The 110,164-nt window shown below is 73.6% G+C and carries 103 protein-coding genes, 2 tRNA genes and 2 pseudogenes (1 of these 107 running past the window's edge); 61 read left to right on the top strand and 46 right to left on the bottom strand.

The genetic code is table 11. The annotated features are described in order from the left end of the window. Positions 1-11: 11 nt before the first annotated feature. Positions 12-2,501, top strand: coding sequence for a DHA2 family efflux MFS transporter permease subunit (locus tag ACIO6U_RS16340; protein ID WP_391049549.1), 2,490 nt, complete (start codon positions 12-14; stop codon positions 2,499-2,501). 244 nt (positions 2,502-2,745) lie between these two features. Here the strand turns inward: ACIO6U_RS16340 and ACIO6U_RS16335 are convergent, their stop codons facing one another. Beyond that, on the bottom strand, positions 2,746-4,452 hold the full coding sequence (locus ACIO6U_RS16335) for an MFS transporter (protein WP_355339162.1): 1,707 nt from the start codon (positions 4,450-4,452) through the stop codon (positions 2,746-2,748). Between the two features lie 282 nt (positions 4,453-4,734). Between ACIO6U_RS16335 and ACIO6U_RS16330 the strand changes: the two genes are divergently transcribed. The 7 genes from ACIO6U_RS16330 (at position 4,735) to ACIO6U_RS16300 (ending at position 14,661) form a co-directional block, all read left to right on the top strand. Continuing rightward, positions 4,735-7,248: a SpoIIE family protein phosphatase gene (locus ACIO6U_RS16330; RefSeq protein ID WP_401719491.1), complete on the top strand. Its 2,514-nt coding sequence runs from the start codon at positions 4,735-4,737 to the stop codon at positions 7,246-7,248. 225 nt (positions 7,249-7,473) lie between these two features. Next, positions 7,474-8,196: a class I SAM-dependent methyltransferase gene (locus ACIO6U_RS16325; RefSeq protein WP_401719488.1), complete on the top strand. Its 723-nt coding sequence runs from the start codon at positions 7,474-7,476 to the stop codon at positions 8,194-8,196. 97 nt (positions 8,197-8,293) lie between these two features. Beyond that, positions 8,294-9,127 (top strand): M55 family metallopeptidase, encoded by an 834-nt coding sequence (locus ACIO6U_RS16320; protein ID WP_188281247.1) that lies wholly within the window; start codon positions 8,294-8,296, stop codon positions 9,125-9,127. After that, on the top strand, positions 9,120-10,490 hold the full coding sequence (locus tag ACIO6U_RS16315) for a M20/M25/M40 family metallo-hydrolase (protein ID WP_391049556.1): 1,371 nt from the start codon (positions 9,120-9,122) through the stop codon (positions 10,488-10,490). Before ACIO6U_RS16320 ends, ACIO6U_RS16315 begins: the two co-directional genes overlap by 8 nt. Continuing rightward, the gene (locus tag ACIO6U_RS16310; protein WP_401719484.1) at positions 10,487-12,481 is read left to right on the top strand and encodes an LpqB family beta-propeller domain-containing protein; all 1,995 of its coding nucleotides are present in this window, start codon (positions 10,487-10,489) and stop codon (positions 12,479-12,481) included. Before ACIO6U_RS16315 ends, ACIO6U_RS16310 begins: the two co-directional genes overlap by 4 nt. Before the next feature lie 113 nt (positions 12,482-12,594). Further along, a complete protein-coding gene (locus ACIO6U_RS16305) occupies positions 12,595-13,518 on the top strand; it encodes an LD-carboxypeptidase (protein WP_355339518.1) in 924 nt (307 codons plus the stop codon). 84 nt (positions 13,519-13,602) lie between these two features. After that, a complete protein-coding gene (locus ACIO6U_RS16300) occupies positions 13,603-14,661 on the top strand; it encodes an NAD-dependent epimerase/dehydratase family protein (protein ID WP_401719481.1) in 1,059 nt (352 codons plus the stop codon). A 133-nt stretch (positions 14,662-14,794) separates the two neighbouring features. Here the strand turns inward: ACIO6U_RS16300 and ACIO6U_RS16295 are convergent, their stop codons facing one another. Both ACIO6U_RS16295 and ACIO6U_RS16290 read right to left on the bottom strand, forming a co-directional pair. Beyond that, on the bottom strand, positions 14,795-15,913 hold the full coding sequence (locus ACIO6U_RS16295; RefSeq protein ID WP_355339181.1) for a HAMP domain-containing sensor histidine kinase: 1,119 nt from the start codon (positions 15,911-15,913) through the stop codon (positions 14,795-14,797). Further along, positions 15,906-16,718, bottom strand: coding sequence for a response regulator (locus ACIO6U_RS16290; protein WP_391163655.1), 813 nt, complete (start codon positions 16,716-16,718; stop codon positions 15,906-15,908). The genes ACIO6U_RS16295 and ACIO6U_RS16290 overlap by 8 nt, the downstream gene beginning before the upstream one ends. Before the next feature lie 304 nt (positions 16,719-17,022). Between ACIO6U_RS16290 and ACIO6U_RS16285 the strand changes: the two genes are divergently transcribed. The 3 genes from ACIO6U_RS16285 to ACIO6U_RS16275 are packed head-to-tail and all read left to right on the top strand — an operon-like array spanning position 17,023 to position 19,189. Then, the gene (locus ACIO6U_RS16285) at positions 17,023-17,832 is read left to right on the top strand and encodes a glycosyltransferase family 2 protein (protein ID WP_401719755.1); all 810 of its coding nucleotides are present in this window, start codon (positions 17,023-17,025) and stop codon (positions 17,830-17,832) included. Continuing rightward, complete coding sequence (locus ACIO6U_RS16280) at positions 17,829-18,518, top strand: DUF2064 domain-containing protein (protein WP_401719477.1); 690 nt, start codon at positions 17,829-17,831, stop codon at positions 18,516-18,518. Before ACIO6U_RS16285 ends, ACIO6U_RS16280 begins: the two co-directional genes overlap by 4 nt. Continuing rightward, the gene (locus ACIO6U_RS16275; protein ID WP_355339190.1) at positions 18,515-19,189 is read left to right on the top strand and encodes a class I SAM-dependent methyltransferase; all 675 of its coding nucleotides are present in this window, start codon (positions 18,515-18,517) and stop codon (positions 19,187-19,189) included. The genes ACIO6U_RS16280 and ACIO6U_RS16275 overlap by 4 nt, the downstream gene beginning before the upstream one ends. A 47-nt stretch (positions 19,190-19,236) precedes the next feature. Here ACIO6U_RS16275 and ACIO6U_RS16270 read toward each other — a convergent pair whose 3' ends face one another. The 3 genes from ACIO6U_RS16270 to ACIO6U_RS16260 form a co-directional block, all read right to left on the bottom strand. Next, positions 19,237-19,674 carry a hypothetical protein gene (locus tag ACIO6U_RS16270; protein WP_391049565.1) on the bottom strand — a complete coding sequence of 146 codons (438 nt, stop codon included), beginning with the start codon at positions 19,672-19,674 and terminating at the stop codon, positions 19,237-19,239. A gap of 66 nt (positions 19,675-19,740) precedes the next feature. Further along, positions 19,741-20,265: a hypothetical protein gene (locus ACIO6U_RS16265; RefSeq protein ID WP_401719473.1), complete on the bottom strand. Its 525-nt coding sequence runs from the start codon at positions 20,263-20,265 to the stop codon at positions 19,741-19,743. Then, on the bottom strand, positions 20,262-21,419 hold the full coding sequence (locus ACIO6U_RS16260; protein ID WP_401719470.1) for a molybdopterin-dependent oxidoreductase: 1,158 nt from the start codon (positions 21,417-21,419) through the stop codon (positions 20,262-20,264). Before ACIO6U_RS16260 ends, ACIO6U_RS16265 begins: the two co-directional genes overlap by 4 nt. Positions 21,420-21,608: 189 nt before the next feature. On the opposite strand from ACIO6U_RS16260, the gene ACIO6U_RS16255 reads away from it, so the two are divergent. Beyond that, positions 21,609-23,096, top strand: coding sequence for a glycosyltransferase 87 family protein (locus ACIO6U_RS16255; protein WP_401719467.1), 1,488 nt, complete (start codon positions 21,609-21,611; stop codon positions 23,094-23,096). 173 nt (positions 23,097-23,269) lie between these two features. Then, positions 23,270-24,520 (top strand): M14 family zinc carboxypeptidase, encoded by a 1,251-nt coding sequence (locus ACIO6U_RS16250; RefSeq protein WP_355339205.1) that lies wholly within the window; start codon positions 23,270-23,272, stop codon positions 24,518-24,520. Here the strand turns inward: ACIO6U_RS16250 and ACIO6U_RS16245 are convergent. Together ACIO6U_RS16245 and ACIO6U_RS16240 are read right to left on the bottom strand one after the other, a co-directional pair. After that, on the bottom strand, positions 24,489-25,064 hold the full coding sequence (locus ACIO6U_RS16245; RefSeq protein ID WP_355339208.1) for a GNAT family protein: 576 nt from the start codon (positions 25,062-25,064) through the stop codon (positions 24,489-24,491). The genes ACIO6U_RS16250 and ACIO6U_RS16245 overlap by 32 nt on opposite strands. A 158-nt stretch (positions 25,065-25,222) precedes the next feature. Further along, positions 25,223-26,626 carry an MFS transporter gene (locus ACIO6U_RS16240; RefSeq protein ID WP_401719463.1) on the bottom strand — a complete coding sequence of 468 codons (1,404 nt, stop codon included), beginning with the start codon at positions 26,624-26,626 and terminating at the stop codon, positions 25,223-25,225. A 343-nt stretch (positions 26,627-26,969) separates the two neighbouring features. Between ACIO6U_RS16240 and ACIO6U_RS16235 the strand changes: the two genes are divergently transcribed. Beyond that, positions 26,970-27,911 (top strand): helix-turn-helix transcriptional regulator, encoded by a 942-nt coding sequence (locus ACIO6U_RS16235; protein WP_401719460.1) that lies wholly within the window; start codon positions 26,970-26,972, stop codon positions 27,909-27,911. Positions 27,912-27,979: 68 nt separating this feature from the next. Then, positions 27,980-28,237 carry a lipopolysaccharide assembly protein LapA domain-containing protein gene (locus tag ACIO6U_RS16230; RefSeq protein WP_391049575.1) on the top strand — a complete coding sequence of 86 codons (258 nt, stop codon included), beginning with the start codon at positions 27,980-27,982 and terminating at the stop codon, positions 28,235-28,237. 130 nt (positions 28,238-28,367) lie between these two features. Here the strand turns inward: ACIO6U_RS16230 and ACIO6U_RS16225 are convergent, their stop codons facing one another. Continuing rightward, positions 28,368-28,859, bottom strand: a complete 492-nt coding sequence (locus ACIO6U_RS16225) for a GNAT family N-acetyltransferase (RefSeq protein WP_391119525.1) — start codon at positions 28,857-28,859, stop codon at positions 28,368-28,370. Positions 28,860-28,948: 89 nt separating this feature from the next. Here ACIO6U_RS16225 and ACIO6U_RS16220 point away from each other — a divergent pair, with 89 nt between their 5' ends. From ACIO6U_RS16220 to ACIO6U_RS16175, 10 genes are all read left to right on the top strand, one after another. Next, complete coding sequence (locus ACIO6U_RS16220; protein WP_391163676.1) at positions 28,949-29,761, top strand: exodeoxyribonuclease III; 813 nt, start codon at positions 28,949-28,951, stop codon at positions 29,759-29,761. Between the two features lie 113 nt (positions 29,762-29,874). Next, the gene (locus ACIO6U_RS16215; RefSeq protein ID WP_355339223.1) at positions 29,875-30,612 is read left to right on the top strand and encodes a Mut7-C RNAse domain-containing protein; all 738 of its coding nucleotides are present in this window, start codon (positions 29,875-29,877) and stop codon (positions 30,610-30,612) included. Positions 30,613-30,857: 245 nt separating this feature from the next. Then, positions 30,858-31,535 carry an ArsR/SmtB family transcription factor gene (locus ACIO6U_RS16210; RefSeq protein ID WP_401311496.1) on the top strand — a complete coding sequence of 226 codons (678 nt, stop codon included), beginning with the start codon at positions 30,858-30,860 and terminating at the stop codon, positions 31,533-31,535. After that, positions 31,532-32,077, top strand: a complete 546-nt coding sequence (locus ACIO6U_RS16205) for a dihydrofolate reductase family protein (protein ID WP_401719454.1) — start codon at positions 31,532-31,534, stop codon at positions 32,075-32,077. The genes ACIO6U_RS16210 and ACIO6U_RS16205 overlap by 4 nt, the downstream gene beginning before the upstream one ends. Before the next feature lie 72 nt (positions 32,078-32,149). Further along, complete coding sequence (locus tag ACIO6U_RS16200) at positions 32,150-32,878, top strand: SRPBCC domain-containing protein (protein WP_401719451.1); 729 nt, start codon at positions 32,150-32,152, stop codon at positions 32,876-32,878. Positions 32,879-33,056: 178 nt separating this feature from the next. Then, a complete protein-coding gene (locus ACIO6U_RS16195) occupies positions 33,057-34,091 on the top strand; it encodes a thaumatin family protein (protein ID WP_401719448.1) in 1,035 nt (344 codons plus the stop codon). 274 nt (positions 34,092-34,365) lie between these two features. Next, positions 34,366-35,052 carry an alpha/beta hydrolase gene (locus ACIO6U_RS16190; RefSeq protein ID WP_355339237.1) on the top strand — a complete coding sequence of 229 codons (687 nt, stop codon included), beginning with the start codon at positions 34,366-34,368 and terminating at the stop codon, positions 35,050-35,052. Positions 35,053-35,231: 179 nt separating this feature from the next. Next, a complete protein-coding gene (locus ACIO6U_RS16185; protein WP_355339239.1) occupies positions 35,232-35,594 on the top strand; it encodes a DUF1304 domain-containing protein in 363 nt (120 codons plus the stop codon). Between the two features lie 5 nt (positions 35,595-35,599). Continuing rightward, entirely contained in the window at positions 35,600-36,187 is a 588-nt protein-coding gene (locus ACIO6U_RS16180) for a TetR family transcriptional regulator (protein ID WP_401719445.1), read from the top strand. A gap of 216 nt (positions 36,188-36,403) precedes the next feature. Beyond that, positions 36,404-37,204: a L,D-transpeptidase family protein gene (locus tag ACIO6U_RS16175; RefSeq protein ID WP_401719442.1), complete on the top strand. Its 801-nt coding sequence runs from the start codon at positions 36,404-36,406 to the stop codon at positions 37,202-37,204. Positions 37,205-37,375: 171 nt separating this feature from the next. Here the strand turns inward: ACIO6U_RS16175 and ACIO6U_RS16170 are convergent, their stop codons facing one another. Next, positions 37,376-37,981 (bottom strand): DUF4291 domain-containing protein, encoded by a 606-nt coding sequence (locus ACIO6U_RS16170; RefSeq protein WP_355339247.1) that lies wholly within the window; start codon positions 37,979-37,981, stop codon positions 37,376-37,378. Between the two features lie 284 nt (positions 37,982-38,265). On the opposite strand from ACIO6U_RS16170, the gene ACIO6U_RS16165 reads away from it, so the two are divergent. Both ACIO6U_RS16165 and ACIO6U_RS16160 read left to right on the top strand, forming a co-directional pair. Beyond that, on the top strand, positions 38,266-38,655 hold the full coding sequence (locus ACIO6U_RS16165) for a nuclear transport factor 2 family protein (RefSeq protein ID WP_355339250.1): 390 nt from the start codon (positions 38,266-38,268) through the stop codon (positions 38,653-38,655). A gap of 3 nt (positions 38,656-38,658) precedes the next feature. Next, on the top strand, positions 38,659-39,672 hold the full coding sequence (locus ACIO6U_RS16160; protein WP_401719438.1) for an LLM class flavin-dependent oxidoreductase: 1,014 nt from the start codon (positions 38,659-38,661) through the stop codon (positions 39,670-39,672). A 109-nt stretch (positions 39,673-39,781) separates the two neighbouring features. On the opposite strand, the gene ACIO6U_RS16155 is transcribed toward ACIO6U_RS16160, so the two are convergent. The 3 genes from ACIO6U_RS16155 to ACIO6U_RS16145 form a co-directional block, all read right to left on the bottom strand. Then, a complete protein-coding gene (locus ACIO6U_RS16155) occupies positions 39,782-40,858 on the bottom strand; it encodes a phosphatidylinositol-specific phospholipase C domain-containing protein (protein ID WP_401719435.1) in 1,077 nt (358 codons plus the stop codon). Positions 40,859-41,047: 189 nt separating this feature from the next. Next, positions 41,048-41,371 carry an AzlD domain-containing protein gene (locus tag ACIO6U_RS16150; protein WP_401719432.1) on the bottom strand — a complete coding sequence of 108 codons (324 nt, stop codon included), beginning with the start codon at positions 41,369-41,371 and terminating at the stop codon, positions 41,048-41,050. Continuing rightward, a complete protein-coding gene (locus tag ACIO6U_RS16145; protein ID WP_401719430.1) occupies positions 41,368-42,081 on the bottom strand; it encodes an AzlC family ABC transporter permease in 714 nt (237 codons plus the stop codon). Before ACIO6U_RS16145 ends, ACIO6U_RS16150 begins: the two co-directional genes overlap by 4 nt. Before the next feature lie 79 nt (positions 42,082-42,160). On the opposite strand from ACIO6U_RS16145, the gene ACIO6U_RS16140 reads away from it, so the two are divergent. Then, on the top strand, positions 42,161-42,796 hold the full coding sequence (locus ACIO6U_RS16140) for a helix-turn-helix domain-containing protein (RefSeq protein ID WP_401719427.1): 636 nt from the start codon (positions 42,161-42,163) through the stop codon (positions 42,794-42,796). A gap of 47 nt (positions 42,797-42,843) precedes the next feature. On the opposite strand, the gene ACIO6U_RS16135 is transcribed toward ACIO6U_RS16140, so the two are convergent. Next, entirely contained in the window at positions 42,844-43,785 is a 942-nt protein-coding gene (locus tag ACIO6U_RS16135; protein WP_401719425.1) for a hypothetical protein, read from the bottom strand. Positions 43,786-43,893: 108 nt separating this feature from the next. Beyond that, on the bottom strand, positions 43,894-44,361 hold the full coding sequence (locus ACIO6U_RS16130; protein WP_401719422.1) for a hypothetical protein: 468 nt from the start codon (positions 44,359-44,361) through the stop codon (positions 43,894-43,896). Between the two features lie 158 nt (positions 44,362-44,519). Between ACIO6U_RS16130 and ACIO6U_RS16125 the strand changes: the two genes are divergently transcribed. Both ACIO6U_RS16125 and ACIO6U_RS16120 read left to right on the top strand, forming a co-directional pair. Then, entirely contained in the window at positions 44,520-45,278 is a 759-nt protein-coding gene (locus ACIO6U_RS16125; RefSeq protein WP_401719419.1) for a crotonase/enoyl-CoA hydratase family protein, read from the top strand. A 71-nt stretch (positions 45,279-45,349) separates the two neighbouring features. Further along, on the top strand, positions 45,350-45,877 hold the full coding sequence (locus tag ACIO6U_RS16120; RefSeq protein ID WP_401719417.1) for an ATP-binding protein: 528 nt from the start codon (positions 45,350-45,352) through the stop codon (positions 45,875-45,877). A gap of 244 nt (positions 45,878-46,121) precedes the next feature. Here the strand turns inward: ACIO6U_RS16120 and ACIO6U_RS16115 are convergent, their stop codons facing one another. After that, a complete protein-coding gene (locus tag ACIO6U_RS16115; protein WP_391163703.1) occupies positions 46,122-46,616 on the bottom strand; it encodes an anthrone oxygenase family protein in 495 nt (164 codons plus the stop codon). Positions 46,617-47,015: 399 nt separating this feature from the next. On the opposite strand from ACIO6U_RS16115, the gene ACIO6U_RS16110 reads away from it, so the two are divergent. From ACIO6U_RS16110 to alc, 3 genes are all read left to right on the top strand, one after another. Then, on the top strand, positions 47,016-48,068 hold the full coding sequence (locus ACIO6U_RS16110) for an AraC family transcriptional regulator (RefSeq protein WP_401719414.1): 1,053 nt from the start codon (positions 47,016-47,018) through the stop codon (positions 48,066-48,068). Positions 48,069-48,190: 122 nt separating this feature from the next. Beyond that, positions 48,191-49,114 carry a LysR substrate-binding domain-containing protein gene (locus tag ACIO6U_RS16105; protein WP_355339283.1) on the top strand — a complete coding sequence of 308 codons (924 nt, stop codon included), beginning with the start codon at positions 48,191-48,193 and terminating at the stop codon, positions 49,112-49,114. Between the two features lie 59 nt (positions 49,115-49,173). Beyond that, on the top strand, positions 49,174-50,403 hold the full coding sequence (gene alc, locus ACIO6U_RS16100; protein ID WP_401719411.1) for an allantoicase: 1,230 nt from the start codon (positions 49,174-49,176) through the stop codon (positions 50,401-50,403). Positions 50,404-50,476: 73 nt separating this feature from the next. On the opposite strand, the gene ACIO6U_RS16095 is transcribed toward alc, so the two are convergent. The 4 genes from ACIO6U_RS16095 to ACIO6U_RS16080 are packed head-to-tail and all read right to left on the bottom strand — an operon-like array spanning position 50,477 to position 53,586. Then, positions 50,477-51,601 (bottom strand): aminoglycoside phosphotransferase, encoded by a 1,125-nt coding sequence (locus ACIO6U_RS16095; protein WP_401719408.1) that lies wholly within the window; start codon positions 51,599-51,601, stop codon positions 50,477-50,479. Continuing rightward, positions 51,598-52,023 carry an ankyrin repeat domain-containing protein gene (locus tag ACIO6U_RS16090; RefSeq protein WP_355339292.1) on the bottom strand — a complete coding sequence of 142 codons (426 nt, stop codon included), beginning with the start codon at positions 52,021-52,023 and terminating at the stop codon, positions 51,598-51,600. The genes ACIO6U_RS16095 and ACIO6U_RS16090 overlap by 4 nt, the downstream gene beginning before the upstream one ends. 9 nt (positions 52,024-52,032) lie before the next feature. Further along, the gene (locus tag ACIO6U_RS16085) at positions 52,033-52,752 is read right to left on the bottom strand and encodes a hypothetical protein (protein WP_401719405.1); all 720 of its coding nucleotides are present in this window, start codon (positions 52,750-52,752) and stop codon (positions 52,033-52,035) included. 33 nt (positions 52,753-52,785) lie between these two features. After that, the gene (locus tag ACIO6U_RS16080) at positions 52,786-53,586 is read right to left on the bottom strand and encodes a maleylpyruvate isomerase family mycothiol-dependent enzyme (RefSeq protein WP_401719403.1); all 801 of its coding nucleotides are present in this window, start codon (positions 53,584-53,586) and stop codon (positions 52,786-52,788) included. 286 nt (positions 53,587-53,872) lie between these two features. Here ACIO6U_RS16080 and ACIO6U_RS16075 point away from each other — a divergent pair, with 286 nt between their 5' ends. Further along, entirely contained in the window at positions 53,873-55,924 is a 2,052-nt protein-coding gene (locus ACIO6U_RS16075) for a DUF5107 domain-containing protein (RefSeq protein WP_401719400.1), read from the top strand. Between the two features lie 60 nt (positions 55,925-55,984). Here ACIO6U_RS16075 and ACIO6U_RS16070 read toward each other — a convergent pair whose 3' ends face one another. Beyond that, positions 55,985-56,980 (bottom strand): ketopantoate reductase family protein, encoded by a 996-nt coding sequence (locus tag ACIO6U_RS16070; protein WP_401719397.1) that lies wholly within the window; start codon positions 56,978-56,980, stop codon positions 55,985-55,987. A gap of 147 nt (positions 56,981-57,127) precedes the next feature. Here ACIO6U_RS16070 and ACIO6U_RS16065 point away from each other — a divergent pair, with 147 nt between their 5' ends. After that, positions 57,128-58,198, top strand: a complete 1,071-nt coding sequence (locus ACIO6U_RS16065; protein ID WP_401719394.1) for an RNA ligase (ATP) — start codon at positions 57,128-57,130, stop codon at positions 58,196-58,198. Positions 58,199-58,318: 120 nt separating this feature from the next. Here the strand turns inward: ACIO6U_RS16065 and ACIO6U_RS16060 are convergent, their stop codons facing one another. Next, positions 58,319-58,957, bottom strand: a complete 639-nt coding sequence (locus tag ACIO6U_RS16060; protein ID WP_391051339.1) for a GNAT family N-acetyltransferase — start codon at positions 58,955-58,957, stop codon at positions 58,319-58,321. A 138-nt stretch (positions 58,958-59,095) separates the two neighbouring features. Between ACIO6U_RS16060 and ACIO6U_RS16055 the strand changes: the two genes are divergently transcribed. Further along, a complete protein-coding gene (locus tag ACIO6U_RS16055) occupies positions 59,096-59,527 on the top strand; it encodes an SseB family protein (protein ID WP_355339313.1) in 432 nt (143 codons plus the stop codon). Between the two features lie 81 nt (positions 59,528-59,608). On the opposite strand, the gene ACIO6U_RS16050 is transcribed toward ACIO6U_RS16055, so the two are convergent. Then, positions 59,609-61,075 carry a phosphatase PAP2 family protein gene (locus ACIO6U_RS16050; protein ID WP_355339316.1) on the bottom strand — a complete coding sequence of 489 codons (1,467 nt, stop codon included), beginning with the start codon at positions 61,073-61,075 and terminating at the stop codon, positions 59,609-59,611. Positions 61,076-61,345: 270 nt separating this feature from the next. Here ACIO6U_RS16050 and ACIO6U_RS16045 point away from each other — a divergent pair, with 270 nt between their 5' ends. The 3 genes from ACIO6U_RS16045 (at position 61,346) to ACIO6U_RS16035 (ending at position 64,702) form a co-directional block, all read left to right on the top strand. Then, positions 61,346-61,972, top strand: a complete 627-nt coding sequence (locus tag ACIO6U_RS16045) for an HAD family hydrolase (protein ID WP_355339527.1) — start codon at positions 61,346-61,348, stop codon at positions 61,970-61,972. A gap of 163 nt (positions 61,973-62,135) precedes the next feature. Continuing rightward, positions 62,136-63,413: an aminotransferase class I/II-fold pyridoxal phosphate-dependent enzyme gene (locus tag ACIO6U_RS16040; RefSeq protein WP_401719389.1), complete on the top strand. Its 1,278-nt coding sequence runs from the start codon at positions 62,136-62,138 to the stop codon at positions 63,411-63,413. A 272-nt stretch (positions 63,414-63,685) separates the two neighbouring features. Then, positions 63,686-64,702, top strand: coding sequence for an MBL fold metallo-hydrolase (locus ACIO6U_RS16035; protein WP_401719386.1), 1,017 nt, complete (start codon positions 63,686-63,688; stop codon positions 64,700-64,702). Between the two features lie 89 nt (positions 64,703-64,791). On the opposite strand, the gene ACIO6U_RS16030 is transcribed toward ACIO6U_RS16035, so the two are convergent. Together ACIO6U_RS16030 and ACIO6U_RS16025 are read right to left on the bottom strand one after the other, a co-directional pair. Next, the gene (locus ACIO6U_RS16030) at positions 64,792-65,418 is read right to left on the bottom strand and encodes a VTT domain-containing protein (protein WP_391163714.1); all 627 of its coding nucleotides are present in this window, start codon (positions 65,416-65,418) and stop codon (positions 64,792-64,794) included. Next, on the bottom strand, positions 65,415-66,221 hold the full coding sequence (locus ACIO6U_RS16025; protein ID WP_401719383.1) for an MBL fold metallo-hydrolase: 807 nt from the start codon (positions 66,219-66,221) through the stop codon (positions 65,415-65,417). The genes ACIO6U_RS16030 and ACIO6U_RS16025 overlap by 4 nt, the downstream gene beginning before the upstream one ends. 275 nt (positions 66,222-66,496) lie before the next feature. Here ACIO6U_RS16025 and ACIO6U_RS16020 point away from each other — a divergent pair, with 275 nt between their 5' ends. Continuing rightward, positions 66,497-68,611 (top strand): alkaline phosphatase family protein, encoded by a 2,115-nt coding sequence (locus ACIO6U_RS16020; RefSeq protein ID WP_391051487.1) that lies wholly within the window; start codon positions 66,497-66,499, stop codon positions 68,609-68,611. Positions 68,612-68,633: 22 nt separating this feature from the next. Here ACIO6U_RS16020 and ACIO6U_RS16015 read toward each other — a convergent pair whose 3' ends face one another. After that, positions 68,634-69,398: an SDR family NAD(P)-dependent oxidoreductase gene (locus ACIO6U_RS16015; protein WP_401719380.1), complete on the bottom strand. Its 765-nt coding sequence runs from the start codon at positions 69,396-69,398 to the stop codon at positions 68,634-68,636. A 77-nt stretch (positions 69,399-69,475) separates the two neighbouring features. After that, entirely contained in the window at positions 69,476-70,057 is a 582-nt protein-coding gene (locus ACIO6U_RS16010) for a TetR family transcriptional regulator (RefSeq protein ID WP_391163718.1), read from the bottom strand. Positions 70,058-70,155: 98 nt separating this feature from the next. Here ACIO6U_RS16010 and ACIO6U_RS16005 point away from each other — a divergent pair, with 98 nt between their 5' ends. Next, positions 70,156-70,878 (top strand): Clp protease N-terminal domain-containing protein, encoded by a 723-nt coding sequence (locus ACIO6U_RS16005; RefSeq protein ID WP_401719376.1) that lies wholly within the window; start codon positions 70,156-70,158, stop codon positions 70,876-70,878. 55 nt (positions 70,879-70,933) lie between these two features. Here ACIO6U_RS16005 and ACIO6U_RS16000 read toward each other — a convergent pair whose 3' ends face one another. Beyond that, positions 70,934-71,665 (bottom strand): class I SAM-dependent methyltransferase, encoded by a 732-nt coding sequence (locus tag ACIO6U_RS16000; RefSeq protein WP_401719374.1) that lies wholly within the window; start codon positions 71,663-71,665, stop codon positions 70,934-70,936. Between the two features lie 464 nt (positions 71,666-72,129). Between ACIO6U_RS16000 and ACIO6U_RS15995 the strand changes: the two genes are divergently transcribed. After that, positions 72,130-72,876, top strand: a complete 747-nt coding sequence (locus ACIO6U_RS15995; protein ID WP_401719371.1) for an SLATT domain-containing protein — start codon at positions 72,130-72,132, stop codon at positions 72,874-72,876. Positions 72,877-72,931: 55 nt separating this feature from the next. On the opposite strand, the gene ACIO6U_RS15990 is transcribed toward ACIO6U_RS15995, so the two are convergent. Together ACIO6U_RS15990 and ACIO6U_RS15985 are read right to left on the bottom strand one after the other, a co-directional pair. Further along, positions 72,932-74,758: an AMP-dependent synthetase/ligase gene (locus tag ACIO6U_RS15990; RefSeq protein WP_401719368.1), complete on the bottom strand. Its 1,827-nt coding sequence runs from the start codon at positions 74,756-74,758 to the stop codon at positions 72,932-72,934. A gap of 308 nt (positions 74,759-75,066) precedes the next feature. After that, complete coding sequence (locus ACIO6U_RS15985; protein WP_401719365.1) at positions 75,067-75,936, bottom strand: LysR substrate-binding domain-containing protein; 870 nt, start codon at positions 75,934-75,936, stop codon at positions 75,067-75,069. A gap of 172 nt (positions 75,937-76,108) precedes the next feature. Between ACIO6U_RS15985 and ACIO6U_RS15980 the strand changes: the two genes are divergently transcribed. Continuing rightward, positions 76,109-77,203, top strand: coding sequence for a bile acid:sodium symporter family protein (locus tag ACIO6U_RS15980; RefSeq protein ID WP_401719752.1), 1,095 nt, complete (start codon positions 76,109-76,111; stop codon positions 77,201-77,203). Further along, positions 77,118-77,651, top strand: coding sequence for a DinB family protein (locus ACIO6U_RS15975; protein ID WP_401719362.1), 534 nt, complete (start codon positions 77,118-77,120; stop codon positions 77,649-77,651). The genes ACIO6U_RS15980 and ACIO6U_RS15975 overlap by 86 nt, the downstream gene beginning before the upstream one ends. Before the next feature lie 65 nt (positions 77,652-77,716). Here ACIO6U_RS15975 and fdhD read toward each other — a convergent pair whose 3' ends face one another. After that, positions 77,717-78,562 carry a formate dehydrogenase accessory sulfurtransferase FdhD gene (gene fdhD, locus ACIO6U_RS15970; RefSeq protein ID WP_401719359.1) on the bottom strand — a complete coding sequence of 282 codons (846 nt, stop codon included), beginning with the start codon at positions 78,560-78,562 and terminating at the stop codon, positions 77,717-77,719. 77 nt (positions 78,563-78,639) lie between these two features. Between fdhD and ACIO6U_RS15965 the strand changes: the two genes are divergently transcribed. From ACIO6U_RS15965 to ACIO6U_RS15945, 5 genes are all read left to right on the top strand, one after another. Further along, positions 78,640-78,993 carry a chorismate mutase gene (locus tag ACIO6U_RS15965; protein ID WP_391119403.1) on the top strand — a complete coding sequence of 118 codons (354 nt, stop codon included), beginning with the start codon at positions 78,640-78,642 and terminating at the stop codon, positions 78,991-78,993. A 122-nt stretch (positions 78,994-79,115) separates the two neighbouring features. Continuing rightward, positions 79,116-79,781, top strand: a complete 666-nt coding sequence (locus tag ACIO6U_RS15960; RefSeq protein ID WP_401719356.1) for an NAD(P)-dependent oxidoreductase — start codon at positions 79,116-79,118, stop codon at positions 79,779-79,781. 160 nt (positions 79,782-79,941) lie between these two features. Then, positions 79,942-80,026: transfer RNA gene (locus ACIO6U_RS15955), tRNA-Leu, on the top strand. 136 nt (positions 80,027-80,162) lie between these two features. Continuing rightward, a complete protein-coding gene (locus ACIO6U_RS15950) occupies positions 80,163-81,176 on the top strand; it encodes a DUF5954 family protein (RefSeq protein WP_355339361.1) in 1,014 nt (337 codons plus the stop codon). 212 nt (positions 81,177-81,388) lie between these two features. Next, positions 81,389-82,102 (top strand): DUF4232 domain-containing protein, encoded by a 714-nt coding sequence (locus tag ACIO6U_RS15945; protein WP_401719353.1) that lies wholly within the window; start codon positions 81,389-81,391, stop codon positions 82,100-82,102. 18 nt (positions 82,103-82,120) lie between these two features. On the opposite strand, the gene ACIO6U_RS15940 is transcribed toward ACIO6U_RS15945, so the two are convergent. After that, on the bottom strand, positions 82,121-82,699 hold the full coding sequence (locus tag ACIO6U_RS15940) for a TetR family transcriptional regulator (RefSeq protein ID WP_391163728.1): 579 nt from the start codon (positions 82,697-82,699) through the stop codon (positions 82,121-82,123). A gap of 86 nt (positions 82,700-82,785) precedes the next feature. Here ACIO6U_RS15940 and ACIO6U_RS15935 point away from each other — a divergent pair, with 86 nt between their 5' ends. Beyond that, positions 82,786-83,667: an NAD-dependent epimerase/dehydratase family protein gene (locus ACIO6U_RS15935; RefSeq protein WP_391051363.1), complete on the top strand. Its 882-nt coding sequence runs from the start codon at positions 82,786-82,788 to the stop codon at positions 83,665-83,667. Between the two features lie 301 nt (positions 83,668-83,968). On the opposite strand, the pseudogene ACIO6U_RS15930 reads toward ACIO6U_RS15935, so the two are convergent. The 3 genes and pseudogenes from ACIO6U_RS15930 to ACIO6U_RS15920 all read right to left on the bottom strand — a co-directional run. Further along, a pseudogene (locus ACIO6U_RS15930) lies at positions 83,969-84,428 on the bottom strand (ATP-binding cassette domain-containing protein); the annotation flags it as partial. 405 nt (positions 84,429-84,833) lie between these two features. Further along, positions 84,834-85,451 (bottom strand): annotated as a pseudogene (locus ACIO6U_RS15925) (ATP-binding cassette domain-containing protein); the annotation flags it as partial. 457 nt (positions 85,452-85,908) lie between these two features. Then, positions 85,909-88,107: a DEAD/DEAH box helicase gene (locus ACIO6U_RS15920; RefSeq protein ID WP_401719350.1), complete on the bottom strand. Its 2,199-nt coding sequence runs from the start codon at positions 88,105-88,107 to the stop codon at positions 85,909-85,911. Positions 88,108-88,355: 248 nt separating this feature from the next. Between ACIO6U_RS15920 and ACIO6U_RS15915 the strand changes: the two genes are divergently transcribed. Continuing rightward, on the top strand, positions 88,356-88,766 hold the full coding sequence (locus ACIO6U_RS15915) for a Rid family hydrolase (RefSeq protein ID WP_391051369.1): 411 nt from the start codon (positions 88,356-88,358) through the stop codon (positions 88,764-88,766). 43 nt (positions 88,767-88,809) lie between these two features. Beyond that, the gene (locus ACIO6U_RS15910; protein ID WP_401719347.1) at positions 88,810-89,601 is read left to right on the top strand and encodes an aminotransferase class IV; all 792 of its coding nucleotides are present in this window, start codon (positions 88,810-88,812) and stop codon (positions 89,599-89,601) included. A gap of 60 nt (positions 89,602-89,661) precedes the next feature. Here ACIO6U_RS15910 and ACIO6U_RS15905 read toward each other — a convergent pair whose 3' ends face one another. Both ACIO6U_RS15905 and ACIO6U_RS15900 read right to left on the bottom strand, forming a co-directional pair. Next, positions 89,662-90,555 (bottom strand): carbohydrate kinase family protein, encoded by an 894-nt coding sequence (locus tag ACIO6U_RS15905; protein ID WP_401719749.1) that lies wholly within the window; start codon positions 90,553-90,555, stop codon positions 89,662-89,664. Between the two features lie 155 nt (positions 90,556-90,710). Continuing rightward, positions 90,711-91,667, bottom strand: a complete 957-nt coding sequence (locus ACIO6U_RS15900; protein ID WP_391051373.1) for a pseudouridine-5'-phosphate glycosidase — start codon at positions 91,665-91,667, stop codon at positions 90,711-90,713. A 115-nt stretch (positions 91,668-91,782) separates the two neighbouring features. On the opposite strand from ACIO6U_RS15900, the gene ACIO6U_RS15895 reads away from it, so the two are divergent. Continuing rightward, positions 91,783-91,856: transfer RNA gene (locus tag ACIO6U_RS15895), tRNA-Met, on the top strand. An 87-nt stretch (positions 91,857-91,943) separates the two neighbouring features. Here ACIO6U_RS15895 and ACIO6U_RS15890 read toward each other — a convergent pair. Then, positions 91,944-92,219: a DUF6343 family protein gene (locus tag ACIO6U_RS15890; RefSeq protein WP_355339386.1), complete on the bottom strand. Its 276-nt coding sequence runs from the start codon at positions 92,217-92,219 to the stop codon at positions 91,944-91,946. Between the two features lie 117 nt (positions 92,220-92,336). On the opposite strand from ACIO6U_RS15890, the gene ACIO6U_RS15885 reads away from it, so the two are divergent. Together ACIO6U_RS15885 and ACIO6U_RS15880 are read left to right on the top strand one after the other, a co-directional pair. Continuing rightward, positions 92,337-93,272 (top strand): GNAT family N-acetyltransferase, encoded by a 936-nt coding sequence (locus ACIO6U_RS15885; protein ID WP_401719343.1) that lies wholly within the window; start codon positions 92,337-92,339, stop codon positions 93,270-93,272. Next, complete coding sequence (locus tag ACIO6U_RS15880) at positions 93,250-93,843, top strand: DUF1349 domain-containing protein (protein WP_391051378.1); 594 nt, start codon at positions 93,250-93,252, stop codon at positions 93,841-93,843. The genes ACIO6U_RS15885 and ACIO6U_RS15880 overlap by 23 nt, the downstream gene beginning before the upstream one ends. Positions 93,844-93,885: 42 nt before the next feature. Here the strand turns inward: ACIO6U_RS15880 and ACIO6U_RS15875 are convergent, their stop codons facing one another. The 6 genes from ACIO6U_RS15875 to ACIO6U_RS15850 form a co-directional block, all read right to left on the bottom strand. Next, positions 93,886-94,500, bottom strand: a complete 615-nt coding sequence (locus ACIO6U_RS15875) for a TetR family transcriptional regulator (RefSeq protein ID WP_391051380.1) — start codon at positions 94,498-94,500, stop codon at positions 93,886-93,888. A gap of 125 nt (positions 94,501-94,625) precedes the next feature. Beyond that, a complete protein-coding gene (locus tag ACIO6U_RS15870) occupies positions 94,626-95,816 on the bottom strand; it encodes an acyl-CoA dehydrogenase family protein (protein WP_401719340.1) in 1,191 nt (396 codons plus the stop codon). Continuing rightward, positions 95,813-97,897: a biotin carboxylase N-terminal domain-containing protein gene (locus ACIO6U_RS15865; RefSeq protein ID WP_401719337.1), complete on the bottom strand. Its 2,085-nt coding sequence runs from the start codon at positions 97,895-97,897 to the stop codon at positions 95,813-95,815. Before ACIO6U_RS15865 ends, ACIO6U_RS15870 begins: the two co-directional genes overlap by 4 nt. A gap of 14 nt (positions 97,898-97,911) precedes the next feature. Beyond that, complete coding sequence (locus tag ACIO6U_RS15860) at positions 97,912-99,501, bottom strand: acyl-CoA carboxylase subunit beta (RefSeq protein ID WP_401719335.1); 1,590 nt, start codon at positions 99,499-99,501, stop codon at positions 97,912-97,914. After that, positions 99,498-100,313, bottom strand: coding sequence for a TIGR03084 family metal-binding protein (locus ACIO6U_RS15855; protein WP_401719332.1), 816 nt, complete (start codon positions 100,311-100,313; stop codon positions 99,498-99,500). The genes ACIO6U_RS15860 and ACIO6U_RS15855 overlap by 4 nt, the downstream gene beginning before the upstream one ends. A 457-nt stretch (positions 100,314-100,770) precedes the next feature. Continuing rightward, on the bottom strand, positions 100,771-101,736 hold the full coding sequence (locus ACIO6U_RS15850; RefSeq protein ID WP_355339410.1) for an acyl-ACP desaturase: 966 nt from the start codon (positions 101,734-101,736) through the stop codon (positions 100,771-100,773). A 416-nt stretch (positions 101,737-102,152) separates the two neighbouring features. Here ACIO6U_RS15850 and ACIO6U_RS15845 point away from each other — a divergent pair, with 416 nt between their 5' ends. Together ACIO6U_RS15845 and ACIO6U_RS15840 are read left to right on the top strand one after the other, a co-directional pair. Continuing rightward, complete coding sequence (locus ACIO6U_RS15845; protein WP_401719329.1) at positions 102,153-103,793, top strand: ABC-F family ATP-binding cassette domain-containing protein; 1,641 nt, start codon at positions 102,153-102,155, stop codon at positions 103,791-103,793. A 157-nt stretch (positions 103,794-103,950) separates the two neighbouring features. Then, positions 103,951-104,343, top strand: a complete 393-nt coding sequence (locus tag ACIO6U_RS15840; RefSeq protein ID WP_391051392.1) for a hypothetical protein — start codon at positions 103,951-103,953, stop codon at positions 104,341-104,343. Positions 104,344-104,475: 132 nt separating this feature from the next. On the opposite strand, the gene ACIO6U_RS15835 is transcribed toward ACIO6U_RS15840, so the two are convergent. Further along, positions 104,476-105,105, bottom strand: a complete 630-nt coding sequence (locus ACIO6U_RS15835) for a TetR/AcrR family transcriptional regulator (protein WP_401719326.1) — start codon at positions 105,103-105,105, stop codon at positions 104,476-104,478. Between the two features lie 58 nt (positions 105,106-105,163). On the opposite strand from ACIO6U_RS15835, the gene ACIO6U_RS15830 reads away from it, so the two are divergent. Next, complete coding sequence (locus ACIO6U_RS15830) at positions 105,164-106,120, top strand: NADP-dependent oxidoreductase (RefSeq protein WP_401719323.1); 957 nt, start codon at positions 105,164-105,166, stop codon at positions 106,118-106,120. Between the two features lie 139 nt (positions 106,121-106,259). On the opposite strand, the gene ACIO6U_RS15825 is transcribed toward ACIO6U_RS15830, so the two are convergent. Further along, the gene (locus ACIO6U_RS15825; protein ID WP_401719321.1) at positions 106,260-108,071 is read right to left on the bottom strand and encodes a putative Ig domain-containing protein; all 1,812 of its coding nucleotides are present in this window, start codon (positions 108,069-108,071) and stop codon (positions 106,260-106,262) included. Here ACIO6U_RS15825 and ACIO6U_RS15820 point away from each other — a divergent pair. From ACIO6U_RS15820 to ACIO6U_RS15810, 3 genes are all read left to right on the top strand, one after another. After that, a complete protein-coding gene (locus ACIO6U_RS15820; RefSeq protein ID WP_401719318.1) occupies positions 108,061-108,450 on the top strand; it encodes a hypothetical protein in 390 nt (129 codons plus the stop codon). The two genes, ACIO6U_RS15825 and ACIO6U_RS15820, sit on opposite strands and share 11 nt — an antisense overlap. A gap of 252 nt (positions 108,451-108,702) precedes the next feature. Next, positions 108,703-109,518, top strand: a complete 816-nt coding sequence (locus ACIO6U_RS15815; RefSeq protein ID WP_355339430.1) for a helix-turn-helix domain-containing protein — start codon at positions 108,703-108,705, stop codon at positions 109,516-109,518. A gap of 216 nt (positions 109,519-109,734) precedes the next feature. Next, positions 109,735-110,164, top strand: partial view of a DMT family transporter gene (locus ACIO6U_RS15810; RefSeq protein WP_355339433.1) — the 5' portion only. The gene runs 461 nt beyond the window's last position; only the first 430 of its 891 coding nucleotides appear in the window; it begins with the start codon at positions 109,735-109,737; its stop codon lies off the right edge, out of view.

Here is a 110,164-nt window from a genome sequence, read left to right as displayed (position 1 = left end):
GGGGAGTGGCAGTGGGTGGCAGCACGCTGATCGAGCGTCCGGCGGCCGTGGACGACGAACGGCCGGGGGAGGGGACCGGGGGCGCGGCCGAGGAGGCGGGCGGCGCCTCGGGACCGCCCGGCGGCAACGGCGCCGCGGTCGACCTCACACCGCGCCGGGTCCGGCTGGTCTTCGTCGGCCTGATGCTGGCGCTGCTGCTGGCCGCGCTCGACCAGATGATCGTGGCCACCGCCCTGCCGAAGATCGTCGGCGAGCTGCACGGCCTCGACAAGATGTCCTGGGTCGTCACCGCCTATCTGCTGGCGTCCACGATCGGACTGCCGATCTACGGCAAGCTCGGCGACCTCTTCGGCCGCAAGATCGTCTTCCAGTTCGCGATCATGACCTTCGTCATCGGCTCCGCGCTGGCCGCATGGTCGCGCACCATGGACGAACTCATCGCCTTCCGCGCCATCCAGGGCATCGGCGGCGGCGGACTGATGATCGGCGTGCAGGCGATCATGGCCGACATCGTGCCGCCGCGGGAACGCGGGCGCTACATGGGCCTGATCGGCGCCGCCTTCGGCCTCGCGTCGGTCGCGGGACCGCTGCTCGGCGGCTTCTTCACCGACCACGCCTCCTGGCGCTGGTGCTTCTCCATCAACGTGCCCTTCGGCCTGGTCACCCTCGTCGTGATCAGCCTCGTGCTGAAACTCCCCAAGCCCGCCGTCCGGCCCCGCCTCGACGTGCTCGGCGCCCTGCTGCTGGCCGTCGGCTCCACCTGCCTGGTGCTCGTCACCACCTGGGGCGGCTCCAAGTACGGCTGGCAGTCCCGGGAGATCCTCGGCCTCGGCGCGGGCGCCGTGGTCAGCGCGCTGCTCTTCGTGCTCGTCGAGCGGTTCGCCGCGGAACCGGTCATCCCCTTGCGGCTGTTCCGCGACGGGGTCTTCAACACCACCGCCCTGATCGGCGGGATCGTCGGCGTCGCCCTGTTCGGCGCGGCCAGCTATCTGCCGACCTTCCTCCAGATGGTCGACGGCGCGAGCGCCACCGGATCAGGGCTCCTCATGCTGCCGATGATGATGGGCGTCGTCCTCGCCTCCATCGTCGGCGGGCAGTTGATCAGCAGGACAGGGCGCTACAAGATCTTCCCGATCATCGGCGGCGCCCTGTCGACGGCCGGGATGTATCTGCTGTCGCTGATGGACGCCGACACCCCGCAGGCCGAGTACAGCGTCTACATGGCCGTACTCGGTCTCGGCATCGGCCTGATGCTGCCCGTGCTGGTGCTCGCCGTGCAGAATTCGGTGCGCCCCACCGACATCGGCGCGGCCACCAGCGCCAACAACTACTTCCGGCAGATCGGCGGTTCGGTCGGCGCGGCCGTCTTCGGCACGCTCTTCGCCGACCGCCTCGCCAAGCGCCTCGCGGTCGAACTCCCCAAGGGCGCCCACCTGCCCGACGCCCAGTCGGTCACCCCCCAACTGGTCCGCACACTCCCCGCGGCTGTGCGCGACGGGTACGTCAACGCGTACGCCGAGGCCATGCCGCGGATCTTCCTCTACCTGGTGCCGGTGCTCGCGCTCGGCTTCCTCTTCGCCTTCCTCCTCAAGGAGAAACCCCTGGTGACCCAGCACGGCCCCGCTTCCCCGACGACCACGTACGACGGCGACACCGCCACCGACACCCTCACCGGCGCCGACGGCGCGCCCGGCTTCACCGTGACCGACTCGGCCGTGCCGGGCGCCCGCAAGAGCTACGCGGGCGGTGTGCCCGTGTGCGGCACCGTCCAGCACTCCGACGGCAGTTCCGTCGGCCGCGCCGCGCTCACCCTGATCGACGTCACGGGACGGCAGATCGGCCGCGGCGCGACCACCGAGGACGGCCGGTACGCGCTGAGCACCCCGGGCAGCGGCAGCTATGTGCTGATCGCCGCCGCGGGCGGCCACCAGCCGCAGGCCGTCAGCATCACCGTCGCCGACCGCCCGGTCGAACTCGACGTGGTGCTCGGCGGCGCCGGACGCTTGGCGGGCGCCGTGCGCACCGCGGACGGCACCCCGGTCAGGGACGCCATCGTGACCCTGACCGACATCCGCGGCGACGTCGTGGCGACCTCCCGCAGCGGACGCGAAGGCGCCTACGTCCTGAGCGAGTTGGTGGCGGGCGAGTACACGCTGGCGGCCAGCGCGCCCGCCTTCAGGCCCGCCGCGCTGCCGGTGTCGGTGCAAGCGTCGCGGGAGACCCGGCAGGACGTGGAGCTGGCAGGCGGCGCGGTGCTGCGCGGGACCGTGCGCGCCCCCGGCGGTCGGCTGGTCGAGGACGCGCGGGTCACGCTGCTGGACGCGGCGGGCAATGTCGTGGACTCGGTCACCACCGGCCCCGACGGGCACTTCCGCTTCGTGGACCTCGCCGCCGGTGAGTACACGGTGATCGCCGCCGGTTACCCGCCGGTCGCCACCGTCCTCCAGGTCGCGGGCGGCGGCAGGACCGAGCGGGACCTCCAGCTCGGACACGCCGACTAGGCCGCACCGGACCCGCCGGATACGTCGGTCACGCCGACGAGGACCGTGCCGCCGCCGTACCCGCCGTGGACGCGCGGGCGTATCCACCGCCGTACGGAACGGGCAGTGACCCTTACTCCACAAGAGTGAGGGTCACTGCCCGTTGGCGTTCCCGGTCACCGCGGCCGTCGGGCGCCGGTCGGCGGGTCGGACAGCAGGCCGTGCAGGTGGGACAACAGGCCGTTCAGGTCGGACAGCCGGCCGGTCAGCGCCCGGCCGGTGCCGCGCCGTCCGGCCTGCCGCTGCCGTCCACGTCGTTCTTGTTGCACTGCGTGCCGCGGATCAGCGCGTACGTGCCGCCGATCCGGTACGTGCCGGGCGAGGGCGCGTACAGCCGCGTCCAGTCGCCGTCCTGGATGAGACAGCCGTGCTTGTTGTCGTTGGCGCCCTCGATGCCCAGCACCGGCGACCACGGGATGCGCAGGATCACCGAGCCGCTGGTCGGCATCGTCACGGTCAGCTCGGCCGGACTCGCCTCGTCCACGATCGCGGGCGGATCGGCCAGCGGATCGGCGTTCGCGACCCTGTAGAGCTTCCAGTAGTCGTCATGCCAGACCGGCGTCAGCCAGCTCTGGCCCGCCGCCACGATCTTCGCCTCGGCCACCGCCGCGCCGTCCGGGGTGTCCGACGGCAGCACCACGTAACCGACGCTCCAGCGTTGGAGCCACTGCCGGTAGGTCTCCGCGGTCAGCGTGCCGTCGTAGAAGAGCGGATTGCGCTCGACGTCCGCCTGCCGGTTCCAGCCGCGCGCCAGGTTGACGTGCGGGGCCAGGCCCGACGCCTCCCAGTGCGAGCGCAGCGGTACGACCTCGACCCGGCCCTTGTCCGCGCGCACCTTGGTGAGCTGCGCGATCAGCGGCGCCGCGTGCTCGACCGTGGACGAGGGCGCCGAGGTGTTCACCAGGTCCACCACGGGCTTGGAGATCTGCCAGCCCGCGACGCCCAGGAAGGCCAGGTAGAGCATCAGCGCCATCCGGCCGCCCCTGGTCCACGCCATGGCCACGATCAGCAGCACGGTGCCGCCGAACAGCAGGGCCAGCCGCTCCACATTGCTGCCGATCGGCGACGGGATGACGTACGTCAGCGCGACACCGGCCGCGTAGATCCAGCTGCCGACGCGTACGACGCGCCATTCGCGCGGCACCACCAGGGCGATCGCCACGGCCGTGGCGAAGGGGATGATGGCGAAGAACCACTTGAAGGGCTGCACCCCGTAGAAGGGGAAGAGCAGCGAGGTCGCGCCGACCACCAGGGGCGGGCAGACCGCCATCACATACGCGTCCTTGCGGCGCCCGGTGAGGAACAGCGCCGCCGCGACCACCAGGATGAAGAGCCCCGCGACCGGGCTGCACATGGTGGCCAGCGCGCCCATCAGCGTGGCGGTCAGCACCCGCGGGGTGCGGCGCGCGCCTACCGGCGGGTCGGTGGGGAACAGCAGCAGCGTGGCGATCAGACCGAAGAGGACGCCCAGCGCGAAGGTGACCCGCCCGGAGAGCACGTCACCCCAAAGAGCGAACGCCGTCCACAGCGCGGGCAGCATCGGGCGCTTGATCCGGGCCCGGATCAGCAGTAGCGTCGCCGCCGTCGTGGACAAGGTGCCCGCGATCACGGCGGTGGTCCGCACCCCGAGCCCGGCCATGATGTACGGCGACAGAATGCTGTACGACGCGGGGTGCATGCCGCCGTACCAGGACAGGTTGTACGAGGCGGAGGGGTGGGCCCTTATGAAGTCCGTCCAGGCGTACTGCGCGGCCATGTCGCCGGAGTCCTTGGCCAGGAAATAGGCCCAGATCACATGCAGGACCGCGGCGAGCACCGTGGCGGCCACGACAGGATTGCGCAGGTCGACCCGCCGGAAAAGGGCCCCCGGTCCCCTCATGGCGGTCCAGCGCGCAGGCTGCCAGGTGGTCACGTGGCCTCTTCCAGTCGCGGATGCGGTGCGCCCCGGCCGGCATCCCTTCCGGCGAGGGGGTCGAACTCCACCGACGTGAGAGAGTTCGAACAGAGGGTTTGGACGCTAGCACGGGCAGTTTGGTTGCTCGCGCGCGGGCGTGCGCCCGGATTCGTACTTTCCCTCCCCTGGCACCCGGACCGGTCGTACCGTGGTTAACGGCATCGTAGATCTTGTGCCGGGGCGGTTCCCACCGCACTCCGGCCCCGGACCGCGGGGCCGAGGGAAGGAGCCCGACGAACCATGGACCGCCGTCAACCGCCGGAGCCGTCCGGACGTATCCCGCTCGCGGTGATCGTCGTGGACGCCGCCGGGCTGGTGTCGCACTGGAGTACGGGTGCGCGCCGGCTGTTCGGCTGGACACGGGAAGAGGCCGTCGGGCGGAACGCGCTCGACCTCTTACCGGTGGGCGGCGCACTCGACGTGCCCCCGGACGCGGCCCCGGGCGGCGGCACGGCGGGCACCGCGTACCCGTACGACGTCACCGGGCCCGACCTGGAGTCCTCGCTGGCCGGTGCCAGCTCCTACCCGACGGCGGGTCGCGCCCGGTTGTACGACTGCGTGCGGCGCACGGACGCCGACGGGGACGGGCGTATCCCCCTGGACGTGCTGTGGTGGGCCTACCCGCTGGTCGGTCCGGGCCCCGAGCGGCTGCTCGTGCTGGCCACCGACGCCTCCTCAGCGGCCGGTTCCTCCGCCGCTGCCGGGACGCCCTCCGCGATGACCGACCCCGACGCGGCGGCGACCGACAGGTCGGGGGCGGCGGACTGCTCGGAGCGGATAGCGCCCGGCTTCGCGCTGCACACCGAATTCCCCGGCTCCGACCAGCTCGCCAGGCAACTGCCCGAGATCCTGCCGAGCATGAATCCGCTGGAGAGCGGGCGGATCGTGGCGCAGGTGCTGGAACTGGGCTATCCGGTGCTGGAGATAAGCCAGCACGACCGGGTGCCGGTCACCCCGGACTGGGGCGTGCCGCGCCGGGCCGAGCGGCAGGCCAGACGGCGCGCCGCCGAGGCCGCCGCGGCGGCCGACCCGCGGGCCGTCCCGGCCGACGAGTTGGCGCCCGACCTCGAATACGCGGCGGTCCGCGAACACCTCGAATTCCTCAACGAGGTGAGCGGCCGGATCGGCACCTCGCTCGATCTGGCCAGGACCATTCAGGAAGTCAGCGCGGCCGTCGTGCCGCGCTTCACTGATGTTGCGGGCACATATCTGCGCGAGCAGGTGCTTGCGGGTGAGGGCTTCCCCGACGGGCCGCCCGATGTCACCACCATGTGGTACCGCGTGGCGGTCGAGCACACCGATGAACCGGGCCGCTGGGACGACGTGGTGCCGGTCGGCGAGTCCATGCCCTTCCCCGCGCAGACGCCGTTCTTCCAGTGCATGACCACCGGCGACCCGGTGCTCGTGCCGCGGATCAGCGAGCCGATGGGCAACGCGATCGCCGCGCAGTTCCCCAAGCGCGACATCAGCCCGCTGATCAACAACCGCTCGATGCTCGTCGTCCCGCTGAAGGCGCGCGATGTGGTGCTGGGCTTCATGATCCTGCTGCGCCACCGCGAGCGGGCGGTGTTCAACGACATGGACCGCGTGACGGGCGCGGAACTGGCCGCCCGCGCCGGGCTCGTCCTCGACAACGCGCGCATGTACACGTATCAGGAGAATGTCGCCGACACCCTCCAGGACAGCATGCTGCCGCACATCGCGCCGCGGATGCCGGGGTGTGACGTGGCGACCCGCTACCTGCCGGGCGAGCGGCTGGGCCGGGTCGGCGGCGACTGGTTCGACAGCATCAAGCTGCCCGGCTCGCGGCTGGCGCTGGTGGTCGGCGACGTGATGGGCCACGGGCTGAACTCGGCCGCGATGATGGGCCAGTTCCGTACCGCCGTGCAGACCATGGCCGGGCTCGACATGCCACCGGCCCAACTGCTGCGCAATCTGGACGACCTGGCGCAGCGGCTCGGCGAGCAGTATCTGGCGACCTGCCTCTACGCGGTCTACGACCCGGTCGAGTCCGATCTGCTGATCGCCAACGCGGGACACATCCCGCCGGTGCTGGTCCGCGCCGTCGACGGCCGCAGCGAGCTGCTCGACGTGCCCACGGGCGCGCCGCTGGGCGTCGGCGGGGTGCCGTTCGAGACGGTACGGGTGCCGGTCGCGCCCGGCGACCGGCTCATCCTGTGCACCGACGGCCTGGTGGAGGTGCGCGGCCAGGACATCGGCACCGGTCTGGCCGCGCTGTGCGAGAGCGCCGCGCACCCGGCCGCGTCGATGGACGACGCCTGCGACACGATCATCCGCGCGCTCAACCCGCGCGGCGGTCGCAAGGACGACGTGGCGCTGCTGATGGCCCGGCTCAACGGCATCCCGCGGCACGACGTGATGACCTGGGAGCTGGAGCCGGACCCGCGCGAGGTGGCGCGGGCCCGCCGCCTGGTCCGCGAGACGCTGCTCGGCTGGGACCTGGCGGAGATGTCGGAGACGGCGGAGCTGCTGGTCGGCGAGGTGGTCACCAACGCGGTGCGGCACGCGCACACCCGGCGGATCGGGCTGCGGCTCGTCCGCGCGGGCGCGCTGCTGTGCGAGGTGACCGACGACGACCACGCCGTCCCCGTCCTGCTGAGCGCCGGGCCCGACGACGAGGGCGGGCGCGGCATGCGGATCGTCAGCAGGCTCGCCCGCGAGTGGGGCACCAGCCGCTTCGCGCAGGGCAAGTCCGTCTGGTTCGAGCAGCCGCTGCCGGGCCGGAGCCGCTGATCCCGCCGGCGCGGTCGGTTCCGTCCGAGGCGTTCAATACGCCGCTGCCGTCGATTCCGTCCGAGGCGTCGGTTCCGTCCGTGGCGTCGATGACGTCGGCGCCGTCGATTCCGCCCGGGCCGTTGACTCCGAAGTGACGGTCCGGTAGCTCCTGATGCGGGCACGGTCGGCGGCCGTGCCTGTGCCTTTTTCTACGATCGCGGTCCTGGGGAGTGGTGAGTACGCGTGAACGTGTCCAGCGGGTATGAGCAGGCGTGGGAGAGTTTCTGGCAGGACGCGCCCCACGAGCCCGGCGGAGTCTTCTGGGACTGCGCCCCCGAGCTCGCGGCGGAACAGCACTACCCGCACTTCCGGGCGTACTTCGACCCCGGCCTTCCGGTGGTGGACCTCGGCTGCGGGAACGGGACGCAGACCCGCTTCCTGGCCGAGCGGTACGACCGGGTGGTCGGCGTGGACCTCTCGCGGGAGGCGATCGACCGGGCCAGGCGCGACGATCCGCACGGGGTGGCGGAGTACCAGCGGCTGGACGCGGTGGACACCGACGCGGTGGAGCGGCTGCACGAGGAGATCGGCGACGCCAACGTCTACATGCGCGGAGTGCTGCACCAGTGCGAGCCGGAGGACCGCGGTCGGCTGGCGGACGGCATAGCGGTGCTCACCGGGCACCGCGGCCGGGCCTTCGCGCTGGAGCTGGCGGAGGCGGCCAAGCCGGTGCTGATGGGGCTCGCGCAGGGGCCCGCCGGACCGCCGCAGAAGCTCGGGGCGATCTTCGCGCACGGCATCGCGCCCGGCGAGGTGTCGGACGCGGCGCTGCCCGGATTCTTCCGGGCCGCCGGGCTCGAAGTGCTGGCCGACGGTGAACAGCCCCTGGTGACAACGGAGTTCAGGGTGGACGGGACACGCATAGAGATACCGTCGAAATGGCTGGTGGCGGGCCGTACCGGCTGATTCCCCCACCCGCTTCACTGGTCTGGACCACTGAAGTTATCCACAGGCCGGGCCCGGCCCTGGTGCGCCCTCCGGCCGCCGCGTAACGTGACGCAACATGAAGATCCTGATCTCGGCGGACATGGAAGGCGCGACGGGTGTCACCTGGCCCGCCGACGTGCTGCCCGGCAGCGAGCAGTGGCAGCGCTGCCGCCATATGTTCACCTCCGACGTCAACGCCGCCGTCGCGGGCTTCTACGACGGCGGCGCGGACGAGGTGCTGGTCAACGAGGCGCACTGGACCATGCGCAATCTCCTGCTGGAGAAGCTGGACGAGCGCGCCCAGATGCTCACCGGCCGCCACAAGGACCTGTCCATGGTCGAGGGCGTCCAGCACGGAGACGTGGACGGCATCGCCTTCGTCGGCTACCACACCGGCGCCGGGACCGAGGGCGTCCTCGCCCACACCTACCTCGCCAACTCCATCACCGGCGTGTGGGTCAACGGCGTCGCCGCCAGCGAGGGCAGGCTCAACGCGCTGGTCGTCGCAGAGTACGGCGTCCCCGTGGTGCTGGTGACCGGCGACGACAGGACCGGGATCGACGCCGAGGGGTACGCGCCGCAGGCCCGTACCGTCGCGGTGAAGGACTACGTGTCGCGTTACGCGGCCGTCTGCCGCCCGCCCGCGCGCACCGCCGCCGACATCAGGGCCGCCGCCAAGGACGCCGCCGCGCTGGCCGTGCGCCACGAGCCCGCGCAGGCCGGGCCCTTCACCGTCGAGCTGGAATTCGACGCCGTCCACCTGGCCGGGGCCGCCACCGTGGTGCCCGGCGTGGAGCGGACGGGGGAGCGGCGTGTCGCCTACACGCTGCCCACGATGTACGAGGGCATCAGGGCCTTCAAGGCGGTCACCACACTCGTGTCGCAAGCGGTGGAGGAGCAGTATGGCTGAGCGGACCGCCGAGCGAGACGTCCGGCACGACGCCGTGGACGCGCGGGCACTCGACGAGGTCGTGACCTTCACGTCCGACCTCATCAGGATCGACACCACCAACCGCGGCGGCGGCGACGGCAACGAACGGCCCGCCGCCGAATACGTCGCCCAGCAGCTCTCCGACGCCGGGATCGCAGCGCAGATCGTGGAATCCGCGCCCGGCCGCGCCAACGTGCTCGCCCGGATCGCGGGCAGCGACCCGGCCGCCGACGCGCTGCTCGTCCACGGCCACCTGGACGTCGTGCCCGCCGAGGCCGCCGACTGGACCGTGCACCCCTTCTCCGGCGAGATCAGGGACGGCGTCGTCTGGGGCCGCGGCGCCATCGACATGAAGAACATGGACGCGATGGTGCTCGCCACCGTCCGCGCCTGGGCCCGTACCGGACACCGCCCCACCCGCGACATCGTGCTCGCCTTCACCGCCGACGAGGAGGACAGCGCCTCCTACGGCTCCGGCTTCCTCACCGAGAAGCACGCCGACTTCTTCGAGGGCTGCACCGAAGGCATCAGCGAATCCGGCGCCTTCACCTTCCACGCCAGCGACGACCTGCGGATCTATCCCGTCGCCGCGGGCGAGCGCGGCACCGCCTGGCTCAAGCTCACCGCACACGGCAAGGCGGGCCACGGCTCCAAGGTCAACCGGGACAACGCGGTCAGCCGACTGGCCGCCGCCATCGCCCGGATCGGCGAGTACGACTGGCCCGTCCGCCTCACCGCCACCGTCACCGCCGCGCTCACCGAACTGGCCGCGCTCTACGGCGTCCCCGCCGACCAGGCCGCCCTGGACGACGTCGACACCCTCCTCGAACGGCTCGGCGCGGCGGCCGACCTGGTCAGGCCCACCGTCCGCAACAGCGCCAACCCGACGATGCTGCAAGCCGGTTACAAGGTCAATGTGATCCCCGGCTCCGCCACCGCCTACGTCGACGGACGCATGCTGCCCGGCGCCGAGGACGAGTTCGCCGCCACCATGGACCGGCTCACAGGACCCGACGTCGACTGGGAGTTCCACCACCGCGAGATCCCGCTCCAGGCCCCGGTCGACTCCCCGACCTACGCCGCGATGCGCGAGTCGCTGGAACACTTCGACCCGCAGGCGCACGTCGTGCCCTACTGCATGTCCGGCGGCACCGACGCCAAGCAGTTCTCCCGGCTCGGCATCACCGGCTACGGCTTCTCACCGCTGCGGCTGCCCCCCGGCTTCGACTACCAGGCGCTCTTCCACGGCGTGGACGAGCGAGTGCCCGTCGACGCGCTGCACTTCGGCGTCCACGTCCTCGACCGCTTCCTGCGCGCCACGGGAACGGAGGCCGGAGCGTGACCACGACCACCGGGAGCACCACCCCGCACGGTGCCTGGCCCTCACCCGTCGACGCCACCACGGCCGCCGCACACGACGGTAGCCCCGAATTCGTCGGCATCGTCGGCGACGACGTCTGGTGGACCGCGCCCCGCCCCGCCGAAGGGGGCCGCCGCGCGCTGATCCGCCGCAGGCCCGACGGCACCGAGGAATGCCCGCTGCCCGCGCCGTGGAACGTCCGCAGCCGCGTCATCGAATACGGCGGCACCCCCTGGGCGGGCGCCGTCGTCGACGGCGCCCCGCTGGTGGTCTTCGCCAACTTCGCCGACCAGCGGCTCTACGCCTTCCGCCCCGACGAGCCGCAGACCCCGCCGCGCCCGCTGACCCCGGTCGGCGCCGTCGGCGGCGGACTGCGCTGGGCCGACCTGACACTGCACCGCGAGCGCGGTGAGGTCTGGGGAGTCCTGGAGGAGTTCACCGGCGACAAGCCCACCGACGTACGCCGCGTGCCCGCCGCCGTACCGCTCGACGGCTCCGCCGCCGACGACCGCGCGGCCGTACGCGAACTGGCCGCCGCCACCCACCGGTTCGTCACGGGACCCCGCCTGTCGCCCGACGGCACGCGGGCCGCCTGGACCGCCTGGGACCACCCGCTGATGCCCTGGGACGGCACCGAACTGCGGATCGCCGACGTCACCGCCGACGGCACCTTCACCGCCGCCCGCACCCTGATCGGCGGCCCCGAGGAATCCGTCACCCAGGTCGGCTGGGCGGCCGACGGCACCCTGCTCGCCGCCACCGACCGCACCGGCTGGTGGAATCTGCACCGCGTCGACCCGGCCACCGGCGAAGCCGTCAACCTCTGCGCACGCCAGGAGGAATTCGGCAACGCGCTGTGGAAACTCGGCCACCACTGGTTCGCCCCGCTCGACGACGGCCTGATCGCCGTCCTGCACGGCGTCGGCGCCCTGCGGCTCGGCCTGCTCGACCCCGCCACCGGCGAGGTCACCGACGCCCCCGGGCACTGGACCGAGTGGAATGCGACCCTCGCCGCGTCCGGCAGCCGCGTCATCGGCGTCGCGGGCAGCGCCCGCACCTCGTACGAACTGGTCGAGCTGGACGTCAAGACCGGCCGCACCCGCGTCATCGGCAGCGCGCACCACGACACGGTCGACCCCGCCTACGTGCCCGACGCCCTGGCCAGGACCTTCACCGGCCCCGGCGGGCGCGAGGTGCACGCGCAGGTCTACCCGCCGCGCAATCCGCTGGTCACCGCCGAGGGACCCGCGCCCTACGTCATCTGGGTGCACGGCGGACCCACCAGCCGCGCCGCGATGGTCCTCGACCTGGAGATCGCCTACTTCACCTCCCGCGGCATCGGCGTCGCCGAGGTCAACTACGGCGGCTCCACCGGTTACGGCCGCGCCTACCGCAACCGGCTGCGCGAACAGTGGGGCGTGGTGGACGTCGAGGACTGCGCCGCCGTCGCCGAGGGGCTGGTCGCCGAAGGCGTCGCCGACCCCGCGCGGCTGGCCATCCGCGGCGGCAGCGCCGGCGGCTGGACCAGCGCCGCGGCCCTGACCACCACCGACACCTACGCCTGCGGCACCGTCATCTACCCGATCCTCGACCTGCGCGGCTGGTCGCGGGAGGGCGGGGAGACGCACGACTTCGAGTCGGAGTACCTGGAGTCGCTGATCGGGCCGCTCGACGAGGTGCCCGAGCGCTACCGCGACCGCTCACCAGTCCACCACAGCGACCGGATAGACGTGCCGTTCCTGCTGCTCCAGGGCCTGGACGACGTGATCTGCCCGCCCGTGCAGTGCGAGCGGTTCCTGGAGGCCGTCGCCGGACGCGGCATCCCGCACGCGTATCTGACCTTCGAGGGCGAGAGCCACGGCTTCCGCCGCCTGGACACCATGGTCACCTGCCTGGAGGCCGAACTCGCCCTCTACGGCCAGGTCTTCGGCTTCACGCCGGAGGGCGTCGCGCCGCTGGAGCTGCACACATGACGGAGAGTTCTACGGCTGCCGCTGCCGCCTCCTCCGCTTCCGCCGCCGACGCCTCTGCCGGACGGGGCTCCGGGGGCGGACCGCGGCAGGCGGCCGGCCCGGTCGGCGGGCCGGTGCCCGCGCTGATCCGTCCCCGGCGGCTGGCGCCCGGCGACCGGATCGGCGTCGTGGCGCCCAGCGGCCCCGTACCGCGCGAACGCCTCGACGCGGGCCTCGACATCCTGCGGAGCTGGGACCTCGACCCCGTCGTGGCACCGCACGTCCTGGACGACCACCCCTCCGGCTACCTCGCGGGCACCGACCGGGCCCGCGCCGACGACCTCCAACAGGCGTGGTGCGACCCGTCGTTGGCGGCCGTGCTGTGCGCCCGCGGCGGCTACGGCGCGCAGCGCATGGTCGACCTGCTCGACTGGGACGCCATGGGCGCGGCCACACCCAAGGCGTTCATCGGCTACAGCGACATCACCGCGCTCCACGAGGCGTTCGCGACCCGGCTCGGCCTGGCCACGCTGCACGGCCCGATGGCGGCGACCGAGACCTTCCTCAAGGACGGCCCCACCCAGGACCACCTGCGGCGCACCCTCTTCACGCCCGACGAGACCCTGACGCCCACCTCCCCGACCGCCCGCACCCTCGTACCGGGCCGCGCGGCCGGGGTCACCCTCGGCGGCTGCGTCAGCCTGCTCGCCTCCGACCTCGGCACCCCGTACTCCCGCCCGTCCGCCGCGGGCGGCATCCTCGTCCTGGAGGACATCGGCGAGGAGCCGTACCGACTCGACCGCATCCTCACCCAACTCCTGCGCTCCGGCTGGCTCGACGGCGTCGCCGGAATCGTCCTCGGCTCCTGGCAGGACTGCGGCCCGTACCCCGCCGTCCGGTCCCTGATGACCGACCTCCTCGGCGGCCTCGGCGTACCGATCGTCGAGGAATTCGGCTTCGGCCACTGCGAGTCCACGCTGACCGTGCCGCTCGGAGTGCCCGCGGTGCTGGACGCGGACGCGGCGACGCTCACGTACGAGGTGCCCGCGCTCGTGTGAGGCGGCGCGGGGAGTTCTTACGGAGCGCTGACGCCCCGGCCGGGCCCGGCCCATCGGCCCGGCCGGGACCGTACGGTCGGGCCCATGCTGGTACTTGTCACGGGAGGCGCGGGCTTCATCGGCTCGCAGATCGTCACCGCGCTGCGCACCGCCGGACACCGGGTACGGGTCCTCGACGCGCTGCTGCCCGCCGCCCACCGGGCCCCACCGCCGCCCGTGCCCGACGGCGTCGAATCGCGGCACGGCGACGTCCGCGACCGGGCCGCCGTCGAGGAGGCCCTGCGCGGCGCCGACGCGGTCTGCCACCAGGCCGCCATGGTCGGCCTCGGCAAGGACTTCGCCGACGCCCCCGACTACGTGAGCTGCAACGACCTCGGCACCGCCGTGCTGCTCGCCGCCATGGCCGACGCGGGCGTACGGTCGCTCGTCCTCGCCGGGTCGATGGTCGTCTACGGCGAAGGACGTTACGAGTGCGCGCGGCACGGCGTCGTACGGCCGGGGCCGCGACAGGTCGCCGACCTCGACGCGGGCCGCTTCGAACCGCCGTGCCCCCGCTGCGGCGAACCGCTCGCGCCCGGCCTCGTCGACGAGGACGCGCCCGCCGACCCCCGCAACGTCTACGCCGCCACCAAGCTCGCCCAGGAACACCTCGCCGCCGCCTGGGCCCGCGCCGCCGACGGCCGGGCCGTCTCCCTGCGCTACCACAACGTCTACGGGCCCGGCATGCCCCGCGACACCCCCTACGCCGGTGTCGCCGCCCTCTTCCGCTCCGCTCTCGCCCGCGGCGAGGCCCCCGCCGTCTTCGAAGACGGCCGCCAGCGCCGGGACTTCATCCACGTCGCCGATGTGGCCGCCGCCAATGTCGCCGCCCTCACCCGGCTCGGCGACCGGCCGCCCGGCGGCCTGCGCCCCTACAACATCGCCACCGGCACGCCGAGGACCGTCGGCGAGATGGCCACCGTCCTGTCCGCCGTCACCGGGGGGCCCGCGCCCCGCGTCACCGGGGCGTACCGGCTCGGCGACGTCCGCCACGTCACGGCCTCCGCGGCCCGCGCCCACCACGAACTCGCCTGGTCCCCCCGCGTCCCCTTCACCCAGGGCGTCACCGATTTCGCCCACGCCCCCCAACGCCCTTCGGCCTAGCCGGCCAGGCCCCCCATCCCGCAGGCGGCTGCGCCCCCGAGCGCGCGGGAACTGCGCGAGCAACCCACCACCGGCCGGTGGTCCGGGGACGACCGACTTGCCCCCTGCCCCTGAAGGCACGGGGTGCCGCCCGTTAGAGGGGGGCGGCGGGGAGGACGACGTCGAAGCGGCAGCCGCCGGGGACGTTGTGCACGGCGGCACGCCCATGATGGGCCTCGACGATGCCACGGACGATGGCGAGCCCGAGCCCCGCCCCCGCCGGAGGCGTCCGCGCCCCGGTCCCGCGCCACCCGGTGTCGAAGACGCGGGGAAGGTCGTCGGCGGGGATGCCGCCGCAGCCGTCGGTGACGGAGAGCACGACGGAGCCGGAAGCGGCGTCGCGCCGAGCGGAAACGGCGACGGTGCCGTCCGCGGGGGTGCGGTGGATGGCGTTGGCCAGAAGATTGGCCAGGACCCGCGTCATCTCACGGCCGTCGACCTCCACCGGCACCGGCTCGACCCCGTCGCCGACCAGCCGTACCCCGTGCTCGCGCGCCAGCGGATTGGCACCCGCTATGGCGTCGCCGACGAGGTCGTACATCGACATGCGGGTGGGGGAGAGGGCGAGAACGCCCGCCTGGATGCGGGAGAGTTCGAAGAGGTCGCCGACCATGCCGCTGAGCCGGTCGACCTCGGCCCGTATCTGCTTGTGGTAGCGGGCCGGGTCCTCCGCTATGCCGTCCTCCAGCGCCTCGGTCATCGCCCGCAGCCCGGCGAGCGGCGTCCGCAGGTCGTGCGAGATCCACGCGACCAGCTCGCGGCGCGACGCCTCAAGGGCGCGCTCGCGCTGGCGCGAGTCGGCCAGCTTGGCGCTGGTGACGGCCAACTCACGACCGAGTTCGGCGAGTTCGGCCGTGGGCGCGTGCGCGGGAGCGGCAAAGGCGTCGCCGTCGCCGAAGGCCCGCGTGGCGGCGGCCAGCGCGCGGCTGCCCGCCACGACCCGCCGCCCCAACAGCAGCGTGACGCCCAGCGACACCACGGCCGCCATCCCGCACACCGTCGTGACCACACCCAGGTCGTGCTGCGACAGGAACATCGCCCACGCCACCGACAGCGTCCCCGCGAGCATCGCCGCCACCGTCACGACGGCGACCACGGCGAGCGACAACGCCACCGACCGGTGCCGCAGCAGCCGCAGCGCGACCGCTCCGAGGACCCCGGCCGCCCCCGCCCCGGCCGCCGCGTAGGCGGCGATGAGCACCACGTCACGCATCGTGTCCCCCGCCCGATGCCGGGGCCGCGCCCATGTCCCGGTCGCCCACCGGGTCGTCCGTGGGGTCGTCCGCCGGGTCGTCGGACGGGTCGAAGCGGTAGCCGACGCCCCAGACGGTGGTGATCAGGCGGGGCCGGGCGGGGTCGGCCTCGATCTTCTCGCGGAGGCGGCGGACGTGGACGGTCACGGTGGAGAGGTCGCCGAATTCCCAGCCCCAGACGCGGCGCATGAGTTCCTCGCGGCCGAGGACGCGGCCCGGGTGGTGGAGGAAGAAGGCGAGGAGGTCGAATTCGCGGATGGTGAGGGGGAGTTCGGCGCCGTGGCGGGTGGCGCGGCGGGCGGCCGGGTCGAGGGCGAGGGAGCCGGAGCGCAGCCACGCGCCGGGGGCGGAGGCGGGGTCGGGCGGGCTGCCCGCGCGGCGCAGGACGGACTCGACGCGGAGCACCAGCTCGCGAGGGCTGAACGGCTTGGTCACGTAGTCGTCCGCGCCGACTTCGAGCCCGAGGATGCGGTCGTCCTCGTCGCCACGGGCGGTGAGCATGACGACCGGCACGGGTCCGTTCTCGCGGATACGGCGGCAGACCTCGAGGCCGTCCATGCCGGGCAGCATGAGGTCGAGGACGACCAGATCGGGCCGGAGGGCGGCGGCGCGGGCGACGGCGGAGGGGCCGTCGGCGACGCGCTCGACGGCGAAGCCCGCCCGGTCGAGGTAGCCCGCGACGACCTCGGCGACGGTCGGGTCGTCGTCCACGACGAGGACCCGGCGGCGCGGGGCCGGGGCGGCGGGCACGGTGGGGCTGGTCATGCTGTCGAGTCTGACACCCGCCACGGACAGTGACGCCGGGCCGGAGGCCGGGGAGCGGTGCCGTCCGTGTTTCGTAAGGATCGCGGGTCCGTTATGTCCCTTGCGTCTCCGTAGGGTGATCCGTGTGACCAAGCCATCGCCCACCGTGGCCGGCGTCCCCGGCGTCCCCGGCGTCCCCGGCGTCCCCGGCATCCCCGGTGACGTCCGGTCCGCCGTCCCGGCCGACCTCCGCCCGGACGCCCGCCCCGATGTCCGTGCCGGCTCCCGCCCCGGCCCCCGTCCCCCCGCCGTCGCGGACGTCGTCCTGCCGTGCCTCGACGAGGCCGCCGCCCTGCCCTGGGTGCTGGACCGCGTCCCGCCCGGCTGGCGCGCGATCGTCGTGGACAACGGCTCCACGGACGGCTCCGCCCGGATCGCCGCGGAACACGGCGCGTACGTCGTGCACGCGCCCGTACGCGGCTTCGGCGCCGCCTGCCACGCCGGACTGCTCGCCGCGACCGCCGACGTCGTCTGCTTCTGCGACTGCGACGGCTCCCTCGACCCGGCGCTGCTGCCGACCGTGGCGGGGCCGGTGCTGGACGGCGCCGCCGACCTGGTGCTCGGCCGCCGCCGCCCCACCACCTTCCGCGCCTGGCCGCCGCACGCCCGGCTGGCCAACCTCCAGCTCGCCCGGCTGCTGCGCCGCCGCACCGGTCTGCGCCTGCACGACCTCGGCCCGATGCGGGCCGCCCGCCGCGAGGACCTGCTCGCGCTCGCCCTCACCGACCGCCGCTCCGGCTACCCGCTCCAGATGGTGGTCCGCGCCGCCGACGCGGACTGGCGGATTCGCGAGACCCCCGTCCCGTACGCGCCGCGCACCGGCCGCTCCAAGGTCACCGGCACCTGGCGCGGCACCTGGCACGCGGTCCGCGACATGACGGCGGTGCTGAACGAAAGAGCCGGTGACCTTGGAGCGGCCGGTGGCGAGATGGCCGGTGACGGGAGAGCCGCTACCGAGATGGCCGGTGACGGGAGAGCCGCTACCGAGCAGGCCGGGAACGCGACGGCCGGCAGCGAGTCGGCCGGTCACGCCACCGCGGGCACCGACTCGACGGTTACGGCGGGTGCCCGATGAAGGCCGCGACGACGCTGCTGGTGATCGCCAAGTCGCCGGTGGCCGGGCGCGTCAAGACCCGTCTGACGCCGTACTGCACGGCCGCCGAGGCCGCCGTCCTGGCCGAGGCGGCGCTCCGGGACACGCTGGCCTTGGGCCTCGAACTCCCCGTGAGCCGACGGGTGTTGGTCCTGGACGGCGCTCCGGGACCGTGGCTGCCGGACGGCTACGAGGTCGCACCGCAGACCGGCGGCGGCCTGGACGAACGACTGGCCGGGGCCTTCGCCCTGTGCACGGGACCCGCGCTGCTGGTCGGCATGGACACCCCCCAACTCACCGCCGTCCTGCTGGAGTCCGCGCTGCGGCCGGACGCGTGGGACACCCGCGACGCCGTCTTCGGACCCGCCGCCGACGGCGGCTTCTGGGCGCTCGGCCTCGCCGAACCCGCCCGCCCCGACCTCCTCCTCGGCGTCCCCATGTCCACCCCGCACACGGGCGCCGTCCAGCGTGCCCGCCTCACCTCCGCCGGACTCCGCGTCCACGACCTCCCCTTGCTGCGGGACGTCGACACCCCGTCCGACGCCGCCGACGTCGCCGCCCTGGCACCGGCCACGCACTTCGCCGCGGCCTGGCGCCGCCTCGCCCCCATGAGCCGTCCCGCCACAGCCACCGCCACCGCGCCCGCCGCCGCCGGTGCCGCCCGGTGACCACCTCCGTACCCGTCGCGCGGTCCGCCACCGCGACCACCTGGGGCGGCGATCCGTACGCGCGCGCCCTGGTCAGCGGGCGCGGGCCGCTGTTCCTGCGGCGGGAGGACGGCTGGCTGCTGCCGCTCGAGGTCGAGCGCTGGTGCGCGCCGCCGGACGCCGCCGACCGTACGATGCTGCGCCGTTGCCGTGGACCGGTGCTGGACATCGGCTGCGGTCCCGGTCGGCTGGTAGCCGCCGTCGCCGGGTACGGGGTGCCGGTCCTCGGGCTCGACGTGAGCCCCGCCGCCGTGGCCCGCACCAAGGGCGCGGGCGGCGCGGTCCTGTGCCGCTCGGTCTTCGACCGCCTTCCCGCGGAGGGCCGTTGGGGCACCGCGCTGCTCGCCGACGGCAACATCGGCATCGGCGGCGACCCGCACACCCTCCTCGCGCGCGTACGCGAACTCCTCGCCCCCGGAGGCCGGTTGCTCGCCGAAGCCGCGCCGCACGAGGTGGACGAGCGGGTGACCGTACGCGTCGAGGACGCCCACGGACGGCAGGGCCGCGACTTCCCGTGGGCCCGCCTCGGCCCCCTCGCGCTGCGCGCCGCCGCGCGCGCCACCGGCTGGTCGGTGGCGGAGGAGTGGTCGACGTCGGGCCGCCGCTTCGCCGCTCTGGTCAGCGTGCGGTAGGCGCGTGACGGCTCGCGCAGCGGCGTCCCGACACCGAGCCCGGTACGTCAACTCGGCGTCAGCGTGGCCTCCATGACCCGGTAGCGGCCGGACGGGATGTCGTTGTCCATACGGATCCGCAGCGTGCCGGGCTCACCCGCGTCGACCGCGATGCGCCAGATCCACCCCTCGGCGTACTCGCCCTCGACGTCGATGCCGTGCGGTCCGGGCGTGCCGTGCATCAGCAGCGGGGCGGGCTGCTGGTGCCAGGAGTCCGCCCACAGCGCGGTGAGCCGGGTGTTCTCGTCGGTCGCGCCGACGGTGAGCATGCCGTCCTGCGGTCCGTCGTCCGGGTGCTGCCAGGTGTAGGTGACGCAGGCCAGGTGACCGGCGGCGCCGAGGACGACCCGGGCGCCGGCGGGGGCCTCGTGGAAGGGGTCGGTGGGCATGAGCCGGAAGCCGGACCGTCCGTGCCAGGCGCCGGGGACATCGGGGAATACCGTCATGCCCCCATCCTGGACTCCCCGGCGCCGGGCCGCTCGAAGGCGCGGTCCCAGGGCCGGAACACGAGGTCAGCGGCGCCGCCCGCGCGCCGTGCGTCCCACCGCGGCCACCCCCGCCGTCCCGGCCGCTCTCAGCCGTGGACCCGCACCGCGTACCCTCCGCCCCAGTTCGCGCCGCCCCGCCCACCCCCGGCGGCCGACCGCCCCGCACAGGGCGAGGGCCAGGACCGTACCCACCGCGATGGCGAGGCCGCGCGGATAGTCCAGGGGGAGGACGGACGGGTTGGCGGTCGGGCGCGGGCGCAGGAGCACGGGCAGGGCGATCAGGACGAGGCTGCCCGCGACGACGAAGGGCCACCGCGGACGGAGGCCGGGGCGGGTCGCGGCCAGGGCGCCGAGAGCGAGGACGGCGGGGACCAGGACACCGTCGTGGAGCACGACGGCGCCCACGAGCCACTCCGCCACCGCGGGCCAGTCAGAGATATGAGGGTCCGTCAGGAGCAGCGTCGCGCCGAAGGCCATACCGGCGAGGCCGACAGCGCCGACGCCGTACCGCAGGAGGGTCGCCGGGCGTACGGCGGTGGGGCGTCTCATGTCAGCACCTCGAGACGGGTGACCCATTTGGTCTGGAGGACGCCCGGCCGGTTGGGGGCGATGATCCGGGCGGGGAAGCCGTGGTCGGGGGAGAGGACGTCGCCGTTCAGGGACAGCGCCAACAGGGTCAGCGGGTCGCGGGCGTAGAGGTCGCCCATCTCCATCACGGCGTAGGCGCCGTGTTGTTGGAGCGAGACGACGCGGACCCGCGCGTGGTCCGGGGCGCCCGCGCGGTCGAGGAGGTCGCGGATCCGGATGCCCGACCAGTGCGCGTTCTTGCTCCAGCCCTCGACGCAGGCGATCGGCAGCACCACGGAACGCTGTGGCAGCGCGCGGAGTTGAGGCAGCGTCAGTTCGTACGGGCGCGGGCCGCGTACGGTCAGACGCCAGTCGGCCAGGCGCGCCGCCGTGATGCCCGCGGCGGCGGCCGTACGGTTGACCGGCAGGTGCTGCGGGCCGTGGTCGGGGTGGCGCGGGGCCAGCAGGTCGAGGTCCTTGAGCGGGGTGAGGCTCTGCCCGACGGTCGTCACCGTCACGGCGCCGACCGCCGCGCCCACCGTGGCCAGGAAGGCCCGCCGGTCCCGGCCGTCGGCGGCGGGCAGCCGCAGCGTGCCCGGTGAGCGGCGCCACCAGTGCGCCGCGATCTCCGGCGCCTTCACCGCGATGTGCAGCGCCAGCGCGCCCACCACGACCCACGCCAGCGCCCAGTGGGCCGGGCGGAAATTCCACGGCCAGGGGTACCACTGCACGGTGTTGAGCAGGCCGGTGACCAGTTGCAGCAGCGTCGCCGCGACCAGGACCAGGACCGACAGCCGCTCGAGCCCGTGCAGTACGGATCGCAGCGGCGGCCAGGCGAACAGCCGCGGATAGACCGTCCACAGCTTCGCCAGCACCAGCGGGATCGCGGCGATGCCGGTCGCCACATGCGTGCCCTGGGTCAGCCGGTAGCCCCAACTCGGGCGGCTGGGAAGGTGGTTCACCGCCCAGCTCGGCGGCTGCTGCAAATAGTGGCTGACCAGCCCGGTCACGAAGCACACGACCAGCGCCGCCCCCAGCACCCGCCCCAGCGACACCGCCGTCCGCGCGTCGTGCAGCCGCCCCCTGAACGCGCCCTCCCGAAGCGGCCCCACCCGCGCCCACGCCGGAAACAGCACCCCCGCGGGCCGAGCGTGAGGCTTCGGAGCCCGCGGGGCGGGCCGTTCGGGAGGCGGAGGAGGTGTATCGGTCATGAGGCCATCTCACCCCCGCCGAGGCCCCCGCAGGAGCGCGCGACTCCTTACGGAACGCGTACGTCGCAGCGGTTCGGCTCCCGCTCGCCACGACCGGATGCGAGCGTGTGACCTGTGGGAATCCGTACCTCGCTCCTCGCCGCCCCCCGCAGGGCCGCCGCCGGCACCACCCCCGGCACCACCCGCCCAAGCGGCGCCGACACCGCACCCCCGAGCCGCGGCCGACCGGCGACCGCCCTCGTCGCCCTGCTCCTCACCGCCCTCGTCGCCGTCGTCGCGGCGACCCTCGCCGTCGGCGGCACCGAAGGCCGTCCGGACCGCCTGCCGTACTGGTACGCCGCCGCGTGGGCCCTGTTCGCGGCGGCCCTCCTCGCGCTCCGCAAGGTGCCGCGCCGCGCCGCGACCGTCCTCGTCGCCGCCGGAGGCGTCGCTCTCGCCCTGACCGGCCTGGCCACGGCCCCCCGCACCAGCAACGACATGTACCGCTACGCGTGGGACGGCGCGGTGCAGGCGTCGGGTGTCTCGCCGTACGCGTACCCGCCGAACGCGCCGGAGCTCGAACGGCTGCGGGAGCCATGGCTCTTCCCCCGCCAGGCCGACGGCCACTGCGCGGACTGGACGCAGATCCCTACCACCGCCGGTGACTGCACGCGGATCAACCGGCCCTCCGTGCACACCATTTACCCGCCCGTCGCCGAGGGCTGGTTCCTCGCCGTGCACGCGCTGTCGCCGCCGGGCACCCGGTACAAGCCGATGCAGGCCGGCGGCGCGCTGCTGGCCGCGGCGACCACGGGCGCGCTGCTCCTGGCGCTGCGGCGGCGCGGCGCCGACCCGCGCCGCGCCGCCCTGTGGGCGTGGTGCCCGATCGTGCCCGTGGCGGCCGTCAACGACGCGCACATCGACACCCTCGGCGTGCTCCTGACCGTCCTCGCGCTCGGCGCGACCGCGCGGCCCGTGCGCCGCGGCGCGCTGCTGGGCGCCGCCGTCGCGGTGAAGCTGCTGCCCGCCCTCGCCGTGCCCGGCGCGCTCGCCCGCCGCACCCCGCGCGAGGCGCTCCGCGTCCTGCTCCCCGCCGTCGCCGTAATCGTTCTCGCCTATCTGCCGTACGTCGTCGCGTCCGGCGGCGGGGTGCTCGGCTACCTGCCCGGGTACCTCCAGGAGGAGGGATACGAGCCGGGCAGCGTACGGCGCTTCGCCCTGCTGCGGCTGGTGCTTCCGGACGGCGCGGCGGGCCCGGCCGCGATCGCGGCCGTCCTCGCGGTGGTGGTGTACGTACTGCGGCGTGGCGACCGGAACCGGCCGTGGAGCGGGGCCCTGCTCGTGACCGGCACCGCGCTGCTGCTGACCTCACCCTCCTACTACTGGTACGCGCTGTCGGTCGTCGCCCTCGTCGCGCTCGACGGCCGCTGGGAGTGGCTGGCCGTACCGCTGGCCGGACTCGCCCTCTACACCGGGAACGCGATGGGCGCCGGTGCCCATGGAAACGTGCTCCAGGCAACCGCGTACGGAGCCGCCGCACTGATCGTCGTCGCGGGCGCCGTTGTGCGCCGGAACACCTGCGGTAGCACCGTTGACACCCTGCCGCCGCCGTGTCGTACTTAGTGCTTGCCCGGCCGTTCAGCAGTGGCCCCTTCGGCACCCGCGATACGCGCACGCTCTGTGCCGCCGTCACCGAAGCCGCCCGACGGCCGTGGTGGACGGGGTCATGTGGGGGCTGTACCCGACGTCGTCACGCAGTCGCAGCCAGTACGCGCTTCGGCTTCTGGGGGAATGCGGTGGCGAGAGAGCACTATCCGACGACGGCCGAAGTCATCCAGGGCGCACGGCTGTTGACGTTGCGATATCCGAGACTGTGCCGACTGCGGGCTGTCGGCCGGTCGCGGGCCGGGCGGCCCCTGCTCATGCTGACGGTGGATCAGGCGGAGGGCGGGAGCGAGCGGAACGCGCTCGTGGTGGCGGGACCGCACGCCAACGAGGCGGCGGTCGGCGGTGCCACGGTGCTCCGGCTCGCGTACCAGCTCGCCGCCGAGCGCGAGGGCGGCCACGGCGACGGCACCGCCTGGCACTTCCTGCTCTGCATCGACCCGGACGGCGCGGTGCTCAACGAGCCCTGGCTGTGCGGGCCTTACACCCTGCGCGGCCACTACGAGCACTTCTTCCGGCCGTGCGCGGCGGAACAGCCCGAATGGCTGCCGCCGCCGGGAGCCCCCGACGCGTCGCTCCCCGAGACCCGCGCGCTGCTCGGCGTACTGGACGCGCTGCGCCCGGTGTTGCAGTGCTCGCTGCACGGCATCGACGTGGGCGGCAGCTTCGTGCAGCTCACCAGCGACATTCCCGGCGTGCCCGCGCGGATCGGCAAGTCGGCCGCCGAGCTGGACATCCCGCTGGAGAGCGGGTCCTCCGACGCCTTCCAGTGGCCGAGCCCGGGACCCGGCGTCTATGTGATGCCGCCGGACGGCGACCCCGCGACCGTCGGCGACGGCGCCAACTCCACCTGGGCGCACGCCCGCCGCTACGACGGTGTCACCGCCGTCGTCGAAGTGCCCATGTGGGCCTGCGACCGTACCGCCGACATCTCCCCGCACCCCGCGCCCGACCACGCGCTGCGCGTCGCGGGCGCGGCACTCCGCCGCGACCTGCCCCGCGTCGCCCGGGTCCTGGACAACCTCGACCCGCGCCTGGTCGGCGCGGACTCCCCGATGCTGCGCACCGTCAAGGAACTCGTCGGCATCGGCCCCCGGCTGTCCGCCGACTGGGACCCCGCCGTGCGCCCGCCCGGCGCGCTCCCGCTGCCGCCGATGACCACCGCGCGCGTCACCAGCATCGAGGTCTACGCGCAGCGCGTCCCGCTGCGCGCCGCCGCGATGCTCCGCCGCGTCGCCGACGTCCCCCGCGTCACGCGCCTGGTGGACGAGTGGTGCGCGGCGTACGAGAGCGCCTACCGCCCGCGCTGGGTGCCGATCGCCGACCAGGTCGAGCAGCAGGCGCGCAGCGTCATCGCGGTGTACGAAGAGCTGCGTACATGACCACGTCCTTCAACTCCCCGCCGACGCGCGCCCAGTCGCGCAGCAGCCCCTCGCGCTGGTAGCCGGCGCTCTCCGCGGTGCGCAGCGAACCGGTGTTCCACGGCTCGGCGTACAAGTCGAGCCGGGCGATGCCCAGTTCGTGCAGGCCCCACTCGGTGATCGCCTTCAGCGCCGAACCTGCGGCGCCCGCGCGGCGCGCCGAGGCGAGCACCCAGTAGCCGACCGTGGCGCGGTCCGCGCTGATGATGTCGAGCCCCACGTTGCCGACCGCGCACCCGTCGGACGCCCGCGCGATCACCATCGGGTAGCGGCCCGCCGCCGGCCGTCCCCACTGCCGCTCGACGAAGGCGATCCCCTCGGCGTCGCTGTAGACCGGCGGCACGGTCGTGATCAGCGGAATCAGCGGGTCCGTCGACGCCTCGCGCACCGTGTGCAGGTCGGCCATCGACCACGGGCGCAACGTGTAGTCGCCCGCCCCGAGCACCGGCGGTTCCCTGAGGTCGGTGAGGACGTCCCTGCGGTCCGAGCGGTGCCTGTGGTCCATGCGTCCGATGCTGCCAGCAGGGGACGCGGCGGGCGAGTCCATGACGGACGTACGGGGCACGGGCCCGCGGCCGTCCCCCGTCACCCGTCACCCGTCCCCGCCCCCGTGCTCCGCCACCCGTCCCTGTCCCCGCGCGCCCCCGCGCCCCGCCCTCCCCGTCACCCCCGCGCGCGGACGGGTTCACGCCCCTTCGGCGACCGCAGGAACAGCGCGGAGGCCACCGCACCCGCCGCCACCAGGGCCGCGTTGACCAGTACGGCGAGCGAGATCCCGCCGAGGAGTACGTGCGGCGCCGCCGACGAGGCCGCGCCCGCGCGGGCGGTGACGACCGCGCTCATCATCGGGATGCCCAGCGTGATGCCGACCTGCTGCGTCATCGTGGCGAGTCCGGTGGCCAGACCCTGCTCCTCGTCCGGCAGCCCGGACGTCGCGGTGACCATGAAGCCGACGATCGCCAGCATGTTGCCGACACCGCCGACGAAGGTCGCCGCCAGCAGAAGCCCCAGCCATCCGCGGCCCTCCCCGAGCGGCACCAGCGACGCGGTGGCGACCGCCTGGACCCCGCCGCCGACGATCAGCGTCGCCCGCGTGCCGATCCGGCCGATCACCCGCGCCCCCAGCACCCCGCCCACGACGGTGCCCGCCCCCAGCACACCGAAGGCGAGACCGGTCGCGAGCGCCGAGAACCCCAGCACCTTCTGGAGGTAGAGCGTCATCAGGAAGACCAGCGACGTCTCCGTCACGAAGGCGATCAGCCCGGCCGCGTTCCCCCACACCACCGACCGGCGGCGCAGGAACCGTACCGGCACCAGCGGCGCCGGGGCCCGCCGCTCCACCGCGACGAAGGCGGCCAGCAGCGCCGCGCCCACCGGCAGGGCGGTCAGCGTCACCGGGGAGAGCCAGCCGCGCTCGCCCGCCGACGTGAAGGCGTAGACGACGGCGAGCAGCCCGCCGGTGACGGTCACCGCGCCGGGCACGTCGAGCCGGGGCCGCGCGGCGGGGCGGCTCTCGGCGATCAGCGCGGGCGCCGCGAGCAGCACCACGGCGGCCACCGGCACATTGACGAAGAACGCCCAGCGCCAGCTCAGCAGGTCGGTCAGCACCCCGCCGAGCACCGCGCCCGCCGTGAAACCGGCCGACATCAGCGCCCCGTTCAGACCGAGCGCCCGGTCGCGCAGCGGCCCCTGCGGGAACGACGTGGTCAGCAGCGCCATCCCGGCCGGGGTCACGGCCGCTGTCGCGAGACCCTGGGCGACCCGCGCCGCCAGCAGCATCGCCGGATCCGTCGCCAGCCCGCCCGCCAGCGACGACACCCCGAGCACCGCCATCCCGGCCAGGAACACCCGGCGTCGCCCGAACAGGTCCGCGACCCGGCCGAACAGCAGCGTGAATCCGGCGGCGGCCAGCGCGAACGCCGTCGCGATCCACTGGAGATTCGCCAGCGAGAAGCCGAGACCGCGGCCGACCACCGGCAGCGCCACGTTCAGGATCGAGAAGTCCACCGCGATCATGAACTGCGCGCCCAGCAGCAGCATCAGCGTCCAGCGCTGCCGCGCGCTCATCGGCGGCGGGCCGGACCTCGGGGCGGTGTCCGGTGCCCCGGCCCCGTCCGTCCGCGCGCTCCCCGTCCCGGCCGCGCGGCCCGCGCCCGTCGTCGGTGCGGGTGCGGGTGCGGGTGCGGATGTCGGCGTGGGTGTGGGTGCTGGTGTCGGTGTCGGTGGCGTCATCCTGCGGCCCTCCATAGCGGTGGTGCGGTCACCACGGAAGGCTCGTCGGCGGCGCGGCCCGTACCCAGACCCCCGTTCTTCGTACGCGGGCGGTGCCTACGCGGGCCGTACGTACCTCGGCGGTGCCTACCACCGGCAGGGTCAGGCTCCGCGCCGGGCGCCGGGGCAGACTGGACGCATGGACGGCACCGCGCGCACCCCCTCCGCACTGGGCGAATTCCTCCGCACCCGGCGGGCGCGGCTGCGCCCCGAGGACGTCGGCGTCGTCCCGTACGGTGCCCGGCGCCGCGTACCGGGCCTGCGTCGCGAGGAACTGGCCCAGCTCGCGGGCGTCAGCGTCGCGTACTACACACGGCTCGAACAGGGCCAGAGCGCCAACGCCTCGCAGGCCGTGCTCGACGCGCTCGCCACCGCGCTGCGGCTCACCGACGACGAGCGCGCCCACCTGCGCCACCTCGCGCGCCCCGGCCGCGCGGGACGCCGCGCCCCGCAGCGGGCCGAGACCGTACGGCCCGCCACGCGGCAGCTCATCGCCGCCATGGACGCGGTGCCCGCCGTCGTGATGGGCCGCCGCTACGACGTCCTGGCCTGGAACGCGCTCGGCCACGCCCTCACCGCGGGCCACCTCGACCCCGACGCGCCCGACCGCCCGGCCGACCGCCCCAACGCCCAGCGGATGCTCTTCCTCGACCCGCACACCAGGGAACTGCACCCGCACTGGGACGAGGAGGCCCGGCGCGCCGTCGCCTCCCTGCGGCTGGCGGCGGGCGAGGCGGCCGACGACCGCGGATTCGCCGAACTCGTCGGCGAGCTGTCCATGAAGAGTCCGGAATTCGCCGCCCTGTGGACCCGCCACCCGGTCAGCAACTGCACCACCGGCACCAAGACCTTCCACCACCCCGTGGTGGGCCGCTTCGACCTCGCCTTCGAGATGCTGCGGACCGCCGACGGCTCGGGCCACCGGCTGCTGCTGTTCAGCGCGGCGCCCGGCACCCCGGACGAGGCGGCGCTGCGCCTGCTGGCGGCGAGCGCTCAGGCGAGTACACAGGGGAGCCCGTACGCGAGCACGCAGGTGAGCGCACAGGCGCGCACAGCGGACGCGCTCACCCGTTCGGAGTAGTCCGCAGCCCGCCCCGGCGCCCCCGCACCGATCATGAACGCAAGGGGACAGCGCCGAACCGGGAGCAGGTGAGCGTGGTGAGCACCGAGAAGCCGCCGAGCGACAGCAGGTTCGGTTCGCTGGTGACCCCGGGCCGGGTGACCGTGGCCGTGCTCGCGGTCCTCGCCCTGATCTTCATCTTCGAGAACACCCGCGACGTCAAGATCCGGCTGCTGATCCCCGAGGTCACGATGCCGCTGTGGATGGCGCTGCTCGGCTGCTTCATCGTCGGCGCGCTGGCCGGGATGTACCTGCGGCGCGGCGGCCGCAACAGGGGCGGGCGCTGACGCCGGGACCTCGTGCGGGGCGCCGTGATCCGTGGGATACGCGCGGGTGCGGTGCGAGCAGCGGCTTGGACCGGCGGTTTGGATCGGCGGTTTGGATCAGCGGCTTGGACCGGCGGCTTGGATCGTCGGCTTACGGGCCCGGCGGCGCGACCAGCGGCTTGCCGAGGCACACGCTCAGCTCGTCGTGCCGGTAGTAGCCGAATTTCGGCACCGGCAGGTAGCCGCACGAGCGGTACAGCGCGATGGCCTCCGGCTGCCGCTGACCGGTCTCCAGCACCATCCGGGTCCTGCCCGCCGCCGCGGCCGTCCGCTCCAGCTCGGCCAGGATCGCGCGGGCGAGACCGCGCCCGCGCGCCCGCGCCACCACGAACATCCGCTTGATCTCCGCGTCGCCGTCCGCGTGCCCGTCGGGCGAGTCGTCCTGGGCGCGCCAGCCGCCACTGGCCACGGCGTGCCCGTCCTCGTCGTAGGCCAGCAGGTACAGCCCGCGCGGCGGGTCGAAATGGGCCGCGTCCATGAAGGTCGAGTCCCCGTCGCCGTACCGCTCCACGTACTCCTGCTGCACCAGGTCGTTGAGCTTCACCGCGTCGGGGTGGTCGTAACGCGTCGTTCTGATCTCCACGCCCGATATCGTACGTGCGCGGTCGTACGCACGTGCGGACGGGGGATACCGAAGCGGTCCAGCCGACCGGCCCCGGTATCGTCCAGCGCATGTCGACCACCGTCACCACCGTGAACGTCAACGGACTCCGCGCCGCCGCCAAGAAAGGCTTCCTGACCTGGCTGGAGGAGACCGAAGCCGACGTGGTCTGCCTCCAGGAGGTCCGCGCGGAGCCCGACCAGCTCACCGTCGAGCTGCGCGACCCGGCGGGCTGGCACGCCTTCCACGCGCCCTCCTCCGCCAAGGGCCGGGCCGGTGTCTCGCTGTACACCCGCGAGGAGCCCAGCGCCGTCCGCGTCGGCTTCGGCGCCACCGAATTCGCCGCCGCCGGCCGCTACCTGGAGGTCGACCTGCCCGGCACCGGACCCGGTCTGACCGTCGGCAGCCTCTACCTCCCCTCCGGCGAGGTCGGCACCGAGCGCCAGGCGGAGAAGGAGCGCTTCATGAAGGACTTCGCCGTCCACCTCGGCGCGCTCCGCGACCACGCCGCCGAAACCGGCACCCATGCCCTGGTCTGCGGCGACTGGAACATCGCGCACCAGGAAGCGGATCTGAAGAACTGGCGCGGCAACCGCAAATCCGCCGGCTTCCTCCCCGAGGAACGCGCCTGGCTGACCGAACTCTTCGGCCCCGCGGGCTGGACCGACGTCGTCCGCCGCCTCCACCCCGACGTCGAGGGCCCCTACTCCTGGTGGTCCATGCGCGGCCAGGCGTTCGACAACAACACGGGCTGGCGCATCGACCTCCAGGTCGCCACCGAAGCCCTCGCCGCCGCGGCCACCACCGCCGTCGTCGAGCGCGCCGCGAGCTACGACCAGCGCTGGAGCGACCACGCCCCGGTGACGGTCACCTACGACATCTAGGCCACGGCGGCGCGGCGCGCGCGTCACACCCCCCGGCTCCACCGTCTCCAAGGCACTGACGAGCGGCGCGGAACTCCGTGGCCGGGCCCGGCGGGCGATGGCATGCTGAGTCCGTGAACGGACCGCACATCACCGTCAGTATCCCGGCTGAGCTGCACCTCTTCGTGGCCGCCGACCGGCGCCGCGAGGAACCCGGCGCCGTGGTCACCGACGGCACGTCGTCACTCGGGCACGTCGTGGAGTCGCTGGGCGTGCCGCTCACCGAGGTCGGCGGGCTGTCCGTCGACGGCCGCGCGGTCCCGAACGCGCACGTCCCGGCGCCGGGCGAGGCGGTACGGGTCCACGCGGTCGTACGGCCGCAGGAGGTGCCGGGCGCGCCGCTGCGCTTTCTGCTCGACGTCCATCTCGGCACGCTGGCACGGCGGTTGCGGCTGCTCGGGGTCGACGCGGCGTACGAGAACGAGGACATCGGCGACCCGGCGCTCGCCGCGCTCTCGGCGAGCGACCGCAGGGTCATGCTCACGCGCGACCGGGGCTTGCTGCGCCGCCGCGAACTGTGGGCGGGCGCGTACGTCTACAGCGACCGCCCGGCCGACCAACTGCGCGACATCCTCCAGCGGTTCGCGCCCGACCTCGCGCCCTGGACCCGCTGCGTCGCCTGCAACGGCCTGCTGACCCCCGCCGACAAGGAGTCCGTCCGCGACCGCCTGGAGGGCGGCACCGAACGCTCCTACGACGTCTTCGCCGCGTGCGCCTCCTGCGGCCGCGTCTACTGGCGCGGCGCCCACCACACCCGCCTCGAAGCCGTCGTCGCCGAAGCACTCCGCGACGCCGCCCCCACCCGCCACTGATCCCACCCGCCACTGACCCCACCCGGCACTGACCCCGCGCGGACCGGCACCGCGCGGACCTTCACCGCGCGCCGGAGCCGCTGGTGGGACCGTCCGGCGCCTCCCATGGGACCGGGCAGTGCCCTGCCCCCATGGGACCGGCCAGTGCCTACATCAGCCCGACCGATACCCGCGCCGAAGGCCGCTCGCCCACCGACAAGAGAATGCGTCTGGACAAAAAAAGTTTTCGGTGAGACGCTGAAGCCATGTTGGACGTGAGCGTGATCGAGAACCCCGAAGCGGCGGCGACATCGCTGGACCCGATAAGGTCCCGGCTGCTGGCTGAGCTGGCGGCGGGCCCGGCATCGGCGACGATGCTCGCGGCGAGGGTGGGGCTGCCGCGGCAGAAGGTGAACTACCACCTCAAGGCGTTGGAGAAGCACGGCCTGGTCGAGCTGTCGGGCGAGCGCAAGAAGGGCAATGTCACCGAGCGGCTGATGCGGGCGACCGCGGCCTCGTACGTGATCTCGCCGATGGCGCTGGCCGCCGTGCAGCCCGATCCGGCCCGCTTCCGCGACCAGCTCTCGGCGCGCTGGCTGCTGGCCGTCGCCGCCCGGCTGGTGCGGGACGTCGGCACGCTGATCACGGGCGCGGACCGGGCGCGGCAGCGGATCGCGACCTTCGCGCTCGACGGCGAGGTCCGCTTCGGCTCGGCGGCGGACCGCGCCGCGTTCGTGGACGAACTGACCCGCGGCATCGCCGCGCTGGTCGCCAAGTACCACGACGAGGAGGCCGAGGGCGGGCGTCCGCACCGGATCGTCGTCGCCCTGCACCCCACGGTGAAGACCCCCGACGCCCCCGCCGTCACGAGCGGTGGCGCCGATGCCTCCGCTGTCGAACCGGCCGTCGGCCGGCCCACCACACCCCCTGAGGAAGCGTCATGAGGAAGCTTGTCGTCAGTGAGTTCCTGTCCGCCGACGGAGTCATGGAGGCGCCCCACGAGTGGCACGGGCCGTACTTCGACGATGACATGGCCGGTGCCGTGTCCGCCCAAATGGACGCGTCCGACGCCCTGTTGCTCGGCCGCACCACCTACGACGGCTTCGCCGCCGCGTGGCCCGCGATGGCCGGCCAGCCCGGCGGCGACCACATGAACGGCATCGCCAAATTCGTCGTCTCCAGCACGCTGGAGAAGGCCGAATGGAACAACTCCACCGTCCTCAGCGGAGATCCGGCCGCCGCCGTCCGCGAGCTGAAGCAGCGGGACGGCGCGAACATCACCGTGATGGGCAGCGCGACGCTCGTGCGGTTGCTGCTCGGGCAGGGCCTGGTGGACGAGTTCGACCTGCTGGTGCACCCGATCGTGGTCGGCCGCGGCAAGCGGCTGTTCCAGGACGGCCTGCCGCAGACCCCGTTCACCGTCGTCTCCTCCGAGATGTTCGCGTCCGGCGTCCACCACGTCGTCTACGCGCCGCGGAAGGCGTAGGGCCCGTCCGCCCTCCCGCACCCGCACGGCCCCCAACCGCGTATCCCCTGGAGCAAGGAGCTCTGAACAACCATGTCCAAGCACTTCGAGATCGTCCGTGAATTCGAGGTCGACGCCAGCCCGTCGCAGGTCTGGGACGCCATCACCACCGGTACCGGGGGCTGGTTGTGGCCCATGGAGTACGAGCCCAAGGAGGGCGGCGCGGCGCCGTTCGGCGGGACCGTGGTCGCGTGGGACCCGCCGCACCGGCTGACCGGGCGCACCGAGGACGCCGAGGGCATCTCGGTGCAGACCTTCAACCAGGTCGACCACCTCATGGAGCCCCGCGAGGGCGGCGGTTCATGGGTGCGGTACGTGCACAGCGGCATCCTCGTCGAGGACTGGGACAACCAGTACGACGGCGCGAACAAGCACACCGACTTCTACATGCACACCCTGCGGGAGTACCTGCGGTACTTCACCGGCCGCATCGCCGTCTTCGGCGGCGCGGAAGGCCCGAAGGCGTCCGGCGCGCCCGACGCCTTCGAGACGGCGGCCCGCGCGCTCGGGCTGGCGGACGACGCGGCCGAGGGCGCGACCGTACAGGTCGAACTGCCGGGCGCTGGACGGGTGGAGGCCGTGCTCGACTTCCGCAACCCGTACTTCATCGGGCTCCGCACCGACCAGGCGATGTACCGCTTCTTCGGCCGCAACCACTTCGGCGCGACGGTCGGCGTGAGCGTGCACGACTTCGCGCCGGGCGCCGACGCCGAGCGGATCGGCGCGGACTGGACGCGCTGGCTCGCCGGGGTCTACGCGTAACGCCCCCTCCCGCGGCCGGAGTCAAGCCTTCGCCGTACCGGAAATCCGTTATCCCCGCCGCTCACCGGCCGTCTCCTGATCGCCGGTGAGTCGGCATGTGCGGGACGTACGGGATGCGCTGGCCACAGGCATCAACGGTATTGACGGCGGCCACGGCGGCCACGGCGCGGAGGAAGCGATGGGACGCAGAGCTCGGCACGGCGGACGATCACGGCGCGGTGCCGTGTCGGCGGCGGAGGCGCTGGCCGTCGCGGCCCTGTGCGTGGCGGTCTGGGTGGTCTCCGGCCAACGGCCTGGCGGCGGTTCGGCCGACACCTCGGCCACGGCGGGCGCCGCGCCCGTATCGGCGGGGCAGGTCACGACCACGGCCGCGCCGTCCGTGACACCGACCGTCACCGCCTCCGCGACGACCGCCGCCAAGAAGCCGAAGCCGACCGCTTCCCGGCAGCCCCCGCGGCCGACCGCGTCGCGCACCGCCGCGTCGCCCGCCGGTACGAAGCTCCCACCGCGTTCCGGCACCCGGGTGTTCACCTTCGTCAACGACGTGGACCAGACGATCTGGCTCGCCTCGGGCGAGCAGACCGCGCGGCCCGCCCTCACCACCACCGGCTGGGTCCTGCGCCCTGGGCAGACCCTCGGCGTCCGCGTGCCCGACCACTGGAACGGCCGCTTCTGGGGCCGTACCGGCTGCTCCTTCGACGCCTCGGGCCGCGGCCACTGCGAGACCGGCGACTGCGACGGCCGCTTCCAGTGCCCCGGTTACGGGGTGATCCCGGCGACGCTGGCGGAGTTCAACCTCAACTCGTGGGACGGGATGGACTTCTACGACGTGAGCCTCGTCGACGGCTCCAACCTCCCGATGTACATCAACCTCGTCGGCGGTACGACGAAGGACCCGATCTCGGCGAACGGCTGCTCGGCCGCGGGCTGCACCCACGCCGTGGACTGTCCGGCCGCCCTCCAGGTGACGTCCGGTGGCCGGGTGGTCGGTTGCGAGTCGCCCTGCGGGGTCTTCGACACCGACCAGTACTGCTGCCGCGGCACGTGGGCGCCGCGCTCGATGTGCCTGCCCGACCAGTGGCCGGTGAGGTACGCGGATGTGTTCAAGAAGGCCGAGCCGTTCGCGTACTCGTACGTGGACGACGACGCGACCAGCACCTTCACCAGCCGGGGCGAGGCCGGGTACCGGATCACTTTCGGGCTGAGCCGCTGAGCCGGTGAGCCCGTGAGGCACCCGAAGGGCCCGACCGGCCGGGCGGGGAGGACGTACCGACGCCGTATGTCAGGGCGGAGTCGGGGGCGGGAAGGGCGGCGGCCGTGACCGGCGCCGGGACGACGACGCGGGCGGCGCGGAAACCGCCGTCGTCGGCCCGGCCGACCGGGGACGGCCGCCGCCGATCCGCGATGAGTTTCGGCCGCGCCCGCGGTCCTATGGGGAGCAGCGGGCCCGTGTCCCGGGCGCGCCCCGACGAAAGCAGGCGTGAACGATGGCGACCTTCGTACTCGTCCCCGGCGCGGACGGCCGCGCCTGGGGCTGGCACCGGCTCGTACCGGAACTGCGCGCCCGCGGGCACGAGGCGGTGACGCTCGACCTGCCCGAGGACAGCGCCGCCGACCTCGACGCCTACGCGGACGCGATCGTGGCGGCGTGCGGCGACGTCGACCGGCTGGCCCGGCCGCTGGTCCTCGTGGCGCTGTCCCTCGCCGGATTCTCCGCGCCGCTGGCCTGCGAGCGGCTGCGCGCCGACCGGCTCGTACTCCTCAACGCGATGGTGCCGCTGCCCGGCGAGACGGCGGGGGAGTGGTGGGACCACACCGGCCAGCAGGCCGCCCGCGAGGCGTACGCGCGGGAGGAGGGACGCGACACCGCGTTCGACGTGCGCGTCGACTTCTTCCACGACGTGCCGCGGGAGATCACCGAGGAGGCCATGAACTCCGCTCCGTCGGGCGGCGCGCCGGAACGGGTCTTCACGCAGCCGTGGCCGCTGACGGCGTGGCCCGATGTGCCGACCCGCTTCCTCCAGGGCGCGCAGGACCGCTTCTTCCCGCTGGAATTCCAGCGGCGGCTGGGCAAGGAGCGGATCGGCGTGGACGTGGAGGAACTGCCCGGCGGGCATCTGCTCGCGCTGAGCCGGCCGCGCGAGCTGGCGCAGGCGCTGGTGCGGGACGTGTGAGCCGCGTGCGGCCGGCCGCGTAAAACGGCGACTTCCCCCCGGCCTGGGGGGACTTCCTGGTGGAGAGGCCACGGCCCGGCGGGCTTCCCGGCAGGGAGGGGGCTTTCCGACTTCCTGTACAGTTGTCCAGGAAGTCGGGGAGCGGGAAGTCCGGTCAACGGAAGGCGTGGTGCACGGTCGTGAAGGTCGTCGCGGGAATCCTGGTCGGCGCGGTCGCCGCCTTCCATGTGTACGCGCTCGTGCTGGAGATGTTCCTGTGGCGCGGTCCGCGCGGCCGGGCGCTGCACGGGCTCGATGACGAGGGCGCCAGGATCACCGCGCCGCTCGCCGCCAACCAGGGCCTCTACAACGGCTTCCTGGCCGCCGGACTCGTCTGGGGCCTGATCGCCTCCGACCCGGTGGGCTTCCAGGCGCGGGTGTTCTTCCTGTGCTGTGTGATCCTGGCGGGTGCGTACGGCGCGGCGACCGCGTCCCGCAAGATTCTCTTTGTGCAGTTCGCGCCCGCGGTCGTGGCGCTGGCGGCGGTGCTTGTGGCTGGATGAGGGGTGTGATCGCTACGGGTGAGGTGAGCGGGGGGCGCGCGACGTCCGATCCCCGTACGCTCAGGACCCGCGCCCGGCTGCGGGCCGCGCTGCTCGACGAGTGCGCGCAGCGCCCGCTGGAGCAGGTCAGCCTGTCGGCGGTGGCGCGCCGCGCGGGGGTCGGCCGGGCGACCCTGTATCTGCACTACGACGGTCTCCAGGCGCTCGCGGTCGACGCCTGCGCCGACGTCGTACGGGAAGCGGTCGACGCGCTGCACGCCTGGGCCGCGCCGCCGGGGCCCGACGCGCCGCCCGCGCCGCTGGCCGAATTCCTCGCCGTCGTGGCCGGGCGGGCCGACCTCTACCGCGGTCTGATCGCGGAAGGCGGCGGCGGCCCGCTCGGCGCGCTCCTCCACGACGAACTCCGCGCTCGTTCGTTCGCCGACCGCACCCGCGCGGGCGCCCCGTCGCCCGCGCTCGCCGCCTCCGCCACCGCGGCCGTGTTCACCGGCCTGCTCGCCGACTGGCTGCACGGCCGTCTGGACCTTTCGCCGGACGCCTTCGCCGCTCACGTGTGGCGGCTGCTGGTCGCGATCCACCGCGCCGTCCGCTGATCCTTCGCTGACGCCCGGTCAGGGCGTACGGTGTGCGCGGCGGGTGCGGACGGTGGGGGATATGCGGGGCAAATCGGGCGAGAGGTCACCCTGGGTGGTGCATATGGGTCTGAGTTTGCGAGGATCGCCGGGATGACTTCCGCTCCCGCGGGCTCCTTCGCTGAGAGCCGCTCCACAGAAGGCCGTGGCCGAAACCGCCACCGGCGTCGGAAACATGTGCTGCGACGGAGGGCCGGGATCGGCGCCGCCGCGTTCGTCGTGCTGGCGGTCGTCGGCGCCGGATATGTGGTGATGGACCGGCACGGCGCGGGTTCCGCCGCCGCGGACAGCGGCAGGAACGGCGGCTCCGGGCACGGTCAGGCCGCGGTGCCCGGCGCGTCCGCCAAGGCTGCGGGCCCCGGCACCCTGAGCGTCAAGGACGAGGCGCCCACCGTGATCCCGGGCCTCGGCCCCAAGACCCGCTCCGCGATCCCCGCCGCCTCCCGGCAGGTGCTGGTGGCCTCGGGCAAGGCCAAGAACTCCGCCGACTCCACCGTCACCCTGTGGTCCCGTACCGCCGACGGCCACTGGAGCGCGGGCGCGGCCTGGCCCGCGCACAACGCGCTGCGCGGCTGGACCGACAAGCACCACTCGGGCGATCTGCACAGCCCCATCGGCGTGTTCACCCTCAGCGACGCGGGCGGCTTCGACGCCGATCCGGGCGCCAAGCTGCCCTACCACCACTCGTCCGCCTTCCGCGCGGGCGGCGTCGGCTTCGACGGCGAGCCGCTGGACGCCGCCTTCGACTACGTCATCGCCATCGACTACAACCGCGTGCCCGGTACGTCCCCGCTCGACGGCACCCAGCCGCTCGGTGCCAACCGCGGCGGCGGCATCTGGGTCCACGTCGACCACGGCGGCCCGACGCACGGCTGCGTCAGCGTCTCCGCGGCGCACATGGTCGACCTCCTGCACACGCTCGTCCCGGCGGACCACCCGGTGATCGTGATGGGCGACCACGCCTCGCTGTCGGCGTAGTCCTCTCCCGGTCTCCGCGACCGCTGACGGATCGCCGAGGCCGCGCATCCGCACGCCCGCCAGCGCACCGCGAATTGCGCCACCATGCCGACGGTGACCCGCCCGAACACGACCGAGAAGACCCACAGGGCGGCACCCTCGCCCCGGGCCCCGCCCACCGCCGCCCACGGGTCAGACACCCGAACTCCCGCCCACCCGCTCCGGCAGCCCGCCCACGACGTCATACGCCCGCTCCTCCGGCACCAGCCGCTCCGCCCCTTCGACGTCCCCGGCCCCGACCAAGCGGTGCACCTCCCGCGCCAGCGGCGTCACATCCCTGATCCCCACGATCCACGTGTCCGCGTACTCCCGCACCGCCTCGCCCGACAGCCCGAGTTGCAGCGACCGGTACGGCAACGGCCGCAGCCGCACGTCCCGTTCGGGGTCCCACTGCACCCGCGCGGGAGCGCGCTTGAGCTGCCGACGCCACGCGTCCCGGTCGGCGTGCACGTCGGGGGAGTAGTGGGACAGACACGCGTGCCGAAGCGCCCACTCGAATCCGTCACGGGTGATCTCCACCGCGAGCACCGTTTCCTGCCCCGCCTTGGCGCCCCAACCGCAGCGGTACATCATCCACAGGAACGACGGCTTGATCCACGTCATGCGGTCCCGGCTCCAGGCGGCGGGGAAGCGGCCGTCGCGGGCGGCGGGGAGGCCGATCGCGGGAGCGTAGGCCTGGTAGACGGTGATCGTGGTGGGGGTGTGGAGGGCGCGGACGCGCCGGGCGGGTTCTCGCATGGGGACACAGTGCCGTCGCGGCGGTGGGGGTGGCCAGCGAATTGCGGGGCGGGAACGCCCGGCGAAGGGGGTGAGGGGAGGGCGTGGGCGAGGCGTTACTCCCCGGGGAGTACGGGTGGGGGCGGGGCGGGTTGACCGGGGGAGTACGGCAGAGGCATACCGCCGGGCGATGCGGCGCGGCGGCGTCCGCGGGAGTCTGGTGAGGCACCCCGGACCGGCACACGGGTGGCCGGGAGTCCGGCCTCCGCCGGGGCTTTCGCACCCGCTCGCGAGGAGGCACGGCCATGGAAGACGAGCAGGAGCTGACGGACTTCGCGCGCCGATGGACCGAGGCGGAACGGCGCGGTGACGTGACCGCGCTGGACGCGCTGCTGACCGACGACTTCAGCGCGGTGGGACCGCGCGGCTTCGTCCTCGACAAGAAGCAGTGGCTCGACCGCTACGCCTCCGGCGCGCTCGTCCACGACGCCTTCACCTGGGCCGAGGTGACGATCCGTCAGTACGGGCGGGCGGCCGTCGCCACCGGGGTGCAGGGCCAGCAGAGCATCTTCGACGGGCGGGACGCGGACGGGTACTTCCGGGTGACGCAGACGATCGTCGAGACCGACGGCGTATGGCGGTTGGCCGCGCTCCACCTCAGTCCGACCGGCGACCGTCCGGGACCGGAGGCGTAGACGATGCGGATCAGTATCAGTGTCGCCCACGACGCCTGGCCCGAGGGACCGCGCGGCTCCGCACGGCAGTTGGAGCGGGTCGTCGCCACCGCCGACGAGATCGGGCTCGACACGGTGTGGGTCACGGACCATCTGACGCGGACGGACCTGACGCGGACGGACCTGACGCGGACGGACCTGACGCGGACGGACCCGACGCGGACGGACCCGACGCGCTCACCGGACGAGGCGGTCCTGGAGGCGTACGCGACGCTGGGACTCCTCGCGTCGCGCAGTGAACGGGTGCGGCTCGGCGCCATGGCGAGCCCGGTCGGCAACGGCGCGGCCGGCCCGCTGATCACGGCGGTCACGACGCTCGACGTCCTGTCCGGCGGCCGGGCCTGGCTCGGCATCGGCGCCGGATACGCCGACCACCAGGCCGCCGCGCTGGGCCCGCCCGCGCCCGGCGCCCCCGAACGCTTCGAGCGGATGGAGGACGTGCTGCGGCTCGCGCACCGGATGTGGTCGGGCGACGACAGCCCCTTCCGCGGCGCGCACTGCGACCTGGCCAGGCCGTACCCCAGTCCGCTGCCGCTCAGCGGCCCGCACCCGCCGGTGCTGATCGGCGGAAACGGCGAGGCCCGGATGCTGCCGCTGGTCGCGCGGTACGCCGACGCCTGCAATCTGCTCGACGTGCCGAACGGCGGCGCCACCATCCGCCGCAAGCTCGACATCCTCGCCGTGCACTGCCGCAAGATCGGCCGCCCGCTCGGCGACATCGACACATCCGTCAGCGTCAGGCTGCGGCCGCAGGAGTCGGCGGACGAACTCGTCGCGCACTGCCGCCACTTCGCCGGTCTGGGCATCGGGCACGTGGTGCTGGTGCCGGGCGGCCCGTGGACGGAGGCGTCGACGCGGACGCTGGCGGCGGCGCTGCCCGCGGTCCGCGGCCTGCACCGGGAGGAGGCGGCCGGGCCGAAGGCCGCCCGCCTCGACACCTACCGGGCGCCCGCGTTCGGCGGCGCCGTCCCCGTCTGAGCGGGACGGGAAGGGCGGGCGGAGAAGGAACGGCACCCCACGGCCGGCGGTCGCCGTGGGGTGCCGTGCTGCGCGGCCGAGGCCGCGGCCGGCCCTGGATCCAGGACCGTCAGCCGTTGCCGCGCGGCAGGACGAGCGACTGGATCTGGGGAAGCCCCTTCCAGTCGTTCGAGGCGATCGTCGCGTGAGCCGCGGCGAGTTGGGCGATCCGCGCCTGCGCGTCGGCCGGGGACGGATTCGCGTCGTCCAGGGCGGGTGCGACATTCTGCGAGTCGGTCATCACGAGCAGGTAATGACGCGCGTCGTACCAATTCGTGTCGACGTTGAGGAACGCCGAGGCGTCACCGTCGAAGATCACGAACCACGGGCGCAGCGAGGCGTCGGAGTAGCGCGAACGCGGGTCGCCCGACTGCACGTTGTGCACGGTCGGGAAGACCTGGGCGGTCGAGACGTGCCCCTTGAGGTAGCTCGCGTACTCGACGTCCGTCCACAGCGTGTCGGTCGGGTTGTTCTCCTCGACGGTGCCGGGGATGATCTCCAGGATCACCTTGCCCGCGAGTTGCCGCCGCGTCGGCCAGTTGCCCGCCTGGGCGGCCTCGTCGAGCGTGCCGTAGCTGCCGCCGCCGGGCTTGGCCAGCAGGTCGGACGGCTTGAACACCAGGCTGCCGAGGTGCGCGCTGATCGACTGGTCCAACTTGGCAGGGCTCATGCCGAGGTTGGCCTGGAAGCCCGCCTTCATCTCCAGCTTGATCATCAGCGGCGCGTGGCCGGGGTGCGCGCCGAGCCAGACGCGTACGTCGTCCAGGCAGCTCTCCAGGTCCTTGTTCGCGCCGCCCGTGTAGAGCTGCGACGGCGAGGACGCGTCCACGCAGTTGTTGCCGTTGCTGGTCAGGCTGGAGTGGCTGACCTTCCACTCCTGGGTGAAGAAGTCGTCCCACACGTCCAGTTCGATCAGCGACGTGCCCGTGTCCAACGCCTGGGCGAGGTACGGGAAGGCGGCGGGGTCGTAGGTGTTGTGCAGGCCGGACGTCGTGGCGCCCGAGAACGGCAGGGAGCCGGTGTCAGCGGCGGACGCGGATGCGCCGCCTCCGGCTCCGGCGACGGTGAACGCCAGGCATGTGGTGAGCACGCCGAGCAGCGCCGTGCGCAGTCGTAGGGAAACTCGTCGGGACAGCGGACCGGTCACGTGTCCTCCAGTGGGGGGTGTCTCTCCGTCCGGACGGTGACTGCCGAGCGTGAATCGACGGAGACATGTCACGTAACACGATCTGGAATCCGGCTGTCAGCTACGAATCGAGCCGATCTTCAACGGAATTGACGCCACGTCAGGGGCGCTTCGGTGGGTTGTGGGGCCCGCGTCACGTCCGTACCGCTTTCAGCTCGCGCCCAGCAGCCGCAGCGCCGCCGTGGTGGCCGCGGCGGCGAGCACCACCACGAGGAAGGGTGCCCGGCGCCACGCGCACAGACCGCCGACGGCGACCCCGGCCGGGCGGGCGGCTCCGGCGAAGCCGTGGCCCTCGGTGAGGGTGGAGGTGGCGACCAGGGCGGCGAGCAGCACGACGACGCAGAGCGCCATCAGCCGTTCCAGGCGCGGCGAGAGGGTGACGCGGGCGCGCAGCACGGGCCCGGCGAAACGGAAGGCGAAGGTGCCCGCGCCCAGGGCGGCGGTGGCGAGCAGCAGGCTCGTCCCCGTACTCATCGTCCCGCTCCGGTCCGCACGGCGGGGTCCGGCTCCTCGCGACGACCGCCCGCCCGCGCCGCTCCGACCCCGGCCAAGGCGAGCAACACCGGCAGTCCGGCGGGCAGATACGGCGTCGCGGCGAGTGCGATCACCGCTCCGGCCAGCGCTGCCCTGCGCGTCGCGGAGTCACCGAGGGACGGCAGTACCAGGGCCAGCAGCACGGCGGGGAAGGCCGCGTCCAGCCCGAAGGCGTCGGTGTCGCCGACCGCGCCGCCGCCCAGAGCTCCCAGGACGACACCGGCGTTCCAGCAGACGAACAGGCCGATGCCGCACGCCCAGTACGCCGCCCGCCGCCGTTCCGGTTCGCGCTGGGCGAGGGTGAAGGCCACGGTCTCGTCCGCCATCAGATGGCTGCCCGCGATGCGGCGGAGCGGCCCGGCGCCGAAGACGTCGCCGACCGCGAAGCCGAACGGTACGTGCCGCGCGTTCACGAGCAGGCCCGCGACGACCGCCGCCACCGGATTGCCGCCCGCCGCCACGATGCCGATGAACATGAACTGCGACGCGCCCGCGAAGACCACCACCGACAGGAGCATCGGCAGCCACACCGGCAGGCCGAGCCCCACGGCGATGGCGCCGAACGACACCCCGACGACGGCATCGGCGACGCAGACCAGGGCGATGTCCCGCACCAGGTCCTTCTCCGGAGTTCGCCATATCGAACGCATCGCCGCCTATAATGAACGGAGCGAGGATCGTTCGTCAAGGCGAACGAGTGGACTAGTTTGGCGAACGAAGGGTGCGGCGATGGCGGCGGACAAGGGGGCGCACGCGTCAGGAGAGTCGGGGGAGCCGGGACGCGGCGCGGACGAGAACGGACGGGAGCGGCAGAGCGGGCGGGCACCGCTGGCGGCCATCGCGGAATCCCTCCAGCGCGAGCGCCGCCGCGCGGGCCTGTCCCTCGCCGAGGTCGCCCGCCGCGCGGGCATCGCGAAATCCACGCTCTCCCAGCTCGAATCGGGCACCGGCAACCCCAGCGTCGAGACCCTGTGGGCGCTGAGCGTCACCCTGAACGTGGCCTTCGCCCAGCTCGTCGACCCGCCCCGCCCCCGCGTCCGCGTCGTCCGCGCGGGCGAGGGCGTCGCCTTCGCCGCCGAGCGCGCGGATTACGTGGCCACGCTCCTCGCTTCCTGCCCGCCGCACGCGCGCCGCGACATCTACCTGGTGTCCGTACAGCCCGGCACCGCCCGCGAGTCCGACCCGCACGCGCCCGGCATGATCGAGCACGTGGTGCTCAGTACCGGCCGCGCGCTGGTCGGCCTCACGGACGATCCCGTCGAACTCCACCCCGGCGACTACATCGCCTATCCGGGCGACGAGCCGCACATCTTCCGCGCGTTGGAGCCGGACACCCTCGCGGTGCTCGTCCAGGAACACCACTGACGCCGCCCTGAGTCAACTCCGCGTGCAGTGCCCGTGGTGGCGGTGCGTCAGCCCGCGCGGAGCGTCAACGCGGCCGTGTGCAGGGTGCCTTGTGTGCGGAACTGGAGGAACAGCCGCCAGTCGCCCGCCGTCGGAAGCTCGGCGTGGAAGGCCAGTTCGGGGCCGCCGTGATCGCCGTTCACGGCCGTCGTCGGATGCAGGTGCGCGAACGCCAGATCACCGGCGTGGAACGCCGTCAGGTGCGCGTACGTCCCCAGGTACGGCTGGAGATCGGTCACCGGGCGGCCGTTCCTGGTCACGGTCACGGCCAGCGGATGCGCCATGCCCGACATGCCCGCCATGATGTCGCCCTTCACCGTCACCGTGTAACCGTCCACCGTGGCGCTGGTCTTGGGCGCGGGCAGCGGCACGGGCGACGAGGCGGTGCCGGGGACCGTGACCGTACGGCTCAGGACGACGTCCGTCCCCTTGCCGGGGCCCGCGTCCGGCGTGAAGGACGCGAAGAACCGCCACGCGCCGGGTGTGAGCGCCGCCAGCCGCGCCGTCCAGGTGCCGTCCTTCGCCATCCCCGGATGCACGTGCTGGAAGCCGGTGAGATCGGACCGGACGGCGTAGAAGTGCATCCGCTGCGTCTGGTCGAGCGCGAAGGCGGTCAACGGCCTGCCGTCGGGCGCGGTGACGGAGAAGCGGTACGTGGCGGGCGCGCCGGAAGGCAGTCGCGCGTCGGGGGAGACGAGGCGGTAGCCGTCGCGGTCGGCGGACAGGCCGTTGGCGGAGGCTGGGGCGTCCATGCCGTCCATGCCGTCCATGCCGTTCATGGAGGGTGTGGACGCGGTGGGCGACGTGGGCGACTCGGGTGACGACGCCGGGGCGTGGCCGTGCGCCTGGCCGGCGGTCGGGGAGGAGCCGCCGCCGCAGGCGGTCAGGCCGAGCAGCAGAGCGCAGGTCGCGGCGGTGGCCGCGAGGAGAGCGGGCCGGAGTGTTCGCATGATGCTCTTTCGGGTGAGCGCGCGGAAAACGGCGCGCATATGGATGCGATGCGGACGGATGTGAGGGCGCGACACCGCACCGGGAACTCCCCGGCGCGGCGGGCCTCTTCACGTCCGCGCGACGCACACCCGCAGCAATATCGCCCGCCCGCCCGGCGGCGGAGCGCGCCGCCGGTCCCGAGACGGCGCGGTGCCGGAGGCGGCCAACCCCGCCCCCAGCAACGGCGGTACGGCGAAGGCGACCTGTGCCCAGCCGGTGAGCGGTGCCCGCGCGCGTACGGGCGTGGCCCAACACGTACCGCCGGAGCCGGTCTTGGCGACGTGGGGGGCGGGGGCCTGCGGCCGTACGTGCGGAGTCGAGTGGGTGGTGGCGGCGACGGGCGCGGTAGTGGACATCCGCGCGATACCCATGTCCGTGCCCATGCTCATGGCCATGGGCGCGCCGTGGCAGCCCTCGCTCGCGGAAGCCGGTGCGCCGTGCATGAAGAACAGCCCGAGCAGGACCGCGCACACCGCCAACAGCCGGGGCGTACGCGGCCGGTGCGCGTGTGCCGTACCGTCGCCGTCCGCTGTCACCCGGTTGACGATATACCCCCAGGGGGTGTCTTGCTCAGGCGGGTGCCCGCGTGTTAACGCTGCGGGTACACGGTCCATGTGCGATGCCCGCGACGCATGGACACATGGACACGTAAACACGTAGACACGCAGACGGCCGACAGGAAGGGGTGCGAGAAATGTCCGTACGCAGCGAGCGCGAAGGCGCCGTCACCACCGTGGTGCTGTCCAGGCCGGAGGCGCGCAACGCGGTGGACGGGCCGACGGCCGCCGCGCTCGCGGACGCCTTCCGCGCCTTCGACGCGGACGAGGAGGCGGCCGTCGCCGTCCTCTGGGGCGAGGGCGGCACCTTCTGCGCGGGCGCGGACCTCAAGGCGATCGGCACCGCACGCGGCAACACGGTCGCCGACGACGGCGACGGCCCGATGGGGCCGACCCGTATGCGGCTCGGGAAACCGGTGATCGCCGCCGTCTCCGGGCACGCCGTCGCGGGCGGCCTCGAACTCGCGCTCTGGTGCGACCTCCGCGTCGCCGAGGAAGACGCCGTGTTCGGCGTCTTCTGCCGCCGCTGGGGCGTGCCGCTGATCGACGGCGGCACCGTACGGCTGCCCCGGCTGATCGGCGCGGGCCGGGCGATGGACCTCGTCCTCACCGGCCGTCCGGTCGACGCGGCGGAAGCCCTCGCCATCGGCCTCGTCGACCGCGTCGTCCCGACCGGCACCGCCCGCGCCGCCGCCGAGCGACTCGCGGCCGAGATCGCCGCCTTCCCCCAGACCTGCCTGCGCGAGGACCGGCTCTCCCTGCTGGAGCAGGAAGGTCTGCCCGAAGAGGCCGCCCTGGCCGTGGAGTTGGCGCACGGCCGGATCTCCCTGACCGAGGCGGCGGCGGGCGCCTCCCGTTTCGCCTCCGGCGAGGGCCGCCACGGATCGTTCACCTGACGCCGTACGCCCGCTGTCGGCCGTACGCGCCGGCGCCGTAGTCCTGTCGGGGTCCCCGGACGGCCGCCCACGTGCCCGTTGTGCTCGCGGGCATGATCGTCTGGCTCAACGGCACCTTCGGCGTCGGCAAGACCACGACGTCCCGGCTGCTCACCGAACTCCTCCCCGACGCGCGGATCTTCGACTCCGAGACGGTCGGCTCCATGCTGCGCCCCGTCCTCGCCTCGGTCCCCGTCGCCGACTTCCAGGACCATCCGCCGTGGCGCGCCCTCGTGGTCAAGACGGCCGCGCAGATCCTCGGTTACGTCGGCGGGACGCTGGTCGTACCGCAGTCGGTGCTGGTGCGGGCGTACTGGACCGAACTGCGGGACGGGCTCGCGAAGTCCCGCATTCCGCTGCGGCACTTCGTGCTGCACGCCGACCCGTTGACGCTCGCCGCGCGGATCGACACCCCGAGGGCACCGGCATCCGACGCTGGCGGCACGACCACCTCGCCCCGTACGCCGACGCCCTCCCCTGGCTGCGCGAGGAAGGCGAGATCGTCGAGACGGCGGACATCGCCCCCGACGAGGTGGCGCGGCGGATCGCGGCCGCAGTGACCGCCCAGGGCGTGTCCGTGAAGTCGCCTCTGGCTGGCAGCGCCTGGCACGCACGCCCGCCCGCGTCGCCGGAATACCCCGAATAGCTCCGCTTTGAGGCCACCCCGGCGCCTTGCGCTCAGGGGCCCCGGACGGAGTCCGGGGAACACCACACGCCGCCTGGACCGCCCATGATCCGCCGGACACGCCTTAGGTCGTAACGGCCGCGAAGCCGCGTGCCGTTCGCCCGTCGGCCCGGCGGGGGTCATCCCCGGCCCAGCCGCAGGGCCCAGGCGAGGCAGCCGAGCGCGGCCGTCGTGGTCAGGACGCGGGCGACGTTCCAGCGCAGCCAGGCGGACTCGAACTGCTCCCGGACGGCGGCGAGATCGCGGATCTTCGACGGGTCGCCCGCGGCGGCGAGCTTGTCGTTGAGCGGGACGTTGAAGCCCATGGTGACGACGAGCGAGGCGGCGTAGAGGGCCACCCCGGCGATGATCCACGGCAGCGCGGGCCGTCCGTCGCCGCGCCAGTGCAGCGCCGCCGCGATCCCGCCCAGGACCAGGGCGCCGCCGAAGGCGAGGCTGAACCAGCCGTTGAGTATGGCCACGTTGACGCGTTGCATGGCCTCCACGAACGTCCGGTCGTCGGAGGCGGCGAGGCCCGGCATGACGGCGACGGAGAAGGCGAAGTACAGGCCCGCCATCAGGCCGGTGGCGAGCGTGGCGGCGAGCAGCACGAGACTGCGGATGTCGCCGGACATGGCAACTCCTCTGGGTCCTCGGGGACGAGCGGTCGGATTCCGGCCCGACTCGGGCCGCTGGTAGGCGGGTTGGCGGTCCCGACCGGAGCGGTCCCGACCGGAGCGGTCCTGCGGGAGCGGCCGCTCCCGGCGCGGCTGCCGCTCCGGGTCCGCCGCGCCGCCGCCGGACATCGGCTGAGGCGGCGGCGTACCGTACGGCCACGCCGCGTAATGCTGCTGGTGCGGAGCCTGTTGAGGTGGCTGCTGAGGTGGCTGTCGAGGTGCCCGCTGAGGTGTCCGGTCGCGGGGCGCGGTATGCGCGTTCGGTGTCATGGCCTCAGTGAAACGGCGGCGAGGGCGGCGGGACCATCGTCGAAAAGCTCACCCCCATGCGCGGGCGTCCAGTCCTAGGCTGGGCGCATGGACGCACTGGCGAATCTGCTGGACGGGCCGCGGGCCCGAGGCGCCTTCCTGCTGCGGTCGATCCTCACCCCGCCCTGGTCGCTGCGGATCGAGGACCGGGCGCCGCTGACGCTGGCCCTGATGGTGCGCGGCGACGGCTGGGTGGTGCCGGACAAGGGCGACCCCGTACGGCTGTGCCCCGGTGACATCGCGGTGATCCGCGGCCCGGAGCCGTACACGGTCGCGGACGCGCCGGCCACCGAGCCGCAGATCGTCATCCATCCAGGACAGGTCTCCGCGACCCCGCAGGGCGTCGAGCTGTGCGAGGAGATGGACCTGGGGGTCCGGACGTGGGGTGATGTGCCGCCCGAGGCGGTGGGTAGGGTCGGGGCGCCGGGACCGGTGCGGTCCGTGTCGGGAGCTGTCGGCGTCGGCGCAGGTCAGAGGGGTGCCGGTACCGCCGAGGACTCCGTGGTGATGATCACCGGGACGTATCAGATGCGCGGCGAGATCAGCCAGCGGCTGCTCTCCGCCCTGCCGCACGTCCTGGTCATGCCGGGCGACGCCTGGGCCAGCCCGCTGCCCGCACTGCTGTGTGAGGAGATCGTCAGGGACGAGCCGGGGCAGGAGGTCGTCCTCGACCGGCTCCTCGACCTGCTGCTGATCGCGGTGCTGCGCGCCTGGTTCTCCCGCCCGGAGGCCGGCGCGCCCGCCTGGTACGTCGCCCAGAGCGACCCGGTCGTCGGCCCCGCGTTGCGCCTGCTGCACGACGACCCCGCGCACCCGTGGACGGTCGCGGCGCTGGCCGCCAGGACCGGCGTCTCCCGCGCCGCCCTCGGCCGCCGGTTCACCGATCTCGTCGGCGAACCGCCCATGTCGTACCTGACCAACTGGCGGCTCTCCCTCGCCGCCGACCTGCTGCGCGAGCCGGACGCCACCATTGGCGCCGTGGCCCGCAAGGTGGGATACGGCAGCCCCTTCGCGCTCAGCGCCGCCTTCAAGCGCGTCCGCGGCATCAGCCCGCAGCAGCACCGCGAGGGTGTGGTGGCGGAGGGGAGCGCGGCGTCCTGATCCGTCCGGCGGGCGCGCGGGGGCCTTCGGGGGGGCGTACGGGCGCCTCGTACGATTCCTGCGTCCCATGCACCGTTCGGTTTGAGCCGGGGTATCGGGCCGGAATTGTTTAGGCTGGCTGCATGAAGGACTGGGATCTCCGCAAGCTGCAAATCCTCCGCGCGCTGCGCGACACCGGTACGGTCACGGCCGCCGCGGGCGCGCTGCGGATGACCCCGTCGGCCGTCTCGCAGCAACTGGCCGCGCTCTCCAAGCAGATCGGCACGCCGGTGTTGGAGGCGCGCGGTCGCGGCGTACGGCTGACCGGCGCCGCGCACGTCCTGCTCAGACACGCCGAGGTCGTCTTCGCGCAACTCGAACGCGCGGGCGCCGAACTCGACGGGTACGCACAGGGCGAGGTCGGCGTCGTGAAGGTCGGCGCCATCGCCACGTCCATCACGCGCCTGGTGGTGCCCGCCGCCCGGCTGCTGCGCCGCGACGCGCCCGGCATCACCTTGTCGGTGCGCGAGGCGGAGGCCGCCGAGGTGTACGAGGAGCTGGCCGCCGGAGACGTGGATCTCGCGTTGTCGCTGGCCGTGGACGCGCCGACGGCCCGCGACACGCGCTTCGTGATCGCCCCGCTGCTCACCGACCCGCTGGACATCGCGCTGCCCGCGACGCATCCGCTGGCCGCCGCGCCGGGGCTGCGACTGGCCCAGCTCGCCGAGGACCCGTGGATCTTCGGCAGTCGCGGACCGTGGCGCGAGATCACCCTGGCGGCCTGCGCCGAGGCCGGATTCGTGCCGGAGCAGGCGCACGCCGCCGCCGACTGGCCCGCGATCTTCGCCCTGGTCGCGGCCGGAATGGGGATCGCGCTGGTGCCGCGGATGTCCGCGTCCGGCGCCCTGACCCAGGACTTGGCGGTACGGCCGCTGGACGTGGACCGGCCGCGGCGCCGGATCGTGGGCGCGGTGCGCGGCGGCTCGCAGGACGCCCCGCTGCTGCGGCGGACGCTGGGGGCGCTGCGGCGGGCCGCGGAGCTGGACCCGACCATGCAGTTGGACTGAACAATGGCTTCAGTAAGTTTCGATGGACGTGAAGGGTCGGGTCGGCCGAGAGTAGAGGCATGACGACGACAGAGACGCATGAGACGACGGCAGCGGGATCGGCGCCGGGGACGGCACCGGCTGGGGGAACGGCTGGGGGAGCGGCGGCAGGCGCGGCGGCCGGGACCGGGGCCGGCACTTTCACGGACCTGACCTCCTTCACGGGTGACGCGCTTCCTTACGGCGGCGGGAACCCCTTCGCGGACTACCGCCGCGTGGAGCTTCCCTTCGCGGGTCTCGCGGACCTGGCCGACCGCAGGCTGGGCGCGGGGGTGGTCGCCGCTAATGACGAGTTCTTCGCCGAGCGGGAGAATCTGCTGGTGGCCGGGCCCGCGGTCTTCGACTCCGAGCGCTTCGGGCACAAGGGCAAGATCATGGACGGCTGGGAGACGCGGCGCAGGCGGGGGGCGTCCGCGCAGGTCCCGCACCCCGATCCGGCCGACCACGACTGGGCGCTGATACGGCTGGGGACGCCGGGCGTGATCCGCGGCCTGGTGATCGACACCGCGCACTTCCGGGGCAATTACCCGCAGGCGGTGTCGGTGGAGGCCACCGCGCACTCGATGTCGGCTGCGCCCGAGGATCTGCTCGACCCGGCGGTGGAGTGGACCGAGCTGGTCCCGCGCACGGCGGTCGGCGGGCACGCGGAGAACGCGTTCGCGGTGCATGTGGAGCGCCGCTTCACCCACCTGCGCCTGCGGCAGCACCCCGACGGGGGGATCGCCCGGCTGCGGGTCTACGGCGAGGTGGCGCCCGACCCGGGGTGGCTGGCCGAGCTGGGCACCTTCGACCTGGTGGCGCTGGAGAACGGCGGCACGGTGGAGGACGCCTCCGACCGCTTCTACTCCCCGCCCGAGCACACCATCCTGCCCGGCCGCTCCCGGAAGATGGACGACGGCTGGGAGACCCGCCGCCGCCGTGACACCGGGAACGACTGGATCCAGTACCGGCTCGTGGACCAGGGCGTGATCCGTGCCATCGAGATCGACACGGCCTATCTCAAGGGCAACGCGGCGGGCTGGGCGACGCTGTCGGTCCGCGACGGGGAGGACGGCGAGTGGATCCCGCTGCTGCCGCGGGTCAAGCTCCAGCCGGACAGTGTGCACCGCTTCCTGGTCAACCCGATACCGGCCACCCACGTCCGGATCGAGATCTTCCCCGACGGCGGCATATCCCGGCTGCGGCTGCACGGCTCGCTGACCGAGCGCGGCGCGACCAGCCTGGCCGAGCGGACGGAAGCCATCAGCTAGCGCGAGGCCGACATCGGGCAGGCCCCCGTGGGGGAGGGGGCCCCGTTCGTCAGGGTCTTCTGCGGGAGGGTCCTCAGCGGGCGGGGCTGAGGATCTGTTCCGACCAGGAGACCAGGTGCTCGAAGAGGCCGGTCCTGCGGCGGAGTACGGCCAGGGGGTCGTGGTCCACGTCGTAGGCGGCGGAGCCGACCCGGCCGCCGACGGCGAGGCGGGTGAGCATCAAAGGGGCGAGCCAGCAGTATTTGGCGGCGCCCGCGGCGGCCACCGAGCGGCGCAGCTCGTCCTCGCCCAGGGCGGCCCCGGCATCGCGGGCACCGGCCAGATAGCCCTCGATGACGGCGGCGGAGATCTCCGGCAGCAACGCCCCTGGTATCAGGCCGTCGGCGACGCAGTCCGGGATGAGGTTGGCGATGTCCTCGCCCACGGCGCCCTCCCCGACGAAGGCCCAGTCGAGCAGGACGGTACGGCCGCCGGCCGGTCGGGCGGCCGGGGCGCCGGGGGAGTGCGCGGGGGAGTCGTTCTGGGCGATCAGGTTGAGCGGCCAGACATCGAGGTGGCACAGGGTGCGGGGGCCGGATTCGGCGGCGGCGAGCAGGGTGTCGCGCTGCTCCCACATACGGCGCAGGCCGGTGCGCAGGGCGGCGGGCCAGACGGCGGCGGCGTCGGGCAGGTCCCAGGGGAGTTCAGCGGGCAGGGACTTGCTCTCCACGTACTGGCGGAGCCAGCCCCGGGAGAGCCAGGGCTCCGCAGGGAGCCGCCCGGTCCAGCGGGCCTGTGCGAAGCCGAGACCATGGGCGAAGGCGGCCAGGCGCTCCACCGGCCACTGTGAGCCGGGCACCCCGGTGACGTCCTCCAGCCACAGGGCGAAGGAGCCGTCCGCCCGCTCGTCCGCGGCGAGCAGGCGGGGGCCGTCGATCCCGGCGTCGGCGAAGACGGTCGCGGTCAGGCCGTCGCGGTAGGCGAGCGGCTCACGGCGCCAGTGGTTCCAGTGCCGCGGCTCGGGGCTGGTCTGCCAACTGCCCGAGCCCTTGGGGACGCACACCTTGAGAACCGCGCTGCCGTCGGGGCCGGTCACCCGCCAGATGCCGTCGGTGGCCTGGTTGTCCTGATTGTGGGTGAGTTCGGTGTAGGACCAGGTGGGTGCCGCACCGCCGAGGGCCGAGGCCACCCAGGAGGGGACGAGCGTCGCGGGGGTCACTGGGCGCCGAAGAGCTTCAGCAACTCGTCCTTGCCGAACATCCGGGCCGTGTCGACCGCGGACGGCACGCCCGCGGCCGGGTCGGCGCCGCCGTCGACCAGGGCGGTGATGACGTCCTGCTCGCCCTTGAAGACGGCGCCGGCCAACGGGGTCTGGCCCCGGTCGTTGGCACGGTCCGGCTCCGCGCCGCGGGCCAGCAGCGCCCGCACGGTCTGCCCGTGACCGTGGTAGGCGGCGAGCATCAACAGGGTGTCACCGCGGTCGTTGGTGAGATTCGCGGGGACTCCCGCGTCGATGTAGGCGGCCAGTTTGTCGGTGTCGCCCTGCCGGGCGAGGTCGAAGACCTGGGCGGCGAGCTGAAGCAGCTCGGGGTCGTGAGCGGGCTCGCTCTCGGCGGCGGGATCGGGCGTCGGCTCGGTCATGATCCCAGCCTACGCAGCGGGGCACTGTCCGTTGAAGAAGGAGATCACCACGCGTCGCGGCGCGCCCTGGCCGACCTGGACGTCCACCGGGACGCAGGCGTGGCCGTCACCGGCGACGAAGAAGCCGCCGATGAAGACGACGGGCTGGGCTGGGCAGGCGTCGAAGGTGATCGCGGGCGCCGGGGTGGACCCGAAGGCACGGCCGTACTCCAGTCCGGCCTTGGCCCGCTGCTCGGCGCCGATGGTCAAGGTGACCGTCGACCCGGTCCGTATGGAGGCGGCGACCTTGTAATGCCAGCCGTCGGAGTTGTGGTAGCCGTGGCCGGTCTGGTCGCCGTCGGCCAGGGCGCGCAGACCGGTCCAGGTGAGGGGACCCACCGTCACATCGTTCTTCGCGGTGGCCGGTGCGGCGGACGACGAAGCGGAAGCATCGGAAGAAGAGGAAGTAAAGGAAGGGGAGGTGGGTGCGATGGTGGTCGAACCAGTGGATTTCGCGGGGCTGTTGCCCGTGGTCACCTCGGTGGCGGAGCCGCCGGGCGAGCGCACGGCTTCGACGCACGCCACCGGGCGGGGGTGCTCGATGCTGCCGACCGGGGGCGGTGCCTCGATGGTGACGCGGGCGGAGTCGGTGGCGACGGGGCGGTGCGTGGAACCGCCCGAGGAGCAGGCGGACAGCAGGGCGATCACCCCTAACGCCACACCGGACGCTCGTATCCCGCGACCAGACATGCGCATCACTCCCTCACGCAGGACGGTACGTGGTCAGCCGAGCGGCGGCCAGACCACCAACTGCCGTACCAGCGCGGGGTCTCCGGTCAGCCGCAGCGCGTCGGCCCCGTCCCAGGGGGCCCTGCGGTACAGCGCCAGCAGCAGATCGCTGGCGGGGCCGGAGAGGGTGGCACCGGGCTCCGGGCCGTCGCCGGGTCCGCCGCGGACCGCCGAGGCACCGGTGGTGTCGAGGATCAGGGTCCAGGCCGGGCCCTCGTCGGCGACCAGCGCGACACGGGCCGGTGCGTGCGGCCAGCCGTCCATCGAGCCGAAGCCGACGTGCAGGAATTCATCCAGGGCGTCGGCGGCGAGGGCGGGCGGCAGCGGTTCGGTGACCCCCGCGGCCTCCTGTGCGTCGCGGGCGTGGACGGCCGCCTCCTGGACCTGGTGGCGGGCGACGGAGCCCGAGGTCGCCGCGTTGCCCGACTCCGCCCACCAGGTCCAACAGCCGGTGTCGGGACCGGCCGCCCGCAGGGCGTCGAGCAGCAGCACCGTCGAGGCCGCCGACCAGGACGGCAGGTCGTCCCCCGGCATGCGGTCGCCGAGCACCCCGTCCGACGGCGGCCGGACGGCGGGGCCCGCGGCGACCGTCGCCGCCCAGAAGCGCTGCACCTGGCCGACATGCGTCAGCAGATCCCGGACGGTCCAGTCGGGGCAGCCCGGAATCCGGGCCTCGACGGGTGCGGCCCGCGCGGCCTCGCGCAGGACCGTGGACCGCTCCTCGATGAGTTCGAGCCAGTCGGTGAACCGGAGTTCGGGCGAGGCCGGCGTCTGCGAGGAGCGCGAAGTCGTCATGGCCACCGTTGTAGCAGCGACCACCGACAATGCCCCCGGTCCGGCGGCCGGGACAGCCCGCGGGCTCCCTGTCCGGTGCGGTGCGCGGAAGATCGAGAAGGCCGCGCCCGGCCGGTCCCGCGGCCGAATTTATGGCCGGATTTCTGACCGATTCCACAGGTTTTGCCCAACCCTGACCACGGCGGGCTCTGTTCACCGCGACGGGAAACCTGTTCCATGGTCATCAGACGGCCGCCGCGACCGAAGGCGGCCACGTGTGCCAGAAGAGGTGGCCTTGCCTACGACCGTGCGGCGTACCGCTGTGAGCATTCCGGCCGCGGCCCTCGGCCCGGAGAACCCGCTGCCCGCATTGCGCCCGCTCGACGAGCTGCACCGGCTGGACCTCAAGGACCGCGAGGGACTGCCCGCCGACATGGCCAGGCAGCTCGGCTACGCGCCGCTGCGCTCGGTGCTGCCGGTCCGCGTCCTCGACGGCTACGGCCGGGACCGCGCCCCGGCCGACCTCGACGCACTCGTCATCGAGAACGACCGCATCCGCGCCACCGTGCTGCCCGGCCTCGGCGGCAGGCTGTACTCGCTGGTCCACAAGGCGACCGGACGTGAACTGCTCTACCGCAACCCGGTGTTCCAGCCCGCCGCGTTCGCGCTGGCCGGTGCCTGGTTCTCCGGCGGCGTGGAGTGGAATCTCGGCGCCACCGGCCACGCCGCCCACACCTGCGCCCCGCTGCACGCCGCCCGCGTCCCCGCCCCGGACGGCGGCGAGATGCTGCGCCTGTGGGAGTGGGAGCGGCTGCGCGACCTGCCCTTCCAGATCGACATGTGGCTGCCCGCCGACTCCGACTTCCTCTACGTCGGCATCCGGGTCCGCAATCCGCACGAGCGCACCGTGCCCGCCTACTGGTGGTCCAACATCGCCGTTCCCGAGACCGACCGCACCCGGGTGCTCGCCCCCGCCGACGCCGCCTGGCACTTCGGCTACAGCCGCACCCTCAGCCATGTGCCGGTCCCCGCGCCCGACGGCGCCACCGACATCACGTACACCACCCGCTCCGAGCACGCCGCCGACTACTTCTTCGACGTGGCCGACACCGACCGCCGCTGGATCACCGCGCTCGACGGCGAAGGACACGGCCTCGTCCAGACCTCCACCGACCTGCTGCGCGGACGCAAGCTCTTCCTGTGGGGCCACGGCCGCGGCGGGCGGCGCTGGCAGGAGTGGCTGACCGAGCCCGGCACCGGCGGCTACCTGGAGATCCAGGCCGGTCTCGCCAGGACGCAGCTCGAACACATCCCCATGGCCGCGGATTCGGAATTCTCCTGGCTGGAGGCGTACGGACCGCTCGCCGCCGACCCCGCGCTCGTGCACGGCGACGACTGGTCCGCCGCGCGCGCCGAGGCCGGGGGACGACTCGAGGCCGCCCTCCCGCGCGCCACCGTCGACGCCGCCTACACCGCGTGGCTGGCGCACGCCGACACCGACCCCAAGGACGTGCTCGCCACCGGCTCCGGCTGGGGCGCCCTCGAAAGCGAGCGCGGCCACTTCCACCTGCCCGGCACCCCGTTCCCCGCCACCACGCTCGGCGACCCGCAGAAGCCCTGGCTGGAACTGCTGCTCGCCGGGATCTTCCCGAGACCCGCCGCCGACGCGCCGCCGGGACCCGCGCTCGTCTCCCCGGAGTGGCGCGAACTGCTGGAGTCCGCCGACACCTATCCCGGCAACGAGTGGTTCCGCGACTACTACCTCGGCATCGCCCAGTGGGCCGCGGGCGACCGCGCGCAGGCCGTGCGCAGTTGGGAACGGTCGGTCACCGCCCACCCCTCGCCGTGGGGCCTGCGCGCCCTGGCCGTCGCCGAGGCCGACGCGGGCCAGACCGACCGCGCCGCCGACCGCTACCTGGCCGCGTACGACAGCCTGCGCGAGACGTTCACCGCGCTCCCGGACCGCCCGGACGTCCGGCGCGCCCTGATCGTCGAGGCCGTGCCCGTCCTGCTCGCCGCGGGCCGCGCCGCCGACGCCGAACGCGTCCTCGCCGATCCGGACCAGGCCCCGGAGGGCGACCGGCACGGCCCCGACTGCGGGCGGCTTCGGCTGCTGCGCGCGCAGACCGCGCTCGCCCGCGGTCAAGTCGCCGAGGCCCGCGCGCTGTTCGACGAGGGCTTCGTCGTGGAGGACCTGTACGAGGGTGCCGAGGCCCTGACCGACACCTGGTACGCCATAGCCGAGCGCCTTGTCGCGGGCGACGGCCCCGTCACCGACGACATCAGGACCCGCGCGCGGGCGGAACACCCGCTGCCCGCCGCGTACGACTTCCGGATGCGGCCGGAGACGGTGCCGTAGGGAGCGGGCGGTCCCGGCCGCACAGCCACTGCGGCCGACGTCCGTTGGCCGCCGCGCCGCCTACGCCCGGCTCGCGGCGACCAGCGCCGCCGTCTCGTCCGCCGTCAGGTCACCGGGGCGGCGGCCGTCGCGGGCGAAGGAGTTGGCGGTACGGCGCAGCGCCTCGTTGACGGGCGTCGGCACGCCGAAGCGGCGGCCCAGCAGCACGATCTCGCCGTTGAGGTAGTCGGCCTCGATGGAGCCGGTGCCCCGGGTGAGGCTCTGCCAGGACGAACCGCCGCCGCGCTCACCGCCGTTGACGGGCAGCAGCTCCACCCGGTCGCCGCGCACGCGGGCCTGCTCCTCCTGGCTGACGTGCGTGACACCGGCCGCGTCCAGCACCGCGACTCCTTCCGCGCGGGCCCGCTGATACACCTCGAACAGCGGCCCCTCACCGATCGGACCGGACACCGCCTCCAGGGAGTTGCCCAGATTCGACAGCAATTTGCCGTACTTCCACGCCATCACGTCCTGCGAGACCGGCGCCGCGAAGCCCGAGCCCTCAAGGTCGGCGGCGATCCGCCGCGTCGTGTCGTCCGCGCCCGACGGATAGCGGCCCAAGGTCAGAATCCCGGACAGCGGCGCACCCGGCGCCTGCACGACACCCGGCTCCAGGTGGGAGGCCGGCAGCCAGACGCACATCCCGTGCACGTTCGGGAAGTGGCGCAGCGCCAGCCGCTCGTTCTCGACCCCGTTCTGCGCGCACACCACGGCGGGACCGGCACCGTCCGACCCGACCCCGTACCCGTCCCACCGCGTCAGCACCGACGCCGTGTCCTGCGTCTTGACGCCCAGCACCAGCACGTCGTCGGGCCGCGCCCGCAGCGCCTCCGGCCCGTCCGCGACGGGCACGGGCAACGTCAGCGTGCGGTCCGGCAGTTCGAGCCGCAGGCCCCGCTCGCGCAGCGCGTCGAGATGGCCGCCGCGCGCCACCAGGACGACCTCGTGACCGCCGTCGAACAGCCGCCCGCCGATCGTGCCGCCGACCGCTCCCGCTCCGATGATGATGTATCGCACACCGAGAGACTCGCACACGCCCGCCCCGGTCCCCCCGCCGCACCGCGCCGAAAACCGGTGGCCGGGCGTTCGCGCCCCCCGCCACAGTGATCGTCGGGGAGAAGACCCGACCACCACCATCCGACCACCACATACGGGGGGACCGTCATGTCCACATTGCGCGTGACCGCGGAGCGGCTCACCATCCTCGACCACCCCAACGCCGACGCGCTCGAACTGGCGCAGGTCGGCCTCTACCGCGCCGTGGTCGCCAAAGGCGCCTACCGCAGCGGCGACTTCGCCGTCTACATCCCCGAACAGGCCGTGCTGCCCGCGCCGTTGATCACGGAGCTGGGCCTGACCGGCAGGCTGGCCGGAAGCGCCGCGAACCGCGTCAGGGCGGTCCGGCTGCGCGGCGAGCTGTCGCAGGGCATCGTCTGCCGCCCGGCCGCGCTCGACGGTACGGACCTGGAGCGGGCCGCCGCCGGGGGAGCGGACTTCGCCGAACGGCTCGGCATCGTCAAATGGGTGCCTCCGGTGCCGGTGTCGATGAGCGGCGACGTGGAGTCGGCGCCCGACCTGCTGCCCTGGATCGACATCGAGAACCTCAAGCGCTATCCGGACATCTTCGCGCCGGGCGACCCGGTCACCGTCACCGAGAAGCTGCACGGCACGGCCTGCTGCCTCACCTACTACGCGGACAGCGGCGCCGTGCACGTCACGTCCAAGGGCCTCGGCGGACAGCGCCTCGCCCTCACCGAGACCGACCGCAATCTCTACTGGCGCGCCGTCCTCGGCCACGGCCTGCCCGCCGTCGCGGCCCGGCTCGCCGAGCGGCTGGGCGCCGACCGGATCGGCGTCTACGGCGAGGTGTACGGCAGCGGTGTGCAGGATCTCGGCTACGGCGCCGACGCCCGCGCGCAGGGCGCGCCCGGTTACGCGGCGTTCGACGTGTGCGCGGACATCGGCGGGCGGGTGCGCTGGCTGGACGCCTTCGCGCTGCTGGCGGGCGAAGTGCCGCTGGTGCCCAAGCTGTTCGAGGGCCCCTTCGACCAGGAGGCGGTGCTGGCGCTGGCCCAGGGCACGGAGACGGTCTCCGGCCGCGGCCTGCACCTGCGCGAGGGCGTCGTGGTGCGCACGGCCGACGACCGCTACAGCGACGTGCTCGGCGGCCGGGCCATCGCCAAGGTCGTCAGCGACGCCTACCTGACCCGCAAAGGCGGCACGGAGTACGAGTGAGACCGGCCCCCGCGCGACCGCCGACCGCGTGGCCGCCGACCGCGTGACCGCCAGCCGCCGACCGTGGGCCGACGCCCTTCCCCGAACAGCGTCGGCCCACGGTCGGCCCACCCCGGACCGTCAGCCCGCCCCGACCCGTCCGGCCCCCGCCTCCGCGCCGCCCTCCAGCCGCGCCCGCAACCGCCGCTTCGCCTCCGGCCACTCCTCGGCCAGCATCGAGAAGAAGACGCTGTCGCGCCACGTCACACCGTCCGAGCGCAGCCGGTGGCGGCGCCAGACCCCCTCGCGGACCGCGCCGAGCCGCGCGATGGCCCGCTGCGACCTGATGTTGAGATGATCCGTCTTCCAGCAGATCCGCCCCATGCCCAGCTCCTCGAAGGCATGGCCCATCAGCAGCAGCTTGGCCTCGGTGTTGACCGGGGTCCGCCAATGGGCGCGGCCGTACCAGGTCCAGCCGATCTCCAGCCGCTCGTCCCTGGCGCTCACGTCGTGGTACGTCGTCCAGCCGACGGCCCGGCCGCCCGCCCGCTCCACGACGGCGAAGGCGAGACCGCCCGCGGCCTCCGCGTCGGCGGCGACCCGTACCGCGAGATCGCGCAGCTCGTCCTCGGTGCGCGGCGGCTCCACCGGCAGCCAGCGCCACACCTCCTCGTCACCGCCGCCCGCGGCGAACAGATCGGGCACATGGCCGGGAGCGAGCGGTTCGAGGCGGACGAAACGGCCTTCGAGCACCGTGTGAGCGGGGGTTCTGGCAACCATGGACGCACCGTAACCAGCGGCCAGCGGGTCCTGGCAACGCGATTTCACCTCGTGGACCGCATGCTCTCGGCTCAGCCGGGTACGTGCGGGGGATCCGAGCACCGTTGACGCCAGAAGCGGCGAGAGGAACCAGAAGCGATGACCGACATCACCCCCGACGGCCTCGACCCGGACAGCGGCCTGCCCCCGGCGCAGCGCGCGCTGCGCGAGATCGCCCACGGCAGCGAGAACGTCGTCGCCCTCAGCACGCTCGCGGTCAGCGAAGTCCTGCTGCCGGTGCCGGGCGTGGACGAGGACCCCAACGGCGGCGAGCCTCCCCGGCAGATCCAGCTCCCGGTGTACGAACAGGAGGACGGCCGCCAGCTCGTGCCCGTCTTCACCTCCGAGACCCGGATGGCCGAAGCGCTGCCCACGACCAGTCGCTACCGGCTGGTCCAGCTCGCCGTGCTCAGCGGCGCCTGGCCCTCCGACGAACTGATCCTGTCCATCGACACCGGCAGCCCCGACTCGCTGAGCATCTCGGGCGAAGGCGTTCGCGCCCTGGCCGGGCTGGTCGGCGGCCAGAACTGACCGCCGACCGCGCCGTCAACCCCGCCCGAGCCGCCTGAGGCGGCTCCGAGCAGGCCCCGGCACGCCCCCCCCCGGAACCGGTCAGCCCCGGTACACCACCAGGCCGCCGGGCACCTTGTCGAGCAGCAGCTCACCGGGCGCGGGTGCCACCTCACCGTCGTAGGCGAGGTGGACGCCCTCGCCGGGCAGCCGCAGCCGCAGCCGCCGTACGGTCGCCGACGTGTACACCGGCGACCGGGTCAGCACCCCGGTGAGGGCCGCGCCCAGCAGCCGGGTACGGGCGAAGGGCCCGCCGTCCACGATGCGCACGTCCAGCACGCCGTCATTGAGGTCGCGGCGGCGCACCGGGGCGAGCCCGACGCTGGAGTAGCGGCAGTTCCCCGCGAAGATCAGCCACACCGAGCGCGGCCGTCCGTTCACCTCGATGTCCACCGGCTCGCAGGTCCGCAGGACGTGCACGGCGGCCAGCACACTGGCGGGCCAGCTCCCCACCCGCCGCGACCAGCGCTCCCGTACCCGTACCAGCTCCGGGTACGACCCGATGCTGAAGGTGTTGAGGAAGGGCGCCGACTCGCTGTACGGCGAGTCCAGGCTGGTGTGCCGGGCCACGTCCACATTGGCCGCCCGGCCCGCCGCGACCGCCTTCGCGGTGTCCTCGACGGTCTCCAGGCCGAGGTCGAGCGCGAAGTGGTTACGGGTGCCGCCGGGGAAGACCGCCAGCGGCAGCCGGTGGCGCAGGGCGACGGCCGTGGCCAGGCACACCGTGCCGTCACCGCCGCACACCCCGAGCGCGCCGCCCTGCTCCACGGCCGTGCGCGCCGCCTTCTCCAGCATCTCCAGCAGGTCGTCGTCCTCGGTGCACTCACCGACCGACGCCTCGGGCAGCGCGGCGGCGATCCGGTCGACGGGCGCCGACAGCAGCGGCGGCGGCCCCGACGCGGAGTTCACCACCACGTGCAGCCCGCGGCCCTCGGGCAGCGACGGCACCTGCGCGTCGGCGCCCGGCTCCGGCTTTCCCGGAGCGGGCGGCACCAGGGCGCGTACGACGGCGGCGGCGCCAAGACCCAGGGCCGCGCCCGCCACCACGTCACTCGGATAGTGCACTCCGGTGTAGATCCGTGAGAAGGCCACGCTTGCGGCGAGCGGCGCGATCACCAGGCCCCAGCGCGGCGACTCGATCGCCATGCCCGCGGCGAAGGCGGCGGCCGAGGCCGCGTGGCCCGAGGGGAACGACGAGGTGATCGGCTGGCGGTGCAGCCGCCGTATGACCGGGACGGTGTCGAGTATCGGCCGTGACCGCCGTACCGCGCCCTTGCCCGCGGTGTTGACCGTCAGCGACGCCAGCGCCAGCGAGCCCAGTCCGCGCGCCGCCGCCCGGCGTCCGGTCCTGCCGCCGGTGGCCGCGACGCCCGCGGCGACGGCGAACCACAGCCGGCCGTGGTTCGCGGCACTGCTCAGCCGGGGCAGGACCGGCTCCGCGCCCGGCCAGTGGCGCTCCGCCACCTCGGCGAACAGCGCCTTGTCCCAGTTCTTCCAGGGATACGTCATGCGGGCCGGTTACCCACGCCCGGCCGCGGCACACCGCCTGATCAAGGCCGTTGCCGTTCCGTCACGGACGGCCGCCCGCGTATCCGCCGGTAACGCACTCGCGTACCCGCTCGCGGACCAACCGGTACCGCACCCGCGTACGCGCCCACGGACCCACCGGGACCGCACCCGCGCCGCCGCCCCCGTGTCCGCCGTCCACCGGCGCCGCCGCTGTAGTCTCACCGGGTGAACGAAGCTCACCCGCACACCCCTTGGCCAGAGCCGGAACTCGTGATCTTCGACTGCGACGGTGTGCTGGTCGACAGCGAGAAGATCGCGGTGAAGGTGGACGCGTTCGTGCTCGCCGCGGTCGGCTGGCCGCTGAGCGAGGCCGAGATCGTGGAACGGTTCGTGGGCCGCTCCTACCGCGACATGACCACCGCGATCGAGAAACACCTGGGCCGCTCCCTGCCCGAGGACTGGGACGCCCCCTACCGCCACCTCTACCAGGAGGCGTTCGACGCCGACCTGACCGAGGTCGACGGCATCACGCAGGCCCTGGACGCGCTCACCCTGCCGAGCTGCGTCGCGTCGAGCACCAGCCACGAGGGGCTGCGCCACACGCTTGGCCTCACCGGGCTCTACGAGCGTTTCGAGGGCCGGATCTTCAGCGCGAGCGAGGTCGAGCACGGCAAGCCCGCCCCCGACCTCTTCCTGCACGCGGCCCGCAGCCTCGGCGTCGATCCCGCGCGCTGCGTGGTCGTCGAGGACAGCCGGTACGGGGTGGCCGCCGCCCGCGCGGCGGGCATGCGCGCGTACGGCTACTGCGGCGGACTCACCCCTGCGGGCTGGCTCGAAGGCCCCGGCACGACGGTCTTCGACGACATGCGCGACCTGCCCGCACTGCTGCTGCGCTGAATGCGGGGCGCGCCGCCGCCTCCTCACCCGCGCGCTCGGCCGTCGGCCGCTCCACCGGCCGTTGCGTCGGATGCGGACCGCGCCGTTGCGTCGGATGCGGACCGCGCCGCCGCGGGAGAAAGTGGGCCCCAGGGGTGCCCACCTACGCAGCGGAGGTAACCGGATGCGGCTCGGCCCGCGGTACGACCTGCGACCCGACTCGGGACTGCCGCTGCCCGCGTACTGGCGGGAACGGACCGCCGACGCCCGGCCCGGCGCCGAGGTCCCGGGCGGCGGCCCGCGGCTGCTCGACGCCGCCTGCGGCTACTGGGCCCGGCGCGGCCTGCCCTGCCGCGCGGGCCACGTGCTCGCCGCGCCCGGCGCGGAGCCGCTGCTGTTCGCGCTGCTCGCCGCCGTCGACGGCGACCCGGTGCTGGCCCGCCCCGCCCCCGCGTGGCAGGCCCCGGTGGCCCGGCTGCTCGGCCGCCGGGTGCACACCGCGCCCACCCCGCCCGAGGGCGGCGTGCCCGACCCCTTCGCGCTGCTGGAGACCGTACGGCGGGCGCGCGCCGCGGGCGCCGACCCGCGGCTGCTGGTGCTGTCCGCCGCCGACGACCCGACCGGCACCGTCACCGCGCCCGAGCTGCTGCACGAGACGTGCGAGGCCGCGGCGGAGGCGGGGCTGCTGATCGTCTCCGACGAGACGTACTCCGACACGCTCCACCACCGCGACACGGTGCTGCTCAGCCCGGCCGAGATGCTGCCCGACCACACCGTCGTCCTGGCCGACCTGGGCGCCACGCTGGTCCCGGCCGCGGTGCCCGCCGCGCTCGCCCGCTTCCCCGCCACCGCCCACGGCGCGGCCTGGCGGGAGCGGGCCCTCGACGTACTCGCCGCGCTGCGCGCCGTGCTGCCCGCGCCGGTCGCCGCCGCCACCGGATACGTCCTCACCGAGCCCGCGGAGGTCACCGACCGCACCGCCGCGGCCAACCGGCTGCACGCGCGTACCGCCGCTGCCGCCTTCCGCGCGATCACCGGCGCGGGGGCGACCTGCCGTCCGCCGCGCGCCGGTTTCCAGCTCTATCCGACGCTGCCCGCGCCCGGCCTGGACGCCGCCGCGCTGGAGGAGCGGCTGACCGCGGCCCTCGGCTACCCCGTACTCGGCGGCCACCGCTTCGGCGACGACCCGGACGAGCCGCGCGTGCGGATCAGCACGGGTCACCTGCACGGCGCCACCGAGGACGAGCGCCGTGTCGCGCTGGCCGCGACCGACCCGCTCGCCGTCCCGCATGTCGTCGCCGCGCTGGCCTCGTTGGCCGTCGCCGTCAGCGGCCACGCCACCGGGTACCCGGAGGGCGAGTCGGGCCCCGCGGGCGGGGCGGTCGGCGAATCCGCGGGCATCGGTGAATCCGCCGACATCGGCGAATCGGCGGACACCGGATCGCGGGGGCGTGGGACCTGACCTATTTTTTGGGTAGGTCGATGAACGATGATCGGGGATCCGGTGGGTGCGAGCGGTGTTCGGGACGGCCGGGCGGGCCACACGCGTCTCGCCCACCCTCCCCACACCCTGTGCCGCGGCCACGGGTCCTGCCGGTCCCGTCGGGCTTCCCGGCCCGGCCGGAACCGCCGGGGCCGCCGCCCCGGCTCGAACCGCCGGGGCCGCCGCCCCGGCCCGCTGTTGCCCGGCGAGTGTCGCCGACGGCGCCGAGACCGTGACGGATGGGAGTCCCGATGACCGATCAGAGCGAGCGCACCCTCGCCGAGAGCGAGAGCACCCTCGCCGGTCCGCGTCCGCTGGGCGAGTTGAGGACCTGGCCCAAGTCGTTCGCCGACCGGCTGACGGACCCGCTGCCGGGGCTGCGCGACGTCCTGCGCTCGGTACGGGAACGCAGCATGCGCCCGCCGGCCGCCGCGCTCGCGCAGGTGCCGTCGCTGCCGGTCGAGCAGGGACCGCTGCCCGTGACGACGGCGGGCACGGTCAGCCTCACCTGGGTGGGACACGCGAGCTGGGTGATCGGCATCGGCGGGCTGACCGTGCTCACCGACCCCGTGTGGTCCCGCCGGATCCCCGGCACCCCGGCCAGGGTCACCCCGGTGGGCGTGCCCTGGGAGACGCTGCCCCCCGTGGACGCCGTCGTCATCAGCCACAACCACTACGACCACCTCGACGCGCCGACGCTGAAGCGGCTGCCGCGCGACACCGCGCTGTTCGTGCCCGCGGGCCTGGCCGCCTGGTGCCGCCGCCGAGGCTTCACGCGGGTCACCGAACTCGACTGGTGGGAGGCGGCGGAACTGGGCGGTGTCCGCTTCGACTTCGTCCCCGCGCACCACTGGAGCAAGCGCACGCTCACCGACACCTGCCGCTCGCTGTGGGGCGGCTGGGTGCTGACCGACGGCTCGGGGCGGCGCGTCTACTTCGCCGGGGACACCGGCTACGGCCACTGGTTCCGCGAGATCGGCCGCGCCCACCCCGGCATCGACCTCGCGCTGCTGCCGATCGGCGCCTACTCGCCGCGCTGGATGCTCAGCACCGTGCACACCGACCCGGAAGAGGCCGTACGCGCCTGCCTCGACGTGGGCGCGACCGCGATGGCGCCCATGCACTGGGCGACGTTCCTGCTCTCCGCCGAGCCGCCGCTGGAACCGCTCACCCGCCTGCACGCCGCGTGGGCCGCGACCGGCCGCCCCCGCGACGACCTGTGGGACCTGCCGATCGGCGGCTCACGGGTGCTGTCCGGCACGCCGTGAGGGCACGCCACGCCGAGGCACGGCACGCCGTGAGGGCAAGCCCGGCGGCCTGATCGCGGGACGGGCCGCCCCCGCTTGCGGCGCGCGGCCTACTTGCGGCGCAGCCGCCGCACGACCATGGGCCCCGCCGCGAAGGCGAACGTCAGCCCCACCGCGAGCGCCACCCCCTGCCACGGCTCGGGGAACAGCGACCCGCCCAGGATGCCGACCAGTTGATACGCCGCCGCCCACACCAGACAGGCCGGGATGTCGCCGCGGACGAACCGCCGCAGCGACATCTCGCCCAGCAGGCACGCCACCATCACCGGGATACGGCCCGCCGGGATCAGCCGGGACAGCACCAGGACGGCCGCGCCGTGCGCGTCCAGCCGGTTCTGCGCCTTCTCCAGCGTCGTGTTGTCCACCCGGTCCTGGAGCCGGTGCAGCCAGCGCGAGCCGTTGCGGGACCGCACCCCGCGCAGGCCGAGCCAGTACAGCGCCACGTCGCCGAGGAAGGCGGCGAAGGACGACACGAGGAACACCCCGAGCAGCGCGAGCGGGGGTTGCGACTGGTGGAAGGCGACGACGGCCGCGCTGGAGACCACCGCGCCGGTCGGCACCACCGGCACCAGCGAGCCGAGCGACACCAGCAAAAACAGCGACGGATAACCTATGGCCTGCTGCGTGGTCTCGGACGCGGGGGAATTGGCGGCGGCCGACGCCAGGAAACCGATCACCCGCGGCTCTCCCGCCCGGCGTCCTCGACCAGCACCGACTGCCCGTGGTCGAGCCGGTGCACCGACACCCGCGGGGCCAGCCGGGCGGCGATCCGCACGAACTCCTCACCGGGCGTGTGGAATTCGTGCGGCCGTACCGCGTCCATGCCGATCGGCCAGAATGTGCCGTAGTGCACCGGCACCGCGGCTCGCGGCTCCAGATCGGCCAGCACCCGCGCGGCCCGCGCCGCGTCCAGATGCCCGTGCCCGAGGAAGGGGCCCCAGCCGCCGACCGGCAGCAGCGCCACGTCGCAGGGGCCGACCGTGTCGGCCAGCCCGTCGAACAGCCCGGTGTCCCCGGCGAAGTACGTGCGCGCGGCCCCCTCCATCACATAGCCGAGCGCGGGGGAGCGCTCAGGCCCGTACGGCAGCCGCCGTCCGTCGTGCGCGGCGGGCACCGCCCTGACCGTCAGCTCCCCGCCGTCCGCGCCGCCTACCAGGAGCGAGTCGCCCGCGCCGACCTCCACCAGCCGCAGCCGGTCACGCAGCCGCCGCAGCCCCGGCACCGCGGCGACCGCGCCGCGCGGCAGGACCACGGTGGTGCCCGCCGCCAGCCGCCGCACCGAGTCCAGGTGCAGGTGGTCGGCGTGCAGATGAGAGATGAGTACGGCGTCGGCCGCGGTCGCCGACGCGGGCGGTACGGCGCCGCGCCGTCTGCGCAGATGGGCGAGCCGCCGGGTGAACAGCGGGTCGGTGAGCACCCGTACCCCGGAGTCCCGCACGGTCACCGTGGCATGACCCCACCACGTGATCTCCACCGCCACCGCGCCCGTCCTTTCCCGGCATCCGTCCAGGGCGCCCGTATCGCACACACGCGTCGCACCTCCCCGGTCAGGGGACTCGTACCGTGCCCGCGCACACCCTCGCAGGCCCGAGCGTATGCCCTGCCGAGGGCCGGGCCCGGCGCGCGCCCCGACGGGGCGCCGGGACGCGGCGGGCGGTATGGCACTGTGGAGGTGTGCCGCAGCCTGCGAAGAGACGGGAACGGGCCGTCGGCCGGAGCGTGGTGAGGGCCGTCGGCCGGGTGCTCGCTGTGTGGATGGTCTCCAGCGCGACCCTGGCCGTACTCGCCTGGGTGCTCCCCGACTTCCGCCTCGAGGCTCCCAACGGCGACAGCCCCACCCAGATCGCGGTGACCTCGGCGATCGGCGCGGGCGCCTTCGGCGTACTGAGCGCTCTCGTGTGGCCGCTGCTGGTCCGCGCCCTGCTGCTCGTGCCCGCCCTCGTGCTCGGCGCCCTGGTCTTCTTCCTCAACGGCTCGCTGCTGCTCGTCGCCCTGCGCTTCACCCCCGACGGCCGCGGCCAGGTCGCCCCGGCCACCGCCGTGGTGATCGCCGCCGTGATGTCCGCGACGTCCTCCGCCACCAGCACCGCCCTCGCGGTACGGGACGACGCCGCGTACGGCCGCAGGCTCGCCCGGCTCGCGGGCCGCAGAACCCGCGCGAGCGACCCGCCGCTGCCGACCACGCCCGGCACGGTCTTCCTGCAACTCGACGGCGTGGGCCACGACGTGCTGCGCGACGCCCTCACCTCCGCGCCGCCCGCGATGCCGACCCTGGCCGGCTGGCTCGGCACCACCCACCGGCTCACCCCGTGGCGCACCGACTGGAGCAGCCAGACCGGCGCGAGCCAGCTCGCCATCCTGCACGGCACGAACCACGACGTGCCCGCCTTCCGCTGGTTCGAGAAGGAGACCGGCCAGCTGATGGTCTGCAACAGGCCCTCCAGCGCCGCGGAACTGGAGCGCCGCGCGGTGGCCCGGACCGGCTTTCGCGGCCTGCTCGCCGAGGACGGCGCCAGCCGCGGCAATCTGTTCACCGGCGGCGCGGAACAGTCCGCGCTGGTGATGTCGGTGGCGGCCCGCCGCGACAAGTTCAGCCGCTCCAGATCCGGCTACTTCGCCTACTTCTCCGACCCGGCGAACGCGGTGCGCACCGCCTGGTCGTTCAGCGCCGAGGTGTGCCGCGAGATCGGGGAGTCGACGGCGTCGCGGCTGCGCAGGGACCGGCCCCGGATCAAGCGCGGCGGCCTCTACCCGCTGCTGCGCGCCTTCGCCACTGTCGTGGAACGGGACGTGGCCGTGGCCGCCGTCATCGGCGACATGCTGGCCGGAAGGACCGCCGTCTACGCGGACCTCGTGGCGTACGACGAGGTCGCCCACCACTCGGGCCCGCGCAGCAAGGACGCGCGCAAGGTGCTGGGCCGGCTCGACCGCTCGGTGGCGCTGATCGCCGACGCCTCGCGGTACGCGCCCCGGCCGTACCGCATCGTCCTGCTGTCCGACCACGGGCAGAGCGAGGGCGAGACCTTCGAGAGCGCGTACGGGGTGACCTTCCGCGAACTGGTGCGGGCCGGTTGCGGGCTGGCCGGGACCGAACGGCAGGCCAGGCGGCGGGCGGCGCGCGGCGCCGAGGCGCGGGCGGCGGCCCGCACCGCCCTGCGCCGCCCCGAGCAGGAGCGGCGGGCGCAGGAGGAGGCCGAGTGCGCGGGGCCCGCGTCGCAGCCGGTCGTGCTGGCCTCGGGCAACCTCGGGCTCGTCGCCTTCCCCGAGATCGAGGGGCGGGCCACGCTGGAGGAGATCGACCGCCGCTCGCCCGCGCTCCTCGACGCGCTCACCGGGCACCCCGGTATCGGCTTCGTGCTCGTGCACAGCGCCGAGCGCGGTCCGCTCGTGCTGGGCCCCGACGGCTCGCAGCGCGAGCTGGCCACCGGGCGGATCAAGGGCGACGACCCGCTCGCGCCCTTCGGCGAGGGCGCCGCGGACGCCGTGCTGCGGGCGGACGGCTTCCCCCACATCGCCGACCTCATGGTCAACTCCGCCTGCGATCCGCGCTCCGGAGCCGTGCACGCCTTCGAGGAACAGGCCGGTTCGCACGGGGGCCTGGGCGGCCCGCAGAGCCACCCCTTCCTCCTGACCCCCGTCGAACTCCCCGTGCCGCCCGCCCCCCTCGTCGGAGCCGAGGCCCTGCACTCCCTGCTGCGCACATGGCTCACCCCGCCGCGCCCCGCCTCATCCCAGGAGAAGCGGCCCGGCGAGGAGCGATCCCGCGAGGAACCCACCCACCAGGAACCCACCCACCAGGAACCCATCCACCAGGAACCCATCCACCAGGAACCGGTTCGCGAGGAACCGACCCGCGCGACGACGGCGTGAACCGACCTGACGCCGCCGCCGGTCAGGCCGTGGCGCCGCCGTCGATCACCAGGTCGGTGCCCACGGTGGAGGTGGCCGCGGGGGAGGCGAGGTGGAGGACGGCGGCGGCGATCTCGGCGACGCTGGACGCGCGGCCGAGGGGGATCTGGGCGCGCAGGCGGGCGGCCTTGGCGGCGGGGGTCTCGCCGGGGCGCGAGGACATGGGGGTGTCGACGGCGCCGGGGCTGACGGCGTTGATCCGGACGCCGTCGCCGATGTGGTCGAGGGCGGCGGCGCGGGTGAGGGCGCTGACGGCGGCCTTGGCCGCGGTGTACGCGCCGAGGCCGGGAACGCGGCGGTGGGCGCCGATGTTGGAGGCGACGTTGACGACGGCGCCGCCGCCGTGCGCCCGCATGTAGCCGATCTCGTACTTCATGGAGAGCCACAGCCCGGTCAGGTTGGTGTCGAGGCTGTGCCGCCAGTCGGCCTCGGATATGTCGGCGACCGGGGCGGGAGGGGTGATGACGCCGACGTTGTTCACGGCCACGTCGAGGCCGCCGAAGCGGGCCGTCACGGCGTCGACCAGGCGCTCGACGTCCGGCGCGACGGTGATGTCGGCGGGTACGGCGGCGGCCTCGCCGACACCCTCGGCCGCGATGAGGGCGACCGTCTCCTCGAGGGTCCGCTCACTCCGCCCGGCGACGGCGACGCGGGCGCCCGCACGGGCGAAGGCGAGCGCGACGGCCCGCCCGATACCGCTGCCGCCGCCGGTGACGAGGACGGCCCTGCCAGTGAAGGTGTCGGGCATGACGGCTCTCCAGATGCCTTGGGTGCCTACGGGAATGAGAACGATCGGTCGCGAAAAGGGGGCTCCGACCCGTCCGGTCAGTCGAGCAGGGCCAGCGCCTGCGCCGCGGCGTCGCGCGGGCGTTCCGGGTCGCCGCCGGCCTTGCCGACCACGCGGATCCCCTGGAGCAGCACCAGGAGCATGCGGGCCAGCGCCCGCGGGTCCCGCCCGGCGGGCAGCTCGCCCTGGGCGCGGGCCCGCAGCAGCGCCGAGGTCAGCCCGGCCTCCAGCAGGTCCCAGCTCGCCTCCACCCGGCGGGCCGCGGCCCGGTCGTGCGGGGCCAGCTCCACCGCGGTGTTGGTCATGAAGCAGCCGCGCCGCAGTTCGTCGCGCGCGGACTCCTCGGCGAAGCGGGTCACCACCGCCCGTACCCCCGGCAGCGCGGGCCCCGGCTGTGACAACTCCTCCAGCAGCCGCGGGTCGCACAGCTCGCCGTAGCGGCGCAGCGCCAGTAGATACAGCTCGTGCTTGCTGCCGAAGGTGGCGTAGACGCTCGCCCGCGCGATGCCCAGCGCCTCGACGAGGTCGGCCATCGACGTGGCCTCGTAACCGCGCCGCCAGAACAGCTCAAGTGCCGCCTGGAGCGCCGTGTCCGGGTCGAATTCCTTGCTCCTCGCCATGCCGATGACCCTAGGGTCAATGAGAACGATCGGTCAAGAAAGAGCCAATCGTCAACTAAAGGTTGACGATCGAGGAATCGTCAACCTAAAGTTGACGCATGACCCGACACCCGGTACGACTCGACGACCTCATCGACTACGTCAAGGAACAGCACCCCGGCAGCGAACCGCTCGAAGACCTCCAGCACGCGGTGGCCGTCGCCACCCACGTCGGCGAAATCGCCGACCACCTCATCGGCCACTTCGTGGACCAGGCCCGCAGGGCGGGCGCCTCCTGGACCGACATCGGCCAGCACATGGGGGTGAGCAAGCAGGCCGCGCAGAAGCGGTTCGTGCCCAAGGTCCCCGAGGACCTGGAGTATCTGAGCGTGGAGGCGGGCTTCAACCGCTTCACCGCGCGCGCCCGCAAGACCGTCGCCGCCGGACAGGAGGAGGCCCGTGGCGCCAGGCACAGCGCCGTGGCACCCGAGCACCTGGTCCTCGGCCTGCTGGACGAGCCCCACGGCCTCGCCGCCCTGTGCTTCGGCGCCCTCGGCGTCAGCGCGGAAGCCGTCCGCGCCGCCGTTTCCACCCCCGGCACCGAGGAAGAGCCCCTCAAGGGCAACCTCCCGGTCAGCCCCGCCGCCAAGAAGACCCTCCACCTGGCGCTGCGCGAGGCCCTGCGGCTCGGCCACAACTACATCGGCACCGAACACATCCTGCTCGGCGTCCTCAGCGACGACCAGGAACCTGCCGCCAGAGCGCTCGCCGGCCTCGGCGTCACGCACGAGGCGGCGGAGGCGTGGACCCTCGCGAGCCTGGCCGACCTCGCCAAGGAGTGACCGGCACGGCCGCCCGGCGCCGGCCGGCCCTCCCCGGGCGGTCCGGCGTCGCCCCTCAGCTCTCCTTGCGCAGCGCCAGCAGCCGGTACACCGGGTCGGGGCGCGGCACCTGCTGGCCGGGAAGCAGCGCCAGCCGCCGCACCAGCGCGCCGGCCTGCTCGTCGTCCAGCGCCAGCGCCGACGCGTAGTAGCCGCGCTCCAGATCCCCGGCGGTCCGCTCGGGGGAGCGGCCCTGCCCGTGGCCGGTGAAGCGCGCCTCGCCCGCCCTGCGCAGCCCGTGCTCCGAGGCGACGGCCAGGATCCGCGGGGCCGCGTCGTACGCCTTCCGCACCCGGTACGGCGCCAGCAGTTCGTCCACGTCGCTGTTCATGTCGTGGCCCGAGTCCTTGTCGACCGTCGTCACGAACACCCCGCCGGGCCGCAGTACGCGGGCGCACTCGGCGACCACCGCGGGCGCGTCCGGCAGCAGGTGCAGCAGCCACACCGCGCTCACCGCGTCCAAGGACGCGTCGGAGAAGGGCAGCCGATGGCAGTTGCCCAGCACCACCGAGGCACCGAGGCGCTCGGCGGCCACCTGGGCCATGCCCTCGGAGGAGTCGACGCCGAACACCCGCAGTCCCGGCCGGTCGAGCAGCCCGGTGACCAGACCCGTACCGCAGCCGATGTCCAGCAGTGTGCCCGCGCGTTCGGGCACCAGGGCGAGGATCGCGCGGGCCGCTGACCGGGCCCGCGGCACACCGCCGCGCGTGGCGTCGTAACGCGCCGCCTCCACGTCGTAGTCCAGCATGTGCGAAATGCTAGAGGCCCCAGGTGAACAGGGGTTCACCCGGGACCTTGCGCGCCGGTTACGTGGTGAGGCCAGTGTTACGTCTGGCCGAAGGGTCCGGATCCGGCCCGAGGCGGGTGCCGTTGTCCGGATTCACCGGTTCCGCGCGGCCGGGCGCGACCGGCCCGAGCACGGCGCGCTCCAGCGCACCGCAGGTGCCGCCGACCGCCCGTCCCCCGCACGGCGCGGACGGGCGCGGCGGGAACCGGACACCGCGATGGCTCGCGCACGCCCTTCGGCCCCACGTCCCGTCAGCGCGCCGCACGTTTCCGTATACGCGTCACACGGCGCCCCTCGGGCTCGGTGGGGGCCCTGCGGGGCTTGTGAGTGCGGAATCCCACGGCTCGGCGGTGAACCCGCCCTGAGAAACGGCGCGTTACCGCGACCGGACGTGACGGCGGCGCGGCAGCCGGTAGCCTCGCCGGATGACTGAGCTGGACGGCGGCGGTACGCCGACGGGCGCGTCCGGGACCGGGCGGCGGCAACGGCAGGCCCGCGATCTGGGCGGCAGGCCCTTCCCCGACATCGCGGTCGAAGGACCGGACGGGCAGCGCGAGGCGCTGGCGCGGCTGCGCGCCTGGGCCGAGCAGGAGGCGCAGGACGCCATCGACTGGTACCAGCGCGACAAGCGGCGCAAGCGCACCGCCTCCCGCACGCTCCAGGCGCTGGCCATCGCCCTCGCGGTGGCCGGTACGGCCGTGCCGCTGGCCACCGCGGCGAGCGGCGGCTCCGGGCAGGGCTGGGGATACGTCCTGCTCGCCCTCGCCGCGGGCTGCAAGGGATTCGACCACTTCTTCGGGCTGTCGGCGGGCTGGATGCGGGACATCACCGTCGCCCACGCGCTGCGCGGCGAGCTGAACGCCGTACGCCTCGAATGGGCCGCCGACGTGCTGCGGGCCGGGCCGGGAGGAGCCGCCGCCCGTACCTCGGGACCGCTCGAACCGGCCGAGGTCGAGCGCCAGTTGGCCCTCATCGCCCGGCTCGTCACGACGGTGCGCGGCCACGTCGAGTCCGAGACCGTCGACTGGCGTACGGACCTGAGCGCGCGCATCCGGCAGCTCAACGAGGCGGACGGCGGCCTGTCAGGCGCGGCGGTACCGGCCGCACCAGGCGGACCGGGCGGCGCGTCCGGGGGCCCGGCCGCATCCGGCGACCGGCAGCCCCTGGCGTAGGGCCAGCCCCTGACGTGGGCTCCCTGACGCAGGCCCGGCGGGCCGGGCTCCCGCCTCAGCCCCGGTAGAGCGCCTCGATCTCCCGCGCGTACGCGTTCTCTATCGCCCGCCGCTTCAGCTTCAGCGACGGCGTCAAGGTGCCGCGCTCCTCCGAGAACGGCACCGCCAGGATGCGGAAGGTGCGGATCGACTCGGACTGCGAGACAAGGGTGTTCGCGGCGACCACGGCCCGCCGGATCTCCGCCTCCAGGTCCGGGTCGTGCACCAGCTCGGTGGCGGGCAGATTCGGCTTGCCGCGCATCCGCAGCCAGTGCTCGACGGCCTCCCGGTCGTAGGTGATCAGCGCGGCGACGAAGGGCCGGTTGTTGCCCACGGCCACGCACTGCGCGACCAGCGGGTGCGCCCGGACCCGCTCCTCCAGCGCGACCGGCGACACGCTCTTGCCGCCGCTGGTCACCAGGATCTCCTTCTTGCGGCCGGTGATCGTCAGATAACCGTCCTCGTCGAGCGCGCCCAGGTCACCGGTGGCGAGCCAGCCGTCCCGCAGTACTTCCTCGGTGGCCTTGGCGTTGTTGAGGTAGCCGTGGAAGACCTGGCCGCCGCTCAGCCAGATCTCGCCGTCGTCGGCGATGGCCACGGTGGTGCCGGGCACCGGCTGGCCGACGGTGCCGAAACGCGTCTGCTCCGGCGGGTTCGCGGTCGCGGCGGCCGTCGTCTCGGTCAGGCCGTAGCCCTCGTAGATCGTGACGCCCGCGCCGGAGAAGAACAGGCCGAGCCGCCGGTCCATCGCCGAGCCGCCCGAGATACCGTGCCGCACCCGGCCGCCGAGCGCGTCGCGGACCTTGCTGTAGACCAGCTTCTCGTAGAGCTGGTGCTGCATCCGCAGGCCCGTGCTCGGACCTGGCCCGGTGCCGAAGGCCCGCGCCTCCACCGCCTCCGCGTACCGCACCGCGACGTCGACCGCCTTCTCGAACGGCCCGAGCCTGCCGCCCGCCTCCGCATTGCGGCGCGCGCCCTGGTAGACCTTCTCGAAGACGTACGGCACGGCCAGGACGAACGTCGGCCGGAAGGCGGCGAGGCTCGGGATGAGTTCGGCGGCCGTCATGCTCGGCTGGTGGCCGAGGCGGATCCGGTGCCGTACCGCGGCGACCTCCACCATGCGGCCGAAGACGTGCGCCAGCGGCAGGAAGAGCAGTGTGGACGGCTCCTCGCCCGGCTTGCTCCGGAAGACCGGCTCCCAGCGGGCCACCACGTTCTCGGTCTCCGCCATGAAGTTGGCGTGCGTGAGGACACAGCCCTTGGGCCGCCCGGTGGTGCCCGAGGTGTAGATGACGGTGGCGACGGCGTCGGGTGTGACGGCGAGGCGGTGCCGCTCCACGACCTCGTCGCCGATCTGCCGCCCGGCCTCCGACAGTTCGCTCACGCAGTCGGAGTCGAGCTGCCACAGCCGGGTCAGCGCGGGCAGTTCGTCCACGGCCGCGCCGATCGTCATGGCGTGGTCCTCGTGCTCCACGACCGCCGCCACCGCGCCCGAGTCGTGCAGCATCCACCGCACCTGCTCGGAGGAGGAGGTCGGATAGACCGGTACGGACTGGGCGCCGATCGCCCACAGCGCGAAGTCGAACAGCGTCCACTCGTACCGGGTACGGGACATGATCGCGACCCGGTCGCCGAACCGTACGCCCTCGGCCAGCAGCCCCTTGGCCACCGCGAGCACCTGGTCGCGGAATTCGCTCGTCGTCACGTCCTGCCAGACGCCGTCCTCGTCCGCGCGGCCGAACACCACCTTGTCGGGGGCCTGCCGTGCGTTGCCGAACACGGCATCCGCCAAACCTCCGGCCTGTGGCGTCGTGGCCATGGGGGGGACGGTGAACTCGCGCAACGGGTGCTCTCCTCATACCGCACAGTGCGGGGCCCGTAAGCTATCCGATCCGCCGCACGGGCGGGAGGGCCGTGACAGACCCGTGTTATCGGACATCTGTGCTGGTGGCGGGCGTATGACCGCGTCTCACAAGGGAGTCGTGCCCACGCGGCCGTTTCCGATGCTTCCGCCGCCGTACTTTTATCTCCACCAAATCTGCGCCGACCGGTCACTGGCGCTCCACTGTCCCAGGGGCCACGTGCGCCCCGCGCCCGGCCCCGCCCGCGGCTCCGCGTCGTTCGGCCCCGCGTCATCCGCCCCGCGCCTGGTCAGGACAGCGGCTTGTGCAGCCGGTCGCCGCCCGCGAGGATCGCCGCGGCCAGCGCGTCGGCCGCGTCCTGGGCGCGGGCCTGCCGCCGCCCGTGCAGCAGGACGAAGTCCACCGCGCCCAGTTCCGGCAGCCCGGACCGGGCGGGCAGCCGTACCAGCCCGGCGGGCACCAGGCCCTGCGCGTGCGCCATCACGCCGAGGCCCGCGCGGGCCGCCGCGACCAGACCGCTGAGCGAGGCGCTGGTGCACGCCACCCGCCAGGGCCGCCCGTCGCGCTCCAGTACCTCCAGCGCGCGGGCGCGGGTGATGCCGGGCGGAGGGAAGGCGATCAGCGGCACCGGACGGTCCGGGTCCAGGCGCAGCCGCTCGCCGCCGATCCACACCAGCTTGTCGCGCCACACGAGCCGTCCGGGGCCGTTCGGCCCCTGCCGCTTGGCCAGGCACAGGTCGAGCCGTCCCGCGTCGAGCCACTGGTGGAGGGTGCCGGACAGTTCGACGGTCAGCTCCAGGTCGACCTCGGGGTGCTCACGCCTGAAGCCCTCCAGGATCTCCGGCAGCCGGGTCAGCACGAAGTCCTCCGAGACGCCGAAGCGCAGCCGTCCGCGCAGCCGGGTGCCGGTGAAGAAACCGGCCGCGCGCTCGTTCGCCTCCAGGATCGTCCGGGCGAAGCCGAGCATGGCCTCGCCGTCCTCGGTCAGCTCCACGCCGTGGGTGTCGCGGGCGAAGAGCCGGCAGCCCGCCGCCTCCTCCAGGCGCCGCACATGCTGGCTCACCGTGGACTGCCGCAGCCCCAGCCGCTGCGCGGCCTGCGTGAAGCTCAGCGTCTGCGCCACGGCGAGGAAGGTCCGCAGCTGCACGGGATCGAACATGCCCGCCAGTCTAGTCCGGCTATCGCGTTCCGTGATGACAGTGAGTACGGCAACCGGGCTTCCCGATCGCCGACGCCCCGACGATGCTGGAGCGGTGCCATCAGATACCGCGCCGCAGGACCCGCCAGACACCGCGCCGCAGGCCGCCGCGACGGACACCGCGCCGCAGGCCGTGACAGATACCGCGCCGCGGGCCCCGAAGCGGTCGAGGCTGCTCAAGCGGCTGCCCGTCGACCCGTACATCGCGGCCCTGCTCGCCACCGTGGCCTTCGCCGCGCTGCTGCCCGCGACCGGGACCGCCGCGCACACCGCGAGCCGTGCCAGCAACGGCGCGGTCGCGCTGCTCTTCTTCCTCTACGGCGCCCGGCTGTCCACCGGCGAGGCGCTGACCGGGCTGCGCCACTGGCGGCTGCACCTCACCGTGCTCGCCGCCACCTTCGTCGCCTTCCCGCTGCTGGGCCTGGCCGCCCGCGGCCTGGTCCCGTACGTCCTGGCGCCGCAGCTCTACCCCGGCTTCCTCTTCCTGTGCCTGCTGCCGTCCACCATCCAGTCCTCGATCGCGTTCACCTCGATCGCCCGCGGCAACGTCGCCGCCGCCATCTGCGCCGGGTCCTTCTCCAGCCTCGCCGGGATCGTCCTCACCCCGCTGCTGGCCGCGGCCCTCATCGGCGGCGACTCCGGCGTCGACGCGCACGCGCTGCTCGACATCTCCCTCCAACTGCTCGCGCCCTTCGTCGCCGGGCAGGTGCTGCGCCGCTGGATCAACGGGTTCCTCACCCGGCACCGCAAGGTGCTCGGCTACGTCGACCGCGGGTCGATCCTGCTGGTCGTCTACACCGCCTTCAGCGCGGGCATGGCCGAGGGCATCTGGCACAAGGTCCCGGTGCCGCGGCTGGCGGAACTGCTCGTCCTGGAGGCGGTGCTGCTCGCTCTGATGCTCGGTCTCACCTCCTTCGGCGCGCGCCGCCTCGGCTTCGGCCGGGCCGACCGGATCACCATCGTCTTCGCCGGGTCCAAGAAGAGCCTGGCGTCCGGACTGCCCATGGCCACCGTGCTGTTCGGGTCCGGCGCCGGGCTCGCCGTACTGCCGCTGATGCTCTTCCACCAGATGCAGCTCATGGTCTGCGCGGTGATCGCGAAACGCTGGGCACGCAAGCCCGACCCGGAGGTAGCGTGGCGCGATGACCAGGACGACGACGCCACGCGACCAGCCGGACCCGCCGCCGCTCCGCGGCGACCTGCGCCCGCCGGGGCTGAACGCGGATGAGCCGACGACGCTGCTGAGCTTCCTCGACTATCTGCGGGAAGCCGTCGTCGCCAAGGCGGAAGGCGTGCCGGACGAGGTCGCGAAGGCGCCGGGCGTCACCTCGGGCACCAGCCTCCTCGGCCTGGTCAAGCACCTCACGGCCGTCGAGTTCAACTGGTTCGTCTGGGCCTACGAGGGCGCCGACCTCCCGCTGCGGGACGACGAGATCCCGCCGTCCGACGACGAGAGCGGCGCCGAACTGATCGCCGCATACCGCGCCGCCGCCCTGCGCAGCAACGAGACCGTCGCCGCCTGCGCCGACCTCGAACGCCCCGGCGCCCGCTCCCTGCGCGAGACCCCGCCGCCGTCCCTGCGCTGGGTGCTGGTCCACATGATCGAGGAGACGGCGCGGCACGCGGGCCACGCCGACATCATCCGCGAGCGGTACGACGGGGACGTCGGCCGCTGACGGCCCTGTTCAGCGGATCACCCGATGAGCCGGTGACCTGATGAGCCGGTGGCCCGATTACCAGGTCACCCGGTGTGCTCCGCCGCGAGCGCGATACGGGACTCGCCCGCGTACACGTTCATGGAGTTGCCGCGCAGGAAGCCGACGAGGGTGAGACCGGACTCCGCGGCCAGATCGACGGCGAGCGAGGAGGGGGCGGAGACGGCGGCCAGTACGGGGATGCCCGCCATCACGGCCTTCTGCGCCAGTTCGAACGAGGCGCGGCCCGAGACCATGAGGATGCGTCCCGCCAGCGGCAGCCGGCCCTCGCGCAGCGCCCGGCCGACCAGCTTGTCCACCGCATTGTGCCGCCCCACGTCCTCCCGCGCGTCCAGCAGCTCGCCGTGCTCGTCGAAGAGGGCGGCGGCGTGCAGCCCGCCGGTGCGGTCGAACACGGCCTGCGCGGCGCGCAGCCGGTCGGGCAGCGAGGACAGCAGCGCCGGGGTGAGCCTGGGGGAGTCCGGATCGGTGATCGGCAGCCGCGTCGCCGTACGCACCGCGTCCAGGCTGGCCTTGCCGCACAGCCCGCAGGACGACGTCGTATAAACGTTCCGCTCCAGCGAGATGTCCGGAAGCGGGACACCGGGCGCGAGCTGGACGTCCACGACGTTGTACGTGTTCACGCCGTCCGCGGTGGCGCCCGCGCAGTACACCACCGACCTGACGTCGTCGGCCGCGGCGAGCACGCCCTCGCTGACCAGGAAGCCGGTGGCCAGCGCGAAGTCGTCGCCGGGCGTGCGCATCGTGATGGCGAGCGGCTTGCCGTTCAGCCGGATCTCCAGCGGCTCCTCGGCCACCAGCGTGTCCGCGCGGTGCCCCGCCACGCCGTCCCTGATCCGCAGTACGCGGCGCCGCTCGGTGACCCGTCCCATGCCTCAAGAGTGACATAGGTAGGGTGATCGGGAACTCGCCGCCGAGCACCACGGACCGACCAGGATGGCAGACCGAGATGAGCGACCAGCCGACCGCCGAGCACTCACTGGTGAGCGACGAGGAGGCGTTGGAAAGACTCCGCGCCCTGCGCGGCAGCATCGACAACCTGGACGCGGCGCTGGTGCACCTGCTCGCCGAGCGCTTCAAGTGCACCCAGCAGGTCGGTGAGCTGAAGGCCGCCCACCACCTCCCGGCCGCCGACCCGGCCCGCGAGGCCGACCAGATCGCCCGGCTGCGCCGCCTCGCGGAGGACGCCAAGCTCGATCCGGCCTTCGCCGAGAAGTTCCTCAACTTCATCATCGACGAGGTCGTACGGCACCACCGTGCCATCGCCGCCCGTCCGAAGCAGGCCCCGAACAACGGTTCCTGACCGGCCCCGTGAACGGCCGCTCCTGACCGTGCGTCAAGTGCCCGGCGCCCGCACCCCGAAACCCGGTGGTGGGGCGCCGCGTTGAACCTGGCACAGCACACGCACACACAGGGAGCCACCACATGAAGCTCACGATCTTCGCGGCGACCGGGGGGATCGGCCGGCTCCTGGTCGATCAGGCGGTCGACGCGGGACACGACGTGACGGCCGTCGTCCGCAATCCGGCGCGACTCACCCGGGACGTCCACTCCGTCACCGCCGACCTCACCCACCCCGACGCCGACGCGCTGCGCGGCGCGGTCGAGGGCGCCGACGGCGTCCTGTCCGCGTTCGGCCCCAGCTCACGGGCCCAGACCGGCATCACCTCGGTCGGCACCCGCGCCATCGTCGAGGCCATGCAGGCCACCGGCGCCCGCCGGATCGTCGTCGTCAGCGCCGCGCCGGTCTCCACCACCCCGTCGCCCGGCCGTCCGAACCCGCCCAAGCACGACCCGGGCGAGGGCCCCCTCATGCGCTATGTCGGCGCCCCCGTGGGCAAGCTCTTCCTGGGCAAGCACTTCGCCGACCTCGCCCTCATGGAGGACATCCTCCGCGACAGCGGCCTCGACTGGACCTCCGTCCGTCCGCCCCGTCTCACCGACAAGCCGCTCTCCACCACCTACCGCACCGCCGTCGACCAGAACCTCCGGGGCGGCGCCCTCGCCTCCCGCGCCGACGTCGCCCACTTCATGCTCCACGCCCTCTCCGACCCCGCCACCGTCAAGCAGGCCATCGGCATCGCCACCTGAGCCCCCACCCGCCCCCACCCGCCCCCACCTGCTCCGCAGCGTCCGTCCGGGCCCCGCACCCGGCCGGACCGCCCGCCGCAATCCCAGGTGAGAAGCACTCCGAATCCTTGGTATCGTTGACCCCGTCACCACGACCCCGCGGGTCGCGGTGCCACACCCCGTCCGGGTGGCGGAATGGCAGACGCGCTAGCTTGAGGTGCTAGTGCCCTTTATCGGGCGTGGGGGTTCAAGTCCCCCCTCGGACACCCATGGTTTTCCTGACAAGGCCGCCTTCGGGCGGCCTTTTTCAGCCCCCTGCTGACAACGATGTCGCGTACGTGTGGTGTGCGGTATCAGGCAATTCGCTGACAGCCGCCGCTCGGGTGTGGGGACAATGGCTCCATGAGCGGGGACGAACCCACAGCGTCAGAGAACCTGATCATGAACGTCCAACTAGGCGGCCACCCCGTCGAATTGGCCGCCGAGGCAGACCGCAGAGACGCCGCGCAGCGGTACGGGCACTACATCGTCCGCGGCCCCCTCTTCGCCCTGGCGGCGTGCGCACCGGGCGACGTCGGATGGCGATTGCTGACCCCCATGACGGACGGCTTCCCCCAGGCGTCGCGCGACGCCCTCAACTCCCGCCTCTGGTTCCGGGCCAAGGAGGACACCGACGACCCGGCGCTGCGCCGGGAACTGCTGTCGGCGGTCGACCGCCTGGAGTCGGAACCCCTCGACGAGCTGACCGTGGCCGGGACCCGCTACCGGGTCGTCCGGGGCGACGAGTTCTTCTACACCCATGACGGCAAGGTCGAGCCGCCGCGCCCCACCGACCCCGATCCCGCGGTCCTGGACTGGGACGACCGCGCCGCGGACCCCGAGCTGGACGGCGACGTCGTCATCGACCACGCCGCCGCGACCGGGGTGATGGCGAGCGCCGAACGCCTCGCGCTGCGCGACCTGCACTACCGCAGCCTCCGCTACCCCGCCGACGTACGGGCCGACTCGCGGTCCGCGCTGCGGACGCATCCGGGAGTCGTCCTGCTCCCGGCGGCGTTCCGGGTGGTCGAGCGGACGGACGTCGGCTGGGAGCCGGCCATCAACATCCTGGCCACCCCGCACGCCGCCCGCCGGGCCCTGGCCGACGCGCTGACCACCATGTGGCCCCGGATGTACGAGCTGGACGCGGACGAGGAAGCCGACTACGCCCGCGCCGCCGAGGAGTTCCGCGCCGCCGGCCGGGCGAACGAACTCGAGGTCGGCGGCCGGCAGTTCTCCGTGGCCCGCGTCGCGCGGCTGATCCGGGTCGGCGCCGACGGCCCCGAGCCGCCCCGCCCCTCCGACGTCGACCCGTACGGCCCGTCGAAGATCCACCCCACGATGGACGAGCACGGGAACATCACCTACGACGAGTGACCACCGGCCCGGTGCGGCGACGTGCCCACCGGGCCGCCGGGGATTCGTGTGACGGATGCGACGACCGCATTCCGTCTGTCTTGATCATGCTTCTCGCGTGTCACGGGGGCGTCCCGGTGGGATTCCCCGCGCAACCGCCGCCCCTGCCGGGTGCCTCCATCAGCGCAGAAGGTCCGCGACGGGCGGGCCGGCACCCGACTTACGGAGTAGCAATGCGCAGCAGCAAGAGGCTCTCGGTTCTCGCCCTCGTCGTCGTGGCCGCCGGAATGTCGCTCACGGCCTGTGGCCCCGACGACTCCAGCGCCTCCGGTACGACGGCGTCGCCCAGTGCCCCCGGCGCCACGTCGTCGCCCAGTGCCGCGCCCGGCCAGGACAGCTCCTCCGACGGTTCCGGTGACGGCTCCAGCGGCGGTTCGAGCGACGGCTCCGGCGGCGGTTCGAGCGACGGCTCCGGCGGTACGACCGGAGGCTCCGGCTCGTCGAACGGCGGCTCCTCGAACGGCGGGTCGGCGGCCGGCACCATGTGTAAGACCTCGAACCTGGCCATCTCGGCCGAGCACGGCATCTCGGGCGAGGGCATGGAGCTGATCCACTTCAAGAACACCGGCTCCGGCTCCTGCACGATGCACGGCTTCGCGGGCATCGACCTGAAGAGCGGCACGGACACCGTGAACGTCGCCCGCCGCCCCGGCAGCGAGGTGCCCACCGTCACGCTGGCTCCCGGCGAGCGCACCGAAGCCGTCCTGTACTACCCGTTCAACAACAGCGGCGGCAGCGGCTACACCTTCACCACGATGACCGTCACGCCGCCCAACGAGACCCACTCCACGAGCGTCGGCGCGACCATCAACATCCCGCTCGACAACCCCGACGAGAACGTCCAGACCACTCAGATCCACATGAACGCGGTCGGCGCGGGCAAGTGACCGCATGCTGTCTCCGGTTCAGCCCAGCGACGCGCTCGCCGCGCGCAGCTCATCGAGGGCCGTGACGAGGTGCCCGCCCAGGTCGTCCCCGGCGTCGCGGTCGCCCTCGGACCAGACCGCGTAACCCCGCTTGAAGGCGAGGAGGCCGAGTTCGCCCGCGAGAGCGGCGGTCGGACCGGGAATCCCGCGCGCCGCCAGAGCGCTGGTCATCGCGTTGGCGAGGCTGACGCTCTTGAGCGCGTCCCGTTCCTGGAGCTCGGCGCTGGCGGCGACGGCCGCCTTGAGGCGGGGGGCGAAGTCGCGGTTCATGGGGCCCATCGCGGTCGAGGCGCGCGCGAGACCGGCGGCGACCGCCTCCAGCGGGCTGGCGTCCGCGGGCGCCTCGGCGATTCCCTCGGCCAGCAGCCGGCTCAGCGTCTCCTGCCCCGCGACCAGCAGCTCGCGCTTGTCGGGGAAGTGCCGGAAGAAGGTGCTCTTGGTGACCCCGGCACGCTCGGCGATCTGCGTAACGGTCGTGGCGTCGTACCCCTGCTCGGTGAACAGGTCGACGGCGGCCACGACGAGGCGTTCGCGCGCCCCTGGTTCCCACCGGCTCATGAGGTCATCCTATCTGACGGGACTCTTGTCCCATCAGTCTGTTACGGTGATGGGACAAGAGTCCCGTCACTTGTGGGAGTGTTTCCATGCGCGTCTTCGTCACCGGCGGCACCGGTCTGATCGGCTCCGCCGTCGTCGCCGAACTGCTCGGCAACGGCCACACCGTCCTCGCACTCACCCGTTCCGACGCGTCCGCGCGAGCCGCGGAGGCGGCCGGGGCCGAGGCGATCAGGGGAGATCTCGCCGACCTGGACGCCCTGCGTACCGGCGCCGGGCGCGCCGACGGGGTGGTCCACCTGGCGTTCGCCAACGACTTCAGCAGCGCCGAAGCGGTCGCGAACGCGGTCGCCGAGGAGACCGCCGCCCTCGCGGCCCTCGGCGAGGCGCTGGTCGGCAGCGACCGCCCCTTCGTCACCGCCTCCGGCACGCCCTACGTGCCGGGCCGCGCCTCCGTCGAGAGCGACCCGGTGCCGACCGAGGGACCCGTCGGCGGTCGCGGTCGGGCGGTCACGGCGGTCCTGGACCTGGCATCGCGCGGGGTCAGGAGTTCGGCCGTGCGCCTGCCGCGTACGGTCCACAACGAGGGCGCGGGCGGCTTCGCCGGTCTGCTGACCCACATCGCGCGCCAGAGCGGCGTCTCCGGCTACCCGGGCGACGGCACCCAGCGCTGGCCCGCCGTGCACGCGCTCGACGCGGCGGTGCTCTTCCGGCTCGCGCTGGAAGGCGCGGAGGCCGGGACCGCCTGGCACGCCGTGGCCGACGAGGGCGACCAGGTCCGGGACATCGCCGCGGTCATCGGCCGCCGGCTGAACCTGCCGGTCGAGTCCGTGCCCGCCGAGACGTACGGCACTCTCGGCCCGATCTTCGCGGCCGACCAGCCCTCGTCCAGCGCCCACACCCGCAAGGTGCTCGGCTGGGAGCCGAAGCACCCCGGTCTCCTGGAGGACCTGGAGAACATCCAGCCCTGAGCGGGCGGCGCCCCGGTCGGCTTCCCGGTCCGAGGTACGCCAAGGCACTCAGCGACCTCGGCAGCCTCAGGGTTTCCGGGCTCGGGGTTTGCAGGTCTCGTCCCGGTTGGTGCCCGTCCCTACGCCTCGGCCGCTCCGAGCAGTCCCCGGACCTCCTCCGCGGTGGTCTCCTGGAGCTCGTCCGTGACGAGGAGCCAGCGCGTCACACCGATCGACTCCAGGAACGGCAGATCGTGGCTGGCGACGAGCAGGGCGCCCTCGAAGGAGTCCAGGGCGCCGGTGAGTTGACGCAGGCTGGCCAGGTCGAGGTTGTTGGTGGGCTCGTCCAGCATGAGGAGTTGGGGCGCGGGAGCGGCGAGCATCGTCGCGGCGAGCGCGGCGCGGAAGCGTTCGCCGCCGGAGAGGGTGCCCGCGCGCTGCTCGGCCCGCGCGCCCTTGAAGAGGAACCGCGCGAGCTGGGAACGGATGTGGTTGTCGGTGACGCCGGGCGCCCGCCGGGCCACATTCGCCGCGACGCTCAACTCCTCGTCCAGCACGTCGAGTCGCTGCGGCAGGAACCGCAGCGGTACGTGACCGACCGCCTCGCCGGACAGCGGCGCCAGCTCACCGGCGAGGGTGCGCAGCAGCGTGGTCTTCCCCGCCCCGTTGCGTCCGACCAGCGCGACGCGCTCGGGGCCGCGTAGCTCGAAGGTGCCGTCGAGCAGCCGGCCGTACCGGGGGCGCAGCGCGCGCAGGCTCAGGACCGTACGGCCGGCGGGCACGGCGGTGTGGGGGAGGTCGACCCGGATCTCGGCGTCGTCACGGACCGCGTCCGCGGCCTCCTCGCGCCGCTCGCGCGCCTCGTCGAGGCGGTCCTCGTGCACGCCGCGGAGCCTGCCCGCCGACTCCTGCGCCGACCGCTTCTTCTCGCCCGCGACGATCCGCGGCGCCCGCCGCTGGGCGTCCAGCTTCTTGTCCTGCTTCTGGCGCCTGGCCACCTTGATCTGCGCCTCCTCCAACTCCCGCTTCTGCCGCCGCACATCGGCCTCCGCGGCCCGCAACGTCCGTCCGGCCGCCTCCTGTTGCGCGGCCAGTGCCTCCTGGTACGCCGACCAGCCGCCGCCGTACCAGTTCACGGAACCCGTCCGCAGTTCGGCGATCCGGTCCACGCGCTCCAGCAGTTCACGGTCGTGGCTGACCACGACCAGCACGCCGGAGCGCCAGGAGTCGACGGCCTCGTAGAGCCGCCGCCTGGCCACCAGGTCCAGATTGTTGGTGGGCTCGTCGAGCAGCAGCACATCGGGGCGCTCCAGCAGGAGCGCGGCCAGCCGCAGCAGTACGGTCTCGCCGCCGGACATCTCGCCGACGGCCCGGTCGAGGCCGATGCCGCCGAGACCGAGCGTGCCGAGCGTCGCCAGCGCCCGCTCCTCGACATCCCAGTCGTCGCCGACCGTCTCGAAGTGCTCCTCGTCCACGTCCCCGGCCTCGATCGCGCGCAGGGCGGCCCGCCGCTCCGCGATGCCGAGCGCCTGGTCGACGCGGAGGCCGGTGTCGAGTGTGATGTTCTGCGGCAGGCAGGCGAGGGTGCCGCCGACGCTCACCGAGCCCCGCGCGGGGCGCAGTTCGCCGGAGAGCAGCCGCAGCAGCGTGGACTTGCCGGTGCCGTTGGCGCCGACGAGCCCGGTCCGGCCGCGGCCGATGGTCAGGGACAGGCCGTCGAACACGGGCGTGCCGTCCGGCCACTGGAAGGACAGCCCCGAGCAGGTCAGGGACGCGCCGGGCGGGGTGGCGGTGGGATGGGCCATGGTGGGTCTCGCAGTCGAAAGCGCGGTGGATGGGGGGCTTCGTATGCGAGCACCACGCGGCGACCTGGCCGGACAGCGGGAGGGTGCGGGCCTCCGTGAGGTGACGGACGGCCCGGGGCACCGAGGTCGCATCTGCGCGGACGTCACGGCGCGGCGGGAACGCCGACTGCCACGTGACGCGTATACGGCGAAGCGAAGGCCGTACCGCGCGATGATCGCGGACCTCAGATGCGCAACGTCCACCTCTATCGGAGACAACAGGACCTGATCACGGTACCGCAGAGGTCCGGCACGACGAACCCGATTTACGGCCCCCGGCCCCCGGCCCCCAGCCCCCGCGCCTCCCGGCCCCCGCGCCTCCCGGCCCCCGGCGGGCTCGGCCTCCCGGCGACGCTCGCCCCCCCTCGGCCCCCGGCTTCCTCGGGGGCCCTCTACGGCGCCGCGCCGCGCGCCCCCGTCACTTGGTGAGGGACAGCCTCATCTGCTCCTCCTCCACGATCCGCCGCGCGAGCGACTGCTCCGAGATGTCGACCGCGTCGGGAGTCGACTCCGCGAGGTCGCTGCGGCGCGCGTAGGCGTCGAAGAGCACCTGCTTGGTGCCGAGGATGTCGAGCATGCGCTGGTCGACGCTGTCGGCGATCAGCAGCCGGTGCACGCGCACGTGGCGGATCTGGCCCATGCGGTGGGCGCGCCCGATGGCCTGGGCCTCCAGGGTCGGCTTGACCTGCGGCTCGCAGAGGATCACCACCGATGCGGCCTGCATGTTCAGCCCGGTGCCGCCCGCCTGGATCTGGCTGAGCAGCACCGCGTGGCCGGGCACCGCCGCGAAGGCGTCGACCATTTCCTGGCGCTCGGTGGCGGCGACCGCGCCGGTCAGCGGGCCGAAGGCGGCCGGGCCGAGCGCGTCGTGCACGGTGGTCAGCACATCGCGGAAGAAGGAGAAGACGACGACCTTCAGCTCGTTCTCCTCGGCCTCCTTCACCAGTTCGCGCAGCCGCTGGAGCTTCGCCGAACGATGGGGCGCCGCGTAGGCGGCGCGCCGCATCGCCATGAAGTTCCCCTCCGCGACCGCCGTCCGGTAGGCGGCCAGATCCGTACGGCTGAACTCCTCCCACTCGTCGGACTGCGCCAGCTCCGGCAGTTCGGTGAGCACGTCCTGCTGATTGCGGCGCAGATAGGCCGGGGCGACGGCCCTGCGGAACGCCTGCGAGCCCGCGACCGCGTCGCTGTGCCGGATGTGCGGCAGCAGATCGGGCTGGAGGTGGTGCACCAGACTGCGGAATTCCTCGACGCGGTTCTCCATCGGGGTGCCGGTCAGGAACAGCACGCGGTCGGTCCTGGCCGTCCACAGCGCGACGGTCCGCGACCTGCGCGTGTCCGGGTTCTTCACGTAGTGCGCCTCGTCCACGACGAGCATCCCCAGCGGCACCCCCTCGGGCACGTCCAGCGAACTCAGCGCGTCGTACGTGGTGACGGCCACGCCGCCGTCCCGCACCCAGTCCGCCAGCGCCGCTTTCCGGTACGGGCCATGCAGCCGGTACGCGTCCAGGGCGCTGCGCGACTCGATCTCCCGCGACCAGTTGACCAGCACGCTCGCCGGGCAGACGACGAGGAAGTGCGTACGGCCCTCCGCCCGCAGGTGGGCCAGGGCCGCGATGGCCTGGATGGTCTTGCCCAGGCCCATCTCGTCGCCGATGATCACCCGCCGCTGGGCCAGCGCGAAGCGCGCGCCGAACGCCTGGTAGCCGCGCAGCGACACCCGGCGGTGCGTGTCGTCAAGACGCTGTCCGCGCACCCGCTCGGAGACCGACGACGGCAGGAAGCCTTCCGCCGCGTCGATGTCCGGGGCGAGTTCGGCGATCTCCGCGAGCAGGACGGTGTACTCCGACGGCCTGACCTCGAAGTCCAGCCACGCCTCGGCGGCGGGCGCCGCCGGGCGCAGCAGGTCGGTGCTCGCCTGGGTCAGCAGCAGCCCGGTGCCGTCGGCGGTATGCTCCGCCAGCAGCTCCTCGATCCGCCGCACGGCGTCCTGCGCGCGCAGCCGCCCGAGCCTGCCCGCCAGCAGCATCCGCAGCCGGGCGCCCGCCGGGCGGGCGGCGGCCAGCAGCGGTGTCAGCTCGGCGTCCACGCGCGCGGCGGTCTCCACGGCCCGCGGAATCTCGGGACCCGCGTTGACCAGCCGGTTGAGCGCCATCACCAGGGCGGTGGTGTCCGGGTCGTCCCGGTCGGCCGGATCGATACGGACGGCCACGTGCTCCTCGGCCGCCGACGCGATCTGGCGCGCCGCCGCTATGGCCTGGTCCGCGCTCTGCGCGCCCACGCCGGGGACCTGCCGCAGCTCGTACGACCGGGCGCCGTAGACCTTGCCGACCGTGTCGTACCCGGCCTGTTCCATGGCGCCGAGGCGCAGCCTGCCCTCGGTGACGTCCTTGAGCCGGGCGACCGGGATGCCGTCCAGCTCGCGGCGGACCCGTACCTCCCGCAGCGGGACCAGCGCGGCCCGCACGTCCGCGCGCACCCGTGTGTGGTCCGCGGTGACCGTACGAGCCGAGGCGACGAGCTTCGCGGCCTGGCCGGACACCTTCCGCGCCTGCTTGCCGACCGGCGCCTGCCGCGCACCCGCCTCTTCCTGTCCGACACCCCCGTCCGCGTCCATGGCTCCCCGTCTCCCGCCGATTCCGATTCCGATGCCGGTCCCGATGCGGCCGATGCGCGTGTCACCACGGATGCCGGGCCCGTCCGCTGCGGCACATGATTCCACCCCCCACCGACACCGCGACGGCCCCCGGCCAAATCTCCGGTGGCCGGGCTGCCCGGACTTCCGGACCGCCCGAGCCGCCCGCGCGGTCCGGGAGCCGAAAACGGGTGGGCCCGGGCCCCCGCGCCCCGGCAGACTCACCACCCATGAGCGCCCACATCACCCGCGTCAATCCTCCCGCCCTCCACCAGACCCCCGGCTACCACCACATCACCGTCGTCGAGGCCGGGCGGACCGCCTACCTCGCCGGTCAGTGCCCGCTCGACGCCGAGGGCCGGATCGTCGGCCGCGGCGACTACGCCGCCCAGGCCCGCCAGGTGGCCGCCAACGCCCTGACGGCGCTCGAAGCCGTCGGCGCCGGGCCGGGCGACGTCGTGCGCTCGGTCATCTACGTGGTGAGCGACGACCGCGAGACGCTGTCCACGGTGTGGGACGCGCTGAACGCCTCGCCGCTGGGCGGCGCCTTCGACACCGCGAGCACCCTGCTCGGGGTGGCACAGCTCGGCTTCACCGCGCAGTTGGTCGAGCTGGACCTGACGGCCGCGCTGGCTGGCTGACGGGCCTGTGTGCCGGAAGGGCGGGCGTGCCTAGGGTGAGGTCATGACGCAATCACCGTTCATCGAGATCGACGGCCGGGCCGCGACGGTGGAGGCCATCGCGCCCGCGCTCGGCGGCTACGGCCACTTCACGGCGATGCAGGTACGCGGCGGAAAGGTGCGCGGCCTGGCGTTCCACGTCGAACGCCTCGACGGCGCCACGCGGGAGCTGTTCGGCGCGGGCCTGGACGGCGAGCGCGTACGGGCGCACGTGCGGCACGCGCTGGCCGGGTCGGGGCGCGCGGACGCCTCCGTGCGGGTCAACGTCTTCCAGCCGGTGGAGGGCCCCGACGAGCCGGTCGCCGTCATGGTCGCCGTCCGGCCGCCCGCCGGTGTCGAACCCGGCCTCAAGCGCCTCAAGTCGGTGCCCTACCAGCGCCCGGCCGCCCACCTCAAGCACGTCGGCGGCTTCGGGCAGGCGTACTTCGGCCGCCAGGTGGCCGCCGGGGGGTACGACGAGGCGCTGTTGGCCGGTCCCGGCGGCGAGATCGCCGAGGGCGCCATCACCAACGTCGGCTTCATCGACGGCGACACCGTCGTCTGGCCGGACGCCGCCCCGCATCTGCGCGGCATCACCCTCCAGATCCTGGAGCGTGAACTCGTACGGGCCGGTGTCCCGCAGGACCGCCGCCCGCTGCGGCTCACCGACGTGGGGTCGTACGACGGCGCCTTCCTGGCCAACTCGCGCGGCACGGCGGTCATTTCGGAGATCGACGGCGTGCCGCTGCCCACGCGGTCCGAACTCCTGACGCGGGTGGGGGAGTTGTACGAGTCCGCGCCGTGGGACGCCATCTGACGGCGCCGGTCGGGCGGTCCGCTACGTGACGGCGGGGGCGCGGTCCGACGGCCCCCCCCATTACGTCTCCGGCCGCCCGCCGACCACGGTCACCGCCTCCGCTCCGGTGCGGCAGCCCGCCGCGAGCGACGCGGCGAGGTCCGCGCCCGCGAGACGGGCGGCCAACAGGCCGCCGGTGAAGGCGTCTCCGGCGCCCGTGGTGTCCACCGCGACGGCCGGGACGCAGGGCACCCGTACCGTCACCTCGCCGTTCACGGCGGCCAGCGCGCCGCCCGCGCCGAGGGTGACCACGACCGTGCCGCCGCCGCGCGCCGCGCTCAACTCGGCCGCCGCGCGGGCCGGTTCGGGCACACCGGACAGCAGCGCCGCCTCCGCGTCGTTGGGCAGCAGCAGATCCGTACCTGCCACGTCGGCCAGGAAACGGGCCACGCCCGCCTCGCGCAGGAAACCGGCGGAGGCCGGATCGACGCTCACCGGCAGCGACCGGGCGCGCGCCGCCTCGGTGACCACGGCCGCCAACTCGCGTCCCCACTCGGAGAAGTAGAGATAGCCGGAGAGGTGGACGTGCCCCATGCCGTCCAGCAGCGCGTCGTCCCAGTCGGCGGGGCCGAGCCGGAAGGCGGCGCCGCTGTCGGTGACCAGGGTCCGTTCGGCCGCCGCGTCGACCAGGGCGATCACCACGGCCGTCGGCGCCTCGTCGTCGACCCGCAGCACCGGCTCCACGCCCGCGGCCTCCAGCGCGGCGCGGTGCCAGTCGGCGGAGTCGGCGCCCGCGCGGGCCAGCAGCCGCACCCGCGCGCCCCGACCGGCCGCCCAGCAGGCCACGTTGGCCCCCGCGCCGCCCGGCCGCACCGCGATCCGGGCGGCGGTGTCGGTGTCGGCGGCGAGGGGCCGCGCGTGCCGCGCCACCACGTCGGTGACGACATCGCCGACGACGAGGAGTCCGGGAGGCACCGGCTCCACGGCGGCGGGTCCGGCGCTGTCGGACGGTCTCGCGCCATCTGACCGTCCCGTGCCGTCCGACCGTCCCGTGCCGTCCGACCGTCTCGTGTCGTCCGCCGGTCCCGTGCCGTCGCCCGTCCCGTCGCCCGGTCCGGCGCTGTCGCCGGTCATGCGCGCTGCGACCAGCGCACCGCGATCCCGGCCGCGAGCCGGACATTGCCGCGTACGGCCGCGAGGTTGGACTCCAGGGACGCGCCGCCGGTGTGCTCGGTGAGGTAGCCCAGCAGGAACGGCGTGATCGCCTGTCCCGTGACACCCCCGGCCTCGGCGGCGGCGAGCGCGTCCGCCAGCACCCGGTCGTGCAGCTCCGGGTCGAGCTGAAGCTCCCGCGGCACGGGATTGGCGACGATCAGCGCCGAGTCGTGCCCGCCCAGTGCGTCCTGCGCGGCCATCACGTCCGCGACCTGCCGCGCGGACTCGACCGTCCAGTCCACGGGCTCACCGGAGTCGCTGAGGTAGAAACCGGGGAAGCGGTCGGTGCCGAAGCCGAGTACGCCGATGCCCAGGGTCTCCAGCCGCTGGAGCGTGGCGGGCACGTCCAGGATCGACTTCACGCCCGCGCACACCACCGTGATCCGCGTCCTGGCCAGCAGCCCCAGGTCGGCCGACTCGTCCTGCACGGTCACCCAGTCGCGGTGCACCCCGCCGAGGCCGCCCGTACCGAACACCCGGATTCCGGCCCGCGCGGCCAGGAACGCCGTCCCCGACACGGTCGTCGCCCCGCTCGCACCCGCCGCCAGCGCGGGCGCCAGGTCCCGGAACCCCAGCTTGCGCAGCGACGCGTCCTCGGCGACCCGCTCCACTTGCTCCTTGGTGAGCCCCACCCGCGGCACCCCGTCGAGTACCGCCACGGTCGCGGGCACCGCGCCCTGCTCCCGGACGATCTCCTCCAGCTCGCGTGCCACCCCCAAATTGCGCGGCCGTGGCAGGCCGTGCGCGATGATCGTCGACTCCAGCGCCACCACGGGCGCGCCGCTCGCGACGGCGTCCCGCACCTCGTCGGAGAGGGTGACGGCCGGGATTGCGTTCGCTGCCGTGTTCGGTCCTGATCCAGATGTGCTCATGATCCCTACCTGGCGCGGCGGCGCCCCCGCCAAACCTCCCGGCGCCCTGTGCGCGCGGCGGCCATCGCATCGATTTGGTGTGAGCGCCGGCACCCCGTAGGGTGGTGTTCATCGACGCGGGGTGGAGCAGCTCGGTAGCTCGCTGGGCTCATAACCCAGAGGTCGCAGGTTCAAATCCTGTCCCCGCTACTGAAGAGGAAGGGTCCGGCACTCAGGTGCCGGGCCCTTTCGCTTGTCCCGGGCGCGTGCCCGCGCCCGCGGTCGTCGGACCGGTCCTCAGTGCTTTCCCGCGTGCGGCGCCGCCGGGCGGTACGGCGGGGTCGTGCGGCTCGGCTGGTAGCGCGAGCCCTGCCGCATGCGGCGGACGACCAGGACGGCGTCGATCGCGGCCAGCAGCGCGACGGCGGCCAGCACCGCGGCCCAGACCGGCAGACCGGCGAGCGCGAAGCCCACGGCCGCCGCGGTGCCCCAGACCACACCGCACAGCGCGAGCCCCAGCCGCAGCCGCAGCGGGCTGCGCGCCTGGACGGGTTCGTATCCGCTTCTGCGCATCCGTGCCATCTCCCTCACCTCCAGCATCCACCTCGGACGGGCCGGGCGGGAGCCTCTGCCCAGGTGAGCCGGAAATTCGGGGGCGGTACGCGGCGGCGCCGCGTAGGGTGCGGGACCGTGAAGGTGATCATCAGACAGTACGGTCCGGCGGACGCCGAAGCCGTCGCCGCCGTGGGCCGCGAGACCGTCCCGTACATGGTGACGACCGCGCGGACCGTGCACGCGCAGGTCACCGACGCACCCGAGAAAACACGCTTCCTGATGCTCGTCGCGGAGACCGGCGACGGCCGGATCGTCGGCAGTGCGAGAGCCGGGCTCTTCGCGGACAACGACACCCCCGGATTGGCCTTCGTCAATCTGAACGTGCGCGCGGGGGAGCGCGGCCGGGGCATCGGCGGCGCCCTGCTGGCCGCCGCCGAGTCCCATGTCGGCGGCCTCGGGGCGAGCACCGTCTACGCGTGGGCGATCGACGAGCCCTCGGCGCACGCCTTCGCCGCCCGGCACGGCTACCGGCGCGGCCGGTCCGCGAGCTTCCTCCGCCTCGACCTCACCCCCGGCGCCCCGCTGCCCGGCGTGCCCCCGCTGCCGCCCGGCGTGCTGCTGCGCCCCGCGTCGGACTACGCCGCCGACCCGCGCCCGGTGTACGAGGCCGACGCCGAGACCATCGAGGACGAGCCGGGCGATGTCGCCACCGGCGTCCCCGGTTACGCGGACTGGCGCGCCACCTCCTGGGACCGGTCCGACTACGACCACGACCTGACGACGGTCGCCGTCGTGGACGGTGTGGTCGCCGCGGTCGTCAACGTCCAGACCGACGGCCACGACCGCTACTGGTCGGGGGGCACCGGCACCCGCCGGGCCTTCCGGGGCCGCGGACTGGCCAAGGCCGCCAAGGCCCACTCCCTGCACCGAGCCCGCGCCGCGGGCTACACCGAGGCGTTCACCAGCAACGACGACGGCAACGCCGCGATGCTGGCCGTCAACCGGTGGCTCGGCTATCGACCCTGTGGCAACGAATGGCGGTACTTCCGTGACCTCTCCGATCGACCATGACATCCCCTGGTCCGACGCGACCTGGCTCAACCCGCCCGCCGAGGCCGTCGCCGACAGCACCGGTCTGCACGTCACCGCCAACGAGGGCAGCGACTTCTGGCGCACCACCAGCTACGGCTTCGTCCGCGACGACGGCCATGCGCTGCTCACCCCCTTCCCGTCCGGCACCGCCATCGAGGTCACCTTCGTCGCCGACTTCACCGAGCTGTACGACCAGGCCGGTGTCCTGGTGCGCGTCGACGCCGAGTCCTGGATCAAGGCGGGCGTCGAGATCTCCGACGGTTCGCCCCAGGTCGGTGCCGTCGTCACCCACGGCACCTCCGACTGGTCCCTCGCCCCGGTCCCGGACTGGGCGGGCCAGGAGGTGACCGTCCGGGTCAGCCGCTCGGGCGACGCCGTGACCGTCCGCGCCCGCCGCGCCGACGACCCCTGGCGCACCATCCGCCTGGCCTGGCTCGACCCCGCCGCCGACGCCCGCGCGGGCCTGTTCTGCTGCGCACCCCAACGCCCCGGCCTGCGCGTCCACTTCACCCGCCTCTCCTCCGGACCCGCCGACGCCTCCCTGCACTGATCCCGCCCTCACCCGCAGGCCGAGCGCCGACTCCGGCCGCCGCTAGGGCTGTTCGCGCAGGACCGTGTCGAGGACGCGGGACCACTGGCGGACGATTCCCGCGCGGCGGGCGGAGTCGTCGCTGAGGAGGTTGGCGAGGCCGAGGCCGCGGGCCATGTCGAGGGTGGCCTGGACGGTCTCCCTGACGCCGGGCAGGGATTCGTCGGCGCCGAGGAATTCGACCGCCAGGCGGTGGGCCTCGCGGCCGATCCGGGACTCCAGCGCGGCGACGCCGGGGCGGAGCTGTTCCTCGTCGGAGGCGGCCACCCACAGGTGGAGAGCGGCCCGGAACAGCGGGCCGGTGTGGACCGCGACGAGCATGTCGACGACGGCGTAGGTGCGGTCCTGGCCCGCGCGGGGGAGGGCCAGGGCGCGCTCTCTGACGGCGGCGACCCACTCCTCGGCCATGTGCGCGATGGCCGCGGTGAACAGCTCCTCGCGGGTGCGGAAGTGGTGCTGGGCCGCCCCTCTGGAGACACCGGCGCGGGCGCACACCACGGCGACGGTGCTGCCCGACCAGCCGTGCTCGGCGAGGCACGAGACGGCGGCCTCCAGTATCCGCCGACGGGTGGCGCGGCTGCGGTCCTGTTTGGGGGAGCGGTCGGTCACCAGGTCCATGACGGGTCCGGCCGTTCGGTGCGGGCGGCGGCGCCTTCCGTGGTCCGCGCGACCGCGCGGAAGGGCGCTGCGGCGCGGGTGCGAAGTGGTGCGGTGGTCACGGGCGCCTCCTCGGCGGGGTGTCGTCAGTAGGACTTCGGCAGTCCCAGTGTGTGGTGCGAGACGAAGTTGAGGATCATCTCCCGGCTGACCGGGGCTATCCGGCCGACACGGGACGCGGTCAGCAGCGAGGCGAGACCGTACTCGGCGGTGAGGCCGTTGCCGCCGAGGGTGTGCACGGCCTGGTCGACGGCCTTGGCGCCTGCTTCGGCCGCCGCGTACTTCGCCATGTTCGCGGCCTCGCCCGCGCCCATGTCGTCGCCCGCGTCGTAGAGGTAGGCGGCCTTCTGCATCATCAACCGGGCCAGTTCCAGCTCGATGTGGGCCTGGGCGAGCGGGTGCGCTATCGCCTGGTGGGAGCCGATGGGAGCCTGCCACACCTGCCGGGACTTGGCGTACTCGACCGCCTTGTCCAGGGCGTAGCGGCCCATCCCGATGGAGAAGGCGGCGGTCATGATCCGCTCCGGGTTGAGCCCCGCGAAGAGCTGGAGCAGGCCGGCGTCCTCGTCGCCGACGAGCGCTTCCGCAGGTAGCGCGACATCGTCGAGGAAGAGCTGGAACTGCTTCTCGGGCGCGGCCAACTCCATCTCGATCTGCCGGAATTCGAAGCCCGGTGTCTCCCGGTCCACGATGAACAGGCAGGGCTTGAGCTTGCCGGTGCGGGCGTCCTCGGTGCGGCCGACGATCAGTGTGGCGTCGGCGATGTCGACACCGGATATGAAGACCTTCCGGCCGGTCAGCCGCCACCCGCCGGTGCCGGGGTCGCGCCGCGCGGTGGTGGTGATGCGGTGCGAGTTGGACCCGGCGTCCGGTTCGGTGATGCCGAAGGCCATCCGCAGCGAGCCGTCGGCGATCCCCGGCAGCCAGCGCCGCTTCTGCTCGTCGGTGCCGAAGCGGGCGATGACCGTGCCGCAGATCGCGGGGGAGACGACGAGCAGCAGCAGCGGGCAGCCAGCCGCCCCCAACTCCTCCAGCACGATGGACAGTTCCGCCAGACCGCCGCCCCCGCCGCCGTACTCCTCAGGCAGGTTGACCCCGAGGTATCCGAGGCCGCCCGCCTCCTGCCACAACTCGTCGGTGTGCTTGCCCGCACGTACGGTGGCCGAGAAATATTCACGACCGTAGCGGCGGGCGAGGTCCCCGACGGCCTTGCGCAGGGCGCGCCGCTCGTCGCTTTCCAGCAAGGCGCTGTCGAAGGTTCCCTGAACGGTGCTCATGGCGTGGTTTCCTCCTTGACGACGGCGAGTACGGCGCCGACGTCGACCTGTCGGCCGACCTCGGCGGTGAGCTCCGTGAGTGTCCCGGTGGCGGGAGCGGCGATCACGTGTTCCATCTTCATCGCTTCGAGCCAGAGCAGCGGGCGGCCTTTTTCGACCCGGTCGCCCGGTGAGAATTCACCTATCCGGATGACCGTGCCGGGCATCGGCGCAAGCAGCGAACCCTGCGGCGTCAGATCCTCCGGGGCGGTGAAGCGAGGCAGAGCGGTCAAAGCGCATGACACGAACGGGGAATCGACGAACACCCGTTCGGCGTAAGCGGCGACGTCGAACACCCGCCGCACACCGTCGATGTCGAGGACGACACGCCGGGCCGACGCCGACACCAGCCGGACACCGTCGGCGCCGGTCGCCTCCAGACCGGCGCGGCCGAGCCGGTAACCGACCTCGTACTCCCGGCCGTCCGGCTCGCTGCGGAAGCGTTTCACCTGCGGCTGCGACGGAACGTTCCGCCACCCGCCGAGCCGGACCGGCACCGGCCCGCGCGCCGACGTACGCCCGGCCGCGTCGGCGAGCGCGGCGGCCAGCGCCGCGAACCGCACGGGACCGCCGTCCCCGTCGGCCGGCCCCGGCGCGTCCGTGGTCGCCCCCGACGCCCCGATGAGCGCGTCCAGGCGGCGCTCCAGGAAGCCGGTGTCCAGCCGCGCGGCGGCGAAGTCCGGGTGCCGCAGCACCCGTACGAGCAGGTCGCGGTTGGTGACAGGGCCGTGCAGCCGGGCCCGCTCCAGCGCGTACGCGAGACGCCGTACGGCCTCGGCGCGGGTCGGCGCCCAGGCGATCACCTTGGCGAGCATCGGGTCGTAGTGGACGCCGATCGTCTCGCCGCCGCTCACCCCCGCGTCCAGCCGAAGCCCGGCGTCGAGCCCCGGCGTCACGGCGAATTCGGCGTCCACGCCCGGCAGTTCGAACAGATGCAGCGCGCCCGGCTGCGGCTGCCAGCCGCGGGCCGGGTCCTCCGCGTAGAGCCTGGCCTCCACCGCGTGGCCGTGCGGCCGCGGGGGCGAGGGCGGCAGCGCGGCCCCCTCGGCGACACGGATCTGGAGCGCGACGAGGTCGAGCCCGGTGACGCACTCGGTGACCGGATGCTCCACCTGGAGACGGGTGTTCATCTCCAGGAAGTACGGACGCCCGTCCCGCGCGACCAGGAACTCCACGGTGCCCGCGCCCGTGTAGCCGATCGAGCGCGCCGCGCGGGCGGCGGACTCGTGCAGCGTGCGGCGCACCTCGTCGCCCAGACCCGGCGCCGGGGTCTCCTCGATCACCTTCTGGTGCCGCCGCTGGAGCGAACAGTCGCGCTCGCCCAGCACCCACACCGTGCCGTGCGCGTCGGCCAGCACCTGCACCTCGACGTGCCTGGCCCCCTCCGCGTACGGCTCGACGAACACCTCGCCGTCACCGAAGGCGGCTGCGGCCTCCGACCTCGCGGCGGCCAACTCGCTCTCCAGCGCGTCCAGTTCGCGTACGACCCGCATGCCGCGACCGCCGCCGCCCGCGGACGCCTTCACCAGCAGCGGCAGGTCCGCGGCCGTGACCCGCGCGGGATCGAGCGCGGAGAACAGCGGTACGCCCGCCGCGGCCATCAACTCCTTGGCCCGCGTCTTGGACCCCATCGCCTCGACCGCGTCCGGCGGCGGACCGATCCACACCAGCCCCGCCGCCTTGACCGCACGCGCGAACTCCGCGTTCTCCGACAGGAATCCATAGCCCGGATGCACGGCGTCCGCGCCCGCCGCGAGCGCCGCCGCGATCAGCAGATCGGCCCGCAGATACGTGTCGGCGGGCGCGTTCCCCGGCAGCCGTACCGCCGCGTCGGCCTCCGCGACGTGTGCCGCGTCCGCGTCGGCGTCCGCGTACACCGCCACCGTGGCGATGCCGAGCGTGCGGCAGGTACGGAAGACGCGGCGCGCGATCTCGCCCCGGTTGGCCACCAGCACGGAGCCGATGTCTCTGTGGCGCGCCGAAGGTGACTGCCCGTCAGCGGTGAAGTCCCCGCTCGGCGAAGCGCTGCTCGAATCGGTCATCGGAAAGGGACCCCTCACATCCGGAAGACGCCGAAGCCGCCCCTGGCGCCCTCGATCGGCGCGCCATGGACGGCGGACAGGCACAGGCCGAGCACCGTACGGGTGTCGCGCGGGTCGATCACGCCGTCGTCGTAGAGCCGTCCCGACAGGAACATCGGCAGCGACTCGGCCTCGATCTGCTGCTCCACCATCGCCCGCAGCGCGGCGTCGCCCTCCTCGTCGTAGGGACGGCCCTTCGCCGCCGCCGACTGCCGGGCCACGATGGACAGCACCCCGGCGAGCTGCGCGGGACCCATCACCGCGGACTTGGCGCTCGGCCACGCGAAGAGGAACCGCGGATCGAAGGCCCGGCCGCACATGCCGTAGTGCCCGGCGCCGTAACTCGCCCCGATCAGCACCGAGATGTGCGGGACGCGCGAGTTGGCGACCGCGTTGATCATCATCGCGCCGTGCTTGATGATGCCGCCCTGCTCGTACTCGCGGCCCACCATGTAGCCGGTGGTGTTGTGCAGGAAGAGCAGCGGAATGTCGCGCTGGTTGGCGAGTTGGATGAACTGCGCCGCCTTCTGCGACTCCTCGCTGAACAGCACGCCCCGCGCGTTGGCGAGGATTCCGACCGGATAGCCGTGCACCTCCGCCCAGCCGGTGGCCAGGCTCGGCCCATAGAGCGGCTTGAACTCGTCGAAGGCCGAGGCGTCCGTGATCCGCGCGATGACCTCGCGGGGGTCGAAGGGGGTGCGCAGATCGCCGGGCACGATGCCCAGCAGCTCCTCCTCGTCGTACGCGGGGGGTAGCGGGTCGGGACGCGGATCGGGCCCGGATTTACGCCAGTTGAGGCGGGCGACGACGCGCCGGGCGGTACGCAGCGCGTCCGGCTCCTCCAGTGCGAAGTAGTCGGCGAGGCCGGAGCGCCGGGCGTGCATGTCGGCGCCGCCGAGCGATTCGTCGTCGCTCTCCTCGCCGGTCGCCATCTTCACCAGGGGCGGCCCGCCGAGGAAGACCTTGGACCGCTCCTTGACCATGATGACGTGGTCGGACATGCCGGGGATGTACGCGCCGCCCGCCGTCGAATTGCCGAACACCACGGCCACCGTGGGGATTCCGGCCGCCGACAGCCGCGTCAGGTCGCGGAAGAGGGCGCCGCCGGGGATGAAGATCTCCTTCTGGCTGGGCAGGTCCGCGCCGCCCGACTCCACCAGGCTGATCACCGGCAGGCGGTTGGCGAAGGCGATCTCGTTCGCCCGCAGCGCCTTCTTCAGTGTCCACGGGTTGCTGGCGCCGCCGCGCACCGTCGGGTCGTTGGCCGTGATCAGGCACTCCACGCCCTCGACCACGCCGATGCCGGTCACGAGGGAGGCGCCCACCGCGAAGTCGCTGCCCCAGCCGGCCAGCGGGGACAGTTCGAGGAACGGTGTGTCCGGGTCGAGCAGCAGCTCGATCCGCTCCCGCGCCAGCAGCTTGCCGCGATTCCGGTGCCGCTCCTGGTACTTCTCGCCGCCACCGGCCAGCGCGGCGGCGTGCCCCGCCTCGACCTCGGCCAGCCGTTCCAGCATCGCGGCCCGCCGCTCGGCGAAGTCCGCTCCGCGTGTGTCGACCTGCGTCATGACGTGCTCCCCTCCGCGCCGCCGCGCGGCGGCCGTCCCTTGCCCGGCGGGCCCGCGAATGCCTGCACGATCGACAACCACGCGTCCGCGTCCGGGCCTTGGGCCCGTACCGCCACGTCGTCGCGGTGCCTGCGCCGCACCGCCAGCAGGCAGAAGTCCAGTGCGGGGCCGGTCACGCGCTGCTCGGCGTCGTCCGGGCCGAAGGTCCACAAGGCGCCGTCGGGCGCCGTCAGTTCGAGGCGGAATTCCGTGCCGGGCGGGGTGCGGCCGTGCACCGCGAAGGCGAAGTCCCGTGCCCTGAAGGCGATTCGGGCGACGTGCCACAGGCGGTGGGTCGGTGGGCGCTCGACGCCGAGCGCGTCGGCGATGTCCTCGCCGTGGGCCCATGTCTCCATCAGGCGGCCCGTCGCCATCGACGCCGTGCTCATCGGCGGCCCGTACCAGGGGAAGCGGCTGCCCGGCGGTTCGCCGGTCAGGGTCGCCCAGAGCCGGGCTCTGCCCGACCGCCACTTCTCCAGCAGCTCCGGCGGAGGCAGGATCGCGCCCTCCCGGGCGCCGTCCTCCACGTACGCGTCCAGCCGCGCCGCCGCGTCGCCGACCTCGCGGGCGAACGCCTCCGCGTCCTTGACCGCCAGCAGCGCCTGGGCGTCCGTCCAGGCCAGATGTGCGATCTGGTGCGCAACGGTCCAGCCTTCGGCCGGTGTCGGCCTCGCCCACTGCTCGGGCTCCAGCCCGGCCACCACGTCGTCGAGCGCGTCGCTCTCCGCTCTCAGATCGGCCAGGACGGTACGGACGGACTGCGGATCGGCCATGGCCACGAGGGTGGCAGGCGGGGCCCGCAACAATCAAGCATGCGTGCATGATTGTTTCCCGCCTCCACCGGGTCGGTGTCCCTGCGACAGCCGGTGCCCCGCTGGGGCCGGTTTTCAGGCCGCGCCACCGTCGTGGCTGGTCGCGCCGTTCCCCGCGCCCCTGAAAAGATCGGGCGTGCCGCCTAGGGCCCGCACGGCTCTCGGGGAGCCGGGTCCCGTCGGGGGCGCGAGGAACTGCGCGACCGGCCCCCGCCGGGCCTGCGGCCCGAGAACCCACGGCAACTGCCCCGCCGGCGCCGGTTCTGAGGCCGCGCCACTGTCGTGGCTGAGCGCGCAGTTCCCCGCGCCCCCTAAAAGATCGGGCGTGCCGACCTCGGTAAGACAACCGCGCGGTGCCGCGCCGCCAGAGCGCCCACCTTCGGGAGGTGGACGTCTTAGGGGCGCGGCCCGAAGGGGATTAGGCGCGGGCGGCGCGGCGGGCGAGAAGGGCTTCGCGGCGCTCGTCGAAGCGGGTGGCCTGTTCGTTGAGGCCGCCCATGAAGAGGCCGAGCTCCTGCTGGGCCTGGAGGCCCTCGGGGCCGAGACCGGAGATCTCGAGGACCTTGAGGTGGCGCAGAACGGGCTGGAGGACGTCGTCGTGGTGGATGCGGAGGTTGTAGATGCCGCCGATGGCCATGCGGGCGGCGGCCCGCTCGAAGCCGGGCATGCCGTGTCCCGGCATGCGGAATTCGACGACGACGTCACGGATGGCCCGCATCGCGAGGTCGGGGGCGAGCTCGAGGGCGGCGGCCAGGAGATTCCGGTAGAAGACCATGTGCAGGTTCTCGTCGGTGGCGATCCTGGCGAGCATCCGGTCGCACACGGGGTCACCCGACTGGTGTCCGGTGTTGCGGTGCGAGACGCGGGTGGCCAGCTCCTGGAAGGCGACGTACGCCACGGAGTGGACCATGCTGTGCCGGTGGTCGTGCTCGAAGCCCTCCGACATGTGCTGCATGCGGAACCGTTCCAGCTCGACCGGGTCGACGGCGCGGCTGGTCAGCAGGTAGTCGCGCATGACGATCGCGTGCCGGCCCTCCTCGGCGGTCCAGCGGTGCACCCAGGTGCCCCAGGCGCCGTCACGGCCGAAGAGTGTCGCGATCTCGTGGTGGTAGCTGGGCAGATTGTCCTCGGTGAGCAGATTGACCACGAGGGAGATCCGGCCGACGTCCGTGACCTTGGACTGCTCGGGGGCCCAGGCTTCGCCCCCCATTATTCCGTCGAAATTGCGGCCGTCGCTCCACGGCACGTACTCGTGGGGCATCCACTCCTTGGCCACGCCGAGGTGCCGGTTGAGCTCCCGCTCGACGACCTCCTCCAGCGCGTAGAGCAGCGTCGCGTCGCTCCAGACGTCGGGTTGGGCACGGTCGGGCGAGGTCAAGGTCACGGGGGCTCCTGGGGACGGGAGAGGGGACGGACATGGGACGGGGGTGTACGGGACCCGCACGGGCTGTACGGATCGTACGGACGTACGTACGCGACATGCGATCAGTCGGTCGTACGGCGCCGCGGACGGATCCACGGGCACATACGCACGGCCTGCGGGTGCAGCGGAGATTCGCACCTACGCCTACGTAAGTTACGCAACCGTAGGTTAAGGCAGCGTAAGAAGGCAACCAGCCAATATGGCTGCACCGGCCACCCACCTCGCGTCGAGCCGGACCCGTCGGCACGGCGAGACCCGGCGACAGCCCTTGGCCCGACCGGAGGCAAGCCCTCCGCCGACCGGAGGGCAAGCCTCCGCCGCCCGCCGTGAAAGCCCTTCGCCCGCCTCCCGTCGCACCCGATAAACTCCGCCCTCTTATGAGTGCCACTCTCGTCGCCAAGAATCTCGCCGCCGGACACGGCGACCGTGTCCTGTTCTCCGGCCTGGACCTGGTCGTCGCCCCCGGCGACGTCATCGGTCTGGTCGGCGCCAACGGCGCGGGCAAGTCCACGCTGCTGCGGCTGCTCGCCGGGCTCGACACGCCCGAGGACGGGACGCTGCGGCTCAGCCCGGCCACCGCCACCGTCGGGCATCTGCCGCAGGAGCCCGAGCGGCTGCCGGGCGGGGAGAGCGTGCGGGAGTTCCTGAGCCGCCGCACCGGGGTCACCGCCGCCCAGGCGGCCCTGGACGCCGCCACCCAGGCGCTGGTGGACGAGGCTCCGGGCGCCGACGACGCGTACGCGACCGGACTCGACCGCTGGCTGGCGCTCGGCGGCGCCGACCTGGACGAACGCGCCGAGGAGGCCGCTGCCTCGCTCGGCCTCGGCGTCGACCTGGACCAGCCGATGTTCTCGCTCTCCGGCGGCCAGGCCGCCCGCGCGGGACTCGCCTCGCTGCTGCTCAGCCGCTACGACGTCTTCCTGCTGGACGAGCCCACCAACGACCTCGACCTCGACGGCCTGGAACGGCTGGAGAAATTCGTCGGCGGCCTGCGCGCCGGTACGGTCCTGGTCAGCCACGACCGCGAATTCCTCACCCGCACCGTCACCCGCGTGGTGGAGCTGGACCTCGCCCAGCAGCAGGTCAGCATCTTCGGCGGCGGCTACACCGCCTATCTGGAGGAACGCGAGACGGCCCGGCGGCACGCCCGCGAGGAGTACGACGAGTACGCCGACACCAAGGCCGGACTCGAAGCGCGGGCGCGCATGCAGCGCGGCTGGATGGACAAGGGCGTCAGGAACGCCATGCGCAAGGCGCCCGACCACGACAAGATCGCCCGCAAGGCGCGCGCCGAGGGCAGTGAGAAGCAGGCCGCCAAGGCCCGGCAGACCGACCGGATGATCGAGCGCCTGGACGTGGTCGAGGAGCCGCGCAAGGAGTGGGAACTGCGGATGGAGATCGCCGCCGCGCCCCGCTCGGGCGCCGTGGTGGCCACCCTGCGCGGCGCCCGCGTGCGCCGCGGCGACTTCGCCTTCGGGCCGGTCGACCTCCAGATCGACTGGGCCGACCGGGTGGCCATCACCGGCGCCAACGGCTCGGGCAAGTCCACCCTGCTCGCCGCGCTGCTCGGCCGCCTCCCGCTGGACGAGGGCCACAGCGCGCTCGGCCCCGGCGTCCTGGTCGGCGAGGTCGACCAGGCCCGCGGCCTCTTCCGCGGGCAGGAACCGCTCCTCGACGCCTTCCGCGCCCCGGCGCCCGACATGGATCCGGCCGAGATCCGTACGCTTCTCGCCAAATTCGGCCTCAAGGCCGCCCATGTGCTGCGCCCCGCCGCGACCCTCTCGCCCGGCGAGCGCACCCGCGCCGCGCTGGCGCTGCTCCAGGCCCGCGGCGTCAATCTCCTGGTCCTCGACGAGCCGACCAACCATCTCGACCTGCCCGCGATCGAACAGCTCGAAGCGGCGCTGGCCGCGTACGAGGGCACGCTGCTGCTGGTCACCCACGACCGGCGGATGCTGGACGCCGTGCACACGACCCGCCGCGTCGAGGTCGCCGACGGCCGCATCACCGAGCGCTGAGCGAACCCCGAGCGCGCCTGGGCCCCGATTCCCCGAGGCGGCCCGCGCCGCGTTCCCGACGGCGCCCCCGGACCCTCCGGGCGGGAGGGAACCCGGTGGCGTCCGGCTGCGTCCCATCCATGACCGGACCCCGAACCGGCCGCCGGAGGAGGACACGATGCGCGCTCGGACATTCGCCGCTGCCGCCGCCGTACTGCTGGTGGCCGGTTGCGGAAGCGCGAGCGGCGTACGTGTCGGGTCGCCCGATCCGAGCGACAGCAGCACCCGGCCGGTCTGCGGTGACGTCACGGTCACGCCCGGCGGCGGGGCCGAAGGCCGCGAGGTCTGCCTGAGTGTCGGCAGCACCCTGCGGGTCGCCACCGCCCCCGGCGACCGGCCGCCCGGCGAGCGGGGCGCCGCCCTCTCCGAGATCTCTCCCGGCGTCTACCGAGGCGCGCGGGTGGGCACCGCCGAACTGAGCGGGTTCCGGCGCGCCTGCCCCGGCGCCACCCCCGGTGTCATGTCCTGCCATGCCATCGCGGGGTGGAAGATCACCGTCGACGTGCGGTGATCGGCACCATCGCGGGACCCCGGGTCGGCAGTGGGGGCCGGCCCGGGGTCCCGCGATCCCTTCGGTGCGGCACGCCGCCGCGGTTGACCCGGTCGGTCTTCGGCGCGGCACGCCGACACGGCTGACGCCGACTCAGTCTTCGGCGCGGCTCGGCCGGGCGGCGGGCGACAGGCCGTCCATCAGCAGGTCCAGCAGGCGGCCGGCCTTGGCCGCGCGCCCGGGCCGGGGGGCCACGGTGAAGATGCCGATGAGGGCGGCGGCGATGTCCTCGGCGGTGACGTCGGAACGGAGGTCGCCCGCCGCACTGCCCGCGTCGAGCATCGTCGTGATGGCCGTCAGCAGCTCGGTCCGGGTCCGCGCATGGGTGATCTCGCCCGACTCGATCATCGCGAGGAGCGTGTCGAGCATGCCGTTCTTGGTCGCGATCCAGTCGCCGAACAAGTCCGTCCAGCGCCGCATCGCCGCGGCCGGGGGCAGCTGACCGAGCAGCTCGCGGGCACCGGTCGTCAGTCGTACGACCTGATCCTGGTAGACCGCGTCGACCAGCGACTCGCGGGTCGGGAAGTGCCGGTAGAGCGTGGCGATCCCGACCCCGGCCTCGCGGGCGATCGCCCGCATCGACGGCTCGGCGTCGGCCGACATGAACACGCGGGTCGCCACCGCGAGCAACTGGTCGCGGTTGCGGGCCGCGTCCGCCCGTGGCGCGCGGGGCTCCGCGTCCGCCGAAACGGATCGCGCTCCGTTTATGTTACGGTCATTCATGTAAACGGAGCATAGTCCGTTTCGGTGTGTTCCCTCGGTCCCAAGGAGACAGACGCACATGAAGGCACAGAGCGATCAGCCTCCCGCGGGCGGGAGCAGGGCGGTCCGGCTCGAGTCGTTCGGCGGCCCCGAGGCCCTGGAGGTCCACGAGGTTCCCGCCCCGCAGGCCGGTCCGGGACAGATCCGCGTACGGGTCACCGCGGCCGGACTGAATCCGATGGACTGGATCATGACCGCCGACGCGGACACCGCCGCCCGGTTCGGCCTGAGCCTGCCGGCCGGGTTCGGAACCGACTACGCGGGAGTGGCCGACCAGGTCGGTGCCGAGGTGAGCGGGTTCGCCCCCGGCGACCGGGTGTTCGGGGGCGCCCTGTCCCGCGCGGTCGCCGACTTCGTGGTGATCGACCCGGCCGGGGGGACGGCGGCGAACGAGGCCCACCACACGCCCGACGGCGTCGACGACCGTACCGCCGCCACCCTCACGATCGCCGGCCGTACGGCATCCGCCGCCCTCGCCGTCATCGATCCGGGCCCGGGCGACACCGTGCTGATCGGCGGCGCGGCGGGCGGGGTCGGGGTCTTCGCCGTCCAACTGGCCCGGATCGCGGGAGCGCGCGTGATCGGGACGGGATCGGCGGCGTCGGCCGACTATCTGCGCGAGCTCGGGGCGGAGCCGGTCGTCTACGGCGACGGCCTGGCCGACCGGGTCCGATCGCTCGCTCCCGGCGGCGTCACGGCCGCCGTCGACCTGCACGGCGTGGAGACCGTGCACGCCGCCAGGGAACTCGGCGTCCCGGACGGTCGCATCTGCGCCATCGCCGCGCAGGTCGACGGGGTGCCCGCAGCCAACGGCGCGAACGCGGCTCCCGGCGCTCTGGAGGAGATCGCCCGCCTGGTCGCCACGGGCCGGCTCCGGGTGCCGATCGCGGAGACCTTCCCGGTCGAGCGGATCCGCCGGGCTGCCGAGCTCCAGGCCGGCAGGCACGTGCGGGGCAAGGTCGTCATCGACCTCTAGGGCCTGGCCGTGGCGACGGCGAACGTGGTGCCGCCTTCACCGATGCGGCGGGGAGGGCTTCCCGCCCCTGTGGGGCCGGGGTGGGAAGCCCTCCCGTCGCCGGGTGTCGCCGATCCGGAGGACCCCGGCGGACGACGGGCTAGCCGACGTTGACCGCCGCGTCGTCGATCAGGAACGACGTCGCGAGACTGGAGTCCTCGGTGCCGGTGAACTTCAGGGTGACCGTCTGGCCCTTGTAGGAGGACAGGTTGACCGACCGCTGCACGTAGCCGGTGCCCTTGTTGAGGTTGGAGTACGAGGCCAGCGTGGTGCTGCCCGCGGCGACGGTGAGCTTGTCGTACGCCGTGGTGGTGCTGGTCTCCTGGCTGCTGACGTAGAGGTAGAAGGTGAAGGTGGCGCTGGTGCAGGAGGCGGGGATCGTCACCGACTGGGCGAGCGTGTCGGTGTGGGTGGTCCCGTAGCCGTTCAGCCACGCCTTGTACGAGCCGCTGTGGGCGGGGGCGCCGGTGCTGTTGTCGATGACGCCGGAGGACGTCGTCCAGCCGGTGTTGCCGCTCTCGAAGCCGGGGTTGGTCAGGAGCTGCGCGGTGGTGCAGCCGCCGCCCGACCCGGTGACGGTCCAGGTGAAGGACGCGCTGCCGGAGGCGCTGGTGGTGTCCGTGGCGGTGACGGTGACGTTGTACGTGCCCGCCGCCGTCGGGGTGCCGCTGATCAGACCGGTGGAGGAGTTGATCGACAGACCGGTCGGCAGGCCGGAGGCGCTGTAGGTGAGGGTCTGGCCCGAGGCCGAGTCGCTGGCGCTGATCTGGAGCGAGGCCGCGGTGTTGACCGCGGTGGACTTGGCGCCCGGGTTGGTGACCGTCACCGTGTTGCCGCCGGTCGAACCGCCGTTGGTGAAGGCGGCCGTGCCGTTCGGCGTGCCCAGCCCGGTCGGCCCGTCGTATCCGGCCTTCGCGGTGCACAGGTAGGAGCCGCCGCACGAGCCGTTGGAGCCGCTGGTGACGTCGTTCAGCGAGCCGGTGTGGGAGTACGGGTAGGAGGCGGGGGTGGTCCCGGCCGCGGGGGTGCCGGCCAGGGCGTAGACGGAGGCGATGATCGGCGACGAGGCGCTGGTGCCGCCGTAGACCTGCCAGCCGGACGCCTGGTAGCTGTCGTAGACGGCCAGGCCGGTGGCCGGGTCGGCGACGGCGGAGACGTCGGCGATGGTGCGCTTGGCGCAGCCGGTGTCGGTCTGCCAGGTGGGCTTGGCGTCGTAGGCCGAGCAGCCGGAGCCGGTGCCCTCGGTGCTCGAGGTGTTCCAGACGGACTCGGTCCAGCCGCGGGTGGTGCCGCTGGCCCGGCTGAGCGCGGTGCCGCCGACGGCGGTGACGTACTTGGACGCGGCCGGGTACTCCGCGCCGTAGCCCTCGTCGCCTGAGCTGACGGTGATGGCGACGCCCGGGTGGTTGAAGTACTGCGAGTCGGCGGTGGTGTCGGAGGAGTCCTCGCTGCCGCCGTAGCTGTTGGAGACGTACTTCGCGCCCTGTGTGACCGCCTGGTTCACCGCGGTGCCCAGGTCGTCCATGCTCGCCGAGGTGGCCTCGACCAGCAGGATGTGGCACTGCGGGCAGACCGCGCTGACCATGTCCAGGTCGAGTGAGATCTCACCGGCCCAGCCGGAGTCGGCGCTCGGCAGCGACGTGGTCGAGCCGTTCTGGTTGATCTTCTTGAAGCAGCCGTTGGCCGTGGTGCAGGCCGGCAGCCCGTACTGCGCGCGGTACGTGCTCAGGTCGGCCGCGGCGTTGGGGTCGTCCTGCGCGTCCACGATCGCGACGGTGGCTCCGGCGCCCGCTGACGACGGCAGCGCGTACGCGCTCTGGAGGTCGGTGGGGCCGTAGCCGGAGGGGGTGGCGTTCGGGGTGATGCCGAGGTGGTGGACGACGTCGGTACGGGTCAGCGCCATGCAGGCCATCTGGCCCTTCTTGGCGGGGACGGCGCACAGGCGCTGGGTGGGAGCGGCCGACGACGCGGACGCGGACGCGCCGGACGACGTGCTCGCGGACGTGCTCGACGACGCGGAGGTGTGCGACGACGCGGCCGTGCTCGACGACGCGGAGGTGTGCGACGACGCGGCCGTGCTCGACGACGCGGAGGTGGCTGCCGCGCCCGACGCCGGGGTGCTGGCGACGGACGGCGCCGCGGTGGCCAGCAGACCGCCGGTGACGAGAGCCGCCGCCGACAGTACGGCGACCGCCGTGCGGCGGACGGCCCGTCTGGCCCGGCCGGGGTGTGACGACTTCAATGAACTGCCCTCCATGGGGGGATCGGCTCCCGAGGGCGTCCGCCGCTGACCTTCATGTCAAGGTCATGACAACCGATCATGCGACGGCGACGCCTGGGACTTCGTGTGGCGCACGTTCACTGGTGATCCGGATGTCATCTACTGCCGACTGCCACCACCGTGAGTGGTGACCGATGCTGAACGTAGTGACCGAGGGCCCAAGTAACTACCGGCCTATGGCAAAGAGTTGCCCTCGGATCGGCCTGGATCCGACCCCGGCTCGCTTCCGCAAGTCGATCTCCGCCGTATACCTTGTGGCGCCATGGAGACGGAGGAAGAACCGGTCAACGACCTTGTCGCGCTGGGTCTCGCGCGGTACGAGGCGCGGGTCTATCTCGCCCTCGTGCGACGCGAGTCGTACACGGCGGCGGAGGTCGCGCGGGCGGCGGACGTACCCCGGCAGCGGGTGTACGACGTGCTCGACACGCTGGTACGGCGGCGGCTGGCGACCGCGCACCCCGGCCGGGTCGCCACCTTCTCGGCCGTCGCGCCGGAACTGGCCGTCGCCCGCCTCATGGCCCTTCAGCGCGAGACCCTCGAACGCCTCGACCGCGTCTCCTCCGCGCTGACCGCCGCCCTCGTCCCGGTCTGGGCCGACGGCCGCACGCAGACCGTGCCGATCGACTACGTCGAGATCCTGCGCGACCCCAAATCGATAGCCGAGGCGTTCACCGACATCCAGGGCCAGGCCAAGACCGAACTGCTGAGCTTCTGCAAACCGCCCTTCGTCGCCCCGGCCGCGAACACCCCCGGCATCAAGGTGGTACGTCGGCTGCGCCGCTCGGGCGGCTCGGTGCGGGCGATCTACACCCACGACTCGCTCGACGACACGGAGGTGCTGGAGAACGTACGGCGCTTCGGCGCGGCGGGCGAGGAGCACCGTTTCACCTCCGCGCTGCCGCTGAAGCTGGTGGTCGCCGACGCGTCGCTGGTGCTCTGCGACATGCCGGACCCGGTGGCCGGGACCGGCGCGACGACCGCGCTCTACATCGAGCACCCGGCGCTCGCCGCGTGCCTGCGGCTGGCGTTCCTCACGGTGTGGGAGAGCGCGGAAACGGTTCCGAACGCGCGGCCGTGACCCGTACGGCGGCTGCGGGGCGCCCTGTCGCCCGGCTGTCGGCCGCCTGGCGCTCGGCTGTCCGCCGGGCCGGCCGGCTCCCGTGGGACCGCTGTCCGCGAGCTGTTCGTGAGCTGTCGGTGAGCTGTCCGCGTCGCTGTCCCGAAGGCGACGCGGACCTGTGGCGAAGCCCACGGAACCCCTCGATCCCGCGGTCAGTGCCTATACAGTGACCGCGTGGCCGTGTTCCTGCTGGGAGTCAGTGCCGCGTGCTGCCTCGGCCTTGGTTTCGTGTTGCAGCAGCGTGCGGCCGCGCGTGCCTCGCTCGCGGACTTCCTGTCCTTCCGGCTGCTGCTGCACCTGGTACGGATGCCGGACTGGCTGCTCGGTGTCGGCCTGATGGTCTGCGGCCAGGTGCTCGGAGCCGTCGCCCTCGTCTACGGCGAGGTCTCCCTGGTCGAACCGCTCACCGCCACCAATCTGCTCTTCGCCATGGCGCTCGCCCGCTGGCTCACCCCACGCCAGTCCCTCGGCCTCAGCGGCTGGGGCGGCGTCGTCCTGCTCGCCCTCGGCGTGACCGCCTTCATCGTCGCGGGCCAGCCGGAGGGCAGCGCGGCCGAGGCGGGGGCGCTGCGGCACTGGCTGGTCTTCGGCATCGTCGCCGGGC

It is taken from the genome of Streptomyces sp. NPDC087422 (genome assembly GCF_044744145.1).
GTDB lineage: Bacteria > Actinomycetota > Actinomycetes > Streptomycetales > Streptomycetaceae > Actinacidiphila.
This window is presented reverse-complemented; position numbering and strand designations above follow the sequence as displayed.

What these genes read in the sequence shown, in the direction of transcription:
- ACIO6U_RS15890 (WP_355339386.1), bottom strand. Translation starts at nt 92,219, where the DNA reads ATGCGCAGAAGCGGATACGAACCCGTCCAGGCGCGCAGCCCGCTGCGG.
- ACIO6U_RS16160 (WP_401719438.1), top strand. Translation starts at nt 38,659, where the DNA reads ATGCGGATCAGTATCAGTGTCGCCCACGACGCCTGGCCCGAGGGACCG.
- ACIO6U_RS16265 (WP_401719473.1), bottom strand. Translation starts at nt 20,265, where the DNA reads ATGAGACGCCCCACCGCCGTACGCCCGGCGACCCTCCTGCGGTACGGC.
- ACIO6U_RS15945 (WP_401719353.1), top strand. Translation starts at nt 81,389, where the DNA reads ATGCGCAGCAGCAAGAGGCTCTCGGTTCTCGCCCTCGTCGTCGTGGCC.
- ACIO6U_RS16270 (WP_391049565.1), bottom strand. Translation starts at nt 19,674, where the DNA reads ATGACGGTATTCCCCGATGTCCCCGGCGCCTGGCACGGACGGTCCGGC.
- ACIO6U_RS15825 (WP_401719321.1), bottom strand. Translation starts at nt 108,071, where the DNA reads ATGGCCTGCATGGCGCTGACCCGTACCGACGTCGTCCACCACCTCGGC.
- ACIO6U_RS15940 (WP_391163728.1), bottom strand. Translation starts at nt 82,699, where the DNA reads ATGAGCCGGTGGGAACCAGGGGCGCGCGAACGCCTCGTCGTGGCCGCC.
- ACIO6U_RS16145 (WP_401719430.1), bottom strand. Translation starts at nt 42,081, where the DNA reads ATGCGTTCGATATGGCGAACTCCGGAGAAGGACCTGGTGCGGGACATC.
- ACIO6U_RS15920 (WP_401719350.1), bottom strand. Translation starts at nt 88,107, where the DNA reads ATGGACGCGGACGGGGGTGTCGGACAGGAAGAGGCGGGTGCGCGGCAG.
- ACIO6U_RS16010 (WP_391163718.1), bottom strand. Translation starts at nt 70,057, where the DNA reads ATGGCGAGGAGCAAGGAATTCGACCCGGACACGGCGCTCCAGGCGGCA.
- ACIO6U_RS15915 (WP_391051369.1), top strand. Translation starts at nt 88,356, where the DNA reads ATGAGCGCCCACATCACCCGCGTCAATCCTCCCGCCCTCCACCAGACC.
- ACIO6U_RS16020 (WP_391051487.1), top strand. Translation starts at nt 66,497, where the DNA reads ATGGTCTCCAGCGCGACCCTGGCCGTACTCGCCTGGGTGCTCCCCGAC.
- ACIO6U_RS15995 (WP_401719371.1), top strand. Translation starts at nt 72,130, where the DNA reads ATGACTGAGCTGGACGGCGGCGGTACGCCGACGGGCGCGTCCGGGACC.
- ACIO6U_RS16200 (WP_401719451.1), top strand. Translation starts at nt 32,150, where the DNA reads ATGTCCAAGCACTTCGAGATCGTCCGTGAATTCGAGGTCGACGCCAGC.
- ACIO6U_RS16320 (WP_188281247.1), top strand. Translation starts at nt 8,294, where the DNA reads ATGAAGATCCTGATCTCGGCGGACATGGAAGGCGCGACGGGTGTCACC.
- ACIO6U_RS15870 (WP_401719340.1), bottom strand. Translation starts at nt 95,816, where the DNA reads ATGAGCACCGTTCAGGGAACCTTCGACAGCGCCTTGCTGGAAAGCGAC.
- ACIO6U_RS15900 (WP_391051373.1), bottom strand. Translation starts at nt 91,667, where the DNA reads ATGAGCACATCTGGATCAGGACCGAACACGGCAGCGAACGCAATCCCG.
- ACIO6U_RS16110 (WP_401719414.1), top strand. Translation starts at nt 47,016, where the DNA reads ATGGACGCACTGGCGAATCTGCTGGACGGGCCGCGGGCCCGAGGCGCC.
- ACIO6U_RS15935 (WP_391051363.1), top strand. Translation starts at nt 82,786, where the DNA reads ATGCGCGTCTTCGTCACCGGCGGCACCGGTCTGATCGGCTCCGCCGTC.
- fdhD (WP_401719359.1), bottom strand. Translation starts at nt 78,562, where the DNA reads ATGGGACGGGTCACCGAGCGGCGCCGCGTACTGCGGATCAGGGACGGC.
- ACIO6U_RS15965 (WP_391119403.1), top strand. Translation starts at nt 78,640, where the DNA reads ATGAGCGACCAGCCGACCGCCGAGCACTCACTGGTGAGCGACGAGGAG.
- ACIO6U_RS16330 (WP_401719491.1), top strand. Translation starts at nt 4,735, where the DNA reads ATGGACCGCCGTCAACCGCCGGAGCCGTCCGGACGTATCCCGCTCGCG.
- ACIO6U_RS16195 (WP_401719448.1), top strand. Translation starts at nt 33,057, where the DNA reads ATGGGACGCAGAGCTCGGCACGGCGGACGATCACGGCGCGGTGCCGTG.
- ACIO6U_RS16050 (WP_355339316.1), bottom strand. Translation starts at nt 61,075, where the DNA reads ATGACGTATCCCTGGAAGAACTGGGACAAGGCGCTGTTCGCCGAGGTG.
- ACIO6U_RS16165 (WP_355339250.1), top strand. Translation starts at nt 38,266, where the DNA reads ATGGAAGACGAGCAGGAGCTGACGGACTTCGCGCGCCGATGGACCGAG.
- ACIO6U_RS16205 (WP_401719454.1), top strand. Translation starts at nt 31,532, where the DNA reads ATGAGGAAGCTTGTCGTCAGTGAGTTCCTGTCCGCCGACGGAGTCATG.
- ACIO6U_RS16140 (WP_401719427.1), top strand. Translation starts at nt 42,161, where the DNA reads ATGGCGGCGGACAAGGGGGCGCACGCGTCAGGAGAGTCGGGGGAGCCG.
- ACIO6U_RS16150 (WP_401719432.1), bottom strand. Translation starts at nt 41,371, where the DNA reads ATGAGTACGGGGACGAGCCTGCTGCTCGCCACCGCCGCCCTGGGCGCG.
- ACIO6U_RS15950 (WP_355339361.1), top strand. Translation starts at nt 80,163, where the DNA reads ATGAGCGGGGACGAACCCACAGCGTCAGAGAACCTGATCATGAACGTC.
- ACIO6U_RS16090 (WP_355339292.1), bottom strand. Translation starts at nt 52,023, where the DNA reads ATGACCGAGCCGACGCCCGATCCCGCCGCCGAGAGCGAGCCCGCTCAC.
- ACIO6U_RS16125 (WP_401719419.1), top strand. Translation starts at nt 44,520, where the DNA reads ATGTCCGTACGCAGCGAGCGCGAAGGCGCCGTCACCACCGTGGTGCTG.
- ACIO6U_RS15855 (WP_401719332.1), bottom strand. Translation starts at nt 100,313, where the DNA reads ATGGCCGATCCGCAGTCCGTCCGTACCGTCCTGGCCGATCTGAGAGCG.
- ACIO6U_RS16085 (WP_401719405.1), bottom strand. Translation starts at nt 52,752, where the DNA reads ATGTCTGGTCGCGGGATACGAGCGTCCGGTGTGGCGTTAGGGGTGATC.
- ACIO6U_RS15845 (WP_401719329.1), top strand. Translation starts at nt 102,153, where the DNA reads ATGAGTGCCACTCTCGTCGCCAAGAATCTCGCCGCCGGACACGGCGAC.
- alc (WP_401719411.1), top strand. Translation starts at nt 49,174, where the DNA reads ATGACGACGACAGAGACGCATGAGACGACGGCAGCGGGATCGGCGCCG.
- ACIO6U_RS16000 (WP_401719374.1), bottom strand. Translation starts at nt 71,665, where the DNA reads ATGCTGGACTACGACGTGGAGGCGGCGCGTTACGACGCCACGCGCGGC.
- ACIO6U_RS16235 (WP_401719460.1), top strand. Translation starts at nt 26,970, where the DNA reads ATGGACGGCACCGCGCGCACCCCCTCCGCACTGGGCGAATTCCTCCGC.
- ACIO6U_RS16315 (WP_391049556.1), top strand. Translation starts at nt 9,120, where the DNA reads ATGGCTGAGCGGACCGCCGAGCGAGACGTCCGGCACGACGCCGTGGAC.
- ACIO6U_RS16060 (WP_391051339.1), bottom strand. Translation starts at nt 58,957, where the DNA reads ATGGTTGCCAGAACCCCCGCTCACACGGTGCTCGAAGGCCGTTTCGTC.
- ACIO6U_RS16190 (WP_355339237.1), top strand. Translation starts at nt 34,366, where the DNA reads ATGGCGACCTTCGTACTCGTCCCCGGCGCGGACGGCCGCGCCTGGGGC.
- ACIO6U_RS15835 (WP_401719326.1), bottom strand. Translation starts at nt 105,105, where the DNA reads ATGAATGACCGTAACATAAACGGAGCGCGATCCGTTTCGGCGGACGCG.
- ACIO6U_RS16300 (WP_401719481.1), top strand. Translation starts at nt 13,603, where the DNA reads ATGCTGGTACTTGTCACGGGAGGCGCGGGCTTCATCGGCTCGCAGATC.
- ACIO6U_RS16170 (WP_355339247.1), bottom strand. Translation starts at nt 37,981, where the DNA reads ATGCGAGAACCCGCCCGGCGCGTCCGCGCCCTCCACACCCCCACCACG.
- ACIO6U_RS16115 (WP_391163703.1), bottom strand. Translation starts at nt 46,616, where the DNA reads ATGTCCGGCGACATCCGCAGTCTCGTGCTGCTCGCCGCCACGCTCGCC.
- ACIO6U_RS16135 (WP_401719425.1), bottom strand. Translation starts at nt 43,785, where the DNA reads ATGCGAACACTCCGGCCCGCTCTCCTCGCGGCCACCGCCGCGACCTGC.
- ACIO6U_RS16105 (WP_355339283.1), top strand. Translation starts at nt 48,191, where the DNA reads ATGAAGGACTGGGATCTCCGCAAGCTGCAAATCCTCCGCGCGCTGCGC.
- ACIO6U_RS16295 (WP_355339181.1), bottom strand. Translation starts at nt 15,913, where the DNA reads ATGCGTGACGTGGTGCTCATCGCCGCCTACGCGGCGGCCGGGGCGGGG.
- ACIO6U_RS15975 (WP_401719362.1), top strand. Translation starts at nt 77,118, where the DNA reads ATGACCAGGACGACGACGCCACGCGACCAGCCGGACCCGCCGCCGCTC.
- ACIO6U_RS16290 (WP_391163655.1), bottom strand. Translation starts at nt 16,718, where the DNA reads ATGACCAGCCCCACCGTGCCCGCCGCCCCGGCCCCGCGCCGCCGGGTC.
- ACIO6U_RS16210 (WP_401311496.1), top strand. Translation starts at nt 30,858, where the DNA reads ATGTTGGACGTGAGCGTGATCGAGAACCCCGAAGCGGCGGCGACATCG.
- ACIO6U_RS16055 (WP_355339313.1), top strand. Translation starts at nt 59,096, where the DNA reads ATGACCGACATCACCCCCGACGGCCTCGACCCGGACAGCGGCCTGCCC.
- ACIO6U_RS16080 (WP_401719403.1), bottom strand. Translation starts at nt 53,586, where the DNA reads ATGACGACTTCGCGCTCCTCGCAGACGCCGGCCTCGCCCGAACTCCGG.
- ACIO6U_RS16040 (WP_401719389.1), top strand. Translation starts at nt 62,136, where the DNA reads ATGCGGCTCGGCCCGCGGTACGACCTGCGACCCGACTCGGGACTGCCG.
- ACIO6U_RS15985 (WP_401719365.1), bottom strand. Translation starts at nt 75,936, where the DNA reads ATGTTCGATCCCGTGCAGCTGCGGACCTTCCTCGCCGTGGCGCAGACG.
- ACIO6U_RS15820 (WP_401719318.1), top strand. Translation starts at nt 108,061, where the DNA reads ATGCAGGCCATCTGGCCCTTCTTGGCGGGGACGGCGCACAGGCGCTGG.
- ACIO6U_RS15960 (WP_401719356.1), top strand. Translation starts at nt 79,116, where the DNA reads ATGAAGCTCACGATCTTCGCGGCGACCGGGGGGATCGGCCGGCTCCTG.
- ACIO6U_RS15860 (WP_401719335.1), bottom strand. Translation starts at nt 99,501, where the DNA reads ATGACGCAGGTCGACACACGCGGAGCGGACTTCGCCGAGCGGCGGGCC.
- ACIO6U_RS16015 (WP_401719380.1), bottom strand. Translation starts at nt 69,398, where the DNA reads ATGCCCGACACCTTCACTGGCAGGGCCGTCCTCGTCACCGGCGGCGGC.
- ACIO6U_RS15875 (WP_391051380.1), bottom strand. Translation starts at nt 94,500, where the DNA reads ATGGACCTGGTGACCGACCGCTCCCCCAAACAGGACCGCAGCCGCGCC.
- ACIO6U_RS16280 (WP_401719477.1), top strand. Translation starts at nt 17,829, where the DNA reads ATGAAGGCCGCGACGACGCTGCTGGTGATCGCCAAGTCGCCGGTGGCC.
- ACIO6U_RS15830 (WP_401719323.1), top strand. Translation starts at nt 105,164, where the DNA reads ATGAAGGCACAGAGCGATCAGCCTCCCGCGGGCGGGAGCAGGGCGGTC.
- ACIO6U_RS15840 (WP_391051392.1), top strand. Translation starts at nt 103,951, where the DNA reads ATGCGCGCTCGGACATTCGCCGCTGCCGCCGCCGTACTGCTGGTGGCC.
- ACIO6U_RS16065 (WP_401719394.1), top strand. Translation starts at nt 57,128, where the DNA reads ATGTCCACATTGCGCGTGACCGCGGAGCGGCTCACCATCCTCGACCAC.
- ACIO6U_RS15910 (WP_401719347.1), top strand. Translation starts at nt 88,810, where the DNA reads ATGACGCAATCACCGTTCATCGAGATCGACGGCCGGGCCGCGACGGTG.
- ACIO6U_RS16220 (WP_391163676.1), top strand. Translation starts at nt 28,949, where the DNA reads ATGTCGACCACCGTCACCACCGTGAACGTCAACGGACTCCGCGCCGCC.
- ACIO6U_RS15865 (WP_401719337.1), bottom strand. Translation starts at nt 97,897, where the DNA reads ATGACCGATTCGAGCAGCGCTTCGCCGAGCGGGGACTTCACCGCTGAC.
- ACIO6U_RS16035 (WP_401719386.1), top strand. Translation starts at nt 63,686, where the DNA reads ATGACCGATCAGAGCGAGCGCACCCTCGCCGAGAGCGAGAGCACCCTC.
- ACIO6U_RS15815 (WP_355339430.1), top strand. Translation starts at nt 108,703, where the DNA reads ATGGAGACGGAGGAAGAACCGGTCAACGACCTTGTCGCGCTGGGTCTC.
- ACIO6U_RS16240 (WP_401719463.1), bottom strand. Translation starts at nt 26,626, where the DNA reads ATGAGCGCGCGGCAGCGCTGGACGCTGATGCTGCTGCTGGGCGCGCAG.
- ACIO6U_RS16005 (WP_401719376.1), top strand. Translation starts at nt 70,156, where the DNA reads ATGACCCGACACCCGGTACGACTCGACGACCTCATCGACTACGTCAAG.
- ACIO6U_RS16245 (WP_355339208.1), bottom strand. Translation starts at nt 25,064, where the DNA reads ATGGACCACAGGCACCGCTCGGACCGCAGGGACGTCCTCACCGACCTC.